The following is a 113,465-nucleotide window of genomic DNA, read 5'->3' as shown; positions in this document are numbered from 1 at the left end:
GCGCAGGCAGGTCGCCAGCATGGCCACGTCGCGCGCCTGGCGTTCCCGGTCCGGGCTGTACGCGCCCCCGGCGGACGCCCGGTAGCTCGCCGCGGCCCGGTCGGCGTCGCGGCGGGCGGCCTCCAGGATGTGCGCGGCCTGCTTCTCGGCGCTCTCCACGATCAGCCGGCTCTGCTGCTGCGCGGCCGCGATAACGGTGTCGGCCTGGGCCTGCGCACGGGCGGTGAGGGTGACCGCCTCCGCGGCGACCTGCCGGGCGCGCACGGCCGGGTCGACGGGCTGCAGGCGGTCGCCGAGCCGTTTGACCCGGTCCAGTTCGGCCTGCTGGGCGGCGATGTAGGCGTTGAGCGCGTCGACGTCCTCGGCGAGCGTGCGCCGTAGCCGGTCGACGGCCTCCTTGTCGTAGCCGCGCCGCCGCCCGCTGGCATCGGGCAGGTGGTGGCGGACGATCGACTCCGGCGTGTGCGGCACCCGCTTGCGCAGGTCCGGCTGCTCGTACGCGCTGACAGTGGTCACTGCTCCCCCTGTGTCATCGGATCGCGGCGGCGCTCGCCGCGGGTGCCTGGGACGGCCGGTAACGGCTGCCGTCGTAGTCCTCGGTATGGATCTGAGCGGCGGGCACGCCGGCGGCGGCGAGCGCGTCGCGCCCGTTGCCGGTCAAGGCGGGCGGGCCGCATACGTACACCTCGCGCTCGGCCAGGCGGGTGGTGCGCAGCGCCGCGCCGAGCACGTCGTCGCCGCCGCGCTCCTCCGGCGTCACCGGCAGCACGCTCAGCCAGCGGTGCGCCGCCTCCAGCCCGCGCAGGGTCGGCAGGTCGTAGAGGTCGCCGACGCCCCGAGCGCCGGCGAACAGTTGCACGGACCGGGCCGGCACGCCGGCGGCGGTCTCGACCTCGACCTGCTCGACCAGTGCCCGCATCGGGGCCAGGCCGGTGCCGGCGGCGATCAGCAGCAGGTCGCGGCCACCGCCCGGGGTGAGGGTGAGCTGCCGGCCCACGGGTGCGCCGAGCCGCACCTGGTCGCCTTCGCGCAGCTGGTGGACCAGGGCCGGGCTGAGCTCGCCGCCGGACTGGGCGCGGACGTGGAACTCGATGGTGCCGTCGGCGCGCGGGGTGTTCGCGGGCGACAGGAAGCGCCAGACCCGGGGCCGCAGCGCGCATTCCAGGGCCACGGACTGTCCGGGCCGGTAGGTCAGCGGCATGGTCGGGCGGACCGTGAACACGGCAAGGTCGGGGCCGCGGCGTTCGTGTTCCAGCACGTCGGCGGTCCACCAGGCGGGCTGGCTGCGGGCGGCGTGCTCGGCCGCCCGCAGCATGGTGCCGGACACCAGGTCGTACGCCGCCGACCACTGTGCGGCCAGGTCGTCGGTCCACTTCTCGCCCAGGAAGTGCTCCAGGGTGGCCAGCAGCGCCTGTCCGACCTGCGCGTAGTGTGCCCCGACCACCGAGAACTTGCGGTGGTCGCGGCCCAGCCCTTCCAGGTACGGCACGGCCTGGTCGAGGCGGTCGACGTGCGACACGACGTGCCCCAACGCCTGCAGCAGCTTGTCCCGCTGGCCGGCCATGGACACCGGGAACAGGTCGCGCAACTCCGGATACGCCACGAAGAGGAAGGCGTAGAAGTGCTGGGCGGCTCGGTCGCCGTGTGCGGACACGACGGCGAAGCTCTGCTGCAGGCGCGCGGCGTCCATCCTCAGGCCGCCGCCGGCTCGGCCACGATCAGGGGCTGCACGCTGGCCAGCACCTGTCCCACCTGGAGGATGATGTCCATCGGCACGTGCAGTTCGAACAGCACTCCGGCGGCATACTGCGCGACCCGCTGGTAGTCCGCCGTGCTGATGTTCAACCGGGCGTGCGCGGGGCCGAGGTTCTCCACCGGGTATCCGGTGGGGCCGCCGAGCACGTGGGTGAGCAGCGCGACCATGTGGCTCTTGAGCCTGGGCAGGTCGATTCCGTCGAAGTAGTCGGCGAGCTGCTCGTCGGCGAGCAGGTAGGTGTAGAGCCGGTCCACCGCCTCGCGCACCGACGGCGCGCCGCCGATGAGGTCGTACGCGCTGGCGACCGTGGTGGTCGCGCCTGGACTGTCTGACATGTTCCGCCTCCGTCATCGCAGTGATGAGCACGCGGAGCCGGCGATCGCCCGGTCCGGGCCCGCACCCGGTTCGGGACGTGGTGGAACACACCGGCACAACCAGCGGTTTGCCCGAAGGCCGCCAATCAAACCACTGGTTATCCGCGCACTAGCAGGATATCTAAATACATCACTTTCGTGTCAACCAGTAGTCGGTTAATATACGGTGTGTGTTTTAGAACACATGTACGATGACTATCCACATGAGACAGTGCAGCTCACCGGCGTTACGGCCGCGGCCTGGCCTCATCCGGCGCTGGTGGCCGTGAACCGCGCCGTGAGGGTGCCGGAGACCGCGTCGGTGGCGCGTTTGCCGCGCGCCGTCAGCGTCAGGTCACCGGTCAGCGTGGAGCAGTCGCCCTCCCTCGGCGTGAAGCGTCCCTCGACCGACACCGGCGCCGTCTTGGCCGGCTGCTCACCGACGGTCCACTCCAGCGTGCTCGCGGGACTGGCGAAGACCACCGCACCGGCGGCGCCCGCAGGCCGGCTCGTACCGTCGAGCGCGCCCGTGACCTGCCGGCCGCCGACCGCGCCGGACAGCTCGGTCAGCTGTCCCACCTCACCTGCGACCACGTTGCCACCCGCCACCACCAGCCGGAACGTGATCTCGCCGCCGTCCGGCCGCAACGTCGCGCCGGACACCCGGACCGCGCCCGACACCGTCGCCGTGCCGGTCCACTCGCCGTCGGTGAACGTCGCGCAGTCCTCCTTGCCGTGCCAGGTGACGGTCACCGGCAGCTGCCCCGTGGGCCGCGGCATCGGCGCCAGGAACCCGGCCAGTCCGGCCGGCGCACCGGCGAACACCGCCTGGAACAGCTTCAGGTTGTCCATCGGTGCGGCCTGCAGCAATCCGGTGACGGTCCGCGCGGGATCGGTCGCCGCGCCCGGGTCGGCCGCGGCCCGCAGCCGCACCGTCACCCGGCCCGCGGCGTCGGTCACGGCACGCTGCGGCGCCAACCCGCCCGCGCCCATCTCCACATGCCCGCCCAGCGCCGCGGGGGGCAACCAGGCCAGGTCCACCGCGCCGGGCGCGGCGTTCGCCACCAGCAGCGGCTCGGGCCCGAACCCGGCCGCCTGCGCCACGTCCACGGTCGCCACCACGTCCAGCGCGTCACCGGGCCCGCCCGGCCCCTGTGCCAGGCGCGCGCCCTGCGGCGACATCCGGATCCGCACGTCCTGCCAGCGCAGCATCGCGTGGGCGTACGCCATCGCGGGCGCGTCGCCCAGCGACAGCTCCCGGCCGCCCGCGGCGTACACCAGCCCCCAGCCGGCCGCCTCCGGCGCGGACCGCTGTCCCGTGCCCATCGGCGCGCGCTCGGGCACCCGCGCCGTCGCGGCCGGGTCGACGAACCCGTCCAGCAGCATCAGCCACTCCGACAGCGCGTCGACCGAGGGCCCGAGCGACCCGTCACCGGAGAAGTCCACCTTGCGGGCCTGGAGCAGCCGCACCAGCCAACTGCTCCGCCCCTGCCAATACGTGTTCTGGTACAGCTCCAGCAGCTCGGCCGGCGCACGCCGCACGCCCAGTTCCGACAGCCGTCGCACGAAGGCCAGCATCGGCTCCCGGGCCGTGCCCGCCATCTCGGCGAGGGTGTCCACCTGCGCCTGGAGCACGTGCACCCCGTCCACGCCCGGCCGCACCCCGGCCAGCACCTGCTCACCCGTCGGGGTGTAGACGGCCACGCCCAGGTTGACCAGCACCGACCAGGCCCCGCGGCGGCGCTCCGCCGGATCCGGCGAGGCCAGCGCGGCCGCGGTCTGCTCAGGCGACAACGCGGCCTGCTCGCCGTCGCCGCGCTGGCCGCCCCCGGTGCACGCGGCCAACGGCAGCAGCAGCAGAAGGACGAGCCCGCCCACGATCGAACGCCGACCCACGCCCCGCCCCGCCCCGGCCATGCGACTCCCCCGTCCGGCGCCCGCGCCGGCGGACACGTCCTGGGCCGTCACCGTAGTGTCTCCACAGGCGGCCACGCCAGAGGGTACGCGGCGCTCAGTCCTCCTCGAGCACCGAAAGGATGTTGCCCGCCGGGTCCTTGAACCAGGCGATGCGCGGGCCCGTGTCGGCGTCGGAGACCCCTGCGGTATCGGTCGTCAGGTCGTCGGTGTCGTACTGCTCGAATGCGACGCCGCGTTCGCGCAACTCGCCCATCGCGGCCTCGAGATGGGTCACCGGGAAGTTCAGGATGGTGTACGTCGCCGGCTCGTGATCCGGTTTCGGATAGATCAGCACCTGGCCGCCGCCGGCCAGTTCCAGCCGCAGCAGGCCGCCGCCGAGGTCGGTGACCTCCAGGCCCAGCGTCTCGCCGTAGAACCGCCTGGCCTGCTCGGTGTCGTCGACCGAGAACCCCGAGAACGCTCGCGTCCTGCCGAACATGGTCCGCTCCTCCTGCTGTGTCGGTCCGGCCCCGCGCCGGGCCGGTGTCATGCCGTCGCGGCGTCGATCGCCGCCTGCGCCTTCGCGGTGCGGCGCACGGCCGCGGCCAGCGCCCGTTCCGCCGCGGAACGGGCCGCCCGCAGCCCGTTCGCCTCCTGCTGCGCCCGGCCACGCCGCTCCTCCAGCGCCGTCAGCGCTTGCCTGAGCTGCGCCAGCTCGTCCACGGCCGACGACTCGGCCGCCCTTGCCGTTTCCACCTCGTCCCGCGCCTGCTGCTCGGCGTCACGCGCCGAGTCCAGCTCCCGCCGCAACCCGGCCGGCACCGGCGGCTGGACGACCGGTGCCGCCGTCCGCGCGACCCGCGCAGGCTCGGTCGCCGCGACCGGGCCCTTGCGGGCCGCAGTCCCGCCTTCGGTCGCCGCGACCAGGCCCTTCCGGACCGCAGTCCTGGCTGCCGCGCGGCCGCCGGTCGCCCTTACCGCACCCTTTGCTGCGGGACGACCGCCGGTCTCGGCCCGGTCGTCGGTGTCGCCCGAGGGTTCATTGTCATCGGGTTCGTCGCCGGAGGGCAGCGCCGCGCCGAACCCGGTATAGGACACGGCCTTGACGACCGTGCCGGCGCGGACCTGAGCGGCGATCTCGTCGTCGGCGAGCGCGGCGGCCAGGGTCTGCTCGACCTCGGCCATCGGCAGCTTCGCCGGGCTCAGCGTGGGCTGGGCCTGCACCGCCAAGTCCGCGGCCTGTTCGGCAAGCGCCGAGAGCAGCTCGCGGCGCCGCACGGTCAGCGTGCGCAGGTCCGCACCGCGGAGCTGCCGCTGGGCGTCGCGCAGCGCGTCGGCCAGCCCGGTCAGCTCGGCGATGCGCTCGGGTGCGCGGTGGGCGAGCAGGTTCACCAGCCACGCGGCGACGGTGGGCCGGCGCAGCCGCTTGATGGCCGTGGCCTGCGCGCCGTGCCCGGTCGCCTTGGCCGCCGCCGCGGCGGCGTCGCGGGCGGCCGTGAACTGCTCGGGCAGGCCCGTGTACAGCTCACGCACGGTCTCCTCCGGCACCTCGCCCACCTTGTCATGATATGAGCAGATCAGCCGGCGGCCAGGTAACCGTGGGCCTGGAGCGTGAACAGCTCGGCGTAGCGGCCGCCCGCCGCCATCAGCTCGTCGTGGCGGCCCGACTGCACCAGCCGGCCCTCGTGCAGCACGTAGATGACGTCGGCGTGGCGCACGTTGGCCAGCCGGTGCGTGATCAGGATGGTGGTCCGCCGACCCTGCCGGTCCCGGATCGCCTGGAACAGGGCGTCCTCGGCGCGCGGGTCCAGCGCCGACGACGGCTCGTCCATGATGAGCAGGTCCGCGTCGCGCAGGAAGCCGCGCGCCGCGGTGATGCGCTGCCACTGCCCGCCCGACAGGTCCTGCCCGTCGGCGAAGGTGCGATCCAGCAGCGTGTCGTACCCGAACGGCAGCTGCATGATCATGTCGTGGGCCACCGCGCGCAGCGCCGCCGCCTCGATGCGCTCGCGTGCCACCGGCGCACCCGCCTCACCCAGCCGGATGTTGACCTCCGCGGTGAACGGCCACTTCCAGTAGTCCTGCGACACCACCGCGATCCTGGCCCGCAGCTGGTCTGCGTCCAGTTCCGCCAGCGGCACGCCGTTCCACAGAACCGTGCCCGCCGACGGGGCCCGCAGCGCGGCGATCACCGCGGCCAGGGTGGTCTTGCCGGAGCCGTTCTCCCCCACGAAAGCCACCGTCTGCCCGGCGTGCACGGCCAGCGACACCCCGTCGACCGCCGGGGCCGCCCGGTCGGGATAGCTCAGACTCACCTGCTCGACCCGCAGCGTCTCCAGCTCGGCCGCGGGTAGGCTGCCGTCCGCGGCGGGCACGTGCGCCTTCGCCCGCTCCATGAACTCGGTGTAGTCGTCGAAGTGCCGGCCCTCCATGTACAGCGCGTCGACCTGGTAGGTGACGGTGTTCAGCGAATGGCGGGCCGCCTGCAACGCGATCACGGCGGTGGCCGCGGCCGACAGCGGAATCGCGCCGTCCAGCAGCAGCCAGCCGAGCAGCCCGTACACCGCGCCCGTGGCGAGACCGCCCGCCATCGCGCCCAGCGCGTTGGTCGTGGTGACCCGGCGCGCCAGGTCGAGCTGGATGCGGGTCTCGGTCTCCATCACCGTGTCGTACTGGCCGAGCAGGAACCCGCGCAGCCCGTACGCGCGCAGCTCCGCGGCGGTCATCCGGTCGGCCATCAGCCGGTTCAGGATCCACATCCGCCGCCGCCGCACCGACCCGGCCAGGTACGTCTGGTACTCCAGGTGCCCGGCCTTCAGCGCCGCCCACGCGTTGGGCACCGTGGCCAGCAGCATCGCGCCCAGCAGTAGCGGGTGCACCACGACCAGCGCCACCGCCACGGCGAGCACCCCGATGGTGCCCGCGGCCAGCGCCATCATCGCGTTGACCAGCCCGATCACCGACTCCATGCCGCGCGCGGCGCGTTCCATGTCGTCGGCGAACGCGTCCTCGTCGAACGCGTCCAGCCGCACGGCCGTCGTCGCCTCGAACAGCTGCCGCTGCACGGCCCGGTCCACCCGCGGCGTCAGCCCGTTGAGCGCGTACCCGGTGGCGATGCCCATGCCCGCACGCAGCGCCGCGGCCCCGGCCAGCACGATCAGGGCGGGCAGCGCCGTGGCCACCCGGTCCGGGGTCGGCGCGGCGGAGAACAGGCCGACCAGGACCTGCTGCGTGGCGAGCAGGCCCGCCGTCGACAGGACCCCGGCCAGCACCGTGCAGGACAGCACGATCGCGGTGCGGGCCCGGTCGGCGCGCCAGGCGATGCGCAGCGCGGTCCCGACCAGCCGCGGCAGCGCCTGGGCGAGGGTGCGCAGTCCGGCGTCGGCGCGGGCGCGCATGCCGTGCTCCCACCACATGACCCGCATCTGCGGCAGCACGGAGCCGGTCGCGGGTGTCGTCTCGGCGGCGGTCACGGTGGCGGCATCGGACGGTGCGGACACGAGCATCCCCTCCCCTGAGCCGCGACCCCGTCGGCGGCCTGAGAGAAGGTTATGCCCAATCAGGAATGAGCAGCCGATTCGTTCGCGCCGACGCGGTGCGTGGCCATCCATTCGGTCGCGAAGTCGACAAGGGTGCGCTGGCGCATCAGCCGCGCGACGGCCGAGCCGACCCGGCCCCGGCACACCGCGCCGGTGGCCTCGAAGTCCGCGCCGAGCCGCGCGAAGTCGCTCTCGTCCGGGTCCACGTCGGTCCAGGTCACCCAGTGGCTGGTGCCGTCAGGCCGCCGCACCGACGAGCCGGTGCCGATGCGCGGCGGCTCCTGCTGCCGCCACTCGGCCAGGTGCAGCGACGTGTTCGAGTCGTGATCGCAGCCCAGCAGCAGCACCTTGCCGTCGAGCCGGTTGATCGCGCCCAGCGGCGAGCGCTCGCCCAGCGCGTCGTCGAGCGGGTGCGCGGCGACGACGGCCGCCGCGTGCGCGCCGAGGGCCGCGAAGGACACCTGCGGGTGGTCGCTGCGCAGCGCGCCCGGCCAGGTGCGGACCGACTCGGCGAGCAACCCCATCCAGCGGCTGGGGGTGCGCGCCGGGTCGAAGCCCGGGGTTTGCTCGCGGATCACCGGCCACCACGGCTCGGGCACCGGCGGGCGCTGCCATACGGCCGGGTCGGTGTTCTCGGGGGTGTGGGTCGGCACGACCAGCGTGCCCTCGGGGCCGAGCACGTCCAGGAATGCCTGCACGACGGCGTGCGTGCCGCCCGCCGTGAACCCGACGCTCTTCAGGGACGCGTGCAGGAGCACCACGTCACCCCGTGACAGGCCGAGCTTGTCCAGGTCGGCGGCGAGGGTGGCCGCGGTGTGCGGCATGGTCTGCTCCATCGGCGCATCGTAGCCGCGCGGCTCGTCGCGGCCCTCCGGTTTTCGCGGCCGCCGGTAGGCTCGCCACCATGTCAGGTGATCAGGTCATCGACGTCAGCGGTGTGCGGCTCGCCTACCGGGTGTTCGGCCCGCCCGCCGCGCGGCCGGTGGTGCTGCTGCACGGTGGCAGCGCCGACAGCTCGACCTGGGTGGACGTGGCTCCCGCGCTCGCCACGGATCACCGGGTGTACGCCGTGGACCTGCGCGGGCACGGGGCCAGCGAGCGGACCGACCGCTATTCGTTCGAGCTGCTGCGCGACGACGTCGTCGGGTTCCTCGACGCGCTCGACCTGCGCGACGTGACACTCATCGGGCACTCGATGGGGGGCGTGGCCGCGTACCTGACCGCGTACGCCCGGCCGGAGCGGGTGTCGGGGCTGGTGCTGGAGGAGACGCCGCCGCCGGACCCGATGGGCTTCACCGTGCCCGACCACGAGATCCGGCGGCACATCGTGAGCCAGCTCAACGCGCCCGATCCGGCCTGGTGGGACGCGGTCGACGCGGTCGCCTGCCCGGTGCTGACAATGCGCGGCGGCCCGGACAGCTTCCTGCCCCAGGACCGCATCGCCGCGATGGCCGTCCGCTTCCCGCACGGCCGCCTGGTGACGATCCCGGTGGGCCACTGCGTCCACCGCGACGCCCCTGACGCCTTCGTCGACGCCGTGAGGGCACACCTGCGGCACGCCGACCGGCCGACCACCTCGTGCCCCTGACCCCGTGACCGTCCGACCGCGTCGCGCCTGCGAGCCCGTGACCGGCTGATCCACGACGGCGGGCCGTGGTCACTCCTCGCGGGTAACCGCCACCGGCTCGCGGATCATGAACACGTCCACCGGGTCCTCGGTCTCGACCGAGAATCCGTGCCGCTCGTACAGCCGCCGCGCCGCGCTGCCCTGCAGCACCTGCAGCCGGACCCGGGTGCCGGCACGGTCGCACTGCTCCAGCAGCCCGGCCAGCACGGCCGTGCCGATGCCGCCGCCGTGCAGATGCGGGGCCAGTAGGAAGTTCTCCAACCAGTGCGCGTCGGCGGCCGGGCGCAGCGTTACACAACCGGCGAACTCACCGGCGACCTCGATCACCCGGGTGTGCTCCGCTGCGAACTTGTCCCGCAGCCGCTGCCGCACCCGGTGCTCGTCGTAGCGCCCGAGCCGTTCCAGGTCCGCCCGCAGCACCACCGCCCGCAACTCCGCCACCGGCTCGACGTCCGCCGTCAAAGCCGGGCGGGTGACCCAATCCGCCATGATCATCAGACTAGCGGGCCAGGGTCGGGCGGAAGTCTTGGTAGCCCATGATGTGGAGGTTCTTGGACGGGTCGAGGCGGAAGGGCACGATCTTGCCGGTTTCGGTGAACCCGATTCGCCGGTAGAAGGCCTGCGCACGTACGTTGTCCTCGTGCACGCCCAGGGTGAGCCAGGACGCGTCGGTGTTGTCGCGGGTCCACCTGATCGCGACGTCCATCAGCCGGGTCGCCAGTCCGGCCGACCGGCCACGGTGTGCGGGGGCCACGTAGACGCCGTGGATGCAGGCGGTGCCGGGCACGTCGTCCAGCGGAGCGGCGCCGGCCATCCCCACCCAGCGGCCGTCCTGGGCAGCGGCGATGAACATCGCCGAGGTCGACGAGGTCGCGCTCTGCTCCGCCTGCTGCCGCCAGACCTCGTCGGCGAGTGCGGCGGCGTCGGCGTACGTGGTGCCGAAGGCGCTCGGCGAATCCTGCAGCGCCTCCAGGCGCAGGGCGCGCAGCTGCTGCCATTCGCCCGGCTCGGTCCTGCGTACGACATATGTCATGGGTCTGCTCCTGCGGGTCGGGCTCGAATGATTCCACGCGCTCCGCGGCCCGGGGAGACTCCCCATGAATCGTGTGCCCGACGGCACTACTCGGGCGCGGACTGCTCCGAACGCGGTTCGCCCAGCGGGCGGCCGCCGACGCCGACGATGTGCCAGCCGAGGTCCGGGAAGCCGGCGCTGCGCGCGGTGCGGTCCGACGCGGTGTTCGCCGGGTCGTGCAGGTAGATCGGCACCGCGCCCTGCCCCAGGATCCAGCGCGCCGCCTGCGCGACCAGCGCCGTGGCCAGCCCGCGGCCCCGGTGCGCCTCCTCGGTGCCGACGGAGATCTCCATGCCCGCGCTGTTGTGCCGCTTCACGCCCACGCCCGCCGCGTACCGGCCCGCGTCGTCGAAACTGATCAGCACCTGCCCGCCGAACGGGTGCAGCCACCCCGGCACGCGCGGATCGAGCGCGTCCACCCACTGCCCGGCGTCCGGCAGCTCCGCGGGCGCCTGCGTCCACCGGAACACCCCGCGGTACGCGGTCGCGTCGGGCCGCCCCAGTGCCGCGGGCAGCCGCTCGGGCACATCGTCCCAGGTGCGCACCGCGTCGCGTACCGCATCGAGGGCATGCGGGGCGACCGACAGCACCCCGCCGTGCGGCGTCGACACCCCGACCACGTCGCGGACCTGGCCGTCCCACCCCGGCCGCGTCCGTGCCGGGCTGCCGACCACGGTCAGCCCCTGCGCGTCGGTCCACTTGCCCAGGTACTCGACGAGGAAGTCGGTGAGACGTCGGTCCGTGGAGATCTCGCGGCTGTCCATCGCCCGAAGATACGTCCCCCACCCCGCCCCCACCCGCAACCGCCCCGCGAAAAGCCCCGCAGCCCTCCTCTGTCGAAGCATCGATGGCGCTTCAGCTCGCCACCGGCGTCAGCGGGTGGACAGTCGGCGGCGCTTCCTCCAGCGCCTTTCGGTGCACGCCGCGGATGAGCAGGTAGCCGACCATCCAGAGTTCCCCGACGGCAGCGGGATAGGTGAGCGCCTCGGCTACAACGTGTGCGTCAGCGAGATATTCGACGAACGCGCTGATCACGTACCCGACGCCGCCGGCGAGGAGGATCCAGCCCAGGATGCGGGGCATCCAGCCGGATCGCAGCACGCACCAGCCCATGGGGATGAGCCACAGGCCGAAGAACAGCGCGCCCACGCCCCACAGGTTGTCGCTGATCAGGAACAGAACCGGGACTGTGGCCGCGGCGTCGCCGACCGGGTCGACCGACAGCCCGACCGCCGTGGCCAGCAGAGCCGCGCTCACGAGGCCCACGGTTGCGCTGACCAGGCCGAAGGCGGCGATCCCGCTCGCGGCGAATGCGTCCACGGTGCGGAACAGGCGGTAGAACCAGACGGCGGCGAGGGTCTGCGTGACGACCATGCCCAGTTCCAGGGCGACGGCGGCGCGGGCGAGTGACTCGTGCGCGATCAGGTCGGCCAGGGCCGCCTGGGCGTCGTCGGCGGCGAACAGCTGCGGGCGGACGACGAGGAGTCCGAGTATCGCGGTGATGGCGTTGCCGAGGTAGAACAGCCCGGTCACGCGGGCGGTACGGGTCAGCGCGTGCATGGTGACTCCTCCTTGATTTCGGGTGCGCGGAACCATGCCGCACACGCGGCCATGTTAAGAAAACTTGACATATCGAAGGTAGAGTGGCCGCGAAGCGATGTCAAGAATCTTTTACACGGCCTGGGCTGCCCCCGGCCCTCGCGTCCGCGCAGACGTCGGTGCCCCGTCGGGGTGACGGTTCGTGTCGGGCGGCGGGTGTAGGTTCGCGGGCGTGGAGGAGATGCTCGAAGCGCACCGCCGGGAACTGACCGCCTACTGCTACCGGATGCTGGGCTCGGCGTTCGAGGCCGAGGACGCGGTGCAGGAGACCCTGATCCGTGCCTGGAAGGGATACGAGCAGTTCGAGGGCCGTTCGGCCGTCCGCTCGTGGCTCTACCGCATCGCCACCAACGTGTGCCTGGACATGCTCGGCAGCGCGCAGCGCCGGGCCCGCCCGATGGACCTGGCCTCGGCCGGCGCGCCCGAGCGGGTCACCAGCGCACCCGTGCCGCTCGCCGAGTCGGTGTGGGTCGGCCCCGCGCCCGACGACCGGCTGCTGCCCGACACCGCCGACCCGGCGGACCTGACCGTGGCCCGCGAATCGGTCCGGCTCGCCTTCGTCGCGGCGCTGCAGCACCTGGCCCCCAAGCAGCGCGCTGTGCTGATCCTGCGCGAGGTGCTCGCATGGAGCGCCGCCGAGACCGCCGAACTGCTCGGCCTGACCGTCGCCTCGGTCAACAGCGCCCTGCAGCGGGCCCGGGCCAGCCTGAGCGCGGTCAGCGCCACCGACGCCGACGTGCTGGCCCCGACCGACGCCGACCAGGCCGCCCTGCTCGCCCGATACGTCGAGGCGTTCGAGCGCTACGACCTCGAAGCGCTCGCGACGCTGCTGCACGAGGACGCGACGCTGTCCATGCCGCCGCTGGACCTGTGGTTCCGCGGGGTCGCCGACATCAGCACCTGGATGCTCGGCATCGGCATCGGCTGCAAGGGCTCACGGCTGGTGCCCGTCGCCGCCAACGGCCTGCCCGCCTTCGGGCAGTACCGTCCCACCGACGACCCGGACCGCCACGAGCCGTGGGCGCTCATCGTCCTGGAGATCTCAGCCGGACGGATCGCCGGGGTCAACAACTTCCTCGACACCGAGCGGCTGTTCCCGCTGTTCGGCCTGCCCCCCGCGCTCGTGCGGGGCAAGGAGGCCGAACTCGTCGGCTGAGCCGCCCGGATGCGACGGCAGCACGCTGCGCAGACCGGTCAGCTCCAGCAGCAGCCGCAGGTGCGGGCCGGCCCGCCACAGCCGCAGCGAGCCCCCCGCCCGGCTCGTGTGCAGGCGGAGCCGGGCCAGCACGTCCAGCCCGGCCAGGTCCGGCCGGGTCAGCGCGCCGACGTCCAAGAGCACCACCAGGTCGCCGCCCGCCGGCACGTCGCGGCAGGCGTCGTCGACCCGGGCGCACAGCGCCGCCAGGTCCCCCGCCCGCAAGGAAGGGCCGAGGACCAGCACCGCGTACGACTCCCGCCCGTGCTCGCGCACCACTCGCCTCCTCTGCGGCGCACCCGCCCGCCGCCGGACGCGAACCGGGCACGGGGCACCTTGTCAGTTAGGACGGTCGGCGACGCCCCGACTCATCGGCGTACCGGCATCGAGCACGTCGGCGCAGGTCAGTGCCCTGTTCGGGGAGCCGACAAATTTTTCTTCCCGGGACCGATGAGTTTGCCGAGGCTCGTTCGTCTGACTGGGTGAGACAGCAGCCGGGCCACCCGGGCACGGCGCTGACACCGACCGGAGGACATCATGAGGAAGATCGTCGCTGGGCTGTTCGTGTCGCTGGACGGCGTCGTCCAGGACCCCCACACCTGGCACTTCCCCTACTTCGACGACGCCATGGGTGCGGCCGTCGGCGCGCTGATGGAGAGCTCGGACGTGATGCTGCTGGGCCGCACCACCTACGACGGCTTCGCCGAGTACTGGCCCAAGAGCGAGGACGAGTTCGCGGCCGTCATGAACGGCAAGCGCAAGGTCGTCGTGTCCGGCACCCTGCAGGAGGCGACCTGGGAGAACAGCACCATCGTGCGCGACCTGGACGAGCTGCGCGCGCTGAAGGCCGAGCCGGGCAAGAACCTCGGCATCACCGGAAGCGTGGTGCTGGTGCGCTCGCTGCTGCGGGCCGGCCTGCTCGACGAGCTGCACCTGCTGATCCACCCGATCGTGGTGGGCCACGGCCAGCGCCTGTTCGACGACGGCGAGACGATCCCGCTCACCCTGGCGTCGTCCGAGACGTTCAAGACCGGCGTGCTGAACCTCGTCTACACCCCGGCCCCGACCGCCTGACTACCTGCGACGGCGCCGGGGCGGGGGGGGGGGGGGGGGGGGGGGCGGGGGGGCCCCCCCCCCCCCCCCCGCCGGCCCGCGCGCGGGCGCGCGCCCCCCCCCCCCCCCCCCCCCCCCCCCCCCCCCCCCCCCCCCCCCCCCCCGGCCGTGTGCCCGGTCGTCCCCATCCGGCCCAGGCCGCACATCACGACGACGCTCATGCCCCGTCGTCGGCAACGATCGCCCAGGCCTCGATCTCCAGCAGGAACTCGGGCGCGACCAGGGCGGCGACCTGCACCGCGGTGCTGGCCGGCAGCTGTGCGGGGTCGATGAACTCGTCGCGCGCGGCCCGCACGGCGGGCATGTGCGCGGCGTCGACGACGAAGTAGCCGAGCTTCACCACGTCGGCGAAGGTCGCGCCGGCCGCGGCGAGGCAGCGGCGCAGGTTCTCGAACACCTGCCGGGCCTGCGCGGCGGGGTCGCCGGGGCCGACCAGTCGGCCGTGCTCGTCATGGGCGACCTGACCCGAGATCGCGATGAGGCGGCCGGTGCCCCAGGCGACATGGCTGTATCCGGTGGCCGGTGCCATCCCGTCCGGCGCGGGCAGACGTACGACGTGCGTCATGATCACTCCTGTCTCGTGCGTTGCCCATGATCCTCTCGCGGGTTCAGGTATCGCACCAACGACTACATCCGACGACGGCCACGCGCGGCGGCGCAGCCGTCGCCTGTCAGAGGCTGGAGACGGGCGTGAACCGGGTGTGCGTCGGGTCCAGCAGGTGGATGCGGCTGGTGGCGATGTCGAAATACATGCCGACCAGCTCCAGGCGTCCGTCGTGGACGCGCTCGGCCACCGCCGGGTAGGTCATCAGGTTCTCCAGCTGCTGGACCACGTTCTGCTGGCAGAGCCGGGTCAGGTGGTCGCCCTCGCCGCCGGCGTCCTGGGCGACCCGGTGCAGGCTGGGCTGGGCGTGGCGCAGCCAGCGGAGCAGGTCGGGCATCCGCGCCGGGAGGGTGCCCGGGCGCAGCAACGCGGCCAGCGCGCCGCAACCGGAGTGCCCGCACACCGTGATGGTGCGGACCTGCAGTACGTGCAGCGCGAAGTCCATCGCCGCGGGCACGCTGCCGTCATGGTCGTCGACGCCGTGCTGCGGCACCAGGTTGCCGACGTTGCGCACGGTGAACAGGTCACCGGGGCCGGTCGACGTGATCATGCTGGGCACGATGCGCGAGTCGGCGCAGGTGATGAACAGCTGCGTGGGCTGCTGACCGGTGCGGGCCAGCTCGGCCAGCAGCGGGCCGACCCGGCGCGCGCCGTGGCGGTGGAACAGCCGCGCGCCGCGGGCCAGGCGCTCGCGGGCCCCGTGCGGCACCGCACGGTGCACGCGGGGCAGCAGCCAGGCGGTCGGGTGCATCTTCCGGGCCGGCGAACGCTGGCCGGTGATCGCGTCGGCGTACCAGTGATGGTGCAGCTCGTGCACCTCGACGCTGCCGCCGCCGCGCTCGTGCGCGGTGCGCCAGTCGTGCAGCGCGGTCACCGCGGCGTGGTCCATGAAGTCGGCGTTGAGTTCGACGCCGACCGCGACGCCCGCGGGCACCTGGGCCAGCGTCCGGGTCAGCTGCGGTGCCGCGAGGAAGGTCAGCGAGCCCTCGATGGCGACGTGCCAGCCGTTCTCGTCCTGGTAGGCCCGCACGGTGGCGTGGGTGAGCCGCCAGATCGACAGCAGCAGCGCGCACCCCATGCCGACGAGCACGCCCTCGAACAGACCCAGCACCACCACGGCCAGCATGGTGAGCACGTACACCGGCATCTCACGGTGCTGGTGCACCTGCTGGGCGTGGGTCAGGTTGACCATCTGCACGCCCGTGTAGACCAGCAGCGCCGCCAGCGCGGGCAGCGGGATCAGCTCGATCACCGGCGCGGCGACGAGGACCAGCACCAGGATCCACACCCCGTGCAGCACCGCGGACAGCCGTGACCGGCCGCCGGCCTTCACGTTGGTCGTCGAGCGCACGATCACGCCGGCCACCGGCAGCCCGCCCAGCGCCCCGGCGACGATGTTCGCGGCGCCCTGCCCGGCCAGCTCGCGGTCCAGGTTGACCCGCGGGCCGTCGTGCATGCGGTCCACCGCGACCGCGCACAGCAGCGACTCGACGCTGGCGACCAGCGCCACCGCGCCGACCGCGGCCAGGAACACCGATGGGGAGGTGTCGGGCCAGATCGGGCCCGTGTCGAAGGCGAGGATGTCGTCGGGGATGTCCACCCGCTGCAGGTCCCACCCGGTGACGACCGCGACGGCGGTGCCGACGACGATCGCCGCCAGCGGCGCGGGCACGACCCCGGCCAGGGTCGGCACGGCCCGCCAGCCCCACAGCACGGCCAGGGTGAGCACCCCGACAAACACCGCGGGCGTGTGGTTGTGCAGCAGTTCCTCGGGCAGGGCGCGCAGATTCGCCAGCGCGGAGGCCTGCGGAGCGTCGCCCAGCAGCACGTGCAGCTGGGACAGGACGATCACGACGCCGACCCCGGCGAGCATGCCGTGCACGACCGCGGGCGACACGGCCAGCGCGGCCCGCGCCACCCGGGACGCGCCCAGCCCCAGCTGCAGCACGCCGGCCGCGACGGTGACCGCGCACGCCCCGCGCCAGCCGAAGGTGGCCACGGTCTGCGCCACGATCAGTGTCAGCCCGGCCGCCGGACCGCTGACCTGCACCACCGACCCGCCCAGCGCGCCGGCGACGATGCCGCCGATCACCGCGCTGACCAATCCCGCGATCACCGGGGCGCCCGACGCCACCGCGATGCCCAGCGACAGCGGCAGCGCCACCAGCACCACCACCAGGGACGCGGGCACGTCCGTCCGCAACCGCTCACGCCATTGTGCGCTCATGTAGACGACCACCTCTCCTTACGCGTTCTGCCCACCTCAACTGCGCCAAGCTGAGAAAACGCTGATGAAGAGATCGTCGATCAATCAGATGGACTGTCCGGATCGTGCGGTCGATAGAGACCGAGCAGCAGGCCGTACCGCATGCCGTCGTCTCCGGCGTCAGGAGTGTCCTCAGCCAGCGTGGTCAGGGTCGCGGTCAGCTCGCGGACCTGGTCGGCGGTCAGCCGCAGGTGACGCAGCACCAGGAACGGGTCGGGCGCGGCCGCGGCGATCTCCGCGCCGAGCGCCTGGAACGCGACCGCAGTGTTCTCCGCGGCGCCGGGGCCGGTGTAGTGCAGGGCGCGGGCCGGGCGGGCGTAGTACTGCTCGGTGCCGCCGCGCACGGTGCGGGTGCCGGCGGGCCGCACCAACCCGGCGTCCACGAGCACCTTCAGGTGGTGCGCCACATTGCCTTTGTTGGTACGCAGCACCGCCGCGAGCCGGCTGACCGTGGCGGGCCGTTCCAGCGCGAACAGCAGCCGATGTCGCATCGGGTGGGCCAGCGCCTTGTAGTGCTCCGCGGCGTTCACCTGCATGACCGTCACCTCTTCGGCCGGGTCTGGCGGTGGCGTTGCCCGGTCTGGGTGCTCTGTGTCTCGCGGCGTCATGAGTCAAGCGTCAAGAACTCTTGACGCTTTGTCAAGCGGCGTGCTTCCCTGGACGCCATGCAGACCCCTGAGGTGACCGAACTCGTCGACCGGCTGCGGACCCTGGTCGAGGAGCGCTACGTGTTCCCCGACGCGGCCGCCGAGATCTCCGCGCGGCTCGCGGCCCGCCGCGACGGCTACCCCACCGAACTCGCCGCGCTCGCCGCGGCGGTCACCGCCGACCTGCAGTCCGTCAACGGCGACAAGCACCTGCGCCTGCTGCACCATGCCGAACCGCGGCCGGAGCAGGTTCCCGGCGACGACGCGGCCGAGTACGCCGCTATGGCGCAGTGGGCCGAACGCACCTGCGGCGGGGTCGCCGCAGCGCGCCGCCTGCCCGGCGACGTCGGCCTGCTGGAGATCACGCCGGTGCTGTTCCCGGCGGTGCTCGTCGGCGACGTGTACGCCGCGGCGTTCACATTGCTCGCACCGGTGCGGGCGCTGATCGTGGACCTGCGCGGGTGCCTGGGCGGCGAGCCGTCCGCGGCCGGGCTGTTCATGAGCTACCTGTGGAACCACGAGCCGGTGCAGCTGACCGGGATGTACGAGCGCGCCACCGACCAGGTGCGGCAGTCGTGGACCCACGCCCACGTGCCCGGCCGCCGGTTCGGCCGGGACCGGCCGTTGTACGTGCTGACCAGCGGGGCCACCTTCTCCGGCGGCGAGGCGCTCGCGTACGACGTGCAGCAGACCGGCCGTGGCACGGTCGTCGGCGCGCAGACCCGCGGCGGCGCGCACCCGCGCGAGGGCTTCCGTCTGCACCCACACCTGGAGGCGACGATCTCGGTCGCCCGCGCGGTCAACCCGGTGTCCGGCACGAACTGGGAGGCCGTCGGCATCACGCCGGACGTGCCGGTCGCCGCCGACGACACCCTGCCGACGGCGTACCGGGCCGCGCTCGAACAGGTCTGCGCCCAGCACGGACCGTCCGCCGCCGAAGCCCGCGCCGCGCTCGACGAAGGCGCCCAGCTCTGAAGGCTGCTGCGAAAGGAAGGGCACCTTCTACAACAAATAGCGACGTGAGGGTGCCCTCCTTTCACAGCAGGCGTTGCAGGTAGGACTCCATGACGGGCAGCGGGGCGGCGTGCGGGCCCTCCCATTCCATGTCGAGGAAGGCGAGCAGGTCGGCGGCCGGGTCGTGGTCGTCGAGCAACGGCAGCAGGGCGTCGGCGGTCTCCTGGCCGTGCGCGATGAGCAGGTTGACGCGCAGGTAGCCGAAGTCGTAACCGGGTGTGCCGCGGGAGGCGTTGGTCCAGTCGACGATGCCGGTGAGGCGGCCGTCGCGCCACAGCGTGTTACCGGGGTGGTAGTCGCGGTGGATCAGAGTGCACCGCGCCGGAGGCCCGACGGCCGCGCCGGCCGCGATCGCCCGTTCCCACAGCTCGGGGCGGGTGCTGGCCGCAGGCGGGCGGGCCTCGGCCAGCACGACGTACGGCTCCCACGGGGCGACGCCCGTGCCGTCGACGGCGTGCACGACGTGTGCCGCGTCGACGAGCTGGCGCAGCATGTCCGTCGACGGCGGCGGTTCGGCGGCCGCGCGGTGGGTGGCACTGGGCAGCATGGTGCCGGGCAGCCAGGTCATCAGCAGGGCCGGGAAGTCGGTGTGCTCCCCCGCCGGGTCCACGGCGACGACCTCGGGCACGGGCAGGCCGGTGCCCGACAGGGCCGTCAGCGCGGCGACCTCGTTGGCCGGGGTGAACCACGGATCCTCGACCTGCCAGCCGGGCCGGCACCATCGGCGCAGTGCGTACCGCCGCCCATCGGTGGTGTCGACGGCACTGACGGCATGCGCGATGCCGCCTACCAGCGGGATCACCGCGGCGACCGGCGTGCGGAGGATACGTTGCAGCCAGTGCAGCGTCCCAGGCGACGGCGGCGGATACAAGTTCACGGTCAAGCCACCTACGAAACGAAGCTGCCAGGCAGGTCAGGGGATCTTGGGCGAAGATCGCCGTTTGAGGTCATGATCTGCGGTGGTACCCGAGGATCTGACACGAAACGGCGATCTTCACGCCGCCGCGCGCGCCACGCCGCGGCAGCCGCCGACGGAGCTAGAGACGGAAGTCCAGGTCGGCCGGGACGACCGCGACCTCCAGCTGTGCCTTCTGCAGGCGGCCGGAGTAGTCCCAGTTCAGAGCCTGCCAGCGGGTGAACTGGTCGAGCACCCACATGCCGGACTGGCGGCTGCCGTTGCCGGAGCGGCCGTTGCCGCCGAAGGGCAGGTGCGCCTCCGCGCCCGAGGTCGAGTTGTTGACGCTGACCATGCCCGCGCCGATACCGCGCCGGAACGCGAACGCCTTCTTCGGGTCCGTCGTATAGATGGCGCTGGACAGCCCGTACCCGGGGGCGTTGGCCAGCTCGATCGCCTCGTCGAGGGCACCGTAGCTCGTCACGCCGACGAGCGGGCCGAACGTCTCGTGGTCGAAGATGTCGTCGCCGGGACGCACCCCGTCGACGATCACCGGGTGGTAGAACAGGCCGGTCGCCGGGTCGCCGACGAAACCGGCGCGGGGGTTGTCCGCGGTGATCCGGCCGGTCGCCCCGAGCACCCGCTGCCCGCCGGTGATCCAACCCAGATATTTCTCGTACGAGGCGGCGAAGCGCTCGTCGAGCAGCGGTCCGTACAGGACGTCGCGGGTCGGGTCGCCGACCGCGGCGGCCTCCGTCGCCGCGGCGAAGCGCCGCAGGAACTCGCCGTGCACCGACTCGTGCACGATGGCGGTGCCCAGCGACGTGCAGCGCTGGCCCGCGGTGCCGAACCCGGCGAACAGCGCGCCCTCGACCGCCAGGTCCAGGTCGGCGTCCTCGGTCACCACCATCGGGTTCTTGCCGCCCAGCTCCAGGCACGGGCTCTGCAGGTGGCGGCCGCACAGCTCGCCGATCGCCCGGCCGACCTCGGTCGAGCCGGTGAAGCCGACCTTCTGCACCAGTCCCTCGTCCAGGGCGTGGGACAGGCCCGTGAACGTCTCCGGGCCGTCGGCGTGCACGAGGTTGAGCACCCCGGCGGGCAGGCCGGCCCGGACGAACAGCTGGTAGAGGGCGTCGGCGGCGGCCGCGGCGTACAGGGCGGGCTTCCACACCACCGTGTTGCCGCACAGCAGCGCGGGCACCAGATACCAGGACGGCACGGCGACCGGGAAGTTGCCCGCCGTGATGATCATCGCGGTGCCGACCGGTTCGCGGAAGGTGAACAGTTGCTTGTCCGGCATCTCCGACGGCACGGTCTGGCCGTAGAGGCGCCGGCCCTCGCCGAGGAAGAACCGGCAGGTGTCGACGATCTCCTGCACCTCGCCGCGCGCCTCGGCCAGCGGCTTGCCGATCTCGCGGGTGACCAGCCGCGCCAGCGCCTCGGCGTTGGCCTCGACCAGCGCGCCGATGTTGGCGACGACCTGGCCGCGGACCGGGGCGGGCACGTCGGCCCAGGCCCGCTGCGCGGCGTGCGCCGACCGGGCGGCCGCGGTGACCGTGGCCGGGTCGGCGAGCACCACCTGCGCCACGACGTCGTCCAGGTCCGCGGGGTTGCGGCTGTCCAGCACCCGGGCCCCGGCCGGAACCGGCCCGCCGTCGATCATCGAACGAAGCATGCCAAGCATCATGCCCCCGCGCGCAGCGTGCGCCAAGGTCCGGCCCGGCGCTTCATTTCATGTGAGAATGTCCGAATGCAGCGAGTAACAGGTATCGGCGGTGTCTTCCTCCGCGCCCGCGATGCCGAAGCCCTGCGGGCCTGGTACGCCACCCACCTCGGCATCGACGTCAGAGAATGGGGTGGCCACACTTTCCGCTGGCACGCGGGCGGCACGACGACCTGGACGGTCCTCGAGAAGGACGCCGACTACGTGGACCCCGACCAGCCGTACATGATGAACTTCCGGGTCGACGATCTCGACGCGATGCTCGGCCAGCTCCGGTCCGCCGGGGTCAGGGTCGCCGACGAGGTCGAGGACGGGGAGTTCGGGCGGTTCGGCTGGGCGTACGACGCCGAGGACAACCGCTTCGAGCTGTGGCAGCCGCCGCGCGGCCGATGAAACCCTTCCTCACCGGCGCCCGGGTCTGGCCCTTGGGGTGGACCCGCCTGCACGTGTACCTGCTCCCCGACCTCCAGCACGACCAGGGCCTCGCCCGGCTCGTGCACGGCTGCCGGGCGGCGATGGCCCCGTTCGGCTTCCTCAACCCCGTGCCCGACCCGTGGCTGCACGTCACCGTCCAGCCGGTGATGGGCATCCCCGCCGCCGAGATCGGCCCCGGCGAGCGCGACAAGCTCACCGCCCGACTCACCGAGGCGCTGTCCGATGTGCCCGCGTTCACCCTCACCGTCGGCTCCGCGCTGGCCAGCGTCACCGTCGTGCTCGCCGACCTGGACGGCGACCTGCCCGGCGAGCCCCTGCACACCGTGCACACCCGCACCCGCACCGCGATCTCCGATGTGCTCGGCAGCGAGGCCGTCGCCTACCAGGCCATGCCCGGCCACCTCACGCTCGCCTACGCCACCGGGTCCGGCGACTCCGGCCGGGTGCAGGCCGCGCTGCGCCAGGTGCGCCCCGGCCACGCCGCGCTGACCGTACGCGAGGTGCACCTGCTCGACGTCGCGCAGGACACGCGCGCGGCCGGATACCGGTGGACGCCGGTGGCCCGCATCCCGCTCGCCACGCCGCCTCATCGAACCTGATGTGTGCACCTCACGCGCCGTGTCGCCGCCCCTGACGTGGGATCCGCCGCGACAGCGGACCCCGGCACGTGCCATCATCGCGACATGCTCGAGCAGTGGCGCACCATCGCGGACCTGGACGCGGCACGGCAACGCTTCGAGGCGGCCATCCCCGGCTGGCAGCCGCCGGCCGCGTTCGGCGTCGCCCGGCTCGTCTCCGGACGTCCCGTGTTCGCGCGCGTCGCGGTCGGCGACGGCTTTCTGCCCGCGGTCGTGCTGGCCAGCGTCTGCGGGCACAGCGGCGGCTCGGCGTCCTATCCGCTCACCCCGGCCGCCCTCGACCGCGTGATCGCGCTGCTGACACCCGCCGTGGCCTGCACCGAGCTGCCGCACCCCAACCTGCACGCCTGGCGCGGGCTGCGCCAGCAGCTCAGCCTCGGCGAGCATGCGCTCGCGGCGTTCGCCGGCGACCTGTCCATGCCGTCCGACGACCCCCATGTCACCGCGATGCTCGAACAGGCCGCGGTCACCAGGTAACCGCGTCTGCGGCGGACGTGTACGGAACCGCCGCGGGGGCGGGCCCGTCGGTGATGGCATGAAGCTGCGTGCGGCAATCCTGCTCGTCCTCGCCACGGTCGGCATCGGCCTCGTCGTGGTCGTCTCCCCGGCGCAGCCCGCCTGGGCCTGCTCCTGCGCGCACAGCCCGAGCGAGCAGGACAAGCGGGCCGAGCGCACCGTGACCGGCACGGTCACGCAGGTGACCGACGAGGCGGTCTCGCTCACGGTCGACTCGGTGGTCAAGGGCGACGCCAGGGTCGGCGAAACGCTCGGGCTGCGGGTGAACCCCAGCGAGGTCAGCTGCGGCTACGCCTTCCGGGTCGGCGCTCGGTACCGGGTGAACGCGAACAACGGCGCCACCGGGCTGTGTATCGGCGTCCGCCCGTTGCCGGCCGCGTCGTCAGCCGCCGTCCCGACCGCCACGGCAGTCCCGACGTCCGTGGCGGTCTCGACGCCCGAGCTGGCCGAACCCGCTCCTGTCCGGACGAGTAGCCGGTGGCTCGTGCCCGGCGCGATACTGCTGATCCTCGCCGCCGGACTGGTGGTGGTGGCCCTGCGGCGGCGCCGGGGATCAGCCCGGTAGGACTGTCCCGGACGCGGGTCAGCCGTGGCGGGCCATGCGGCGGGTCAGTTCGGTGGCGCGGTGCAGCTGCACACCGCGGGCCTGGCCGGTGACGAAACCGCGCATCGGCGCGGCCATCGTGATCTCCATCTGGTCGTCCACCGTCGAGCCGTCGCCGTCCGGGGTCAGCCGCACGGTCCACTCCAGACGCACCCCGCCGGGGCTGACCACGCTCTGGCGCAGCGCCGTGCCGGGTTCGACCACGCGCATGCGTACCCGGATCAGATTGTCCCAGTGCAGCACCTTCAGGAACCGGAAGCGTTCCACGGCGACGTAGTCGGTCACCGGCGCGCCCTGCTCGTCGGTGCCGCGACGCACGTCGCGCACCTCGGCGACCAGCGGCGACAGGCCGATGTAGTGCTGCGGCTCGGTCAGGTGGGCGAAGACGGTCTCCGGCGGGGAGTCGACGCGCCAGGAGTGGGCGAGGTGTGCGACGGCCATCGCGACAGCGTAGTGGGCACGCTCAGGGCAGGAACCGGTAGTGGGTCGTCAGCCGCAGGTCGTCGTCGAGCACGTGGAACGCCAACCCGGGCGGCGCGTCGTAGTCCATCGGCGGGTCCTCGCCCTCCCACGGCAGCCGCAGCCGCGAGACGACCCCCGGTGCCACCAGCAGCGGCCTGCCTACGAAGGTCGTCGCGGCCGCGCTGTGCGCGTGCCCGCACAGCACCGCGAGCACGTTCGGGAACTCTGCGACGAGTTCGGCCAGCGGCTGTGCGTCGTGCAGGCGCAGCGCGTCGATGAACGGGACGCGCAGTTCGACCGGCGGGTGGTGCATGCAGATCAGGACCGGGCCGTCTGTGCCGGTCAGCACAGCGCGCAGCCAGTCCAGCGTCTCGTCGTCGAGCCGGCCGTCGTCGCGGCCGGGGATGGTGGAGTCGCACAGCGCCAGGGTCACGCCGCCGACGACGGCCGCGCGGTTGACCGGGCCGTCCGCCGCAGGCTCGCCGAGCAGCCCGGCGCGGTAGGACGCGCGTACGTCGTGGTTGCCGGGCAGGGTCAGTGCGCCGGGCACGGCGGCGAGGACCTTGGCGGCCTGCTCGTACTCGTCCGGGCGGCCGTGGTCGGTGATGTCGCCCGTGACCAGCACGACGTCGACCGGGTGCGGCAGCGCGGCCAGGTAGGCCAGCACCCGCCCGCTGCGCTCCGCGTTACGCGGACCGCCGTCGAAATGGGTGTCGCTGACATGTGCAATAACGATCATCAAACGCTCCCCCGCTGGTCGCCTTCAGTCTTCCAAACCGACTACGCGAGTTCACTCCTCGTCGCCCGATCCAGAGAACCAGCAGGCAATATAGACATGCTACGATACGGCCGCACGTCGTCGGCGTCGATGAGAAACTGCGTGCATGGGCAAGCCAGCTGTTCAGGCCACAACGGAGCCGACCGTACGGCATCCGAGCGGAATCGGCGAAGCGTTCACCGATCGGCACCAAGCCGTACTGGACCGCCTCCTCGCGCAGGAGTCGACCGCCCGGGCCACCTCGGCCATCACTCGCATAGAGACCCAGCGCAGGGCAATGGGGCCCATGGCCCGCCTGCTGGAAAGCGACAAGCAGGCCAAGGCCGCACGCCAGGAACTCGCCGCAGCAAACGAGCAACTGCGGGCCCAGCAGAAGATGACATGGGCCGACGACCTCCCTACCGAGGTCGCATACGACTGGCGCGAACAGGCACGAAACCTCATCCCGGACGTCAGGCCCGGCATCAACGTCTTCGGCCTGGAGTACGACTACGAGGTGCGCGCAGACATTCACGGCCATCCTGACCTCACCGCGAACAGACTCGACGGGCACTTCGGTGTCAGCGTCGTCGGCCACTACGGCGGCGGCTCGGACTGGGGCACCGCCGGGGTCGGCAAGGTCCTGGAGGCAACGGTCACCGGGACCGCACACATCAGGGTGCCCCTGCACTACGGATTCGAGTGGTCTATCGACGCGGGCGGAGGACTGGACGCCTTCACCCACGGCTCAGGCAGAGTCGTGATCCAGGACCACAACACCGGAAATGTGCTGGGGCCGGACGGAATTCGGTGGAAAGGCTTCTGGCACTGGAAGGACGACGACGACGTCAGCGGCTCCGGCAGCGACATCGTCGTGGCCTCGGAGCTCGAATGCTCCGTCTCCGTGCACGCCGGCCAGATCTTCCATGTGACCTTCCTGGCGCACGTCAACAACTCCCAGTCAGGGGAGTATGTGTTCTCCCACTCCTACGCCGACGGCGCGCTGCGGATGTGGGCTCCGTTCTTCGTGGTCGAGCTGTAGATCCGCTCGCAGCTCGGCTGTCGGCGGTTCGGGTGCCGGGGATCAGCAGGCGTCGACGATGACCTCGGTGCGCAGGCGCTGGTAGACGTCGGGGTCGACGGTGCCGGCGACCGGGGACAGCACCGCGGCCGCCGACAGCGCCACGGCGTCGCGCAGCCGCTCGGGCCAGGGCTGCCCGGCGAGCAGGCCGCGGGCCAGGGCGGCCACGCAGGCGTCGCCCGCGCCGGTGGGGTTGCCGATAAGCGGCTCGGCCAGCCGGGCGCGCCATACGCCCTGCGCGCTGACCGCGACCAGGCCGCCGCCGCCCAGCGACGCGACCACGTCGCCCGCGCCCAGCTCGCGCAGCGCCGCGACGGCCGTGCGGGCCGCGTCGGGACCGTCGACGCGGATGCCGGTGAGCGCGTGCAGTTCGGCCGCGTTGGGTTTGACCAGGTCGGGCTGCACCCGCAGACCCTGGCGCAGCGGGTCGCCGTCGGCGTCGAGGATCGTCGCGGCGCCGGCCGCGTGAGCCAGGGCGAGCAGCTCCGCGTACGCCGTCGCGGGCACGCCAGGTGGCAGCGAGCCGGACAGCACGACGACCTTGACGCCGGCGAGCAGTGCGGCGAAGTGCGCGGTGAACCCCGACCATTCCGCGGCGGACACGTTCGGGCCGGGCTCCCAGAAGCCGGTGGCGTCGGCGCGGTCGGCGACCACGACGGTGCGCCGGGCGTCGCCGGTCACCGGCAGGAACGCCTCGGCGACGTCGTCGGCGACGAGCAGCTCGCGCAGCCGCTGCCCGGTGGGTCCGCCGGCCAGGCCGGTGGCCAGCACCGGGGTGCCGAGTCCGTGCAGCACCCGGGCCACGTTGACGCCCTTGCCGCCGGCGCGCTCGGCCACCGCCGCGACCCGGTGCGTCGCGTACGGGGTCAGCGCGTCGACCTGATAGGTGACGTCGAGGGCGGCGTTCGGGGTGACGGTGAGGATCACGGAGTCACCTTAACCGCCGTTACGGCGACCATTTCGAGGCTCGTCAATACGTATCGCCGCGGAGCATCCGGAATGTCCTGAAGGTGAGGTACGGCGACCGTGGTGCAGCCCGCGCCCTCGGCGGAACACAGCCCGGTCAGACTGTCCTCGACGGCCACGCAGCGCGACGGGTCCACGCCGAGCAGCGCCGCCGCGGTGGCGTACGGCAGCGGGTCCGGCTTATGCCGCGGCACGTCGTCGGCGGTGACCGTGTGCGCGAACGCCGCCCGGCCCAGCACGTCGAGGATGATCTCGGTGTCCGCCCGGCCCGACGAGGTGACCAGCGCACACGGCATACCGGTCGCGATCAGGTCGTCGAGCAGCCGCCGCGCACCCGGCCGCAGCCGGACGCCGACCTCCGCGACCCTGCGCTTGACCGCCTGGTCGATCCACAGGTCGAGGTCAGCGGTCGCATGTCGCCCGCCGGTGGCCGCGCCGACCACGGCGACGATGGATGCCACCGTCCCGCCGATGAGCCGCGCCTGGTCGAGCGGTTCCGCGCCCAACTCGGCGGCCACACCGAGCACCGCCTCGATCCACAGCGACTCGGTGTCGACCAGGGTGCCGTCCATGTCGAGCAGCACGGCGTCGTATGAGCCGAGGTCGAACCGCATCACGCCTCCATGACGAACGTGCTCAGCACCGCCCAGTGGTCCGAGGTCCACTCATTGTCGGCATGGTGCGGCATCGGGCGCGGTTCGCCCACGCCGAGGGTGTCGGACGCCACCGGCCGCAGGGGCCCGGCGTAGTGCACGAAGTCGATGCGGTCCTGCGGTTCGAGCACCCCTTCCTGCTGCTCGTGCCAGTGGTTCAGCGGCGACCAGGTGTGGCCCGGCTTGGCCGCCGCGTCGGGGTGCACCGCCCGGTAGGAGTCGCGCAGCCCGGCCCGCTCGACCGCGATGCTGACCTGCCACGGCAGGTTCGGCCAGTCCAGGTGCGAGGGCACGTTGAAGTCGCCGGTGAGCAGGACCGGCAGGCCGCGCTCGGCCAGCGCCGGGCGCATCGCGTCGATGACGTCGGCGATCTGCCGCGGGCGGCCCGCCTCCTCCTCGCGGGCCAGCACCTGCGGCACGGTCATGCCGGACAGGTGGAAGTCGTAGGGCCCGTACGGCTCGTAGTTCAGGTGCGCGCTCCACACCACCAGCTCGCGGCCGGTGGGGAGCTGGATCCGCGCGCCGACGCCACGCAGGGACTCGTCGCCGTACCGCTGGGTGATCGGGTGGGGCGAGATGATGCCGCAGCTGCCGCCCTGGTGGTGGTGCCAGCCGAGGTCTTCGGCCAGCTCACGGGCCGCCTCGCCGAGCGTCTCCTGCAGACCGACCACGTCGGGGGCCTGCTCGCGCAGGAACGCGAGCTGCTTGGGCCGGGCCTCGTTGACGAAGCGGCCCGCCAGCCACAGGTTCCATGACATGACCTTCAGGTAACCGTTGTCTACGCTCATCGCCGCTCAACACTCCTGCTCGCACAATGCCATCCCGGCCGGCCTCGACCGGCCTCGCAGCGCAGCAGCGTATCCGTTTCCACCGCGGCGGGGAACACCCCGCCCGCCGCTATGGCGTCTCGGTGCCCAGGATGCCCAGTTCACGGCTGTACGCCTCGTCGAGTTCGGCCCAGCCGTGGTTCTTCGCCTCGCTGCCCCGGATCGGGGGCACCGGGTCGCCGTCGAGCAGCCGCCCGGCGACCACCAGGCACAGGTGCCAGCCCGCCGCGACCTTCGGCACCCAGGTGCGGTCGGCCATGGTGTGCCGCAGGGTCAGCCGCGTCCCGGCGGCCGTGCCCGCCAGCTCCCAGCGCAGCAGGTCCTCGCCCCACGTGTAGACGAGCAGGTGCGGCGGCTCGGCGCGCTGCACGGTGGCGGACAGGTCCTCGGCATGCTCGCCGTCGATCATCGTCAGGGTCGCCGCGCCGGTGCGTCCCAGGTCGCGGTCGGCCAGAAACGGCGCCCACTGCGCGAGCCGGCCGGGTTCGGTGAGCGCGGCCCACACCTTCGCGGGCGGGTGCGCCAGGTCGCGCTGCAGCACCAGGGTCCAGCGCTCGCCGGACGGGTGGCACTCGACCGGCCAGATCGGGCCGGGGTCGATGGTGTTCATGGTCGTCACTCCTGGTTGTCGAGATGCCGTTCCAGCGCGTCGAGGTGGCGGTCCCACAGGCGGCGATACTGCGCCAGCCAGTGCTCCAGCTCGGCGAACGGCTCCGGTTCGATGCGGTAGATCCGCTGCTGGGCGGCGATGCGGCTGGACACGAAGCCCGCCTCGCGCAGCACCCGCAGGTGCTTGGAGACGGCGGGCTGGCTCATGCCGAGCCGGTCCACCAGCTCGCCGACGCTGCACTCGGCGCCACGCAGGTGCTCCAGGATGCGCAGCCGGTTCGCCTCGCCGAGCACCGCGAACGCTCCGACCACCGCCACGCTCTTAACATGCCTGCCCGGTTATATGCCTGTCAAGTCGTACACAAAGTTTTCCGGAAATCGGGAAGGAGTCTTAACAGTTTTTGGTTCATGATCAGCATGACAGTCGCACCATCGGGTACGGGTCGCATGTGGACCCGTGATTTCGGCCTCTACTTCGTTGCCCGTGCCATCGCCCTGCTCGGCGACGGCATGCTGCCCGTCGCCGTGGCGCTCGCGGTGCGCTCGGCGGGGCACGGCGACTCCGGCGTCGGGCTGGTGCTCGCCTCTTGGATGACCCCGCTGGTCGCGCTCATCCTGTTCGGCGGGGTGTTCGCCGACCGCTTCGGCGCGCGCCGCCTGATGATCGGCGCGGACGCGGTACGCGTGGTCACCCAGTCCGTCGTCGCGGTCGCGCTGATCACCGGCAACTCGCCGCTGTGGCTGCTGATGACGATGTCGGCGCTGGCCGGGGCGGCCGCCGCCATGTTCCAGCCCGGCGTCGCCAGCATGGTGCCGCGCGTCGCCGCCGACGTGCAGCGCGCCAACGGGGCACTGCGCGTGGCCGACGCCGGGGCGCAGCTGCTCGGACCCGCGCTGTCGGCGACGCTCGTGGTGCTGACCGGGCCCGGCACGGTGTACGCCATCAACGCCGCGACCTTCGCCGTCAGCGCGCTGTGCCTGCTGGCGCTGCGGCTGCCGCCGGTCGTCCGCGCCCCGCGCCCGGACGTCACCATCCGCCGCGACCTGCGCGAGGGCTGGCACGAGTTCCGGTCGCGCAGCTGGATGTGGAGCGTGATCCTGATCTGGGTGGTGTTCGGCGTGACGCTGTTCGGGCCGTACATCCCGCTCAGCTCCGGCGTGATCACCGGCTACCTGGGCGAGAGCGCGTACGGCTGGGCGATGTCGGCGATGGGCGGCGGCACCGTGCTCGGCGGCCTGGTCGCCATGCGGGTGCGCCCGGCCCGGCCGCTGGCCGCGGGCGGACAGGCGATGTTCGGCTTCGCGCTGATCCCGCTGTCGGTGTCGGTGCACGCGCCGTTCGGGCTGCTGCTGGCGGCACACGCCGTGGGCGGCGCGGCGTGGGCGTTCTGGTCGGTCATGTGGGCCACCAGCGTGCAGACCCAGGTGCCGAACGCGGTGCTCAACCGCGTCTCCGCCTACGAGATCGCCGGCTCCGTCGCGGGCATCCCCATCGGCCAGGTGCTCGCCGGGCCGGTCGCCGCGCTCGTCGGCGCCGACCAGGTCCTGGGCGTCTCCGCCCTGGTCGGCGTCCTCGGCTGCGCCGTGCTGCTCGCCGTGCGGCCGGTCCGCCACCTCCGCCGCGCCCCCGCCTGACGAAGGAAGGGCACCTTCTTACCGCTAATGCGTTGTGGAAGGTGCCCTTCCTTCGTCCGGACGCTCGGCGCGGGGTGGTGTCGTCGGGTGTCACGCGTCCTGGTCGACCTTCGAGGTTTGCTGCACCCAGGTGACGAGGTCGGCGAAGTTCCGTTCGACGTCGGCGACGGTGTCGCCTTCGAGCAGGACGGTGCCCAGCCCGGCCCCGGAGGAGGTGCGCGGGTCGACCACCCGGTCGCCGGGGGTGAGCCACACGTGGGCCTCGCGCACTCCGGGGCGCTCGGCGATCTGCTCGGGGCCGGGCGCGGACACCAGGCGCCCGGCGGGCAGCGGCAGCCAGCCGTGGGCGTAGCTGCCCGCGCGTCCTGGCCCCTGCCGCCCGGCGGGCAGGCGCAGCACCGCCCGTGCCCACTCGTCGTGCAGGTCGATGCCGAACTTCAGCTCGGCCATCACGTCGGCTTTGCCACCGCAGATCCGGCCACCGCATTCGCTGAAGACGAAACCGTCCGCGTTGAGGAACGCCTCCAGGTGGAAGACGCCGTCGGTGTGGCCGAGCGCGCGCATCGCCGCCTCGGCCAGCTCCCAGCCCTGCCGGTACAGCTCCGGCTGCTCGGCCGGGTCCTGCGCCACGTACAGCATGTGCGCCCCGTCGCGCATCCGGATCAGATTGCTCTGGTAGCGCGAGATGCTCAGCTGCCGCAGCTGCCCGCCGCGTACGACGCCGTCGACGGCGTGCTCGTGGCCGGTCATGAACCGCTCCAGCAGCCACGGACCGCGCCGGCGGGAGTCCAGCAGGCGCTCGCGGGCGTCCTCGGCGGCCGCCGGGCCGCCCAGCACGAACGTGTCGCGTGCGCCCGCGCCCGCCAGTGGCTTGAGCACGCAGGGGTAGGCCGGGACCCGCAGCTCCCGGATGTCGTCGACGATCCAGCAGTCGGCGACGCGCAGGCCCGCCTGCCGGATGCGGAGCTTCTGCAGCTGCTTGTCGCGCAGGTTCATGGCGGTGGGCAGGGGCATCCAGGACCGGTCGCCGCCGATCGCCGCGGCCGTCACCATGGTGAACTCCTGCTGGCTGCATACGACGTCGAAGTCGGCGGGCCGCAGGCCCTGGCGCGCCAGACCGGCCAGGACCGACTCGACGCCGGCCGGGTCGGCGACCCGGACCGACCGGTGCGGCCGCTGCCCCGGCGCCGCGGCGTCGTCCTCACCTGGCCGGAAGGCGCAGGTGACCTCGGCGCCGAGCCGGCGCAGTGCGGCGACGGCTTTCGGACGCCAGCCGACCAGCAGCACGGCGGTCACGCCGCCACCTGCCCGGCCGCGGTGCCACATGCGCATCGGCTGACGGCCAACGCGTTCACAAAGTTCGCGAACCTGTTCATCGAAAGCACCTCTTCCGCTGCTGCCAACAATGCAGCGCAACGTATTGGCCCACTTATTAAGGCCCTATTAAGAGGCGATTAGTGAACGATGTTGCCCAGGTCAGAGAGTCAGCGATGGGCAATGACCGCATTCGGTGTATCGATGCCACTAAATTCCTAACATGTTGTTCACAGGTGCCGGGGCAGAATCCGCGCAGCGAATACGACGCGCAGGAGGTGACACGTGGCAGCCCGGATCCTGGTCGCCGACGACGACCCGAAGCTCGTGCAGGTGCTCCGCATGTACCTGGAGCACGAGGGACACAGCGTGCTGACGGTCGCCGACGGCCGTGCCGCGCTCGACCAGTGCCGCACCCGCAACCCGGACCTGGTCGTGCTCGACGTGATGATGCCCGAGGTCGACGGGCTGGACGTGTGCCACATCCTGCGCCGCGAGTCCGCCGTGCCGATCATCCTGCTCACCGCCCGCAGCACCGAGAACGACATCCTGCTCGGGCTCGACCTGGGCGCCGACGACTACATCACCAAGCCGTACAGCCCCCGCCAGCTCGTCGCACGGGTGCGTGCCCTGCTGCGCCGCACCGGCGCGGTCCCGGCCGGCCCGGCAGGGCCCATCGTCGTCGGCGACCTCGTCGTGGACGCCGACAGCTTCGAGGTGCGGATCGGCGGGCGTGCGGTGGCAGTGACCGCCAAGGAGTTCGGCATCCTGGAGGTGCTGGCGGCCGAACCCGGGCGCGCCTTCACCCGATCGCAGATCATCGACCGCGCCTTCGGCTTCGACCAGGACGTCCTGGAACGCACCGTCGACGTGCACGTCGTCAACCTGCGTCGCAAGATCGAGCCGGATCCGGGCGAGCCACGCTACGTCCAGACCGTCTACGGCCGCGGCTACCGCATGCCCCAGCCGGGCGCATGACCTTCCGGATCAGGGTGTTCGCCCTGGTGGCCGTCGTCGTGCTGCTCGCCGCCGGAGCCAGCACCTACCTCACGTTCACCCTCGCCGAGAACGCGGTGACCGCATCCGCCACCGCCCAGCAGCAGGTCATGCGGCAGATCGCCGAGGAGGTCACCCGGTACGGCCGCGACCACGGCACCTGGGAGGGCATGGCCGAGGTGGCAGCCGGCATCGCCCGCCGGACCGGACGGCGCATCCGGCTCGACACCCAGGACGGCGCGATCGGCGTCGTCGACACCGCAGTGCTGGCCGGCCAGCCGGTGACCCCGATGACGAAGCTGACCTTCCCGATCGACGCCCGGCCGCAGCTCGACCTGCCGCGAGCCGCAGGGCAGGAACGGGAGATCACGCTGCAGGCGATCGAGGAGTACCGGCAGGAGATCCGGTTCGCCGCCTGCCTGTCCCGCGCGGGCATGCAACCGCAGGCCGTGACCACCCACTACGGGCTGCCGCTCATCACGCACACCATTGCCCCGCCGGACCTGGTCACCGAGTGCCGCACGGGCACCGCGAGCCAGCCTCGCTCGATCACCCGCGACCAGGAGGAGGTCGGCCGCTGCTTCGACACGCCCGCCGAGAAGCCCGCGCCCGGCTCCCGTTCCGCCGCGCCCCGCGCCCTGGCGCCCGATCCGGCACAGCACCTGCGCACCTGCCTGGGCGAGGTGTTCCTCACCCGGATCGGCATCGTCGGACCCGAGCCGCTGCGGCTGGCCGTCAGCTCCGAGGACGGCATCGACACCACACCGATCATGCTGGCGTTCAGCGTGGTCGCCGTGCCCATCGCGCTCGGCTCCCTCCTGCTGAGCCGGCACGTGCTGCGCCCCATTCAGCGCCTGACGGTGGCCACCCGCCGCTTCGGGGAAGGCTCCCTGGACCAGCGCGTGGACGTCGAGGGCGGCGACGAGCTGGCCCAGCTCGCCGTCACGTTCAACGGCATGGCCGATTCGCTGCAGCACGCGGAGGAGCAGCAACGACGCATGATCGCCGACATCGCCCACGAGCTGCGCACCCCCGCTGGCCAACGTGCGCGCCTACCTCGAGGCGCTGGAGGACGGCCTGGTCAGCGCCGACGAGACGCTGTTCCGTTCGCTGCACGAGGAGACCATGCTCCAGCAGCGGATCATCGACGACCTGCAGACGCTGGCCCTGGCCGAGGCGGGCGCGCTCGCGTACGACCGGGCCGTGGTCGACGTCCGCGAACTGCTGGAGAGCTGCCGGGCGGCGCACCAGCCCGCAGCCGCGGCCGTCACCGTCGAACTCGAGGTGGTCGCCGAACCGGCGCTGCTCGTCCACGCCGACGCGGGCCGGCTGCGGCAGGCGGTGGGCAACCTGGTGACCAACGCGGTCCGACACGCGCCGGCGGGCACGACGGTCACGCTGGCGGCCCTGCGGGTCGGGCATGACGTGCAGATACAGGTCACCGATCGCGGTTGCGGCATCCCGCCCGAGGACCAGCGGCGGGTCTTCCAGCGGTTCTGGCGGGCCGACCGGGCGCGGACGCGGGCCACCGGCGGCAGCGGGCTGGGGCTGACCATCGCCCGGCAGATCACCGTCGACCACGGCGGCACGATCGGGCTGGTCAGCGAGCCCGGTCGCGGCACGACCTTCAACATTTCGCTGCCGGGCATCGATAAAGCGCCGCCGCTCATGCCTGAGCAAGCAATGTTCGGCAGGTGACGGCGACCTCGAGCGCGGCCGTGAACTTCCGTCAGGTGATCACCATGAAAGCTCAGCGGTCCGTGCCAACCCGGGCGTTCGCCCGAACGGGGGTCTGAGCTCGTGTCAAACGACCTAGCTTCCCTACGTGCGTCGGACAATCAGGAACGTGCCCTTTCTCAACCCGATGACGATGCCTGTACGGAATTTTCAGATCCTCGAGAGCGCCTTCGACCTGAATAGCCCCGACGACATCGTGCCGTGGAGTCGAGCTCCCCACGTCGATGGTGCCGTGCGACGCCGCGCCTACCTCGACCTCACCGAGAATGGCTGGCTGCGCCACTTCGGCCCCATCGACGCCGACGGCGTGCCCACCGACGTGCAGCTCACCGCCGACGGCCGCGAACTGGTCCGCCTCGCCCGGGTCAGCCGCAGCAACCGCGGGCTACGCGGACGCACGCTGCGCACTCAGATGCTGACCTGGTTCGACGCCCTCGACACGAACCGACCCGCCACCCTCCGCGCGTTCCTCCAGACGCACCGAGGCATCTTCTACGGCGAGCGTTACACCGTGCCCGAGACACAGGCCGCCGCGCAACTGCTCGAACAAGGCGGCTACCTCACCCGCGCCGACCGGCTCGTCGTCGCCTACACCATCAGCCCGAAGGGACAGCTTGTCATGGCCGAGACCGACGGCGACATCGCCGCGTATGAAGCCTCCCAGCGGGCCACCGGCAACCAGAGCATCCTGCAGATCTCCGCGGCCACCATCAACGGCAGCACCATCAGCCAACTTGCCGGCAACACTGTCGGCGGCGACCTGAACATCCGCAATACGCCCACCACAGGCATCGACCCAGCCGCCATCACCGAGTGGATCGAGGGCCTCACTGCACTGCTGCCTGCCCTGCAGATGCCGGCGGCCAGCACCGAACGCGTCCTCACCGCGATCGACGAGCTTCGCACCCACAATGCCACCGACCAGCCCGAGCCCGGTCTGCTGCGCAAGTTTGGCCAGCACGTCATGCAGGCCCTCTCGAGCGAGATCGCCTCGGCGGCGCTCGCCGCTGCACCGCAGCTCGTTGCCGGCACTCTCGCCGCCGGGCAACTACTGTTCGGCTGACCAGTGGCGCGCATCATCCGCTGTCCTGCGCGCATTCGGTGATCGCGCTCCGCCGACCTCTTTGGCCGATCAAGACGCGACGCGTTCCGCCGAGGCTGCTCGCCGCCGCTCCGAGAGGGCCACCGGGTGATCGCATCGCACTTGGCTCACTTCCAATCTTCTTGACCAACGCGGCAACGCCGCTTGCGCGGTCGGGTGGCCTGCCCTATGTACCTACGCGGACACTTTCCGGGCACGAACCCAGCCACTACATTGCACACATGTCGATGTGGCAAGGTGTGCTGTGGGGCTTGTTCGGAGCTTTCGCAGTCGACGCTTGGCAGTTCACCGTGGCTGTCACCCGGGTCAAAGACTGGCCGTGGTCGAACCCACGCGAGCCGAGTCTCGGTCCATACCTTGTCTCGATAGCGCTTCGCCTATCGATCGGAGGCGGTCTTGCCGCAGCGACTGTCGCGAGCAACAGCACCACCGAGGCCTGGACTGTCGTGACGGTCGGCGTCGCGGGACCATACATCTTGGAGCAGTTGGCGCGCCTACGACCTGTCTCTCGCTTTGACGATCAAGCGATGGAGTCGGCACCTCAGACCAAGGAGCGCCAGAATGCCTAACGGCGATCACCCCTCCCGAGGCCCCTCCTTCGTCGGCCACCTGCTGTCGGCACTCGCTCGGGACACCCCCGCTTTCCGGGTCGCTCCGCTCCGATCGCGACGTCCGGCGTCGGTGAATCAGTCGCCGCCCACCGTTCGCCCGCCCCGGCCGAGCACCCGACCCAGTGCACGCACGCCTAGCAGTCTCACCAGTCCACCTCCGTCCAGCGCGCTGGCGGCTGACCGGCTCGGCGTCCTCGCGGTTTCAGCGCTTACGATCACGTCTGCCATGCCATTGGTCACGATCGGCGTCGTGATCGCTGCCGGGCTTGCATTGACCGGCGCAACGAACTTTGCCCTTGCCATTCTGATTGTCGGCGCGACTTTGGCCACCTTCTCAGTGGGTCACGTTGCGATGGGCAGGCGCATAACTAACGCGGGATCGATCTATGCCCATATCGCACAGGGGCTAGGTCGAATCATCGGCGCTGCGGCGGCCGGCGTGGCTGTCCTGACGTATGGCTTCCTCCAGTTTGCCCTGTACGGCCTGTTCGGCGTGGTAGCGGCCGATCTCCTCGGTGTGACGGGTATCGGTGAAGTCAGTGGCGTCTGGTGGCTATTCGCGCTATGCGGATGGGCTCTCGTCGGCTTGCTCGGCACCACCCGGGTTGATTTGAGTACCTACACGCTGGGCTGCATCATCATTGGTCAGGTCATATTTCTTCTGCTCGTCGACGGCGCACTCATCGCTTCCGGAGAATTGGCCGCGCCGCAGGGGGGATACCCACCTTCGCCGGATCTGTTGAAGCCGGGCATCGGCGTCGTCCTTCTGATCGCGGTGGTGGCGTTCGCCGGATTCGAGACGCCTCTGGTCTTCGGCGAAGAGTCTCGAAATTACAAGCGCACGATCAACCTGTCCACCTTCTCGACGCTGGGCCTGTTGACAGGCCTCTACGTGTTGACTTCGTGGACCTTCTCGGCGGCCACGCATCCCGCCGAACTCGCAGGCCACGGGAACACCCTCGGATTCGATCTGATGATATCGCTCGCTAGCTCGCACCTCGGAACCGCGGCGGCCGGTATCGGCCGCGTCGTACTGCTTGTCTCCGTATTCGCGGCGATGACTTCTTTCCACAACACCTCGGCGCGCTATATGTTCGGGCTTGCGCGCGAAGGTTTCATTCCCCGTTCGCTGGCACGTACCGGAGATCGGACCGGCGCCCCGACAGCGGCGTCGCTGTTTCAGACCGCGGCTGGGCTGTGTGTCATCATCGTTGCGGCGTCCGCTGGAGTGGATCCCATCGGTGGGCTGTTCCTCGTTGGTCTGATCGCCGGCGGTTTCGGCCTCGTCGTCTTGTCCGCGACCACTTCGATCGCGACGCTTTGTGCGTTCGCCCGCGCGCGCCGCGGTGAATCTTGGTGGACAGCCTATGCGGCCCCGGCGGTTTCGGCGTTCGCCCTCGGCTGGATCGGCCTCCAGGCAGCTGGGTCCTTTGATGAACTGGCAGCCTTGGGTCTGCCGCAGTCAGTTGAACGGATTCTACTCGGCCCGTTTGCGTTCGCGGCGGCCCTCGGCGGGTTGAGGGGACTGATACTGCGCCACTTTCAACCGGCGGTGTACGAGGGCTTTGGGCGGGGCGGGCTCGCAGTCAGGAGTTCGGTCGCGCCCATCCCGTCGAGCCACGTGGCAGAGACGGATCGCGCATTACGCTGAGCGAGGTTGCACCTGGACGGACATGTGCAACGCCACGCCTCGTGTATCCCGCCCGAGAAACTCATTTCGGAGTCGGCGGGTCGCGGAGTTCGATGTAGGGCTCCTCGTCGGCGGGGTGGCCGGCGGCGATGGCGCGTTCGCGGTGCAGTTCGGCGTCGAACTCTGCGCCGAGCAGCAGGGCGATGTTGCCGATCCACATCCAGATCAGGAAGACGATGACACCGGCCAGGCTGCCGTAAATCTTGTTATAGGAACCGAAATTCGCCGCGTACAGCGCAAAGCCGGCGGACGCCAGCAGCCACAGGAGCACGGCGAGCAGGCTGCCGGGGGTGATCCAGCGCCAGCCGCTCTGCCGCGCGTTGGGCGAGGCCCAGTAGAGCAGGGCGAAGATCAGGGCGATGACCAGCAGGACCAGGGGCCACTTCGCGATGTCCCAGGTCCGCACCACCCCGGAACCCAGGTGCAGGTACTCGCCGGTGCGTTCGGCGACTGGGCCGGTGAACACCAGCGCGACGGCGACGACGGCGATCGCGACGCAGGCCACGACGGTGACGCCGAGGCGGATGGGCAGCGTCTTGCGCATCGGGCGGCCTTCCGGCACGTCGTAGATGATGTTGGCGGCCCGCATGAACGCGGCGACGTAGCTCGACGCCGACCACAGCGCGAGCACGAAGCCGACGAGGGCGACCAGGCCCGCGGTGGCCCCCCGGCCACGCTGCAGCTCAGTGAGGGCGTTGACGAGCACGTCGCGTGCGGCGCCCGGCGCGAACCCGCCGACCTCGGCGGCGGCACGCTGGGCGGTGTCGGCGCCGGTCCAGCCAAGCACCGCCACGAGCACCAGGATGGCCGGGAACAGTGACATGACCGCGCGGTAGGTCAGCGCAGCGGCCCAGTCGCTCAGGTTGTCCTCCTTGTACTCCTTGGCGGTGCGTTTGATCACTGCCCGCCAGTCCCGGCGGGTCAGGTCTGCCGGGCCGTCGGGAACCGGTGCGGTGGACGGTGTTGTGGGCACAGGCGATCCTCCGGTCTGCGCGCGGGTCACCGTGACCCCATCGCGCCGTCGCGCATCACAGCTCCTTACCCGGATGCCGATGATCCGAATCGTCGGCGGGCTCGGGCAGATGCTCGGGTGGCAGCGGTTCGCGCAGTTCGGCCAGCACCGTCTTGACGGTGGCCGCGATGGGGATGGCCATCAGCGCGCCGATCAGGCCCAGCAGTCCGGCGCCGATGAGGCTGGCCAGCAGCACCGCGAGCGCGGGCATGTCCAGGCTCTGCTTCATCACCTTCGGCACGATCAGGTAGTTCTCGATCTGCTGGTAGATCAGCAGCCAGATCACGATGCCGACCGCCGCGGGCCACACCCCGGACGCGATGGCGGCGACCAGCCCGCAGACCGCGGTGCCCAGCGTCGCCCCGACCAGCGGGATCAGGTCGGTCACGGCGACGATCAGCGCGAGCGGCAGCGCGAACGGGATGTTCAGCACCAGCAGGCCGGCGTACGCGACGACGCCCGCGATCAGCGAGATGATCAGGTTGCCGATCATGTACGTGCCGACCTTGTCGACCACCACGTCGACGATGCGGCGGGTGCGCTCCCGCTGCCGGTCGGGGGCCATCAGCTGGATCCGGCGACGCAGCCGCGGCATGTCCGCGAGGAAATACAGCGACAGTACGAGCACGGTCAGCGCTGCGGCGAGCACGCCGAGGAAGGTGCGGAAGAGGCTCAGCAGGCTCGCGCCGACGCGTTCGGGCACCGTGGCGGCGAGTTCGTTGAGCCGGTCTCCGAGTCCGTAGCGTGCGCTGAGCTCGCGGAACGCCCGCGAGCGATCGTCGAGTTGCTGGATCTGGCCGGGCAGGTCGGCGGTGAGCTGCCCGGCCTGGCGCACCAGCGGCGGCCCGATGCCGAGGATCAGCAGGGCGAGCAGCGCCAGCAGGGCGAGCAGGATGATCGTGACCGCGTAGGGGCGGTGGACGTGGTGGCGGACCAGCCAGCGGACCGCCGGGTCGAGGCTGACCGCCACGAACAGCGACACGAGGACCAGCACCAGGATCCCGCGCACCGACCAGACGGCGGCCAGGACCACGCCCACCAGGGCGACGCCGCACGAGCCGGCCACCGCCCAGCGGAAGACATCGGCAACACTCACTCGACGACCGTTCGTCACCGACCATACGTTCCCTCACCAGCTCCTTTCCCAAACCTGTTCACTATATGAGATCTTTCTCCTACATAACGAGACGCGATCTCTAGACTCTCCAGGTAGGAGGGATCACCCATGACGACGTACACGCACGGACACCACGAGACGGTGCTGGTGTCGCATCGCTGGCGCACCGCGGCCAACTCCGCCGCCTACCTGCTCCCCCACCTGCGGCCGGGCCGGACGGTCCTGGACGTGGGCTGCGGGCCGGGCACCATCACCGCCGACCTGGCCGACGCGGTCGCCCCGGCCCGGCTCACCGCGCTGGAACTGACCGAGGACGCGCTGGGCCTGGCCCGCGCCGAGATCGCCGCGCGCGGCACCGCCAACGTCGACTTCCTGGTCGCCGACGTGCAGGCCCTCGACCTGCCCGACGACTCGTTCGACGTGGTCCACGCCCACCAGGTGCTGCAGCACCTGTCCGACCCGGTCGGCGCGCTGCGCGAGATGGGCCGGGTGTGCCGGACCGGCGGGGTGGTCGCCGCCCGCGACGGCGACTACGCCGCGTTCACCTGGTGGCCGGTCATTCCGGCGCTGGACGAGTGGCTGGCGCTGTACCGGCGGATCGCCCGCGACAACGGCGGTGAGCCCGATGCCGGGCGGCGGCTGCACTCGTGGGCCCGGGCGGCGGGGTTCACCGACGTCACCGCGACCGCGAGCGTCTGGTGCTACGCCACCCCCGAGGAGCGGGCCTGGTGGGGCGGCATGTGGGCGGAGCGCGTCGTGCAGTCGTCACTGGCCGCGCAGGCCGTCGCCAAGGGCTACGCCACCGAGGCCGACCTGCGGCGGATGGCCGACGGCTGGCGGGAGTGGGTGGCGGCCGAGGACGGCTGGTACGTGGTGCCGCATGGCGAGATCATCTGCCACGTCTGACTATACCCCCCGGGGGTATTCGGAGGTATGCTGGGCGGCATGGATCATCACGACCATGCCGCCCACGGCCATGTCACCGACGACGCGGCCCGCAGCGCCGCGACCGGGCACACCCCGCACGTCCCCGCCGCGACCTGGCGCATGGCCGCCTCGGCGACGCTGCACTGCCTCACCGGCTGCGCCATCGGCGAGGTCCTGGGCATGGTCATCGGCACCGCGCTGGGCTGGACGGCCGGGCCGACGGTCGTGCTGTCGGTGGCGCTGGCGTTCGTCTTCGGCTACGCGCTGACCATGCGCGGCGTGCTGCGCGCCGGAGTCGGTTTCCGGCAGGCGCTGAAGATCGCGCTCGCCGCGGACACGGTGTCCATCGCGATGATGGAGCTGATCGACAACGCCATCATGGTCGGCGTGCCCGGCGCCATGGACGCCGGTTTGACCAGTTGGTTGTTCTGGGCGGCGCTGGCCTTCTCGCTGCTGATCGCGTTCGCGCTCACCGTGCCCGTCAACCGCTGGCTCATCTCCCGCGGCAAGGGCCACGCCGTCGTGCACCGGTTCCACTGAGGCCTGCGGGCACCACCGAACGCCCCGTCCTGTCGGACGGGGCGTTTACCATGCGGCGGACCATCCACCTTCCCTGATGGAGGAGGCCCGCCCATGGACGGCGACGGCAGCCCCGTGGTGCGCGTGTCCCGGCGCATCGAAGCCCCCGCGGCCGCGATCTTCCAGGCCCTGGCCGACCCGACCTGCCACCTGGCCCTGGACGGGTCCGGCATGCTGCGCGGCGCCGTGACCCAGGCGGCCGTCACCGGGGTCGGCGACGTCTTCGTGATGCGCATGTACTACTCGGCCCACGGCGACTACGAGATGGACAACCACGTCGTCGAGTACGAGCAGGACCGGCGGATCGGCTGGGAGCCCGTGGCGGGCCGCGGCCACCCCGACGCCGACGCGCCGGACGCCCGGTGGGGCCACCGGTGGAGCTACGAACTCGTCCCCGACGGGCCTGGCGCGACCATCGTGACCGAGAGCTACGACTGCTCGCGGGCACCCGCCGACGAGCGGGAGTCCATGGACGACGGCCGGATCTGGATCGACAGCATGCACGACACGCTGCGCCGGCTCGACGAACTGTGCACCGGCCGGCGCCACGGGCCGCACCTCGACTGACCCGAGCACCCGGGCGCGCCCGGACCGCACCATGATCGCTCGACTTGCCAGGCAGGTGTGCGTATCTTTGGCCCGCTTTCGCCCACCTGCCTGGCAAGTCCGACGATCAACCGGCCCGTCCGGCGGCGGGGCGCTACGCGGGGCGGTGGGCGACGAAGCAGTCGCGGGGGGTGCGGTCCTCGGTGGTCTGCTCGATAACGAGCTCCGGGGTGAACCCGGCCTCGGTGAGCAGCTTGCGCCACACCTCGCGGGCGAAGACGCCGGTGCGGTGGGTCTCGTGCGCCGTGCGCACGCTGCCGTCGGCCTCACGCAGCAGGAACGCGTACTCGGTGAGGGTCCAGGAGTCGGCGGGGTCGGGGTCCCAGGACCACTCGAGGAAGCGCACGCCGCGCCCGTCCGGGCCGTCGACGCCGCCGTGGTCGGCGCCGGGTTCGTAGGTCTGCGCCGTCTCGTCGGGCAGCAGCACGGCGACGCCGCCGGGCCGGCAGTGGGCGTACGCCGTGGCGATCGCCTGCCGCAGGTCGTCCTCGGTGGTCATGTAAGACACCGCGTCGTGCAGGAACACCGCGTCGAAGGCGCGGCCCAGCCGTAGCGTGCGCATGTCGCCGACGTGGTGCGCGCAGTCCGGGTTCAGCCGCCGGGACATGTCGAGCATCTCGGCGGACAGGTCCGACAGCGTCATCGTGAAATGTTCCCGCAGGTGCACCGCATTGTGACCGCCACCGCTGCCCAGTTCCAGCACCTCGCGCACCGGGATCGACGCCGAGCGCAGCAACTGCGCCGCGAACGCCGTCTCCTCGGCGTAGTCGTCCACCGGCGAGATCAGCGGCCACCACCGGGCCAGCTCGCCGTAGAACCGGTACTGCCCGGCCGCGTCGTCGGTCATCCGCCCATGTTAGGAAGGTGCCCTTCCGGTACGCATGCCGTTAACAAGGTGCCCTTCCTTTCTCGGTGGCGGGGTTGGGTAGAGTCGGGGCATGTCCTCTGCTGTGGTGCGCGCCGGCCTTTGTGGCCGTGTCGCCGTGCGCCCGGCGGGTCGCGTCGTCGTGATCGAGCGACGACGAATCGTGGCAGCTCGCTGACGCGTTTTCGCGCGCTGTGCTGCCTTTCTCCGCACCTTCTGTCTGATCTGTGTAGTGGTCTGCCCGGCGCGATGCCGCCCCGGCGGGCCGCTCCTGCCCGCTTGCGAGAGAGCTGAGTTCACGTGACTGACCTGGAGAGTCTCCTCAACGACCGGTTGGCGGCCGCCTTCGCGGCGGTCGCGGGCGAGCCGGCGGATCCGGTGGTGCGCCGGTCGCAGCACGCCGACTTCCAGGCCGACGGCGCGTTGCCGCTGGCCCGGCGGCTGGGCCGCGCGCCGCGTGACATCGCCGCCGACGCGCTGGGCCGCGCCGACCTGGCCGACCTGGTCGCCACCGCGGAGATCTCGGGACCCGGCTTCATCAACCTGAAGCTGCGCGGCGACGCGCTGGCCGGGCTGCTCGCCGCGATGAGCGGCGACGAGCGGCTCGGCGTGCCCGCCGCGTCCGCGCCGGAGACCGTGATCATCGACTACTCCCATCCGAACGTGGCCAAGGAGATGCACGCCGGCCACCTGCGCTCCACGGTGATCGGCGACGCCGTCGCGCGGACCCTGGACTGGCTGGGCCACGACATCCGGCGGGCCAACCACGTCGGCGACTGGGGCACCCCGTTCGGCATGCTCATCGAACACCTGCTCGACCTCGGCGAGACCGAAGCCGCGCACGAGCTGTCGGTCGGTGACCTCAACGGCTTCTACCAGGCAGCGCGGGTCAAGTTCGACGCCGACCCGGTGTTCGCCGAGCGGTCCCGGCTGCGGGTCGTGGCGCTGCAGTCCGGCGATGAGACCACGCTGCGGCTGTGGCGGCTGCTGGTCGACGAGAGCGAGAAGTACTTCCTGGCCGTGTACGACAAGCTCGGCGTGACCCTGACCGCGGCCGACTTCTGCGGCGAGTCGTACTACAACGACATGCTCGCCCCCGTTGTGGACACCCTCGACGGCCTCGGCCTGCTGCAGGAGAGCGACGGCGCGCAGTGCGCGTTCCCGCAGGGCTTCGCGGGGCGTGACGGGCAGCCGACGCCGATCATCGTGCGCAAACGGGACGGCGGCTACGGCTACGGGGCGACGGACCTGGCCGCGATCCGGTATCGCACGCAGGAGCTGAAGGCGACCAGGCTGCTGTATGTGGTCGGCTCGCCGCAGAGCCGGCACCTGGAGATGGTGTACCAGACCGCGCGGGAGGCGGGCTGGCTGGCCGAACCGGCCCGGGCGGTGCACGTGGGTTTCGGGCAGGTGCTGGGCGCCGACGGCAAGAAGCTGGCCTCGCGGGCCGGGCAGACCGTCAAGCTCATGGAGCTGCTCGAGGAGGCGGTGACCCGGGCCGCGGCGATCGTGGCGGAGAAGAACCCGGAACTCGACGCCGACACCCGGGCCGAGGTGGCGCGCATGGTCGGCATCGGCGCGATCAAGTACGTCGACCTGTCCAGCGACCGGATCAAGGACTACACGTTCAGCTGGGAGCGGATGCTGTCGTTCTCCGGCGACACCGGGGCCTACCTGCAGTACACCCATGCCCGGATCAAGTCGATCTTCCGCCGGGGTGGGGTCGGCCCGGACCGCGCCGCGGTGGTGCTGCTCGACTCCCCGGCCGAGCGGGCGCTGGCGATGGAGCTGCTGGGCTTCCCGGCCGTGGTCGCGGACGCGGCGCAGACGCTGCAGTTCCACCGGCTCGCCGGGTACCTGCAGGGCCTGGCCGGGGCGTACACCGCCTTCTACGACAACTGCCCGGTGCTCAAAGCCGACGGGCCGACCCGGGCCAGCCGGCTGCTGCTGTGCGACCTCACCGCCCGGGTCATCGCCCAGGGCCTGGGCCTGCTCGGCATCGAAGCCCCCGAGCGCATGTGAACCCCGCCCCGGTCCGCGCCGTCCGGTGGCGCGGACCGGGCAAGGATCGGCGGCTCAACCGGCGTCGGCGCAGGTCAGCTCCTGCCGCAGCACCTGGAAGGCGCGCGCCAGCAGCCGGGAGACGTGCATCTGGGAGACGCCGACCTGCTCGGCGATCTCCGACTGGGTCAGGTTGTCCACGAACCGCATCCGCAGGATGCGCTGGTCGCGTTCGGGCAGGGTGTCGATCGCCTGGCGCAGCGCCTCGCGCTCGGGCAGCGCCTCCAGGGTGTCGTCGCACTCGCCCAGCAGGTCCTGCAGCTCGCCGTCGCCGTCGTCGGCGGTCGCGGGCGCGTTGAGCGAGCTGGCCGTGTACGCCGCGGCGCACTGCATCCCGCGCAGCACGTCGTCCTCGCTGACGCCCAGGTATTCGGCGATGTCCTCGGCGGTCGGCGTGCGCTGCAGGGACTGGCTCAGTTCCGGAATCGCCCGGCACACCGCCAGGTGCAACTCCTGCAGGGAGCGCTGCACGTGCAGGGTCCAGGTGCGGTCGCGGAAGTAGCGCTTGATCTCGCCCAGCATCGTCGGCATGACGTAGTTGGCGAACGGCGCCCCGCGCTCGGGTTCGAACCGGTCGACGGCCTTGATCAGGCCGATCGTAGCCACCTGGACGAGGTCTTCGACGTCCTCGCCACGGTTGCGGAAGCGCATCGCCAGGCGGCGTGCCACCGGCGCGCACCCGCAGATGATCTCGTCACGCAGCCTGCCGCGGCCGGTGTCGCCGTCGGGCAGACGGTGCAGCAGCAGCAAAGAGTCCTCGAACCTCGCCAGCACGTCTACGGCGCTCACGGCGGACTTCGGGGACGAAACAGTACCGGTACGCATCTTCACACCTGCCAACGCCTGCGCTCGTCACCCGTGCACCGCACGGGCCGGCAGGCTGTTCCTGGCGGGCCACGGCGCCCTGCTGCTAGAGCGCCGTCGTGGCCCGGTCACCCCGGCCACGTTCTGCCGCTCGCACGGCAGGGCTCCAAGTATACGCGCGAAAGGACCCTCAGGAAGCCGTGGCGCGCCGTGGCTCGGCGACCGACGCCGACGCCCAGACGACCTTTCCGCCGCTGGTCAGCAGGCTGCCCCAATCGGTGGCCATCGCGGAAACCAGCTCCAGGCCGGCGCCGCGGTCCTCCGGGCCGGACTCGTGCGGCAGCCGCGGATCCCCGTCGCGGACCGCCACGATCACCGCCTCGCCCGCGCGGCGCAGCGTCAGCTCCATGTCGGTGCGCGCGTGCGTGACCGCGTTCGCGGCCAGCTCGGAGGCGAGCAGCTGCGCGAGCTGCCCCAGCCGTGGCAACCCGAACGCGGCGCAGGCGCGCTGTGCCAGGTCACGGGCCCGGGCGCAGCTGGCCGGGGTCGGCGGCAGGGTCACCGAGCGGCGCGGGCTGACCGGCAGCGCCTCGGCGGCCTTCTCGGCCAGCCCGGCGTCGTCGAAGACGGACAGGCCCGGGTGCGCGACCGGCACCGGGCACGGCGGCGCGGCGACCATGATCGGCACGCCGGGCCAGCGGGAAGCGCTGACCGCGGCACGGTGCAGCCACGGCACGAGCCGCTCGTCGGCACATCTCGTGTCAGCGAGGTCGAGGACGACCGCCTCCGGCTGCGCAGCCAGGCAGTCGGCCAGCGTGACCCCGGCCTGGATGAGTGTGTCCTGGTCGAGCGTCCCGGCCATCGCGATGAGCGCGAAGGGCTGTTGCCGCCGCACCTGGCACACCAGCATGGACATACTCTTCACGTGCCCCTCTGGCACGGCGGCGAAGCCTGCGCCGGTGAAAATTTCGGAAACGGGTCTACGCCCCTGACGGGCGGGGCCGGGCTCAGGCCGGCGGGGCCAGCAGTTTTCCGACGCCGGTCACGTCGAGCACCTTGGCCACCCACTGGCGGGCGCCGGTGACGTAGAAGCGGTGACCGAGTTCGTTGGCGGACCGGTAGGCGTCGAACAGCGCCCGCACGCCGGTCGAGTCGAGGAAGCCCACACCCTGCAGGTCGACGATCACCTCGGGGGACTGCTTGACCGCGTCGCACAGCTCGTCGCGCAGGCTGCCCGCGGTCATCAGGTCGATCTCGCCGCGGACCCTGACCACGATGCGGTCCGCGTCCACGACCCGTTCGACACCGAAACCCCGGTCCATCCCACTCCCTCCGCCACCTGAAACAGTTCCATTAACGCACGCCCAGCGCCGTTCGCACACCCGCCGTCCCAGCGGTCACGCGCCTGCCGGACAATGGTGAGTTCACCGTTTCGGCGCCGATCGCGATGGGCAGAGTACGAATCATGGCACGGCAAGCCGCACCCCCGCCCGCAGAGGCAGACTGGGTCGCCCGAGTGCAGCGCCTGGAGGCCGAACTCGCCGGCCTGCGCAAGGCGATGCGCACCCGCGGCCTCATCGAGCAGGCCAAGGGCCTGCTCGCGGAAAGGTTCGGCTGCGACCCGGAGAGCGCCTTCGAGCGCCTGTCTGCGATGTCCCAGCAGCGCAACATCAGCGTCGTCGACCTGGCCGCCGACCTCGTCGGCGCGACCGTGCCCGACACCGCCGAGGCGCAGGATCCGCCCACGGCCCCCGCCGCGGCCCTGGACCTGCCCGGGCAGGCCACGCCCGGCCTGCGCACCATCGTCGGCCTCGACGACGACCCGGCCCGCGCCCTGCCCCAGGCCCGCGCCCGGGTGCTGCGCAAATGCCTGGCCGCCCTCGACGCCGCCGCGGACTTCCCGACGCTGGCCGACATCCTGGTCACCGTCGGCCTCGGCGACGCGCCCGGCGCGGCCGCCGCGGTGTTCACCGCCGAGGTGGACGGCGCGGTGCGCCTGGTCGCCAGCCACGGCTGGCCCGCCCAGGTCGCCAGCGAATGGCAGCGCTCGCCCAGCTCCCTGCCCACCACCGTCGGCGCCGTGGTGCGCACCGGCCGGCCGCTGCTGCTCGACGGCCTGCAGCCGCACGACTTCGTGCTGATCGGCCCCGGACCGGCTCGCGCCGTGTACCCACTGGCCGTCGACGACCACATGGTCGGTGCGCTGTCGCTGGTCTGGGGCGAGCCCCGCGAGTTCACCGCCACCGACCGCGCCTTCCTGGACCGGCTCGCCGCCGGCGCGGGCCGGGCGCTGCGCCGACTGTGGTCGACCGCCGACACCGCCCCCGCATCCCTGCCGGTGTGGCTGGCCACCGCGCTCGACGTGCTCGGCGGCCGCGGGCACCTGCTGACCCCGGTGCGCGGTGACGACGGCGCCGTCGAGGACTTCGTCATCGCCGCCGCCGGGCCCGCCGTACGCGCCTCCGACGGCGACACCGTCGGGCGGCTGCTGCTCGACGTCTACCCGCGGCTGCGCGTCAACGGCGTCTTCGACGCCTACGTCGAGCTGCTCGCCGATGACGTGCCCTTCGCCCGCGAGGGTGTCGTCGAGGACGCCGTGGTCGACGGGCGGCCCCGCCGCGTCATTCTCAACCGCCGGGCCGCCCGCGTCGGCGACGCGCTGCTGGCCTCCTGGGAGCGCATCGACGCCAGGGTCAGCAACGACGCCCGGATGGCACGCCTGGAGACGCTCAGCCGCTCCGGCTGGGCCGAATGGGACCTGCAGGCCGGCGACGCGGTGTGGTCCCCCGGCCTGTACGGGCTCGTCGGGCGCGACGAGGCGCACGGACCCACCACGCTGGACAAGTTCGGGTCGTTCTTCGCCGCCGCCGACCGCGGCCTGCTGCGCGAACTGCTCGCCGGGCTCGCCCAGGGCCGGCCGGACCTGGCCCTGCTGCGGCTGAACACCGCCCGCGGCGTGGTGCCGGTGCGGGTGTTCGCCGAGGCCGACCTCGCCGGCGACGACATCCGCCTGATCCGGCTGGTCCTGCACGACGTCAGCGAGCAGCACGCCGCCGAGGACCGCTGGACCCGCAGCGAGACCATCGCCGCGGCCCGGCAGATCCAGCTCGCCGCCGAGCAGTCGCTGACCGCCAACCTCACCCGGCTGCTCTACCCCGGCCGGGACCTGGTGCTGCAGACGCCCGGCGCGGCGGTCACCGGCCGCCACTACGCCGCCACCGCCCCGCGTACGCAGCTGCGCGGCGACTTCTGCGACGCCGAGCGGCTCGACGACGGGTCGCTGCTGTTCGTCATCGGCGACGCGTTCGGCACCGGCCTGGTCGCCGCCGCCGCGGTGGTGCGACTGCGGTTCCCGGTGGTGACTCTCGGCTCGGCCGGCACCGCGCCCGCCGAGATCCTGCGCATCGTCAACGGCATGCTGATGGGCGCACCCGACGGGCCGCTGGCCAGCCTGCTGATCGGGCACTACCAGCCGGCCGACCAGACGCTGCGCTGGGCGTCGGCGGGCCACCTGCAGCCGCTGCTGGTGCGCGACGGCGTCGCCGCCGTGGTCGACGACCCGGCCGGGCCGCTGCTGGGCCTGCTCGACGGCCAGCGCTTCGATACTCACACGCTGCGCCTGCAACCGGGCGACGGTTTCGTGTCGTTCACCGACGGGGTGCTGCACAAGCGCAAACGCGACCCGCTGGCCGAGTTCGCGACCCGGGTCGGCGCCGCCTACCGCAAGGACGGCACCGAGGGCCTGTGGCAGCTCACCCCACCCGAACGCGACGACGAGGCGTGCCTGCTCGCCCTGGAGATCACCGAGCGCTGACCCGCACCGGGGTCAGCGGGCGCGGCGCGTCAGCGGTTCCGGGTCGTGCGGCAGGGCGGCGCGCAGCGCCTCACGGGCGCGTTCGACGTTGTCGAGGCCGGGCTCCTCGAGCAGCCGCACCGCGTCCTGGGCCGCGCCGGACAGCCGCGCCCACTGCTGGGCCTGCTGGCGCAGCTGCTGGGTCTTGACCCACAGGTCCACGAAGATGGCCACCTTCGCCCGCAGCACCCACGGGTCGAACGGCTTGGTGAGGTAGTCGACCGCACCCGCGGCGTACCCGCGCAGCGCCAGCCGGGCGTCCCGGTCGGCCGCGGTGAGGAAGATGATCGGGATGTGCCGGGTGCGTTCACGGCGCTTGATGTGCCCCGCCGTCTCGAACCCGTCCAGGCCCGGCATCTGCGCGTCCATCAGGATCACCGCGAAGTCGTCGACGAGCAGCCGTTTGAGCGCCGCCTCGCCGCTGCTGACCGCGACCGGCTCCACGGGCAGCCCCTGCAGCATCGCCTCCAGCGCGATCAGGTTGTCCTGCCGGTCGTCGACCAGCAGCACCTTCGCCATCAGGAAACCCGCCTCCAGCTCGCTCACGCCGTCTCCTCGCTACGCTCGTCGGCGGCGTGACCACCGAGCCCACCGATTCGCTCGCGTGGCTCGCTCATGCCTGCTCCTCGCCACGGCCGCCGGCGGCGTGACCACCCGGCCCACCGTTTCGCTCGCCGTACTCATCGACGGCATACCCCGCCCGCACGATCATGAGGCCTGCCCCTGTCGGCCGATCCAGCGGGCCATCAGCCGCAGCAGTTCGTCCAGGTCGACCGGCTTGGTGATGTAGTCGCTGGCGCCCGCCCCGAGCGCGGCCTCCCGGTCACCGGGCATCGCCTTGGCGGTCAGGAACACCACCGGCAGCGTGATCAGGTGCGGGTTGCGCCGGATGATCCGGGTCGTCTCGTAGCCGTCCTGCTCGGGCATCATCGCGTCCATCAGCACGATGTGGATGTCGGGGTGCTCGGCCAGCAGCTGGATGCCGTCGTTGCCGTTGTCGGCGTACAGGACCTGCATGCCGTGGTGCTCCAGCGCGCTGGCCAGCGCGAACACGTTGCGCACGTCGTCGTCGACGATGAGCACCCGCGCCCCGTCCAGGGTCGAGGACACCTCGTCGCCCAGCGTGTCGGTCGCGGCCCGGCCGATGATCGGCCGCGACACCGGCGTCGCGTAGTGCGCCTGCGCCGCCGGGCTGACCGGCACCGCCCCGGCCGGTGCGCCCACCCCGGTCAGCGCCGGCACCAGCGGCAGCGTCGGCGCGGTGGTGGGCCCGGTCAGCATGCCCGGCAGGTACAGGGTGAACGTCGAACCCTGCCCCGGGGCGGAGGTGACGGTGATGGTGCCGCCGAGCAGGCGCGCCAGCTCCCGACTGATCGACAGGCCCAGGCCGGTCCCGCCGTACTTTCGGCTGGTCGTCCCGTCGGCCTGCTGGAATTCGTCGAAGATCAGCGCCAGCTTGCTGGCCGAGATGCCGATGCCGGTGTCGTGCACCGCGAACATCACCACCTCGCCGGACTGGCTCAGCGACGGCTCCTCGAACACCAGGTCGGCCGGCGCGGACCCGATCTCGAGGTGCACCGTGCCCGAGTCGGTGAACTTGACCGCGTTCGACAGCAGGTTGCGCAGGATCTGCTGGAGCCGCTGCGCATCGGTGATCATGCCGGCGGGCAGCTGTTCCGACAGGGTCAGCTGCAGTTCCAGACGCTTCTCCTCGGCCTGGGGCCGGAACGCCTGCTCCACGTAGTCGCAGATGTCCTGGAAGCGGACCTCACCCGGCTCGACGTCCATCCGCCCCGCCTCGATCTTCGACAGGTCCAGGATGTCGTCGATCAGCGCGAGCAGATCCGACCCGGCGCTGTGGATGGTGCGCGCGAAGTCGATCTGCTTCGGGGTGAGGTTGGCCTCCGGGTTGTCGGCCAGCAGCCGCGACAGCAGCAGCAGCGAGTTCAGCGGCGTACGCAGCTCGTGGCTCATGTTGGCCAGGAACTCCGACTTGTACTGCGACGCCGCCGACAGCTGGCGGGCCTTGTCCTCCAGACCCAGGCGCGCCAGCTCGATCTCCCGGTTCTTGATCTCGATGTTGCGGTTCTGCTCCGACAGCTGGGCGGCCTTCTCCTCCAGCTCGTTGTTGGTGCGCTGCAGCTCCACCGACCGGTCGCGCAGCTCCTGCGCCAGCCGCTGCGACTGGGCCAGCAGCTCCTCGGTGCGCCGGTTGGCCAGGATCGTGTTCAGCGCGATGCCCAGCGTGCCGGCGAGCCGGTCCAGGAAGTCCAGGTGCAGCTCCGAGAACGGGGTGACGCTGCCGAACTCGATGACGCCCAGCGCCTCGCCCTCGAACACGATCGGCACCAGGATCAGGTCGGACACCTTCGTGTCGGCGATGCCCGAGCGCACCGTCATCTTCGTGCGACCCGATCCGACCCGGATGGTGCGCCGGTCCACGGCAGCCTGGCCGACCAGCCCCTCACCAGCGGCGTAGTGCGCCGCGGTGCCGCCGCCGGCATACCCGTAGGCCGCCGTCAGCTGCAGGCGCACCTCCTCGCCGTCGGGCTCGGCCAGGAAGAACGCGCCGATCTGTGCCTCGATCAGCGGCGTCACATCCGACATGATCATGCGGGAGACCTGTTCCAGGTCCCGCTGACCCTGCAGCAGCTCGCCCGCGCGGGCCAGGTTGGAGTCCAGCCAGCCCTGCTCGGCGTTCTTCTTCGTGGTGTCACGCAGGGTGACGATCATCTGGTTGATGTTGTCCTTCAGCTCGGCGACCTCGCCCTGCGCCTCCACCGAGATGCGCTGGGTCATGTCGCCGCGGGTCACCGCGGTGGACACCTGGGCGATGGCGCGCAGCTGCGTGGTCAGCGTCGAGGCGAGCTGGTTCACGTTCTCGGTCAGGTGCCGCCAGGTGCCGGACACCCCGCGCACCTGCGCCTGGCCGCCGAGCTTGCCCTCCGAGCCCACCTCACGGGCGACACGCGTGACCTCGTCGGCGAACGAGGACAGCTGGTCGACCATCGTGTTGACGGTGTTCTTCAGCTCCAGGATCTCGCCGTGCGCGTCGACGGTGATCTTCTGCGACAGGTCGCCCTTGGCCACGGCGGTGGTGACCTGGGCGATGTTGCGGACCTGGCCGGTCAGGTTCGACGCCATGAAGTTCACGTTGTCGGTCAGGTCGCGCCACGTGCCGGCGACCGCGGGCACCTGCGCCTGGCCGCCGAGCTTGCCCTCCGAACCCACCTCACGGGCCACGCGGGTGACCTCGTCGGCGAACGCGGACAGCTGGTCGACCATCGTGTTGACGACGTCCTTGAGCTCCAGGATCTCGCCCTGCGCCGCCACCGCGATCTTCTGCGACAGGTCGCCCCGGGCCACCGCCGTCGCCACCTGCGCGATGTTGCGGACCTGTGCGGTCAGGTTCGACGCCATGACGTTGACGTTGTCGGTCAGGTCGCGCCAGGTGCCCGACACGCCGCGCACCTGCGCCTGACCGCCGAGCTTGCCCTCCGAACCCACCTCACGGGCGACACGCGTGACCTCGTCGGCGAACGAGGACAGCTGGTCGACCATCGTGTTGACCGTGCTCTTCAGCTCCAGGATCTCGCCACGCGCGTCGACGGTGATCTTCTGGCTCAGGTCGCCCTGCGCCACGGCGGTGGTGACCTGGGCGATGTTGCGGACCTGCGCGGTCAGGTTGCCCGCCAGCTGGTTCACGTTCTCGGTCAGGTCCCGCCAGGTGCCCGACACCCCGGCCACCTGCGCCTGACCGCCGAGCTTGCCCTCCGAACCCACCTCACGGGCGACACGCGTGACCTCGTCGGCGAACGAGGACAGCTGGTCCACCATCGTGTTGACCGTGCTCTTCAGCTCCAGGATCTCGCCACGCGCGTCGACGGTGATCTTCTGGCTCAGGTCGCCCCGGGCCACGGCGGTGGTGACCTGGGCGATGTTGCGGACCTGCGCGGTCAGGTTGCCCGCCAGCTGGTTCACGTTCTCGGTCAGGTCCCGCCAGGTGCCCGACACCCCGGCCACCTGCGCCTGACCGCCCAGCTTGCCCTCCGAACCCACCTCACGCGCCACTCGCGTCACCTCGTCGGCGAACGAGGACAGCTGATCCACCATCGTGTTGACGACGTCCTTGAGCTCCAGGATCTCGCCCTGCGCCGCCACCGCGATCTTCTGCGACAGGTCGCCCCGGGCCACCGCCGTCGCCACCTGCGCGATGTTGCGGACCTGCGCGGTCAGGTTCGACGCCATGTAGTTCACCGCGTCGGTGAGGTCCTTCCAGGTGCCCGCCACATTCGGCACCTCGGCCTGGCCGCCGAGCTTGCCCTCGGTGCCGACCTCGCGCGCCACCCGCGTCACCTGCTCGGCGAACACCCGCAGCGTGTCGGTCAGCGAGTTGATCGTGTCGGCCAGGTCGGCGACCTCACCCTGCGCCGAGATGGCGATCTTCTGCGACAGGTCGCCCTGCGCGATGGCCGTCGTCACCTGTGAGATCGACCGCACCTGCGCGGTCAGGTTAGACGCCATGAAGTTCACGTTGTCGGTCAGGTCACGCCAGGTGCCCGACACGCCGCGCACGTCGGCCTGACCGCCGAGCTTGCCCTCGGTGCCGACCTCACGCGCCACCCGGGTCACCTCGTCCGCGAACGAGGACAGCTGGTCGACCATCCGGTTCACGGTCCGGCCGATGGTGAGGAACTCGCCCCGCAGCGGCCGTCCGTCGATGTCCAGCGTCATGTGCTGACTCAGGTCGCCCTCGGCCACCGCCACGATCACGCGGGCGATCTCGGCGGTGGGCCGCCCCAGATCGTCCATCAGGCTGTTGACCGCGCGCACGCCGTCGGCCCACGCCCCCTCGTACGCCTCCTCGTCCAGGCGCTCGGTCACCCGGCCCTCCCGGCCGACCACCCGCGAGATCCGCAGGAACTCGCGGTTGCGCTGCTCCTGCATCATCACGACCTCGTTGAAGGCGTCCGCGACCTCGCCGACGATGCCCGAACCACGAGACAGACGTACCTTGAAGTCGCCGTTGCGCACCGCCCGCAGCGCCGCCGCGACCTCATGCCACCGCGCGTCGGCGTCATCCGCCTGCTCACGCTGTGCCGCCGTCCGACTCGCCGTCGTCCGATTCGCCGTCACCAGGACCCACTCCCCTCGATGGCCGACTCGCGCCTCATGGCCCACCGCCGCGCCACACGATCGCGACGCACGGTTCATCATCGTCCGTACCGCCCCCGGATGCGAGCCAGCGGCACGCGGCAACAGGCCCGCGCTGGAAACCCGGCCCTGATCGGCGGACACTACTGAGGTGCCGAACCGCGTTCCGGACTCCGAGCCCACCGCCCACGACGCCGCCGGGCCGCTGGCCGCCGTCGACGCCCTGCTCGACGTGGCCACCACCGCCGACGAGACGGGCACCGTGCACGGATTCGCCGGCGACCTGCTCCGCGCCCTCGCCGAGCACACCGGTGCCAACGGCAGCGCCGTCTGGCTCGACCGCGGCGACGGCGCCGGCCCGCAGCTCCTGGCCGCCCACGGCAAGCGGCTGCACCCCGCCTCGACCGCCCGGCGGATCGCCGTCCCGGTCAGCCTGCCCTGGTCGGCCGAACTGCGCCTGGACGCGCCCGACACCCCGCGCGAACACACCCTCACCCACCTGGCCACGCAACGGCTCGGCATGACCCTCGAACACCAGCGGCTACGCGACAGCGACCGCCGACGCCAGACCTCCCTGGCATTCCTCGCCGAAGTCAGCGAACTGCTCGCCCAGTCCCTCGACCTCACCCTCACCCTGGCGCTGATCCCCCGGCTCGTCGTGCCTCGCCTCGGCACCTGGTGCACCCTGCACCGCGCCACCCCTGGCCGCCGCCTCGAACCCGCCGCCGCCGCCCACGCCGACGAGGCGCTCAGCGGCTGGCTCGACGCCGTCAGTGACGACCTCGCCCGCTCGCTGCTCGCACCGCCCGTCGCCGACGCCCTCCTCGCCGGGAAGAACGTCCCCCTGCCCACCTCGCTGTCCGGAATCGCCGTGCCCCTGTTCGCCCGCGGCGAATGGCTCGGCGTGCTCAGCATCGGCCGCGACACCGACTCCCCGCGCGACCCCGACGAGATCCCGGTCGCCGAAGAGGTCGCCCGCCGCTGCGCCCTGGCCATGGACAACGCCCGCATCCACGAGGAACGCCAGACCGTCTCGCACACCCTCCAGCAGGCCCTGCTGCCCGCGAAACTGCCGATGATCCCGGGCCTGGGCATCGGCGCCGAATACGTGCCCGCGGGCCGCGGCGTCGAGGTCGGCGGCGACCTGTACGACATCATGCCCATGCCCGACGGCCGCTGGCTGGTCATGGTCGGCGACGTCTCCGGCAAGGGCGTGCACGCCGCCGCGGTCACCGGACTGATCCGCGAGGTCATCCGCGTGCTCGTCAAGGACGGCCGGCCGCTGCAGTCGGTGCTCGCCACCCTCAACGACACCCTCAGCGAACGCTCCGAGCGCTACTGCACCCTCGCCCTGGCCGCCTTCGACACCCGCAGCCGCGACTCCGACGTCGAGGTGTCCCTGCACCTGGCCGGCCACGACCGGCCGCTGGTGCTGCACGCCGACGGCCGCGTCTCCTCCGCCGGCCGCTGGGGCACCGCCCTCGGCCTCGTCTCCCCCGTCACCTGCCCGCCCGCCCGGCTCGTCCTGCACCCCGGCGAGACCCTCGTGTTCTTCACCGACGGCGTCACCGAACGCCGCAACGGCCAGGAGTTCTTCGGCACCCAGCGGCTCGCGCAACGACTGACGTACCTGGCCGGCCACCCGGCCGACGTGATCGCGGCCCGGCTGCGCACCGCCGCCGTGGACTTCTCGACCGACCCGCCCCGCGACGACATGGCCATCATGGCCGTCCGCAACGACGCCGAGCGATGAGGCGCGGCATGAACCTCCCGCACCAGCCCCCCAGCCGCCACGACGCCCTGCAGTACCAGCATGACGACCAGCTGCTGGACGCGGTGGTGCCGTTCCTGCGCGGCGGCGCGACCGCCGGCGACAGCGTCGTGCTGATCTGCCGCCCCGACAACGCCGCCCTACTGCGCGCGGCGATGGGCGACCACCAGGTCGTCGAGCTGCCCCGCGACGACGTCCACGGCGGCACCGTGGCGGCCCTGACCGCATACCGCGAACTCGTCGAACGCGAGCAGCGGCGCGGCAGCGGCCGGGTCCGCGTGGTGACCGAGATCGACTTCGGCTCGCGCCCGAGCGGGCAGTGGGAATGGGCCCGCTTCGACGCCGCGCTCGGCCAGGCCCTGGCCGCCTACCCGATCTGGAATCTGTGCCTGTACGACCGCCGCCGGGTCCCCCCGGAGATCCTGCGTGCGGGCGAAAGCAGCCACTCCCACCTGCTCGCCGAAGGCGGGCGGGTGCCCAGCGCCGGCTACACCGACCCGGCGACCCTGCTCGGCGAGGCCCGCATGCGCTGGCCCGACCCGCTGGAGGACGGCCCGCCCAGGCTCGACGTCGCCGACCCCCGCGACCTGGCCGCACTGCGCGCCGCCGTGGAGCAGGCGCTGCTCGGCGACGGCATGTCCGCGTACGCCGTGCAGGGGTTCGTGCTGGCCGTCAGCGAGGTCGCCACCAACGCGCTCCTGCACGGCGCGCCCCCGGTGCGGGTACGCCTGTGGTCCGACGGCAAACGGGCACTGTGCGCGGTGTCCGACGGCGGTCGCTGCTTCAGCCCGTACAGCGGCTACGTGCCGACGGACCGGCCGGTCGGGGCGGGCGGCATGGGGTTGTGGCTGGCCCGCCAGATGACCGACGACCTCACCGTCGACGCGGCGGAGCACGGCTGCACGATCCGCCTCGGCCTCAACGCCTGACCCGCACCCCGCGCAGGCCGCCGAATCAGCCGTCCGGCCTCGTGGACCAGCCCATCCCGGGCGCGCCCTCGTCCGATTCGGGCGGCTGGGGCCGCTGGCCGCGGGTCAGGTCGTTCCAGGTGATGACGCCGATGACCCGGTCGCGTTCGCAGACGGGCAGGCGGCGCAGCGACCGCGCCTTCATGATCCGGGCGGCCTCCCCGGTGTCGTCGTCGGCGTGCACCGTCACCAGTTCCCGGTTCGTCAGCTCGCCGGCGAGCACGGTGCCGGGATCGCGTTCCGCGGCGACCACCCGCACGATGTCCCCGCTGGTGACGATGCCGATCAGCTGTTCGTCCGCGGTGGTCACCAGGACGTCGCCGATGCCGTGATCTCGCATCAGCCGAGCCGCCTCGGTCAGCGTCGTGCCGGCGTCGACGCACACCGGGCGGCCTGTCATCACGTCGCGGATCGTCCGTCCGGCCAGCTGCTCCCCCACCCCCTTCCAGTCTCGTCGTGACCGAACCGCGCGGGGCTCATTCGCCGGTCTGCCGCCACCTGTCTGCGGGGGCACCGCGCCTAGATCTTCCTAGGCTGCTAGACCGATGTCTCGGGCTGGAGAAAAGGATGCTTGCGGCATTCACGAGGGAAACCACACTGTGGGATGTTTGGTGTAGGTAAGACAGGGTAATCCGGGCTGGTGCGCAGAGCGGAGATCGACAGCAGCCCCACCAGCCTGTACGACGCGGTGCTGTTCGACCGCGACAACACCCTGATCCGCGAGGTGCCCCGGCTCAGCGACCCCGATCTGGTCGTGCCGATGCCCGGCGTACGCGCGGCGCTGGACCTGCTGCGCGACGCCGGCCTGCGGATCGGCGTCGTGTCGCACCAGTCCGCGGTCGGCTTCGGGTTCGTCACCCGCGCGCAGGCCGAGGCGGTCGACACCCGCATCGAGCAGCTGCTCGGCCCCTTCGACACGTGGCAGACCTGCTGGCACACGCCCGCCGACGGGTGCACCTGCCGCAAACCGGCTCCCGGCCTGATCACCGCCGCGGCCCGCGCGCTCGGCATCGGCCCGCACCGCTGCGTCATGGTCGGCGACCTCGGCACCGACCTGCAGGCCGCGGCGGCGGCCGGGGCGACCGGTCTGCTGGTGCCGACCGGGCAGACCTGCGTGGCCGAGGCCGCCGCGGCTCCCTACCGCGTGTCCAGCCTGCTCGGCGCCGCCGAGTGGGTGCTCGACCGCCGGCAGCTGCTGCGCCCCGGCCCGGCGGGTGCCGACGAGCCCCGCAACGTGCTCGCGGTACGCGCCGGCTCGGCCGGAGACGTGCTGCTCACCGGGCCCGCGCTGCGGGCGCTGGCCACTCGGGCGCACTCGGTCACCCTGCTCACCGGGCCGCCGGGGGCGCCCGCCGGGCGGCTGCTGCCCGGCGTGACCCGGGTCCTGGAGTGGCGCACGCCCTGGGCCGAACGCGATCCGTCGCCGGTCGACCGGTCGGCCGTGAACGGCCTCATCGACACGGTGCGCTGCTGGCAGATCGACGAGGCCGTCGTCTTCACCTCGGCGGCCGAGTCGCCGCTGCCCACCGCGCTGCTGCTGCGGCTGGCCGGGGTCGGCCGGATCAGCGCCGTGTGTGAGGACTATCCCGGGGCGCTGCTCGACGTCCGCCACCGCGTGCCCGACGACCTGCCCGAGGCGCAGCGCGCGCTGTCGCTGGCCGCCGCGGCCGGCTACGGCCTGCCGCCCGGTGACGACGGGCGGCTGCGCACGGTGCTGGCGGCGACGGGAGCGCGTACCGGCCGCGTCGTCGTGCATCCCGGCGCGGACGCCTCGGCCCGCGGGCTGCCCCGCAAGATCGCCGTCGAGATCGTGCGCGAGCTGGTGCGTTCCGGCCGGGAGGTGCTGGTCACCGGGGGCCCCGAGGAGACCGAGCTGACCGCCGAGGTGGCCGGTGACGTGGCGGGCGACCTCGGCGGGCACACCGACCTCGCCATGCTCGGCCGGCTGCTGGCCGGTTCGGCGTGCCTGGTCGTCGGCAACACCGGCCCGGCGCACCTGGCCGCGGCCGTAGGCACCCCGGTGGTGAGCATGTTCGCGCCGACGGTGCCGTTCGCCCGGTGGGGTCCGCAGGGCGTGCCGCACGTACGGCTGGGCGACCCCGACGCGCCGTGCCGCGACACCCGCGCGCTCACCTGCGCCCAGCCCGGCCACCCCTGCCTCGGCGAGGTCGACCCCGCCGAGGTGGTCGCCGCCGTGGAACTGCTGGCCCGGACCCGGCCGTGAGCGGCAGCCGGCACCGCCCGGGCGCGGCGGCGGGTCACTCCTCCGGGTCGACCAGCGCCCGGAAGCGGTAGATCCAGGCCGGCTCCCCGGCCGGGTTGGCCTCGCGCACGTACACGGCCTCCCACGGGTCGTCCCCGACCCAGCGGTCCCGGTCGGCGTCCAGCCCGGTCGGCAGCCAGATCGAGTACGTCTCCGGCGGATCGACGGCCGAGTCCACCTCTATCTCCCGCGTGATCTCGGCAGCGCCGTGCACGAACTTCGCGGCGATCCTGTCCACCCGAACCGACTCCCTTCAAGATCCGCCCGATCGGAACCGATCACACCTCGGCGGCGAGGTGCTCGGCCGGCACGTTCAGCGTCACCACCCCGTCTCGTACGCCGGCGATCTGGGCGGCCCCGGCATAACGGCCGCGCCGCAGTGGCACCCTGCTCTTGATCTTCACGTAGCCCTCGCGCAGCAGCAGGTCGGCGAGCTCCTGCTCGACGTCCGGTTCCGGACCGGCCGCCTCCTGGGCGATCCGCCCGAACAGGCTCACCGACTCGCTCATCCGCTGGCCCTGCGTGGTGACCGCGGCCGGGTCACCGATCTTGACGTCCTGCACGGTGCCCAGCTCGGCCCCGGTGCTGTCGACGACATGCATGCCCTCGCGGACGGCGCCGATCGGCCCGGGATCGTCGATCCCGGGCACCAGTCCCGTGCCGCCCTCGTCGGCCATGTGATGACCTCACCATGCCGGACCGCCTCCGCGCGGGTGTTCCGCCCGTGCGGGGTCCGGTCGCCGCGCGCCGGGCTACGCGTCAGAAGCGCTCCTCGACCTCGAGCCCGAGGGCCTGCCACAGCTCCCGCGCGTTCTCGAAGGTGCGCCCGGACTCCAGCGTGCCCAGTTCGTCGAGCACCTCGTCGGGGGCGTCGCCGCGGCGTGCCACCTCGAGCAGCTGCTCGGCGGTGGCGGGGAACGTCGCCAGCGACACCTGCTGGCCGATCCGGGCGCGCAGCTCGCGCCGGTCGGGGTCGCGCTCGTCGTCGCCCACGACGCCGTCGCGGCCGGGCGTGTCCCAGGACCGCGCATCGAGGTCGTCCTCGACCGGGTCGATGGCTTGCCTGCTGCCATACGGTGTGTGCGTCATACGGTCCCGGGTTCCCGCAGACCGGCGAACTGAAACGTCTTCACCCGGTTTGTCCCGGCGGAACCGCCGCGCGCGGGTGCGACCAGGCGGACACTGGGTAGGACTGCTGCCGGATCGCGTACGGGAGGGGGCGGGGCGATGACCGAGAACACCTCCGGCGAGATGCTGGAGACGCTGCTGGACACGCTGTTCATCGGAGAGGAGCGGCTCAGCGTCGCCGAACTGCGCCGCCGGGCGGTCGCCGAGGACATGCCCTCGGACGTGCTGCTGTCCATCGACACCCTGCCCGAAGGCGAGTACGCCCAGGACGAGGTCCTCGATGCGCTGCACACGCACGCCGTGATGACACCGCCCGCGACCTGAGCCCGGAGCAACCAGGACGCGGTCCACGGTGACCGGCGGGCTCAGCGGTCGACGGCGCGCTGGAGCTCCGCCTTCGTCATGGTCGAGCGACCCTTGACGTTCTTCTTCCTGGCCTCCTCGTAGAGCTGGTCGCGGGTGCGGCCGCCCTCGCCGCGGTGCGAGCGCAGCCCGCCACGCCGCCCCGAGGAGATGTCCTTCTTCGACAGCGCGCTGGACTGCTTGGCCTCGCCGGCACGGGCCCGTTCCTTGTTCACGGTGCGGGCGGCGATCTCCTCGGCGACGTCCTCGGACTTGCCGCGTTCCTCGGCGCTGGCCTTGATGTGCTTGTACTGGCGCTCACGCTTGTCGCTCCAGGCCTGCTGAGGCATGGTCGATCTCCTTTCAGGCTGCTGTGGGGATTCCCGCCGCCGCGCGGACCGAAACGTCCGACGCGCCCGGAAGATCGCCTCACGGCGCGCCCGAGCAGGCGCAACGCCATCTCGCACCGCTCGTTGACACGGCATGCGGCATTGCGGATCATGCGAGGAGAGCGGGAACGTCCTGGCCCGCAGGCCCCTGCGGCACGGCGAGCGGGCACGCGGTCCGCTGCACCGGGCCGCCGCGGGCCTGCTGGCCGTCGCCGCGGCACTCGCGCTGGCCGCACCCGCGGCGGGGGTGCCCGACGGCGCCGACGACCCGGACGTGCTCCGCCCGCAGGGCGTCGACGCGCAGGGCCTGCCGCTGCAGCCCGACGGCCTGGCCGGGCCGTCACGCGGCCTCGGCCGCCCGATCACCCGCATGCAGATCCTCGCCCGCGCCGCGATCTGGGCCGACGCGCAGGTCGGCTACAGCCAGCTGAAGTTCCGCAAGGGCTGGCGCACCGACTGCTCCGGATACGTCTCGATGGCCTGGGAACTCGGCCGCAACCACTGGACCGGGGACCTGCACCAGGTCGGCGAGCGCGTCGACTTCGAGCAGATGCGCCCCGGCGACATGCTGCTCTACCACAACCGGGCGCGGCCGAAGGACGGCTCGCACGTGGTGCTGTTCGAGCGCTGGATCGACGAGCCCGGCGGCGACTTCGTCATGTACGAGCAGACGCCGCCCTCGGTCAAGCACCGCACCTGGTCGGACTCGGGCTACAGCACGAAGAGGTACAAGTCCTACCGCTACCGCAACGTGATCGAGAACGAGGCGGTCTGGTATCCGGTGACCGGCGACTGGGACGGCGACGGCCGGGTCACCGCCGGGACCGCCGTGCCGGAGGGCGACGCGTGGCGCTGGCGGCTGTCCGACGACCCGCGGGGCGCGTCGACCGACGCCGACTTCCTCTTCGGCGACGTGCGCAAACTGCCGATCGTCGGGGACTGGGACGGCGACGGCCGGTGGACGCCCGGCACCGTCGACCTGACCGGCGACCACCACGACTGGTATCTGTCCAACTCGCTGCGCGGCGGCGAGCCCGACGTGCGGGTCGGCTACGGGGACGTGGAGAAGACGCCGGTCGTCGGGGACTGGGACGGTGACGGCACCTACACCCCGGGCGTGGTCGACGCCGAGGGCGACGTGCGCGACTGGTATCTCGCGAACAGCCTGACCGGCGGCGACCACGACCTGCACCTCGGGTTCGGCGACGTGGACTCCGCGCCGGTGGTCGGCGACTGGAACGGCGACCGGGTGAGCACGCCCGGCGTCGTCGACACCGACGGCGAGCACCGGGACTGGGCGCTCACCAACAGCCTCGACGACCCGGCGACCGACGCCGAGGTGTCCTTCGGGGACATGGCGCAGCTGCCGGTGACCGGCGACTGGGACGGCGACGGCTTCGTCACCCCCGGTGTCGCCGACCCCGCCGCGGGCCACGAGTGGCGGCTGTCCAACGCGCTGATCAGCGGGATCGCCGACACCGTCTTCGCGTATGCCGGCGCGCCGACGGCCCCGAGCGGCGGCGCGAGCCCGTCCCCGTCCGCCTCGCCGAGCATGCTCCCCAGGCCACGCCCCTCGGCGAGCCTGTCCCCGGCCGCGCCCGTGCCCGGCACCCCGTCCCCTGGCACGGCACCCACCGGCGCGGTCCTGCCGGGCGTAGTCCTGCCCGGCACGCCGCTGCCCACCGGACCCGTGCCGAGCCCCGCCCCCACGCCGGGGGCGTCCGTCGGGCCGTCCCCGAACCCGGACGCGCCCTCCGCGGCCCCGGGTGCGGACGCCGCGCCACCGCCGGGCGGGTCGTCGTCGACCCCGTCGGCCGGTGCGGCCGCCGAGTTCGCGCCGCCGCCCGGGGTGCCACCGCTGGACCAGCCCACCGTTCTGCACTAGGAGAGCCGTGAACCGTCACCGCACCGCCGGAGCCCGCCGCGTCGTCCTCGCCGCGGCCGGACTGCTCCTGTCCCTGACCGCGCTGCCGGCCGGGGCCGCGCCGCCCCCGGACCCACTCGGGCCCGACGGCAAGCCGATCACCGACGGCTGGGCGGGCGCGGGCACCCCGTCGGAGCTGGCGGCACCGTCCGCGGCGGCCCGGGTGATGGCCGCCGCGCCCGGCGGGTATCCGGTCACCGGCATCGACGTGTCGCACCACCAGGGCAACATCGACTGGGGGAAGGTCGCCGACAAGGGCGCGAAGTTCGTCTACGCCAAGGCGACCGAGGGCGTGCACTACGTCGACTCCTCGTTCAAGGACAACTACAGCGGGGCGCGCAAGAACGGCATCCTCTTCGGGGCGTACCACTTCGCCCGGCCGGACAAGACCAACGGGCGCACCCAGGCCGACTTCTTCCTGGACCGGGCGCAGTACCGCAACGACGGGCGCAGCCTGCCGCCCATGCTCGACATCGAGTGGCCGTACAAGCTGGGCGGCAAACTCGTCGCGCCGGGTCCGTGCTGGGGCAAGTCCAAGAGCGAGCTGGTCCGCTTCATCCGCGACTTCACCCAGCGGGTACGCGAGCGCACCGGCAGCGCCACGATGATCTACACGAACCCGAACTGGTGGAACCCGTGCACCGGGCGCAACGCCGATTTCGGCGACCACTACCTGTTCGTGTCCAGCTACACCGACAAGGTGCGCGGGCTGCCCGCCGGGTGGGACCGCTGGACGCTGTGGCAGTACGCCAACCACGGCAAACTCCCCGGCGACCAGAACGTCTTCAACGGCAACCTGGCCGACCTGGCGAGCCTCGCCGCGAACCCGGCCGGGCCGCTGCCCCGCCCGGTCGTCGGCGACTGGGACGGCAACGGCACGATGACCCCCGGCCTGGTCAGCGCCGAGGGCGAGACCTGGCGCTGGCGGCTGTCCAACACGCTGGACGGCACCCCCGATCCGGCGCTGGACTTCACGTACGGCGACGCGGAGAAGACGCCGATCGTGGGCGACTGGGACGGCAACGGCACGTACACGCCGGGCACGGTCGACGCCGAGGGCAAACGCCGCGACTTCTACCTGGCCAACGGCTTCCGCAGTGGGCCCGCCGACATCCACACCGGCTTCGGTGACATCGAGGACATCCCGGTCGTCGGCGACTGGGACGGCAACGGCACGTTCACCCCGGGCGCGGTGGACAGCAGCGGCAAGCTGCACGAGTGGCAGCTCACGAACACGTTCGCCAAGCCGCTGACCGAGGTCGAGTTCGAGTACGGCGACGCCGCCAAGACGCCGATCGTCGGCGACTGGGACGGCAACCGCACCTTCACGCCCGGCACCGTCGACATGGACGGCGAGCGCCACGACTACTACCTGAGCAACGCCAACATGGCCGGTCCGACCCAGATCCACGTGGGCTTCGGTGCGGTGTACACGGTGCCGCTGATCGGCGACTGGAACGGCGACAAGGTCTTCACGCCGGGCGCCATCGACGCCTCCGGCGACGCCGGCCTGGTCTGGCAGCTGACCAACAGCCTGACCGGGAGCGACACGGCCGAGGTCACCTTCACCTACGGCAGCACCGGCTCGACCGCGGTCCCGGCGCCCGCCGCGAACCCGGCGCCGTCGGCCGCACCGAGCGCCTCGCCCTCGACCGCACCGTCGCCGAGCACCTCGCCGTCGGCCCCCGCCGCGGCCGGCGCCCGCCCGTCGGCCTCGCCGAGCCGCACACCGACCGCCGCGCCGAGCCCATCCCCGAACCGCACTCCTGCGGCCGCCCCGAGCCCGTCCCCGAGCCGCGCCGCCGTCGTGGGCGCAAGCCCCACCCCGCGCCCGACTCCGTCCGCGGGGCACACCCACCCGGCGACCCGCACCGCCCCGCGTCCATAACGCCTGGCCGGAGCCCGGCAATGACGGGAAGGGCACCTTCTACGACGCATAGCGTCGTGAAGGTGCCCTTCCCTCGTTGTGCGCGAAGCGTCGATTCGGCGCGAAGGAGGTGAAACGGACGTAGCATTCGGGGCAGCGGCGAGGGCGGCGGGAGGGCTGCGGCGAAGGAGCGCGCGATGACCGGATTCGGAGTCCACTCGGAGGTCGGCAGGCTGCGCAAGGTGCTGGTGCACCGCCCCGACCTGGCGCTGCGCCGGCTCACCCCGTCCAACCGGGGCGAGCTGCTCTTCGACGACGTGCTGTGGGTGGAGCGGGCGCAGCAGGAGCACGACCAGTTCGTCGCCGAGCTGCGGGCCCGCGACATCGAGGTGTTCCTGCTGCACGACCTGCTCACCGAGGCCCTGTCCTCGCCCGAGGCGCGCGAGTGGGTCATCGGGCACACCGTCAGCCCGTACACGGTGGGTCCGGCCATGGTCGACGCGGTGCGCGAGGCGCTGGCCAACATGGACCCCAAGACCCTCGCGACGCATCTGACCGGCGGGGTGACCCGGGCCGAGCTGATGCAGTTCGCCGACGACGACCGGCTCGCGGCGCGCTCACTGGCCGTGGCGACCACGGTCGGCTCGTCGTTCATCCTGCCGCCGCTACCCAACCACCTGTTCACCCGGGACACCTCGTGCTGGATCTACGAGGGCGTCTCGCTGAACCCGATGTACTGGCCGTCGCGCCAGCTGGAGACCGTCAACCTGGGCACGGTGTACCGCTTCCACCCGATGTTCCGGCAAGAGAAGATCAATTTCTGGTTCCCGGACGCGGGCAAGGACGAGCACGACGAGTTCGACATACAGTCCTTCGGGCGCTCGTCGATCGAGGGTGGGGACGTGATGCCAGTCGGCAACCGCACCGTCCTGATCGGGATCAGCGAGCGCACCACCCCGCAGATGGTGGAGATCCTGGCGCAGCGGCTGTTCGCCAAGGGCGCGGCCGAACGGATCATCGCGGTGCAGCTGGAGCGCAAGCGCCAGTTCATGCACCTGGACGTGGTGTTCACGTTCATGGACCGCGACACGGTCACCGTCTACCCGAAGGTCGTCGACGGCACCACGGCGTACAGCATCCGCCCCGGCGACAAAGCGGGCACGCTCGACGTCACCGCCGAGGACAGCTTCCTGGCCGCCGTCGCGCACGCCATCGGGCTGTCCCACGAGAAGGAACTGCGGGTCATCACCACCGGCGGCGACGAGGCCCAGCAGGAACGCGAGCAGTGGGACTGCGCCAACAACGTGGTCGCGCTGTCCCCCGGCGTGGTCGTGGCGTACTCGAAGAACGTCTACAGCAACCGCAAGTACCGCGAGGCGGGCATCGAGGTCGTCGAGATCGACGGGTTCGAGATCGGCAAGGGCCGCGGCGGCGGCCACTGCATGACCTGCCCATTGCTGCGCGACGCCTGACAACGGCGCGGCCGGAGCGCCGGACGGCGGACACGTCATCGGCGAAGGGGGTCCATGATGTCGCAGGGTGGCACCGCGCGGCGTCGCCGTCCACGGGGTCGCATGGCCGCGGCCGTGGCCGTGCTGTGCCTGGCGGCAGCGTGCGCGACGACGCAGCAGACGGCGGCGCCGACACCCGGCCCCGGACGTGCCCAGCCGGGCATCGCGTGGACCGGCTGCGAAGGTCTGGACGCGAAGTTCCAGTGCGCCGAGGTGCCGGTGCCGCTCGACTGGTCCGAACCCGACGGGCCGCGCATCGAGCTCGCGGTGATCCGCCACCTGGCGAGCCGTCCGCAGGAGCGCATCGGGTCGATGTTCATGAATCCCGGCGGTCCCGGTCAGAGCGGCGTCGAGCTGGTGCGCGGCGGCGGGGAAGACTTCGATGCGTGGGGCGGCGGGCGCTTCGACGTGGTCGGCTGGGATCCGCGCGGCACCGAGGGCAGCTCCCCGGTCAGGTGTTTCCCCAGCGAGGCGGACGAGACGAAGTTCTGGCAGGGTGTGACGATCCCGTCCACCGCCGCCGAGTCGGCGGCGTACGAGGCCAGGGCCGTCGAGCTGGCGCGGCGGTGCGGCGAGGTGAGCGGCAAGCTGCTGTCGCACATCTCCACCGCGGACACCGCCCGCGACCTCGACGCGCTGCGCGAACTCGTCGGCGACAGGCAGCTCACCTACGTGGGTCTGTCCTACGGCTCGATGATCGGCCAGACGTACCTCAACCTGTTCCCAGGCCGGACCAGGGCGATGATGCTCGACGGCATCGTCGACGCGGTCGAGTACACCACCAGCGCCGAGAGCCGGACCGCCGACAACGTGTCGTCGGCCGACGAGGTGTTCGCGCAGTTCGTCAAGCTGTGCCAGGAGGCCGCCGCGGGCCGGTGCGCGCTCGCCGGGCACGGCGAGCCGGTCGCGCAGCGGGTGGAGACCCTGTTCGCCATGGCGCGCCGCGCGCCGATCCCGGCCCCGCACGCCGATCCGCCCGGCACGCTCAGCTACGGCGACCTGCAGCTGTCCACGTTCAACCCGCTGCGCCTGCCGCTGACCTGGCCGCAGTTCGCCAAGGACCTCGACGCCGCCGCCGGTGGAGACGCCTCGGCCCTGCTGACCTCGGCCCGGCAGATGCAGAGCCCCGCGGGGTTCGCCGGGGCGACCACGTCGGCCGCGATCAGCTGTGTGGACGGCCGCGCCCGCAACCCGGTGTCGCAGTGGCCGCAGGAGATCGCCCGGTTCACCGAGGCGGGCAAACTGTGGGGCGCGGTGCTTGGCTGGTGGCTGTGGGCGCCGTGTGCCGCGAACTGGCCCGCCGACGACGCGGACCGTTACGCCGGGCCGTGGAGCGCCCCGACGCAGACGCCGGTGCTGCTGATCAGCGCCCGGTACGACCCCGGCACGCCGTACCACAACGCCCAGGCCACCGAGAAGCTGCTCGCCAACGCCGTGCTGCTCACCTTGAACGGCTACGGCCACCCGAGCTACCAGGTCCCCAGCAAGTGCATCGACCAGGCACGCGAGCGCTACCTGGTCGACCTGGTGACCCCGCCGAGGGGCACCGTCTGCCAGCCCGACCAGCAGCCGTTCGACTAGCCGGTCAGCGGGTGCGGCGGGCGCGCCACTGGCGCACCGCGTCGTCGGCGTCGACCAGGGCGAGGGCCACCGCGGGACCGGCCAGTTCGCCCCGGTGCGCGCGGACCACCCGCGCGTTCAGTTCCGCGACGTATGCGCGTACCGCCTGCTCGGAGTTCTTGTTCGCGAGCGCGTCAGGGAGGTCTTCGACGTCGCGGCGCAGCAGCAGGGTGGCCGGGATGGCCCCGGACAGGTTCTCCCGCTGGACGAGGTCGCGCAGCCACCAGTCGTCGTGCAGCGTCTCGCCCGCCCCGGGCAGCGGCTTGCCCGCGCCGGGCAGGTCGTCGAACTCGCCGCGCTCCTGCGCCTCACGGATCTGCCTGTCGATGCTCGACTCGTACCAGTGCGCCACCGTTCACCCCCGGGTGATCGACTCCTCGATCCGAAGGTACCTCGGTGACCGATATCGCTTGCCCCAGGGTGCGGCGGCCACGCTATGGTGCTCGGTATGCATCAGCACATGGTCAGCACGACGACGCCGGGACGTCCCGGCGCTCGTACGCGTTGACCTGCTGATCTTTCAGTCGACCGTCGGCCCCGGGGCACACGCCCCGGGGCCGGCGCGTATCCGCCCCACGGGTGGCCGGGCCGTTTCACTCCCAGGGAGCACACCGTGAAGGACCACCGCCGCCTCGGCCGCGAACTCGAGATCTACCACTCCGACCCGATGATCGGCGCGGGCCTGCCGCTGTGGCTGCCCGCCGGCGCCGCCGCCCGCCACGCCATCGAGGAGTTCGTCCGCGAGGAGGAACGCCTCGCCGGATACCAGCACGTCTACTCCCCGCCGATGGCCAAACGCCAGATGTACGAGCGGTCCGGGCATCTGGCGAAGTTCGCCGACGACATGTTCCCGGCGATGTCCGACGATCCCGCCGCGCCCGCCGACGACGCCGAGGCGCTGATGCTGCGCCCGAGCCTGTGCCCGCACCACGCGATGGTGTTCCGCTCCCGCGGTCGCTCCTACCGCGAGCTGCCGGTCCGCATCGCCGAGCTGGGCGGCATGTACCGCGCCGAACGCTCCGGCGTCGTCGGCGGGCTGAGCCGGGTGCGAGCGATCTCGCTCAACGACGCGCACGTGTTCTGCTCGCTCGACCAGGTCGGCGCGGAGGTCGCGCTGGTGCTGGCCATGTGCGCGCGGATCCACCCGGCGCTCGGCTTCGCCGCCGACGGCTACCGGCTGTCGCTGCGCGGGCCGGGCGCGGGCTACCTCGGCGCGGATGCCGACTGGGCCCGCGCGGAGGCGCTGCTGCGCGACGCCCTGGTGCAGGCCGGGGTGCCGTTCGAACAGGCTCCGGGCGAGGCCGCGTTCTACGGGCCGAAGATCGACATCCAGGTGCGCGACCTCGCCGGGCGGGAGTCGACCCTGGCCACCGTGCAGGTGGACTTCGCCCAGCCGGAGCGCTTCGACCTGTCGTACACCGGCCGCGACGGCAACCCGGCCCGGCCGGTGATGGTGCACCGCAGCATCGTCGGCAGCATGGAACGGCTGCTGGCCCACCTGTTGGAGGTGCACCAGGGCGCGTTCCCGGTCTGGTACGCCCCCGTGCAGCTGGCCGTCGCCCCGGTCGGCGAGGCGCAGGACGCGGCGGCACGGCTGTTCGCCGAGCAGGCACTGCGCGCCGGTCTGCGGGCGTCGCTGAGCCTCGACGGGTCGCTGGGGCTGCGCATCCGCGAGGCCGCCCAGCGCCGGGTGCCCTACCTGGCCGTCATCGGCGCCCGCGAGGCGGACTCCGGCGAGGTCTCGCTGCGGCTGCGCGACGGGCGGCAGCTGCCGCCGATGCCGTACGCCCAAGCCTTGGCTGCGATATGCGGTGCCGTGGATGCGCGCGCAGCAGATCTTGGGTGAGGCCCGGATAACGAACGGTGGGCTCAGGTGGCAGGCGCGATCGCCTGTCACCTGACTGCCCGTCATAGGAGCCGGCGACCGCTGACGACTTGCGCGCATTCATACCCTTGCGCCAAATTATGAATCCGGTCCGGGACGAGCACCGAACACCGAACACAAGCAGTTCCCACATTGCGGCCAAGAATCACCTGCTCGATACCTCTGCGTTGACAGTCGTGAAGCCGATACTGCAGCGTTTCCATAGCGACTCCCGTTCGCCCCCGCCGTTTACCCGAATCGGTGCCTCCTTCCTGTCGGGAGCGAGCGGCCATTCCGGCAAACCTGTGATCACAGAGGTTCTGTTGAAGATCAGCCGTAATACTCGAATAGCTGTTGTCATGGGGCTCGGCGCATTGGCGAGCGGAATAGCCGGTTTGCTCAATCCATGGTGGTTCCTGGCGATTCCGGTATCCACCCTTGGGGCCGGGCTCGTGGCGAAGGGAACCTTGGACCAGCTCGAAAAGTCAAGAACACGGCCCGCCACAGCTGCACCCGCTTCGCTGGCCCGGATCTGGGACATCCCCCAGCCGTGCAGGAGTTTCACCGGACGCGAGACGGATCTGGAGGAGATCAGCAAGTACTCCGAAGAGCAGTCACCATGCGCGATAGCGATCCACGGCATGGGCGGTGTCGGAAAGACCCAACTGGCACTCCGTCATGCCCATCTAAGTCGACCCGATGTGGAAGTCGGGTGGTTTATCAACGCTGCGCGCCGCGAATATCTGATCACTGGGCTGACCGAGCTCCTGGCACACCTGGGACTCGCCAGCACTGACGACAAGCCCGAAGACGCAAAGAGGTGCTTGATGCATCTCGGAAACTTGTCCGGATTCGTCCTCGTGTACGACGATGTCCGCGACCCGACGACCATCGAAGGCCTGTTGCCCACCACTGGCAGTGGCGTGACACTCATAACCTCCCGCCACGCGGACTGGCGCGGCGCCGTACAACCTCACAGAGTCGCACCATTGGACCCGACGTCGTCAGCCGAGTTCCTCGCACGGCGCGCTGGTCAGCGGAACCCCCTAGGTGCCGCGCAACTCGCCGAACAGCTCGGCGGCCTTCCGCTGGCCCTTGAACAAGCAGCCGCCTACTGCAACAGCACCGGTATTGACTACGTCGCATACCTCTCTCGGCTAACCACCCGCCTGGAGCAGGTATTCATGGCGAAGAAGCCGCCGAACTACCCGCTGCCCGTATTCCGCACGTGGTCCATGAGCATCGAAGAGGCAGAGAGTCAGAACACTGACGCAGTCGACCTGCTGTACCTGCTAGCACATTTCGCATCAGCACCTCTACCGACCGATCTACTGCCTGGGATGCTCCGCAACCCTGACTCGGTCGACAGGGTGATCTCGGTGCTCAACGACCTGTCATTGGTCCAGATAGATCAACCCGGCAGCACCATCCAAATGCACGTCATGCTGCAACTGGTAGTGACGACCGAGGTCAGCCACTCCCGGCGCAGGAGCGCCTTCATCAAACGCGCAGCCACACTCCTGGAAGCCACGTTTCCGCGGCCGCGCTGGGTAGGTAGCCAGACGCATGAGTGGGAGCGTTGTGCCAAGCTCCGGCCGCACGCCGAGACGGTTCTGGAACACTGCAGACGCGTGGATCTGCGGACACGCACAGTAGCCGACCTCACCTACTGGCTTGCCTACTACCTGGACGACATCGGCAACTTTGACAGCGCCGCACCACTTCATGCCGAGTGCATCGCGCTCCGCACAGAGCTTCTGGGCGCTGAGCACCCCGACACTTTGAATGCCATGAACAATCTCGCGACCGTTTTCCGGCGAACGGGCCTGCTCGAAGAGGCCGGGGAGCTCCACCAGCGAACTCTAAATGTGCGACAACGTACTCTCGGCCCAAAACATCCGGACGCACTGGTGTCGATGAACAACCTCGGGCGCGTCAAATATGATCTGGGCGAACTCGACGAAGCTCGCGCGCTGCTCGAGCACGCAGTTCGCGACTTCCCCGAGGCTCACCTCGGGCAACCTCACCAGAACACGTTGGCCGCCCGGACCAACCTTGCGTTGGTGCTCGTCAAGCAGGGTGAGATCGACCGTGGCCTTGACATCCACCAGAGGGTACTGAGTGAGAAGCAGGCACTGCTCGGTGCCCAAGATCCCGACACGTTGCGCTCGGCGTATCTCACCGCCTGCACCCTGCGGATGGTGGGTCGACTGGATGAAGCCCGGACACTGCTGAGAGAAACTCTCGCCGAGCAGTCTCGACTCCTCGGAACCCAACATCCGGACACACTTAGGACACAGTCAGAGCTGACCTCGCTAGGAAGTGCGTCTGACGGGTGACACAGAAGCGTCATCGTGTCGCTGATCGCGCAACTGTCGCGTTTCCAACTGTCCAGCAGCATGAGCACGGCGGTCGACCCGGCGGTGCCGAGAACGCTGCTCACCAGCGGTCCTGTCCGCTGTGGGGGCAGGCTCGCCGCAGCGACACTGGCGGCCGCGTGTTCGTTGGTAGCGACCTCGACACGCTCCGCGCGGTTAGCAGGGTAGGAACCCCGTTTTCGAGGAGGAATCGCCCATGAGGTCGTCGCGCGTGCTCGGTTACGGACTGGCGGTGTGGCTGGGCATGGTCGGCATCTCGCTGATGCTGCTGCCCGCCGAGGGCAAGCACGAGGCCCTGTACGAGTCGATCAAGCTGACCACGATGGTGGCACTGGTACTCGGCTTCGCCATCCGCTACCTGCGCAAGCGCCCGATCGCGGCAGCCCCCGAGGGCGTGCTCGTCGGCCTCGTCTGGGCCGCCGTCACCACCGCCGGCGACCTTGGCCTCTACCTGGGCGGCGCGTTCAACATCGGGCTGGACGTCTACTTCACCGACGTCGCCTCCTCGTACTCGGTGATGCCCGTGATCACCGGCCTGGCCATCGGCCTGCTCGCCCCGAAGCCCACCGGGATCCTGAGCGCCGAGGCGTACGGCGCGGCACTGGCCGCCGCTCAGCCCGCCGGGCACTCCGACACCGACGAGTTCGCCGCGATGATGGCCGCGGCCGGTGCGGCGGAACCGACCGCCTCCCCCGCTGCGAGCACGGCCGAGACCGACGCGGTGGCCGAGACTCACACGATCACCGGGGTCAGCCCCACGACCTACGCCGACGCACGTCCCGAGCCGCACGCCGCGTCCCAGGTCCAGGCCGAAGCCGAGATCCAGGGCGGTCCCGAGATCCACTCCGCGCCCGAGGCCGCTGCGCCTGTGGTCCCGTCGCCCGCCGTGGCGAGTCACGCGGAGGCCACGCTCGTCGGCGCGGCGGCATCGTCCCACGCCGCCGAGGAAACCGACCGCCCGCTGTACATCCCGCGCGGGAATTGCTGACCCGCGTCCGGAGTTGGCGAAGTCGAGCCCGCGATCCGGCCGGGGGCGCGCGGCCTCGACCGCCGCGTGGCCCTTGACGTCCGGCTTGCCAGGCACCTGCGCGAAAGCCGCTTCAAGATACGCACGACTGCCTGGCAAGTCGGATGACCTTGAAGCGGCGCGCGGGGTGCGCGATGTGGGAGTGGCGTAGATCACACCGTTTGGTTGAGGGAACAACCAAGGTCGTCCTGGACTTGAGTGGGTAAGACTCAAGTTCAGAATGGCAGGTGTCGACGATGACCACACTCCCCGTTCTTCCCCTGGACGACGCCGTTCTGCTGCCCGGCAACGTGGTGGCGGTGGCGCTCCAGCCGGACACCCAGGCCGCGATCGACGCGGCGCGGGCGTCCGGTGACAAGACCGTGCTGGCCGTGCCGCGCCTGGACGGCGAGTACGGCACGTACGGCGTGACCGCGGTGATCGAGAAGGTCGGCCGCCTCCCCAGCGGGGAGCGTGCCGCCGTGCTGCGCGGTGTGACCCGTGCCCGCATCGGCTCCGGTGTGCCCGGACCGGGCGCGGCGCTGTGGGTCGAGGCGACCCTGGTCACCGAGCCGGAACCGGCCGGCAAGGCCAAGGAGCTGGCCCGCGAGTACAAGGCCCTGGTCGTCGCCGAGCTGCAGCAGCGCGGCGCGTGGCAGGTCGTCGACGCCGTGGAGCGGATGACCGACCTGGGCGAGCTGGCCGACTCGGCCGGTTACGCCCCGTGGCTGACGCTGGCGCAGAAGGTGGAGCTGCTCGGCTCGCCGGACGTGACGGCGCGGCTGGAGCTGCTGGTCGGCTGGGCGCGGGCGCACGCGGCCGAGCAGGAGGTCTCCGAGAAGATCAACAGCGAGGTGCGCGAGGGGCTGGAGAAGTCCCAGCGCGAGTTCCTGCTGCGCCAGCAACTGGCCGCGATCCGCAAGGAGCTGGGTGAGGACGAGCCCGAGGGCTCGGCCGACTACCGGTCCCGGGTCGAGGCCGCCGACCTGCCCGCCAACGTCCGCGAGGCGGCCATGCGCGAGGTCGGCAAGCTGGAGCGCGCCAGCGACGCCTCACCCGAGACGAGCTGGATCCGCACCTGGCTGGACACGGTGCTGGAGATGCCGTGGAACGTGCGCACCGACGACAACACCGACCTCGCCGCCGCGCGGGCCGTGCTGGACGCCGACCACGCGGGCCTCGACGACGTCAAGGAGCGCATCCTGGAGTACCTGGCGGTGCGCAACCGCCGCGCGGCCCGCAACCTGGAGGTCGTGGGCGGACGCGGCTCCGGCGCGGTGCTGGCCCTCGCCGGTCCGCCCGGGGTGGGCAAGACCAGTCTCGGCGAGTCCGTCGCGCGGGCGCTCGGGCGCAAGTTCGTCCGGGTCTCGCTGGGCGGCGTGCGCGACGAGGCCGAGATCCGCGGCCACCGGCGCACCTACGTCGGCGCGCTGCCGGGCCGCCTGGTCCGGGCGCTGCGCGAGGCGGGTTCGATGAACCCGGTGGTGCTGCTGGACGAGGTCGACAAGATCTCCGCGGGGTACGCCGGCGACCCGGCCGCGGCCCTGCTCGAGGTCCTCGACCCGGCGCAGAACCACACCTTCCGGGACCACTACCTGGAGGTCGACCTCGACCTGTCCGACGTGCTGTTCCTGGCCACCGCGAACGTGGTGGAGACCATCCCCGGCCCGCTGCTGGACCGGATGGAGCTGGTCACCCTGGACGGTTACACCGAGCAGGAGAAGGTCGCCATCGCCCGGGACCACCTGCTGCCGCGGCAGCTCGACCGGGCCGGCCTGACCGCCGACGAGGTGTCCATCAGCGACGGCGCGCTGGGCGCGATCGCCGCCGAGCACACCCGTGAGGCGGGCGTACGCCAGCTGGAGCGCGCCCTGGCCCGCATCCTGCGCAAGGTCGCCGTCAAGCAGGCGGACGACAGCGCGCAGGTGCAGGTCGACAACGCCAACCTCAAGGAGTTCCTGGGCCGTCCCCGGTTCACGCCGGAGTCGGCGGAGCGCACCGCCACACCGGGTGTCGCGACCGGACTCGCGGTCACCGGCGCCGGCGGCGACGTGCTGTTCATCGAGGCGACCTCGATGGACGGTGAGCCGGGGCTGACCCTGACCGGCCAGCTCGGCGACGTGATGAAGGAGTCGGCGCACATCGCGCTGTCGTACCTGCGCTCGCACGGCCGCAAGCTGGGGCTGGACCCCAACGCGCTGGCCGGGCGGCGGATCCACCTGCACGTGCCCGCGGGCGCGGTGCCCAAGGACGGCCCGAGTGCCGGCATCACCATGGTCACCGCACTGGCGTCGCTCGCGTCCGGACGTCCGGTCCGGCCGGAGTTCGGGATGACCGGCGAGGTCACCCTGAACGGGCGGGTGCTGCCCATCGGCGGCGTCAAGCAGAAGCTGCTGGCGGCGCACCGGGCGGGCCTCACCGAGGTGATCATCCCGGCCCGCAACGAGCCGGATCTGGACGACGTGCCGGCCGACGTGCGCGAGGGTCTGACGATCCACGTGCTGTCCGATGTCGCCGACGTGCTGGCGCTGGCCCTGCGGCCGGCCGAGCCCGCCGACGGCGTGGCGCAGGCCGGTGGCGACACCAGCACCCCGGCGGAGCCGGCCCTGGCCGGAGCCTGACGCTCGGGGGCGAACGGGAAGGGCGTCCCCGTCACCTGTACGGTGACGGGGACGCCCTTTGCTGCACTGATCAGAGCGGGTGGACGTTGGCCGCCTGCGGGCCCTTCTGGCCCTGGGTGACCTCGAACTCGACCTGCTGGCCCTCCTGGAGCTCGCGGTATCCGCCACCGGAGATGGCGGAGTAGTGGACGAATACGTCCGCACCCCCGCCGTCCTGCTCGATGAAGCCGAAGCCCTTCTCAGCGTTGAACCACTTGACGGTGCCGGTTGCCATGAATCCCTCTCACGGGGCCGTCGACTCCCCGCACCGCACTGCGCGGTGCGGCCATTGCCCCACAACCGCTGACCCTAGCGCGCCATGCACGGGAAGGATGACTTTTGCCGACGAACAGGGCGATTCTGCGACCGATCGAGCGCCGCATCGGGCATGCTGGGCGAGTGACAGGTCGCGTTGATTACGCAATGCATGACCTCAAGGACAAAACACTTCCGGCGCACAGCGACGCGCTCGACCGGCTCTCGCTGACTCCGGTGCCCCTCGTGCCCGAGATCCGCCTGCACCTCGCGGTCGACGCGATCGTGTGGTGGGCCCGGATGGAAGCCGAGGCAGGGCAGGCCATGCCCACCCCGTTCTGGGCGTCCGCCTGGGCCGGCGGCCAGGGCGTGGCACGGTATGTGCTCGACAATCCCGAGGTGGCGCGCGGACGCCGGGTGCTCGACCTCGCCGCGGGTTCCGGCCTGGTCGGGATCGCGGCCGGGCTGGCCGGCGCGGCCACGGTGACCGCCAACGACATCGACCCGTACGCCATCGCGGCGGTCGAGCTCAACGCGCGGGCCAACGGGGTGACCGTGACAGGCCGACAGGGCGACCTGCTCGACGGCGACGGCGGCGACGCCGACCTGGTGCTGGCCGGCGACGTCTTCTACAGCGACGAGATGGCCGAGCGGGTGCTGCCGTTCCTGCGGCGGGCGGCCGACCGGGGCGCGGCGGTGTACGTCGGCGACCCGGGCCGGGACTACCTGCCCGCCAAGGAGCTGGTCCAGGTGGCGACCTACGACGCGGGCAGCGCGCTGACCTTCATCGACGCGCAGCTGAGCCGCATCAACGTGTTCCGGCTCGGCGGTTAGGCGTCCGGCCCGGACAGCAGGTGGTGCAGGTAGAGCTGCGGCTCGGCGAGGAACGAGCGGGTCAGTGACACCGGCTCGGCCTCGTCGAACCCGACCTGGGTGATCCCGCCCCCGGCGTCGAGCTGCAGGATCCGTGCCCCCGGCACGGCCAGCAGGATCGGCGAATGAGTCGCGATCACGAACTGCGAGCCCTGCGCCGTCAGCTCCTGGATGCGCGCGATGACGGCCAGGCAGCCGTACACCGACAGCGCGGCCTCCGGCTCGTCGAGCAGGTACAGCCCCTGCGGCCCGAACCGGAACGTGACCAGGTCCAGGAACGACTCGCCGTGCGAGCGCTCGTGCAGGCTGCGCCCGCCGTAGGAGCCCTGCACCTCCAGCCGCTCGATCTCCGTGGCGACGTTGTAGAACGACTCCGCCCGCAGGAAGAACCCGGTGCGCGGCTTGCGCAGCCCGCGGACCAGCGTCAGGTGCTCGCCGAGCACGGACTCGCTGGCCCGGGTGGCGAAGTCGAAGTTCTGCGAGCCGCCCTCGGGGTTGAATCCGGCCGCCACGGCGATCGCCTCGATCAGGGTCGACTTGCCGGTGCCGTTGTCGCCGACCAGGAACGTCACCTTCGGGTCCAGCTCCAGCCGCCCCGCCTTGCGCAGCCCCGCCACCGCCGGCAGCGCGAACGGGTACGCCGCCGCATCCACCCCGTCGTCGTCCAGCTCCACCCACCGCAGGAACCCGCCCGCCGCCTTCGCCATCGTCCGACCGTAACGCCGCCGACCCGGCCGAACGGCCGCCGCGCCCGCACCGGCTCCGGCATGCTGGGAACATGACCAGCAAGGGCGTCTGGCCGGCTTTGACGCTGGCGGAGTGGTCGGACACACGGGACACGCTGCACCTGTGGACCCAGGTGGTGGGCAAGGTGCGGCTGGCACTGGAGCCGATGATCAACCACTGGTGGCAGGTGCCGCTCTACGTGGACGTGCGCGGCTTCACCACGTCGCTGATGCCGTACGGCTCGGCCGGGTTGGAGATCACGTTCGACTTCCAGCGGCACGTGCTCGACCTGCGCACCACCGGCGGCGAGAGCCGTGAGGTGGAGCTGCGTCCGCGCAGCGTCGCGGACTTCTACGCGGCCGTGATGCAGGCGCTGGACTCGCTCGGCATGCCGGTCGACATCATGGCCCGGCCGGTGGAGCTGCCGGTCGCGATCCCGTTCGCCGACGACGAGCAGCACTGCTCCTACGACCCGGTGTACGCGCACCGGTTCTGGCTGGCGATGGTGCAGGCGCACCGGGTGTTCACCGCGTTCCGGGGCCGCTTCCAGGGCAAGGCGAGCCCGGTGCACCTGTTCTGGGGCGCGCTGGACCTCGCGGTGACCCGGTTCTCCGGCGAGGAGGCGCCACCGCACCCGGGCGGAGTGCCCAACTGCCCCGACCGGGTCGGCCGGCTGGCCTATGACCACGAGGTGAGCAGCTGCGGATTCTGGCCGGGCGGCGGCGCGGAGGGCGCGTTCTACTCGTACGCCTACCCCGAGCCGCCCGGCTTCCAGGCCTGGCCGGTCCTGCCCGAGCAGGCCGTCTACGACATGGAACTGGGCGAGTTCCTGCTCCCGTACGAGGTCGTGCGCACCGCCGACGATCCGGACGCGACCCTGATGGCGTTCCTGCAGTGCACCTACGAGGCCGCGGCCGAGCTCGCCGGCTGGGACCGGCACGCGCTGGAGGTGTCATCCGCCGTCTACGCCAGATCCTGAGGTGGGACCGCCTAGCGTGGTGACATGTCGGACTTGGCGCAGCAGGAGTCAGCGGATCGTGAGACGGCGCTGGTCCGGCGGCCGGAGTATCTGCGGGTCCTGGCGATCGCCGGGCTGCTGGGCGTGCCGGTGTCGCTGGTGGCCTTCGGTTTCCTGGCCGTGCTGCACGGGGCCGAGCACCGGCTCTGGCACGACCTCCCGTACGCGCTGACCGGCGGGGACACCCCGCCCTGGTGGTGGCCGCTGCCGCTGCTGGCGCTCGCCGGCCTCGGCGTCGGCGCGGTGGCCCGCTGGGCCCCTGGCCACGGCGGGCACACCCCAGCCGACGGCATGGGCGGCCCGCCGCCGACCCCCGCGCAACTGCCCTGGGTGCTGGTGGCGGCGCTGATCAGCCTGCCGCTGGGCGCGGTGCTCGGGCCAGAGGCGCCGCTGATCGCCGGCGGCGGCGGGCTGGCGCTGCTGGCCGCGCACGTCTTCGGCATCGAGCCCGGCAGCCGCCCGGCGATGGTCGTCAGCGGGGCGGGCGCGGCGGCCGCCATCGCCGCGATCTTCGGCAGCCCGGTGGTCGCCGCCGTACTGCTGATCGAGATGGTGCAGCTCAGCGGTGCGGCGCTGTCGGCGGTGGTGATCCCGTGCCTGCTGGCGGCGGGCGTCGGCTCGATCGTGTTCACCGGCCTGGGCCTGTGGTCAGGCCTGCCCATCGGCTCGCTGAACCTGCCGATCCCCGCCGTGCCCGTCCGGCCCGACCTCGGCGACCTGCTGTGGGCGCTGCCGCTGGCGGTCGTCGCCGCGGTCGGCATCCGGCTGGTACGCGGGCTCGCCAAGCACCTCGCCCCGCGGGTGGCCGCCCGGCCGGTGGAGTTGACCGTGCTCGCCGCGCTCGGCGTGGGCGCGTGCGCGGCCGCGTACGCGCTGATCACCGGGCGGTCCCCGGCGGAGGTCGCGCTGTCGGGCCAGCAGACGCTCGCGGCGATGGCGGCCGACCCCACGGTCTGGCCGGAGACCGCGCTGCTGGCCCTGGTCCTGCTCAAGGGCCTCGGCTACGCGCTGTCGCTGGCCGCGCTGCGCGGTGGCCCCATCTTCCCGGCGGTGACCCTGGGCGGCGTGCTCGGCGTGCTGGCCGGCCCGCTGCCCGGCTTCGGCGCGGTCCCGGCGATGGCGGCCGGCATGGCCGCGGCCACCGTCGCCATGCTGCCGCTGCCCGTCAGCGCCGTGGTCCTGGTCGTCCTGCTGCTGGGCCCGGCCGGCTTCAGCATGACCCCGGTCGTCCTCATCGCCACCGTGGTCGCCTTCATGACCGAACAGCTCGTCGAACACGGCCTCACCCGCCGCCGCCAGCCCTGACCTCACGCCCAGCCGAGCGCCGCGGCCCGCGCCCGGCGCACCCTGTTCGCACCTCTTAAAGAGTCGCGGCCTCCAGAGATGCCTGGTGCCGCGACTCTTTAAGAGGTGCGGCACCAGGGGAAGCGCGCAGCGCACGGTCCTATTCGGGGCGGGTCTTGCCGTAGAGCCAGGGTTGGAAGAAGGCGTCGAGGGGGCGGCCGGCGATGCGTTCGGACAGGGTCACGAACTCGGCGGTGCTGGCGTTGCCGTCGCGCTGCTCGGCGGTCCAGGTGCGCATGATGGTGAAGAACTTCTCGTCGCCGACGAGCTTGCGCAGGGCGTGCAGGGTCATCGCGCCGCGCTCGTAGACGCTGCTGGAGAAGATGCCGTCGCTGCCGGGGTCGGCGGTCGGCACCCGCCACATCCGGTCCTTGCGGTCGCGGTAGCGCCGGTCGAAGTGCTCCTGCACGGTGCGGCCGCCCTGGTGCTCGTCCCACAGCCACTCCGCGTACGTCGCGAAGCCCTCGTTGAGCCACATGTCGCGCCAGTTCTGCACCGAGACGCTGTCGCCGAACCACTGGTGCGCCAGTTCGTGCGCCAGGATGATCGTGTCCGGCCCCTTCTGCCAGGTCTTGGGCAGGTAGATGGGGCGGGTCTGGTTCTCCAGCTCGTCGGAGACCCGGTTGTCGCCGACCACGATGCCGCCGTACGCGTCGAACGGGTAGGGCCCGAACAGGCTCTCCAGGAAGTCGGCGACCTCGGGCGTCCGCGCCAGGTTGCGGTCGGCCTCGCCGGCCGGGACGCTCGACGCGATCGCGTAGATCACCGGCTTGCCCCGGTGCTCGGTCTGCGTCACCCGGTAGTCGCCGACGACCATGGTGGCCAGGTAGGAGGCCATCGGGGAGGTGACGTTCCAGCTCCAGGTGGTCCAGTCGCCGTCGGTCTTCTTCCCCTTGAGCACGCCGTTGCTCAGCCCGCTGAGCTTGCTCGGCACGGTCAGGTCGATGGTGTAGAGCGCCTTGTCCCGCGGGTGGTCGTTGACGGGGAACCAGGCCGCCGCGGACTGCGGCTCGCCGACCGCGACGGCGCCGTCGCGCCCGACGAAGAAGCCGTTGTGGTCGGCGTCGCGCTCGCGGGTCTCCCCCGGGTTGCCGCCGTACGTGACGACGGCGGTGAACGCCTGCCCCGAGTCGATGTGCTTCGACGGCGTGATCACCAGCTCGTCGCGGTCCCGCTTGACCTCGGCCGGATCCCCCTCGACCACGACGGAGTTCACGGTGAGGCCGATGAGGTCCAGGTGGAAGCGGTCCAGCGGCACGGTGGCCTTGGCCTTGACGGTGGCCGTGCCGTCGAGCCGCCCGGAGGCCGGGTCGAACTTCACCTTCAGCGCGTACGACGCGACGTCGTATCCGCCGTTGCCGTAGCTCGGGAAGTACGGGTCGCCGATGCCGGCCAGGTCGACCTCGGCCGGGGTGTCGCCCTCCAGGCCGGGCTCGATGCCCATCGGCCCCGGTTGGGCGGGCGGCGGCGACCCCGTGCACCCGCCCAGCAGCAGTGCGCCCGCCAGCAGCGTGGCGCTCCAGAACCTGACATCACGCACCACTGGGACAATTCGCATGAAATCACATTAGAGCCGGTCAACCAAGATCGGGGGCAGCCAGCCGAACCTGCTCCGCCGACTCGTCGTCGGGCTCCTGCTGCGACTGCCGCTCGGCCTGCACGCGCGCCGTGTAGACCTCGATCTCCTCCTCGATCTCCTTGTCGGACCAGCCCAGCACGCCGCCCATCAGGCGGGCCACCGTCGGGGCCGCCTGCACCCCGCGCGACCAGGTCTCGATCGACGCCCGGGTGCGCCGGGCCAGCACGTCGTCGACGTGCAGCGCGCCCTCGTGCGAGGCCGCGTAGACAGCCTCCGCGCCCAGGTAGTCGTCCGCTCCGGGCAGCGGATCGGCCAGCTCGGGATAATCGGCGACCAGCCGCAGCACCTCATGGATCATCGAGCCGTACCGGTTGAGCAGGTGCTCGATGCGCACCACGTGCAGTCCCGACTCCTGTGCCAGCAGGTGCCGCCGGTTCCACAGCACCTTGTAGCCCTCGGCCCCGGCCAGCGGCACCTCGTGCGTCATCGACTCCGGCACCCGCTGGTCCAGGCTGCGCACCGCCTCGTCGACCGCGTCCTTGCCCATCACCCGGTACGTCGTGTACTTGCCGCCGGCGATCACCACCAGGCCCGGCACCGGGTGCCCGACCAGGTGCTCGCGGGACAGCTTGCTGGTCTCCTCGGACTCCCCCGCCAGCAGCGGGCGCAGCCCGGCGTAGACGCCCTCCACGTCGGCCATGGTCAGCTTGGTGACCAACACCGAGTTCACGTGCTCCAGGATGTATTTGAGGTCGCGCGCGGTGGCCGCCGGGTGGGCCAGGTCCAGGTTCCAGTCGGTGTCGGTGGTGCCGACGATCCAGTGCCGGCCCCACGGGATCACGAACAGCACGCTCTTCTCGGTGCGCAGGATCAGCCCGGTGCGCGACTGGATGCGGTCGCGCGGCACCAGCAGGTGCACGCCCTTGGAGGCGCGCACGTGGAACTGCCCGCGGGTGTCGGCCATACGCTGTGTCTCGTCGGTCCACACGCCGGTCGCGTTGATCACCTGCTGGGCGCGGATGTCGTAGGTCTCGCCAGTGATGACGTCCTCGACGGTCGCGCCGACGACCCGCTCGCCCTCGCGCAGGAACTCGGTGATCCGGGCCCGGTTGGCCACCATCGCGCCGTAGGACGCCGCGGTGCGTACCACGGTCATGGTGTGCCGGGCGTCGTCGACCTGGCCGTCCCAGTACTGCACTGCCCCGACCAGCGAGGCCTTCTTCAGGCACGGCGCCTCACGCAGCGCCCGCCGGTGGCTCAGGTGCCGGTGGTGCGGCACCCCGCGGCCGTTGCCGGTGCCCAGGCCCATCACGTCGTACAGCAGCACGCCCGAGCCGACGTACGGCCGCTCCCACACGCGGTGGGTGAGCGGGTAGAGGAACTTCACCGGCTTGACCAGGTGCGGGGCGAGGCGGGTGAGCAGCAGTGCCCGTTCCTTCAGCGCCTCGGCGACCAGGCCGAAGTCCAGCATCTCCAGGTAGCGCAGGCCGCCGTGGATCAACTTGCTGGACCGGCTGGACGTGCCCGAGGCCCAGTCCCGCGCCTCGACCAGCCCAGTCGTCAAGCCCCGGGTCACCGCGTCCAGTGCCGCTCCGGCGCCGACCACGCCCCCACCGATCACCAGGATGTCCAGCTCACGAGCGGCCATGTCGGCCAGCGCCTGACGGCGCGACTCAGCGGAAAGCGCGACGACGTCCATCGTGGGCCCCTTACCCGACCTCGACCCAGTTCAGGGTCCGCTCGACGGCCTTCTTCCAGCCCTTGTAGCCCTCTTCGCGCTGCTCGTCGGTCCACGTCGGCAGCCAGCGCTGGTCCTCGTGCCACTGCTCGCGCAGCTGGTCGGTGTTCTGCCAGAAGCCGACCGCGAGCCCGGCCGCGTACGCCGCGCCCAGCGCCGTGGTCTCGGCGACCACCGGCTTGCTCACCGGCACGTTGAGGATGTCGGCCTGCAGCTGCATGCACAGCTTGTTCGCGGTGATGCCGCCGTCGACCTTGAGGAAGTCCAGCTTGACCCCGGAGTCCTTCTCCATCGCCTCGACCACGTCGCGCGACTGGTAGCAGATCGCCTCCAGGGCCGCGCGGGCCAGGTGCGCGTTGGTGTTGAAGCGGGACAGGCCCACGATCACCCCGCGGGCGTCGGAGCGCCAGTACGGCGCGAACAGGCCGGAGAACGCGGGCACGAAGTACATGCCGCCGTTGTCCTCGACCTGCCGGGCCAGCGACTCGCTCTGCGCGGCGCCGCTGATGATGCCGAGCTGGTCGCGCAGCCACTGGATGGCCGAGCCGGTCACCGCGATGGAGCCCTCCAGGGCGTACACCGCGGGCTGGTCGCCGAACTTGTAGCAGACCGTGGTCAGCAGGCCCGACTTCGAGCGCACCAGCTCGGTGCCGGTGTTGAGCAGCATGAAGTTACCGGTGCCGTAGGTGTTCTTCGCCTCGCCGGGCGCGAAGCACACCTGCCCGACCGTGGCCGCCTGCTGGTCGCCCAGCGACGCGGGCAGCGGGATCTCCCCCGCGAACGGTCCGCCGGCCCTGGTCATGCCGTACAACGACGGGTCCGACGACGGCCGGATCTCCGGCAGCATCGCGCGCGGGATGTCGAAGAACGACAGCAGCTCGTCGTCCCAGTCGAGGGTCTCCAGGTCCATCAGCATGGTGCGGCTGGCGTTGGTCACGTCGGTGATGTGCACGCCGCCGTCGGAGCCGCCGGTCAGGTACCACAGCGTCCAGGTGTCGGTGTTGCCGAACAGGGCGTCGCCGCGCTGTGCGGCCTCGCGTACGCCGTCGACGTTCTCCAGGATCCATTGGATCTTGCCGCCGGAGAAGTACGTCGCGGGCGGCAGCCCCGCCTTGCGCCGGATGGTGTCGCCACGGCCGTCGCGGTCCAGCGCGGAGGCGATGCGGTCGGTGCGGGTGTCCTGCCACACGATGGCGTTGTAGTAGGGCCGCCCGGTCCTGCGGTCCCACACCACGGTGGTCTCCCGCTGGTTGGTGATGCCGACCGCGGCCAGGTCGGAGGCCTGCAGCTTGCGCTGGGCCAGCGCCGTGCGGATGACGGCGCTGGTGCGCTCCCAGATCTCCAGCGGGTTGTGCTCCACCCAGCCCGCCTGCGGCAGGTACTGCTTGTGCTCCAGCTGGTGCTTGCCGACCTCGTTGCCGCCCCGGTCGAAGATCATGAACCGTGTGCTCGTCGTCCCCTGATCGATCGCACCCACGAAGTCAGCCATCTCGCGTCCTCTCCCTGAACGTCGTCTCGGTCGGCACGGCTCACGCGTCGTTCTCGGACGTGCCCGACTCCTTCACCCCGACCGTGCCGACCGGCGTGGTCGCCTCTTCCACCTGCTCCACCGTGAGATACCGGCCGATCAGAACCTGGTACAGCCAGGCGCCCAGGGCCCCGCCGATGAGTGGCGCGACGATCGGCACCCAGAAATACAGATTCCCATACTGATCTCTGAAGGCGGACTCGTAACCGGTCAGATAAGACGCCACCCGGGGCCCGAAGTCACGGGCCGGGTTGATCGCGTAGCCGGCCGCGGTGCCCCAGGCCATGCCGATCCCGACGATCAGCAGACCGATCATCAGCGGGGCCAGGTTGGCCAGCGGTGGCAGGTTGAGCAGGTCGGTCAGCGCCAGCACCACGAACAGCAGGATCGCCGTGCCGATGACCTGGTCGCGGAACGCGCCCCAGGTGCCGATCGGCAGCGAGCCGTTGCCGGGCAGGGTGGAGAAGACGCCCTGCGTCTTGATCGTGAGGCCGGGGTCGACCTTGTGCAGCACCTCGGTGTAGTTCCACCGGACGATGAGCGCCGCCACGAACGCGCCCAGGAACTGCGCGACGATGTAGGGCAGCACCTTAACCCAGGGGAACCCCTTGAAGAGTGCCAGCGAGAACGTCACCGCCGGATTGAGGTGCCCGCCGCTGATGCGCGCGGCGACGTAGACACCCATGGTCACGCCCAGGCCCCACGCCCAGGCGATGCTGTCGTGGTCGCCGAGGCCGCCGCCGACGACCTGGGCCACCACGCCGACGCCGAACAAAATCAGGATCATGGTGCCGGCGAACTCCGCGCTCAGCTCGCGCCACAGACACTTGGTGGCGCTCACCTTCTCTGCCGTCCCGGAACTTGCCATGTCTGTCCGCCCCCCAGAGGTGTCCGCGGGTAGGGGCGGCGAGGCCGTGCGGCGCGCGTACGTCGTGTGCCGTCGCGGCAGGAAAACCGCCGCCGACCACCGAAAACGGCGATCCACTCGCGCTACGTGTCCAGCATAGAACGAATCGCGTCCAGCCTAGATCGCTCTCCGATACCCGCTGCCGGGTATGCGATCGTCGGGGGTGATGCGTACTAAATGGGTTTTATGTCGTCCGGCCGGGACGGGTCCAGCGTCGTGTCACGAACGACCGCCCGCACCTCGTCCAGCGCCGTCGGCGCGGCAGAAAGGGTCCGGCAGCCCGTAGACAGCAGCAGCGGCACCAGGGCCGGGTCACCGGCGGCGTCGCCGCACACCGACACGTCCCGGTCGTGCCTGCGGCCCGCGCGCACCACCGCCACGACCGCGGCCAGCACCACCGGGTCCGCGATCCGGCCGGGGGTCAGCGCCGGATCGCGCCGATCCAGCCCGAGCAGCGACGCGGTCAGGTCGTTGCTGCCGATCGACAGGAAGTCGGCGGCGGCCGCCAGCTCGTCGATCACCACCACCGCCTCCGGCAACTCGATCATCGCGCCCAGCGGCGGCGACGGCACCCCGCGCTCGGCCGCCGCGGCGTCCAGCAGCTCGCGGCACCGGTCCAGCTGGGCCACCGAGACGACCATCGGGATCATGACGCGCAGCAGCGCGCCGTCGGCCTCGTCCAGGATCGCCGCGAACTGGTCCGCCAGCGTCTGCGGGGTGTCCAGCATCAGTTCCAGCCCGCGGTGACGCGACGAGGTGCCCCACAGGAACGGCGGCAGCTTGTCCGGTGCGAAGTCGAGGGTGCGCACGGTGGCCCGGTGCCCGGCCAGCGCCGCCAGCACCGGCCGCAGCGCCGCCGCGTGCTCGGACCGGGTCGGCCAGTGCGCCGTGTGCAGGAAGGCCACCTCGGTGCGGATCAGCCCGGACCCCTGCGCCCCGGCGGCCAGGCCCGCGACCGCGTCCGCCGCGGTCGACACGTTGACCAGCAGCGTCACCGGGGTGCCGTCCCTGGTCACCGCGGGCTGGTCGCGCAGCGCCGCCAGCTCCTCGCGGCGCAGCCGCGCCGCCGTGGCGGCCCGCCGGGCGGCCTCCACCCGGTGCGTCGTCGGCGACACGGTCAGCGTCGCCACGACCGCGTCGAGCACCGCCTCCCGGCCCGCCGACGACGCCGGCACGTTCACCCCGAACAGCAGCGGCACCCCCAGCGCCCGCGCCACGATCGCCACGTGCGCGTTCGGCCCGCCCAGCCGCGACACCCCGCCCACCACCGGCACCGCCGGGTCGAGCAGGTCGTCGGCGCCCAGCTCCTCGGCGACCAGGATCACCGGCTCGTCGCCCGGCCCCGTGGGCTGCCCGACCCCGGACCGCAGCTGCTCGACCACACGGCGGCCGATCTGGCGTACGTCGGCGGCGCGCGCGGCCAGCGTCGGGTCCGACAGCGCGGCCAGCACCCCCGCGTACCGCTCCGCCGCGTCGAGCACCGCCCGGTCCGCCGGGGTGTTGTTCTCGACCCCGCCGATCGCGGCGGAACGCAGATCGGGGTCGTCGGCGATGAGCGCGGTCGCCTCCAGGATGTCGGCGGGCGTGCCGCTATCGCCACGGGCGCGCATGTTCTGCGCGGTGCAGCGCAGCCGGGCCGCGACCGCGTCGAACGCCGCCCCGACCTGGTCCGGGGTGGCGGACACCGATTCGCCGTTGGTCCCGTACGCCAGATGGCGCAGCCGGCCCACCGCGACGCCGGGCGCGCCCGCGACCCCGCAGTAGACCTCGGGCCTCATGGCGCGGTGGCGTCGGCCAGGGCCTGGAAGATCAGCCAGGTCGAGGTCGCGCCCGGGTCCTGGTGCCCGATGCTGCGCTCGCCGAGATACGACGCGCGCCCCTTGCGGGCCTGCAGCGGCACCGTGGCCCGCACGCCGTCGGCAGCGGCCTCCGCGGCGGCCCGGGCGGCCGCGGCCAGCCCGCCGTCACCGTCCTGCCCGTGCTGGCGCAGCGCCGCGTCGTAGGCGTCCACCGCCGGCAGGTACGCGTCCACGATGGTCTTGTCGCCCGGCGCGGCCCCGCCCAGTTTGCGCAGCGCGTCCAGGCCCGCGCGCAGCCCGGCCCCGAACGCCGCGGCGTCCACCTCGGGACCCTCCGGCAGCGACTTGCCCAGCGCCCGCAGCGCGCTGCCGTACAGCGGCCCCGCCGCGCCGCCGACCTTCGACACCAGCGTCGATCCGGCCAGCGTGAACACCGCGCCGACCCCGTCGGGCGCGGCCCCGGCCAGCGCGGTGCGCACCGCGCCGAAGCCGCGGTTCATGTTGACGCCGTGATCGGAGTCGCCGATCGCGGCGTCCAGCGTGGTCAGCTGATCGGCCTCGGCCGCGATGGCATCCGCGGCCGTGTCCAGCCAGGCCTTGGCGAGCGCGACGTCCATCAGACGCCCCAGCGCAGCGCCGGCGTACGCACCGGGGCGTCCCACAGCCGCAGCAGCTCCGGATCGGCCCGGCACACCGTCAACGACATGCCGGCCATGTCCAGGCTGGTCACGTAGTTGCCGACGAGATTGCGCGCGATGCGCACCCCGGCCGACTCCAGCAGCCCGGCGAACTCGCCGTAGAGCAGGTAAAGCTCGATCAGCGGAGTCGCGCCCAGCCCGTTCATCAGCACGATCGCGTCCTCGCCCGCGGCGACCGGTTTGGCCGCGAGGATCGCCTCCAGCGTCATCGTGGCGATGTCGCGGGCGGGCAGCAGCTTCTCGCGGCGGCGGCCGGGCTCGCCGTGGATGCCGACGCCGACCTCCATCTCGTCCTCGCCCAGCTCGAACCCGGGCCGTCCCGCAGCGGGCGTGGTGCACGGGGTCAGCGCGATCGCGAACGAGGCGCTGGCCTCGTTGACGCGGGTGCCCAGCGCGGCGACCGACACCGCGTCGCCGCCCTCCTCGGCCAGCGCACCGGCGATCTTCTCGACCAGCATCGTCGCGCCGGTGCCGCGGCGGCCCGCGGTCCAGGTGGAGTCCTCCACCGCCACGTCGTCGTCGACCAGCACCGAGTGCACCTCGATGCCCTCGTCAGCGGACAGCTCCGCGGCCATCTGGAAGTTCATGACGTCGCCGGTGTAGTTCTTCACGATGTGCACCACGCCCGACCCGCCGTCGACCGCCTTCGCCGCGGCGAGGATCTGGTCGGGCACGGGCGAGGTGAACACCTCACCGGGACACGCCGCGTCGAGCATGCCCAGCCCCACGAATCCGGCATGCAGGGGCTCGTGGCCCGACCCGCCGCCGGAGATCAGGCCGACCTTGCCGGCCCGGGGCGCGTCGGCCCGGACCACTATCTGCTGCTCCAGGTCCACCCGCAGCTCCGGGTGGGCGGCGGCCAGGCCCACCAGCGCCTCACGGACCACCGCATCGGGGTGGTTGATGAACTTCTTCACGGCCGGGCTCCCTTCACTGCGCTGGTGGCTCGTCCCGGGCGCATCCCAGCGGCCCGGGGCGCGACCGTCGCGCCGCCGGTGGGCGTCGTAAGTCCATCCTGCCCCGACCGGCGGCACTGCGCCCGGTTTACCGGCCCGCGGGCTACCATCCCCACATGAGCGGCACCGTGGGCCTGGTCCTCGTCTCGCACAGCCCCGATCTGGCCGCCGGTCTGCGCGACCTGCTCCGCCAGGTGGCCGGCGACGCGGTCGCGGTCACCGTCGCGGGCGGCGACGACGACGGCGGCCTGGGCACCTCGTACGAGCTGATCCGCGACGCGATCGCCGAGGCCGGCTCCGGCGAGGGCGTGGTCGTCCTGCCCGACCTGGGCAGCTCGGTGCTGACCGCGAAGGCCCTGCTGGAGCAGCACCCGGACCCCAAGGTGCGCCTGGTCGACGCCCCCTTCGTGGAGGGCGCGGTCGCCGCCGCCGTCATCGCGGCCACCGGCGCCGACCTGGACGCGGTCGTCGACGCCGCGGAGGAGGCCTGGCATGCCAGAAAGCTCTGAGACCACCGTGGTCCTGCCCGCCCACCTGCACGCCCGCCCCGCCGGCCAGGTCGTCGTCACCGCCGCCAAGTTCACCAGCGCCGTGGAGATCGTCTACGGCGCCAAGACCGCCAACGCCCGCGGCGTCCTCGCCCTCCTGGCCCTCGGCGCCACCGCCGGCGAAACCGTCACCGTCCGCGCCACCGGCCCCGACGCCCCCCAAGCCGCCGAAGCCGTGGCCACCGCCCTCCGCACCACTGCCTGAAGGAACGGTGCCCGGGTCGGCCGGGTGAGGCGGTGTCACTGCCAGGGCAGCGTGGCGCGATGTTTCCAGTACTGCTCGGCGGGCTCGGCCGGCGTCGACAACCGCGCGAGCTGGTCGTCGGACAGTTCCAGACGGGCCGCGACCAGGTTAGTCGCCAGCTGCGCGGTAGTGGCCGCGCCCGACAGCACGACCTGGGCCCACGGCTGGTGCAGCACGGCCGCCAGCGCCACCGCGTCCTGCGGCGCGCCCACCTCTGCCGCCACCTCTGCCAGCGCACCCAGCTCCGGCGACGGCTCGGCCAGCCGTCCGTTGGCCATCGCCTCCTTGACGATCACGTGGCACCCGGCGGCACGGGCGGCAGCCAGCGCCCGGCCGGCGGACGGTTCGAGCACGTTCCAGGTGGCCTGCACGCTGCGGAACAGCGGCATCCCGTCGACCTCGATCCGCAGCGCCGCGTCGATCGCGTCCGCCTGCCGGGGTCCGCTGCTGGAGAAGCCCACGGTCACGCCGGTCGCGGCCAGGTCGGCCAGGCGCCGGTGCAACGCGGTATCGGCCAGCGCCGGGCTCTCCACGGTCAGCGAATGGATCTGGTACAGGTCCAGCCGCTCCCCCAGCAGTTCCCGCGTCTCGGCCAGCTGGCGTTCGTACACGGCGAGCCCGTGGTCCTTGGTCTCATGCACCTCGGCGTCGACCCGCCAGTCCCCGGTGTACGTGTAACCCCACTTGCTCCCGACCACCATGTCGGGCACGTCCCGCGTGCTCAGCCACCCGGCGAGGAACTCCTCGGCGAGGCCGTACGAGCGCGCCGCGTCGGCGTACCGCACCCCGGCGGCGTACGCCGCGTCGAGCAGCTCGTACGTACGTTCCCGCAGCGCCTCGACGGTCCGCTCGACGAGGTCCCGCTCCCGGTGCAGGTTGATGTATCCCGGCCGCCCCACCGCGGCCAGCCCGAACCCGAGCCGGGCGACGGGGCTGCTCAGGTCGAGCCGTTCCAGCGACATGCCTACATCATTGCGCCCGCACCGTCGGGCGTCGATCCGACTTCCCGCAGAACCGGTCCGGCCCGCCGCGCCGACCGGTAGCGTCCGAGCTGGGTATACGAGTCCGCGCGCGTCCACGCCGCGGTGGTCTGCGGCACGCGCTCACCTCCGTCGACACCTCACGGGAGGTTCCGGATGGTCGACCGGCGCACGTTCAGCAAGATCCTCGGCTCCGGGGCGGTGGCCGCCCTGGGCGGCCTCGCGGTGCCGCCGGCCACGGCACGCGCGGCGGATCCGGCCCGCGCCGAGGGCACCGCGCACGCGGCCGGTGGGTTCGGCGCGAGCGGTCTCACGGCCGACGCGACGACGCCGACGCAGCCCGAGTTCGGCCCGGTGCGCCAGATTGACGCGGGCGAGCTGAACGTCGGCTACGTCGAGACCGGCCCCGCCGACGGTCGCCCGGTGTTCCTGCTGCACGGCTGGCCGTACGACATCCACAGCTACACCGCCGTCGCGCCGCTGCTGGCCGCCAAGGGCTACCGGGCGATCGTGCCGTACCTGCGCGGCCACGGCACGACGCGGTTCCGGGATGCGGCGACGCCCCGCACCGCGGAGCAGTCGGCCTTCGCCCTCGATCTGGTCGCGCTGATGGACGCCCTCGGCATCCGGCAGGCGCTGCTGGCCGGGTTCGACTGGGGTTCGCGTACCGCCGACATCGTGGCCGCGCTGTGGCCGGCGCGGGTCAAGGCGCTGGTCTCGGTGTCCGGCTACCTGATCACGAACCGGGAGGCCAACAAGCAGCCGCTGCCCCCGAAGGCCGAGTGGGCGTGGTGGTACCAGTACTACTTCAGCACCGAGCGTGGCCGGTTGGGCCTCGACAGGAACCGGCACGACCTGGCGAAGCTGATCTGGGCCTACGCCTCCCCGACGTGGAAGTTCGACGACGCGACCTTCGACCGCACCGCGGCGGCCTTCGACAACCCGGACTACGTGCCGATCGTGATCGGCAACTACCGCTGGCGGCTGAGCCTGGCGCAGGGCGACCCGCGCCACGACGAGCTGGAGGCGCAGCTGGCGAAGAGCCCGACGATCGGGGTCGCCACGATCACGATCGACGGGCAGGAGGACCCGTTCGTGCCGCCCGGCGACGGCGCGGCCTACCGCGCGAAGTTCACCGGCGCCTACGAGCACCGAGCACTGCAAGGCATCGGCCATAACGTGCCCCAGGAGGCCCCGGAGCCTTTCGCGCAGGCCGTCATGGACGCCGACCGGCTCTGACCGCGTTCGCCGCCTCGAACACGCAGCTCAACGCCCTCAAATGTCGAGAAGGGCACCTTCTACATCGTATTGCGACAAGAAGGTGCCCTTCCTTCATCCCAGGCGCCGAGCGGGGAGGCCGCTCGGCGCCTGTCAGCGTCAGCTGATGTTGAGGGTGAAGGTGGTGGTCGTGTTGCGGATGTTCTGGAAGTTGTTGCTGAAGGTCAGGTTGTTGAAGGTGGCCGAACCCCTCGCCGGACCCTGACCCGTTTCGGGCAGCTCGTTGACCCAGATGCCGATGCCGGACTTGGCATCGAACGCGTCACCGCTCTTCTGCGCGCCGCTGATGGTGACGTTGGTGAAGATGGTGTCGGTGACCAGCTGCTGCTCCGGGTACTTCGACTGGAACATGATGCCGGAGTACGTCGGGTCGACGATGTCCACATCGGTGACCCGGATCCCGCGGAACTCCTTCGAGGCCGCGAAGACCCAGATGGCGCCGAAGGTCTGCTGGCCCCAGAAGTGGCCGCCGGCCCGCACGAGCGAGATGTTCTCGAACCGCGTGGGTGTCGTGCCGAACCCGACGAACGGGTATCCGAAGTCCAGCGAGCTGATCGTGATGCCGGAGTACGTCAGCATGTCCGCGATGTACATGTTGCGGAACACGTTGTCGTAGCCGCCGTACACGGCCAGACCCGCGGCACGCCAGGTCAGCGTCGCCGAGATGTTCTCGAAGATGTTGCCGTGGTTGCCGACCGAGCCACCGGAGTCGATCGCGGAGAACAGCGCGAACGCGTCGTCGCCGTTACCGCGTCCTTCGACGTTGCTGACGGTGTTGTTGGTGGAGTCGTTGGTCAGGTTGATGCCGTCGGCGAAGGTGTCGCGGACCCGGCTGTTCTTGACGTTCCAGCCGCTGACCTTGACGCCCCACCAGCCGCAGACCGTGTGCTCGACCCAGACGTTGTCGAACGTCAGGTTGTTCACCTGGCTCAGCTCGCCCCAGACCTTGCCGGGGCCGTCGATACGGGTGACGTAGTTGCCGAAGAACGCCAGGTGTTCGAAGGAGGAGCCACTGGCGGTGTTCTCCACCCGGAAGCCGGCGTCGGTGTTCTCCTGGCCGGCAGGGGTGGCGAAGCGGGTGTACCACATGCCCGCGCCGACGACCTTGATCGGCTTGCCGTAGATCTGGAACTTCTGCGCCGTCTCGTAGTTGCCGGCGGGCAGGTAGACGCCGATGAAGGCGCCGGTGGTGTCCATCCGGACCGCGTCGAGCGCGTTCTGGACCTCCTGGTGCGAGGTGCCGGTCGGGACCTTGTACTTGGTCACGTCCGGGTTCGCCCGGGGGCTGACCAGCTCCAGGTTGATGAAGTCGATCGCGAAGGTGCCGCTGTTGGCGGAGTCCTTCTGCAACTTGATCGTGGCGCCCGCCGGGATGGTGGAGTCCAGCAGGATGTTGGCCTCGTCGTACAGGTGACGCGGCGCGCCGGCGCCGGGCGAGTTGCTCGGCCCCGCCTCCGCGCCGTAGAGCCACGAGTACTTCGAGGTCAGCGTGATCGCCTTGTGGAACACGTTGTTGACGTAGATGTTCAGCGTCGACGTCGTGCCCGTGCCGCCCGCGTTGTCCGGGATGGAGAACCGGGTGACCAGCGCGTTGGACGCGGACTTGGTGGTCCACTGCACGTACTGGCCGTTGCTGTTCAGCGTCACGGCCTTGCGGCCGCTGGCCTCACCGGCGAGGTCGCCGATGATGCGGTTCGGGCCGACGACGGACGCGCCGCCACCGGTCGAGCCGTCCTCGGCCTCGTACATGTCGTAGTTCATGTTCGCGCCACGCCCGACGAACAGCGGCGTGTTGCTGGTGTTGTTGGCCTGCTTGACCGCCAGTTCGTTGGCGTCGTTGGCCAGCACCACGCGGACGGTGTACTTGCCGTTGGCCGCGGTCCAGGTGCCCAGGTTCTGCGCCGCCGACGTGGCACCGGCGTTGATCACGCCGGAGACCGAGCCGGTCAGCGTCCGGATCACGGTGCCGGCCTCGTTGAGGACGGTCAGCGTGATGCCGTGCGCGCCGCTCGCCGAGGCGATGGTGCCCTGGTTCTTGATGGCCACCGAGAAGGTGACGTTGTTGCCGGCCGACGGGTTGCTCGGCGTCCAGCTCAGATTCGCCACCAGGTCGGAGCTCTGCACCGGGCTGACCGTGAGGCTGCTCGCTGCGGTGAAGCTGTTGTTGGTCTCGCTCTGCTCGACGACGGTGTTGGCCTCGTCGACCTTCGCGGTGACCGCGTAGGTGCCGGCGTTGCGGGTGCCGATGTTGGCGTTGACCGTCGTCTGCGCGCCGGCGGCCAGCGAGCCGACCGAGCCGGTGCCCACCAGGGTGGTGCCCAGGTAGAAGTTGACGTTGGTCGCGCCCGAGGTGTTGGTGCCCGCGTTGCGCACGACCGCGCTCACCGTGATCGCGTCGGTCTCCACCGGGGAGGCCGGGGACCAGGTGACCGAGGTGACCGTGAGGTCCGGGTTCGGCGCCGGGGTGCCGATGACCTGGAGCTCGGCGACCTGGCCGCCGGGGGCGCCGGAGTTGCCGGTGAACTGGAGCCGGATGTCGGCGTAGTTGCCGGAGGCGTTGATGGTCACCGTGTTGCCGGTGGCCGGGTTGAAGCTGTACGCCTGCGCGGAGACCACGTTGACGAACGACGACGAGCCCTGGTCGCGGCCCAGCACCTGGATGGTCTGGGTACGCGCGCCCCACGCGCCGTCCGGGTTCAGCTTGACGACGACCGAGGACACGCCGACGTTGGAGCCCATCGCCACGGTGAGCTGGTTGGGCGACGTGCTGCCCTCCCAGTACGTGGTGAGGTCGCCGTCGTTGGCGTTCTCCGGCGCGAAGATGTGCGTGTGGCCGTTGTCGGTGATCGGCTTGTTCAGCGCCTGGTTGGTGCCGCCGCCGCCGGAGCCGTTGCGGGTGACGATGTTGCTCATCGGCGAGGTGTTGCCCGCCGCGTCCTTGGCCCGGACGAAGTAGCTGACCGTCGCCGTGTCCGGCTGGTTGTCGGTGTAGACCAGGGTGGAGCCGTTGACGCTGCCGCGCAGCGCGCTGTTGGCGTAGATGTCGTAGCCGGTCACGCCGACGTTGTCGGTCGACGCGGTCCAGGTCAGACGGATCTGGCCGGACGCGGGCAGGGTGTAGGCGAGGCTGCCGGGCGCGGTGGGCGCCTGGGTGTCGCCGGTCTGCCCGGTGCGGGTGACGGTGTTGCTGTTGCCCGACTGGTTGCCGGCCGCGTCGCGGGCCCGCACGTAGTAGCTGACCGTCTGGCTGTCCGGCCGGCTGTCGGTGTAGGTCAGCGTCGAGCCGTTCACGCTGGTCAGCAGGTCGCCGTTGGCGTAGATGTCGTACGCGGTGACGCCGACGTTGTCGGTGGACGCGTTCCAGGTCAGGCGGATCTGGCCGGACGCGGGCTGCGTGTAGGCCAGGCTGCCCGGCGTGGTCGGCGCCTGGGTGTCACCGGTGGTCGGGCCGTAGATCTCGAACTCGGAGATCTGCCCCGCCGGCCACGCGGTGTTGGCGGTGATGTTGATCCGCACGTACCGGGTGGACGCGGTGGCGAAGTTGATCGTCACCGTGTTCGAGCCGGTGAAGTTGTACCCGGTCGAGGCCACGATGTCGGCGAACGTGGTGCCGTTGGTGCTGCCCTGCACGGCGAGGGTCTGCGTACGCGCGCCCCAGCCGGTCGGGATCTTCAGCACGACCCGGTTCACGCTGACCGTGGAGCCGAGGTCGACGCGCAGCCACTGCGGCCACGCGTTGTTCACGCTCTCCCAGTAGGTGCCCTGGTTGCCGTCGTTGGCGTTGCCCGCCCCGTAGACGTCGGCGTGGCCGCTCTCGGTGATCGACCTGCCGATGGCGAGGTTGCCGGACGAGCCGCCGCCCGCGCCGTACACCTCCAGCTCGGACAGCTGCGCGGCCGCCCAGCCGGTGTTGGCGGTGATGTTGATCCGCACGTACCGGGTGCTGGCGGCGGTGAAGTTGATGGTCACCACGTTGCCGGAGCCGGGCTGGAAGTTGTACCCGGCCGAGGCCACGATCGTGCTGAACGAGGTGCCGTTGGTGCTGCCCTGCACGGACAGCGTCTGGGTGCGCTCGCCCCAGCCCGCGGGCAGCTTCAGCACGACCTGGTCGATGCTGACGGTGCTGCCGAGGTCGACCTGCGCCCACTGGGCGAAGGCACCGGAGCTCTCCCAGTACGACCCCGCGTTGGAGTCGACGAGGTTGCCGGTCACGTAGGGTCCGTTGACGCTGCTCGCCGCGGTCGCCTTGCCGGCGGCCAGGTTGGGCCCTCCGGCGGCCGAGGCCGGTGACGTCGGCCCCGCCACGACGGCCAGGCTGGCGGCGACTACCGCCGCGAGCAGTCTGATCCGGACGTTTCTGATTTTCACTGCACTCCTCCCTGCATTACCTCTCCTGCGTTTCATCCCGCCGCGAATCCGCGGTCGCCGTCGCGAACGACGGCCACCCCGTGGTGCGGAAGGCGACCCGGCCGGAGCGGATTGCGGCGACGTGCCAGCTCGCGCGCACACGCCGCCACGGCCGAGGAGCCACCTGCCACCTGAAGCACTGTTTCGAGCTCAAGTCATCGGTGTTTCTGACTGTGGTAGCAAAACGTTAGAGCCTTGGTAGTTAGAAGTCCACAGTGCAATGCAAAAAACGTAGCAACCGTCGGGTGAGGACGGACAGTGATCATTTCCTGTGCGTACGGCCACGACCCGTCCGCGACCAGGGCCGGTCACCGCCGGTGACGTCCACTCATGACCACTGATCTCGGCAGTCTCCGTTTTGGACGGCGGGGCGCATCGTCACGCGCGGATGAGCAGGGGCGGCCCGCAGACCCGGCGAGCCCGTCCCACACGCCAGTTGCGACAGCAACCGTTGCGCCGTCACCGTCCGCAACGTTTCGATTGGCATTGCAAACTTGCACGCAACTCTAGAGTTTTTGCGAACACGTATCTAAGGTTTTGCCTACACCGCTCCCTCGGCCGCGCCGCAGGCGCTCCGGGGCAACAGCACCGTCCCGACCTCGTTACGGAGAGGAACCGTCATGTCCGTCTGGGCACGACCACTACGCGTGGTGCTCGCCGCGCTGGTGGTGGCCGCCGGGCTCACGGCAGCGCCGCAGGGCGCGTCGGCCGCCGACCCGCCACCGTCGCCGAACGTGCACGTCTTCTACTACTCCTGGTACGGCAACCCGGCGGTGTACGGCCAGTACCGCCACTGGCAGCAGGGCGGCCACACCCCGCCTGCCGACGTCGGCGCGAACCTGTACCCGAAGCTCGGCGCGTACGACTCCGGCGACTACGCGGGCGCGGTCGCGCAGCACATGCAGTGGATCCGTCAGTCCGGCGCGGGCGTGCTCGTCTACAGCTGGTGGGGGCAGAACTCCTACGAGGACAACCTGGCCACCGGCGTGCTGGCCGCCGCCGCCGCGCAGGGTCTCAAGGTCGCCTGGCACCTGGAGCCCTACGCCGGGCGCACCGCCGCCTCTACGGTCGCCGACGTCAACTACCTCAACACACGGTATGGCGCCAGCCCCGCCTACTACCGCGACGCCGCGCACGGCAACCGCCCCGCGTTCTACGTCTTCGAGAGCCTGCTGATCAGCGACTGGTCGGCGATCGCGCCGCTCAAGGGCAGCAACATCATCCTGGCGCAGACCACGGACACCTCGAAGGTCGCCCACTTCGGCGGCATGTACACCTACGACGGCATCGCCGGCTCCACCGCACCGGGCTGGGCCAACGCGAGCGCCTTCTGCGAGGCCAACGGCCTGATCTGGGCGCCGTCGGTCGCACCCGGCTACCTCGACGACCGCGCCGTGCCCGGCAACACCACGCCGACCGTGGGCCGTGCCAACGGGGCGACCTACGACCTGCAGTGGAACAACGCGCTCAACCCCGCCACCGGCGGCCTGCCCGACTGGGTGTCGATCACCTCGTTCAACGAGTGGCACGAGGGCTCGTCCATCGAACCCGCGCACGCCACCCCACCGGGGGGCTTCGGCTACCAGACCTACGACGGGGCGTACGGCCTGACCGGCGCCGCCGCCGAGACCGCCTATCTGACCCGGACCCGCTACTGGGCCACCGAGTTCGCCAACCGGTCCGGCCCCGGCGACATCGTGCCGCCGACCGTGCCCGGCAACCTGACCGTCACCGGCAAGACCGCGACCAGCGTCTCGCTGTCCTGGACCGCGTCGACCGACAACGTCGGCGTCGTCGGCTACACCGTCTATCAGGAGCTCGGCGCGGTCGACAACGTCGTGGCGTCCCCCACCGGCACCTCGGTCACCCTCAACGGCCTCACCCCGGCCACGACCTACTCCTACTACGTACGCGCCCGCGACGCCGCCGGGGCGATCTCCGGCCCGAGCAACACGGTCACCGTCACCACCGACCCGGCGTCGCCGACCGTCAACCTGGCCCTGAACCGCCCCGTCGTCGCGTCGAGCGCCAACGGCGGCTTCCCGCCCGGCAACGCCGTCGACGGCAACGCGGGCAGCTACTGGGAGAGCGTCAACAACGCGTTCCCGCAGACGCTGACCGTCGACCTGGGCAGCGCGCTGCCGGTCACCCGGGTCGCGCTGAAGCTCCCGCCGAGCTGGGGTGCACGCACCCAGCAGATCGCCGTGCACGGCTCCACCGACGGCGTGACCTGGCAGCCCCTGTCGGCCGCCGCCGGTCGCCTGTTCGACCCGGCCACGGCCAACACCGTAACCATCGCGGCCTCGGCCACGGTGCGCTACGTGCGCCTGACCATCACGTCCAACACCGGCTGGCCCGCGGGCCAGGTCTCCGAATTCGAGGTGTACGGGGGCGGCATCGTCGACACCCAGCCGCCTAGCGTGCCCGGCAACCTGACCGTCACCGGCAAGACCCAGACCTCGGTGTCGCTGGCCTGGACCGCGTCCACCGACAACGTCGGTGTCACCGGCTACCGGGTGCTGCGCAACGGCACCCAGGTCGGCACCGCGAGCGGCACGTCGTTCACCGTGTCGGGGCTGGCCGCGGGCTCGACGCACACGTTCACCGTCACGGCGCAGGACGCCGCCGGCCTGGTCTCCGGGCCGTCGAACGCGGTCACCGTCACCACCGACCCGGCGGGCAACGTGAACCTGGCCGCCGGGCGGCCGACCGCCGAAAGCGGCCACGTCCAGTCGTACGGCTCGGGCAACATCACCGACGGCAACCGCGACACCTACTGGGAGAGCCCGAACAACGCCTGGCCGCAGTGGGCACAGGTCGACCTCGGGTCGAGCACCGCGGTGTCCCGGCTGGTGCTGAAACTGCCCGCCCCGGCCTCCTGGGCCACCCGCAGCCAGACCCTGTCCGTGCTGGGCAGCGACGACGGCACCACCTGGCGCACCCTGGTCCCCTCGGCGACCTACACCTTCAACCCGAGCATGGGCAACACGGTCACGATCACCTTCACGGTGACCCCCACCCGGTACGTCCGCGTGGTCTTTACCGGCAACACCGGCTGGCCCGCCGGCCAGCTCTCCGAGCTGGAGGCCTACGCCTCCTGACCGAACCACCCGTCCCCGGCGCCGCCCCCCACGTGAGCGCCGGGGACGGGTCTTCCCCGACCCGCGCTGCGGTTTCGGGGAAATTGGCTGCAGTTTCGGGGAAAGTGCACGAATCAGCGCCGCCGAAGCCGCACTTTCCCCGAAACTGCAGCGCGCAGCGCGTGGAGCGGTGCAGGGAGATCAGGCGGCGTGGGGGTCGTCGAGCATGGCGTGGTGGATGATCCAGCCGAAGGCGAGGACCTCTTCGCCGTGGAATTCGAGGCCGACGATGCGGCCGAACATGTGGTCGAGCTGGGTGTCGCCCATCCGGTGGACCGCGCAGGCCACCCAGCCGGAGCGCGGGGAGGCGGGGGCGGACAGGAGGACGTGCTTGCCGCAACGGTGAGACATGGGCTGACCTCGGGGTTCAGGGGTTGTCGACGGTAGCACCGCGGCCGCCGTGTGCCCAAGGTGTGCGCGCGTGCCAGCGAGCTGTGCGCGCCCTGCCAGCGGCTCCGCGCACCCTGGTCCCGTCAGACCAGGGAAGGAAACGATCATGACCTACGCTTTCCAGGCCGAGGGCCTGGTCAAGCGGTACGGCAAGACCATCGCGCTGGACGGCGTGGATCTTGCCGCCCGACCGGGCACCGTGCTCGGCGTGCTCGGCCCCAACGGCGCGGGCAAGACCACCGCGGTACGCGTGCTCGCCACGCTGCTGCGCCCCGACGCCGGCCGCGCCGTGGTCGGCGGCTACGACGTGGTCCGCGACGCCGACCAGGTGCGCCGCCGCATCGGGCTGACCGGCCAGTACGCCTCCGTCGACGACGACCTCACCGGCACCGAGAATCTGCTGCTCATCGGCCGCCTGATGGACCTGCGCACCGCCGACGCCCGGGTCCGCGCCGCGGAACTGCTGGCCCGCTTCGACCTCACCGAGGCCGCCGGCCGGCCCGCCCGCACCTACTCCGGCGGTATGCGCCGCCGCCTCGACCTCGCCGCGAGCCTGGTCGGCCGCCCCGACGTGATCTACCTCGACGAGCCGACGACCGGCCTCGACCCGGCCAAGCGCGACGACGTCTGGAACATGGTCCGCGCGCTGGTCGCCGACGGCACCACGGTCCTGCTGACCACGCAGTACCTGGAGGAGGCCGACGCGCTCGCCGACGAGATCACGGTGATGGACCACGGCCGGGTGATCGCCCACGACACCCCCGCCGACCTCAAGCGCATCGTCGGCGGCCAGACCATCGCCGCGCGCCCCGCCGACCCGGCCCGCCTCGGCGACACCGGGCAGATCCTCGCCGCGGTCTCCGGCCACCAGCCCGAGTCGCCCAGCCGCGGCGTGCTCACCGTGCCGGTGCCGGACGACACCGCGTTCACCGAGGCCGTACGCCGACTGGCCGCCGCGGGGATCACCATGACCGAGCTGTCGCTGCGCCTGCCCAGTCTCGACGAGGTCTTCCTCACCCTCACCGGCCACGGAGCCGACGACCGCCAGGAGGCCGGCGTATGACCGCCACCCTCACCCCGCCCGCCCCGGCCGTGGCCGCCACGGCCCCGGCCCGGCGTCCGTTCCGCCTGATCCGGCACAGCCTCGCGCTGGCCGCGCGCAGCCTGACCAAGACCCGCCGCACCCCCGAGCAGCTGCTCGACGTCACCCTGCAGCCGGTCATCTTCGTGGTCATCTTCGTGTACCTGCTGGGTGGCGCGGTCGCCGGCTCGCAGCACGCGTACCTGCAGTTCCTGCTTCCGGCGATCATGGTGCAGACGGCGATGTTCGCCTCGACCGCGATCGGCGTCAACCTCAACAGCGACATCAAGAAGGGCGTCTTCGACCGCTTCCGCAGCCTGCCCATCGCCCGCTCCGCCCCGCTGATCGGCGCGGTGCTCGGCGACGTGATCCGGTTCGTGGTCGCGATGGTGGTGCTGATCGGCTTCGGCACCGCGCTCGGCTTCCGCTTCGGCAACGGCCCGCTGCTGGGCCTGGCCGCCTGCCTGCTAGTACTGGTCTTCTCGTTCTGCCTGAGCTGGACCTCGGTGCTGATCGGCATGCTGGTCCGCGAGCCCGGCGCGGTGCAGGGCATCTCGTTCCTGATCATGTTCCCGCTGACCTTCGGCACCAACATGATGGTCCCCACCGACACCCTGCCCGGCTGGCTGCAGGCCTGGGTCAAACTCAACCCGGTCACCGACGTCATGGAAGCGGCCCGCGGCCTCATGCTCGGCGGCCCCATCGCGGGCCCGATCACGTCCACACTGCTGTGGTCGCTGGGCCTGCTCGCCGTCTTCGCCCCCCTCGCCGTCCGCGCCTACCGCCGCCGCACCTAGGCGTGGGAAGGGCACCTTCACCACGCTCCGCGTCGTAGAAGGTGCCCTTCCCATCCCTTCACAGAAGGAAGACCAGGTCTCCACGGTGGATGGTGGAGGATCGGCGCATGCCCCCGACCAGCGAGAACCGGGGATCAGTTGAGGTGGTGGGGGTCGACGGCGTCGAGGCATCCGGCGTGGTCCAGCAGGCGGCCCTCGGCGAAGGGCGCAGCGAGAGCGGGGTCCGCGGTCAGCCAGGCCGTCAGGCGGACCACGTCAGGGCTGGCCAGATCGGGGCTGCCGCGCAGCGCCTCGACCGCGCCGAGCACCAGCGCCGCCCGCGTCCGGTCGCCGCGCGCCCGCCACACGTCCGCCACGCCGACCCCGACCCGGGCCACCACCGGCATGTCCTTCACGGTGAGCGCACCCGCGTATGCCTCGACCAGGCAGGCCGTCGCCTCCTGAAGATCGCCGGTCGCCACGGCCAAGTGCGCCTTGGCGGTCATGATCAGCGCGCGGAACTGCGGTGACGCCATCACAGCATCACTGAGCTGGGCCAGCGCGTACCCGTACTGCCGGGTCGCCTCGGCCAGGTCGCCGCGGTGCCGAGCCAGTTCGCCCAGACCCAGGCGGGCGCCGCACACGTGCCGGGTCGAGCCGTGCTCGGCGATCTCGGCCAGCATCGACTCGGCCACGGCGACCTCGCCCCGGTTCCCGTGCACCACGGCCAGCCGCACCCGCTGGTACTCGGTGTCGTCCGTGCCCGACAGCTCCCGGGTCAGCTCGATCGACTCGGTGATCGCGGCCACCGCGCCGTCGAAGTCGCCGCGGTTCGACCTGGCCTCGCCGAGCGCGGTCAGCGCCATGGACAGCCCACCGCGCTCGCCCACCTCGCGGAAGCCGTCGACGGCGGCGAGCAGGTCGGCGTACATGGCCTGCCCGTCACCGTCGTTGTCCGCGATGAACGCCCGCGACATGCGCAGCATCGACCGCACCCACGGGTCGGCGTGGGACAGCCTGCGCTCGATCGCGGCGAGCCCGGCGGCGGTGTCGTCGGTCAGCATCGCCGCGACCGGCTCCAGCAGGGCCAGCAGTGGATGGTCCCAGGCCGGGTCGAGGCTGCCGGCCAGCCGGCCTATCTCCTTGATCAGTTCGGTGCCGTCGCCGGGCTGGTCCGTGTTCGCGGTGTTGATCAGGTAGAACGCGGTGGCGACGGCCCGCTGCGGGCCGGGCGCCTCGCCGGGCACCGCGAGGGCCTGCCCGAGCCAGCTCGCGGCCTCGGCGTTCGCGCCGAGCACGGTCCAGTAGAGGCCCAGCGCGGCGACCAGGCGCACCGCGGTGTCGGCGTCGCCCGCGTCGACGGCGGCGTTCAGCGCGGCCAGCATGTTGTCGCGTTCGGTGGACACCAGCCGGATCCAGTGCAGCTGTTCGGCCCCGCGCAGGTGCGGCTCGGCCTGCTCGGCGAGCTCCAGGAAGTACGCCGTGTGCGCGGCCCGCACCCGGGGCAGGTCGGTGTCGGCCAGCCGTTCCAGTCCGTACTCACGGATGGTGTCGAGCAACCGGTAGCGGAGCTCGCCGTCACCGGTGACCTGCAGCAGCGACTTGTCGACCAGCGCGTCGAGCAGGTCCGCGACGTCGGCGGCCGGGACGAGGGCGTCGGCGCACACGCCGACCGCACTGTCGACGGTCGCCCCGGCCGGGAACACGGCGAGCCGTTCGATGAGCAGGCGTTCCGGTTCCTGCAGCAGGTCCCAGCTCCACGCGACGACGGCGCGCAGGGTGCGGTGGCGGGCCATCGCGGTGCGGCTGCCGCCGGTCAGCAGCCGGAACCGGTCGCCGAGCCGGTCGGCCAGGTGCGCCGGGGACATGAACCGCAGCCGGGCGGCGGCCAGCTCGACGGCCAGCGGCAGCCCGTCGAGGCGGCGGCAGATCTCGACCACGTCGGCGACGTTGTCGTCGGTGACCGCGAAGTCCGGCCGCACCGCGGCGGCGCGGTCGCGCAGCAACTGCACCACCGGGTACGCCAGCGCGTCCGCCACGCCCGCCGACGGCTCGGGCAGGGCGAGCGTCGGCACCGGGCACAAAGCCTCACCGAGGATGTTCAACGGCTCGCGGGTGGTGGCCAGCACGCGCAGCCGCGGGCAGCGGGTGAGCAGCTCCTCGGCCAGCGTCGCGACCGGCTCGACCAGGTGCTCGCAGTTGTCGAGCAGCAGCAGCACGTCCTCGGCGGACAGCGCATCGACCAGCCGCGACATCGCGTCGCGGGGCAGCACCGGCTGGCCGTTGTCGCCGAATCCCGACTCGCGCAGGTCGAGCGCGCCGAGCAGTGCCTGCACCAGGGTCAGCGGGTCGATGACGGGCGCGAGCTCGACCAGGCACACCCGCAGCGCGGGGTCGTCGTTGCGCTGCCGCGCGGCGGCGGTGACCGCGAGGCGTGTCTTGCCCGCGCCGCCCGGCCCGACCAGCGTCACCAGCCGGCTGCCGGCCAGCAGGCGCGCGATGCGGTCCAGTTCCTCAGCCCGCCCGACGAAGCTGGTCAGCGCGGTGCGCAGGTTGTCCCGACGAGCCGGAGCGCCGGTCGCGAACGCGCTGCGCTGCTCGGACGACGTTCCCACCATTCCGGGCGGCTCGGACGAGGGCCACCCCATGCCAGGCGACCCGGAGGAGGTCAGCGCGGTGCCGGGCGACCCGGACGAGGTCTGGGCCGTGCCGGGCGGCGTGAAGGAGGTCCGGGCCGCGGGCTCGTCGCGGAGCACGGCGAGATGCAGCTGCCGCAGCTCGGCGGACGGGTCGACGCCCAGCTCCCCGGCGAGCCGCCCCCGGAAGCCCTCGTAGGCGGCCAGCGCGTCGGCGGTGCGCCCGGCGGCGTGCAGTGCCCGGATCAGCAGCGCTCGCGGGCGCTCCCGTAGCGGCTGGTCGGCGACCAGGCGCTCCAGTTCCGGCACCATCCGGTCGGGCGCGGCCACCGCCAGCTCCGCCTCGATCCGGTCCTCGATCGCGAGCAGCCGCAGCTCCCCCCACCGCGCGGCCGCCGCGCCGGCATACGCCACCTCGGCGACCTCGGCGAGCGCGTCGCCGCGCCACAGTGCCAGGGCCCGCCCGAGCAGCTCGGCCGCCTCCGCGGGGTGCCCGGCCGCCAGTGCCGCACGGCCGCGCCGGGCCAAGTCCTCGAAGTGCAGTGCGTCGACGGACTCGGGCACGATCTCCAGCCGGTAGCCGCCGGGGCCGAAGCTGACCGCGCCGTCGGGCAGCGCCCGGCGCAGCCGCGAGACCAGGGTCTGCACCGCGTTGGCCGGATCGGCGGGCAGCGTCTCGCCCCACAGCGCGTCGGCGAGCCCGCTGACCGGCACGGTGCGCCCCGCGTCCACGGCCAGCCGGATCAGCAACGCGCGCAGCCGGGCCCCGGCCACCTCGACCGGCTCCCCAGCAAGGTGCACCTCCAGCGGACCCAGGATCCCCACGCGCATGTCGCCCAGTGTTCCAGGCGTGCGCCCGCCCGCCGATCCCGCCGATCGCCGACGTGGACCGGGCCACCCCGACCCGACCCGACCCGAGCCCGCGCCCGCGCCCGCGCCCGCGCAAGATCGTCGGACTTGCCTGGCAGGTGGGCGTATCTTGACCCGCGATACGACCGGTTGCCAGGCAAGTCGGATGATCTTGGGGGCGGCCGGCCCCGCCATGTCGGGGCCGGCCATGGTGCGGTTACGGGAGTTGGTAGTTGGCGTTGAGGGCAGCGCCGCGACCGGGCTGGGTCTCGTCGTAGCCGCGGGCGTTGCACTGCAGGCCACCGCGTACGCAGTGGTTGACCAGGGCGGCCTGGGTGGCCGGGTCCCAGGCGTTGAAGAAGTCGTAGTGGAACGAGTAGCCCCGCCCGCTCGACAGCCGCACCTGGGACATGTCCCCGCTGGCCGGGAACGCCATCTTGAACTCGATCATCGGCAGCGCCACCGGGTGGCTGGTCGGGCAGACCAGGTTCACCGGGTACGCCATGTGGCTCTTGTGGTCGGGGGTGTCCAGGTAGAGGCCGTTCCAGCAGCTCGGGGCCTGGTAGCGGACGTTGACCTGGGTGCCCACCGGGCAGTACGCCGGGAAGTCGGCGTTGTGGTAGCTCTCGCCGCACTCCCAGCCCTCGACCGAACCGAACATGAACTGGTCGGCCGTGGCGTTCGGGCTGCCGACGACGAAACGCAGGCCCGGCGGGAACGGCCGGACGCTGGTGTAGTCGTTGACACCGGTCTTGTAGTAGATGACCTGCGGCCCGACCGGATTGACGACCTGGGTGCCGTTGTACATGGTCGGCATCCAGTACCCGGACTTGTCGCCGGGCGCCAGGCAGGTCGTGCCGCCCGCGTTCAGCGACGTGAGCGTGCTGGCCGCGTTGGTGGTGCGGTTGCCCATGAACGTGTGCATGTGCGACGCGCCCGGCAGGCCCGGGTAGACGATCGGGTCGTCGGGCCGGTCGTGACTGGTCGCGCAGTTGGCCTGGAACTCGTGGAAGTATGCGTGCGGCGGGTTGTAGGTCGACGGCGTCACGCCGGTGACCTGCGGGTTCGCGAGCACGTATCCGGTGGCGGGCGGCGTGGTGCCGTTGTCGCCGTACACCTTGAACTCCCACAGCGAGTAGCCGTAGCCGCCGTTGCGGGCCGTGCCGTACATGCGCACGTAGCGGCCGTTGCCCGTGACGTTGAGCGTCTGGGTGCCGCCGGTGCTCGTGGTGGTGCTGTAGATCGAGGTCCAGTTGTTGCCGTCGGTGGAGACCTGGATCTGGTACGCGGTCGCGTAAGCGCCCTCCCACTGCAGCACGACCTGGGTGATCGCGGCAGTGGAACCGAGGTCGACGCGCAGCCACTGCGGGTCGCTGAACTGGCTGGACCAGCGGGTGGCGGGGTTGCCGTCGACCGCCGCGGTGGCGGGGGTGCCGCCGTTCTCGGTGGACGACGCGGTGGCCGGCCTGCCTTGCGAGAGCAGGGTGACGGCCGCCTGGGCGGACTGCATGGGCACGACGGTGACCAGTGACGCCAGCAGGGTCGCGGCAGCGAGTCCCGCGAGCCTGGAGCGCCTCGGCCGGCTCTGGCCGATGGATGTCATCGAATCTCCCGGAGGATGGGGGCCCGGCGCACCGGGAACGGTGCGGCGAGCCGGGACGGACGGGTCCGTACCGCGGGGCCGATGACGGGCATGGCGTCTCCACACCGCAGTACGATGGAGAGCGCTCTCCAACAGTGTTACGCCGCGGTTGCGCTTCCGTCAATGTCCCGTCCATTTTGACCGTTCTGTCGTTTCCCTCATGCCGCCTGGAGCGGATCGGCGGGCCCGCCGGATCGCGCTGTGCACCAACGACGTTGGCCCGAAAGTGGGCGCTAACCCTTTAATTCGGACTCATTCCACGCAGGTATTGACGAGCGGCAACATCCGCGTAACATCTCCGCTGTGGAGAGCGCTCTCCATCGCCGGTGTCGCCCCTGGATCCGAGGCGGCGGCACCGGCGTCAAGCACGGCAAAGGCTCTCGCAGGCCGAACCGGTGCCCGGAGAGCGCACGCCATGCGACGCGGACCCGTCCCGTCGCGGAGATCGCTGCTTCCGGTCAGGACCTGTCGGGCGCCCGCTGGTCCTGACCGGGCAGGTCGAACGCCGTCCGGCGCCACGGGCCCGCGCCCAGCGCCTCGACGGTGATCTCCAGCGCGCCGAGGCTGTTCGCGAACCGGTTCAGGCGGGCAGCCCGCGAGCCCCCACACCGGCGCGATGCTACCGGCGGCCACCAGGCCGCCCCTCCGGCATCGTCAGCATCGCCGCATGCGACTGCCGGCGCTCGCCGTCGCCCCGGCGTGCGGCCGACGGCGGTCAGCGGCGGTCTTCGCGTGCTTCGACCGCGTCCAGCGCGGCACTCGCCCGCTCGGCGTCGGCCGGGGCCAGCCGTTCCACGATCGCGCGGATCTGCCGGAGCTGGTTCTTGATCTCTTCCTGCTCCTCGTGCTGGAAGGCGTCGTTGTCGACGATGAGCTTGCTCGCGAAGTGCGCCGTGATCAGCGGGATCACGAACAGCACCATGACCGAGATCAGGAAGCCGGCCAGGATCCGGCCCTGCCAGGTGAGCGGATAGCTGTCGCCGTAGCCGACGGTCGAGGCGGTGACCACCGCCCACCAGACCGCGTCACCCGGCGACTTGCCCTCCTCGAACAGCCAGTAGAGGATGCCGGACACCAAGATCAGCAGCAGGTAGGTGAAGACCAGCGCCTTGGGCGAGTTGGTAAAGCGCTTGAGCAGGTTCACCGCCACATTGTGCAGCCGCGCGCAAAGTCCCGTCAGTGGCCGACCGGACGGCTCGCAAGGCGTCCGATCAGACAGGAGTGAGGGGCGGAAATGTCGGTGCCGTCGATTAGAATGTGTGTACGAAAAATAATCGCTGAGCTGCGAACGGAGCCGACATGCCTACCCCTCAAGCGACCGTCGCCGACACCCCCGCCAAGCCCCTGCTGCCCTACGCCACACTGCTGGCGTTCACCCGCTACGTGGACCGGTCCGGGCCCGCCAAGGCCGCCTTCGTCGGCAAGCTGCGCAAGCAGCGCGAGACCGGAGGCGGGTTCAACCCGCACAGCCGGCTCATCAAGGCCCTCAAGACCGACATCGACCAGCACACGCCCGGCACCCACCTGGTCGAGGTCAACGACGTCGTCGACCCCCGCTGGCAGCGGCTCTACGCATCGCTGACGGCGGGCGCGGCCAGCTACCTGACGTCCATCGAGGGGCAGGGCTGCCGGGTGACGCGAACCAACGACGCGCTCGCGATGATCGGCTCCCTGCCCGTGCGCATCAGCGCCCACTTCGGGCTGCGCTACGACGACGGCCGCAACGAGGCGGTCCGGCTGCACTTCGACGAGGACCCGCCGACCGCCGACCTGATCATGGCGACGCTGCACCTGCTGCGCGCGAACATGGACCAGATCCTGCCGCACGCCGAGCCGGTGCTGGTCGACGTGCGGCGCGGCATCGCCTACCAGAGCGAGGCCACCAAGGGCGCGGACGTGGACCGCTGGCTGACCGGCGAGGCGGCCGGCTTCGCCGCGATGTGGAACGCCCCGCAGCACTGACCCGCACGCACGCCGCCCCGGCCCGCGAGTTCGCGGGCCGGGGCGTTCATGTGTGACGGTCGCCCCCAACCGACACACTGCCTGAGCGCGACGGACGGCAGCGCTCAGACCGGGCTGCTCACAGGCCGTTGTCCCGGATGACCTGCGTGTACCAGCGGGCGCTGTCCTTGGGCACCCGGCGCTGGGTGTCGTAGTCGACGTAGACCAGGCCGAAGCGCTTGTCGTAGCCGTACGCCCACTCGAAGTTGTCCATCAGCGACCAGGCCAGGTAGCCGCGCACGTCGGCGCCGCGCTCGATGGCCTTGTGCACGGCCCGCAGGTGGCCGTCGAAGTAGGCGATCCGGTCCGGGTCGGCGACCCGGTCGCCCTCCAGGATGTCGTGGTACGCCGAGCCGTTCTCCGTGATCATCAGCGGGGCGCCCGGGTAGTCCCGAGACAGCCGGACCAGCGTGTCCGACAGGCCGGTGGCGTCGATCGGCCAGTCCATACCGGTGACCGGCAGGCCCTGCGCCGGGAAGTCGACACCCTCGCTGCCCGGATACGACGCCTGGCCGACCGCGCCGACCTTGGCCCGCACCAGCGCCGGCTGGTAGTAGTTCACGCCCAGCAGGTCGATCGGCGTCGAGATGATGTCCAGGTCGCCGTCGCGGATCGCGTCCGCGGCCCCGAACCGCTCGAACAGCGGCAGGATGTCGGCCGGGTAGTGCCCGCGCAGCACCGGGTCCAGCCAGATCCGGTTCTGCAGGCCGTCGACGAGCCGGGCCGCGTCGCGGTCGTGCGCGTCGTGCGGGTTCTGCGGGTTGACCCGGGTGAGCACGTGCGTGATGGACAGCTCGCGCGCGCCGCCCGCCCGCAGCGCCTGCGCGGCCAGGCCGTGGCCCAGCAGCAGGTGATGCGCGGCCAGGTAGGCGGCCTGCGGCTCGCGCCGGCCCGGGGCGTGGTCGCCGCTGGCGTACCCGAGGAAGGCCGAGCACCACGGCTCGTTGAGCGTGGTCCAGGTCGCCACCCTGTCACCGAGCCGGGCGATCGTCGCCGAGGCCAGGTCGGCGAGGTAGTACGCGGTGTCGCGCTCGGTCCAGCCGCCCCGGTCTTCGAGGACCTGCGGCAGGTCCCAGTGGTAGAGGGTGACCATCGGCGCGATGCCGTTGGCCAGCAGCTCGTCCACGAGGCGGTCGTAGAAGTCGAGGCCGCGCGGGTTGACCGGGCCGGAGCCGTCGGGCTTGATGCGCGGCCAGGCCACCGAGAACCGGTAGGTGCCCAGGCCCAGCTCGGACATGAGGCGCACGTCGTCGCGGTAGCGGTGATAGTGGTCGCAGGCCACGTCACCGCTGTGGTTGCGGTACACCCGCCCCGGCTCGCGGGACATGGTGTCCCAGATCGACGGCGTGCGCCCGCCCTCGGTCGCCGCCCCCTCGATCTGGTACGACGCGGTCGCCGCGCCCCAGCGGAACCCCTGGGGGAACGACAGGCGCGCCGGTGCGGCGATCTCCTGTGGCAGAACGCTGGTCATCCCTTGATCGCCCCTTGCATGATGCCTCCGATGATGTGCTTGCCCAGCGCCACGAAGACGATGAGCAACGGGACCGTCGCGATGATCGTTCCGGTGAGCGACAGCGAGAAGTCCGTGATGTAACCGCTGGCCAGTGCGGACAGCGCGACCTGCACGGTCGGGTCCTCCGGGGTGAGCACGACCAGCGGCCAGAAGAAGTCGTTCCAGGCCGTCATGAAGGTCAGCATGCCCAGCACCGCCGCGGCGGGCTTCGACACCGGCAGCACCACATGCCAGAAGATGCGCAGCGTGGTGCAGCCGTCGGCACGGGCTGCCTCGATCAGCTCGGTCGGCACCGCCTCGCCCAGGTACTGCGTCATGAAGAACACGCCGAACGCGCTGACCAGGCCGGGCGCGATGACCGCGTACATGGTGCCGGTCCACTCGATCTTGGCCATGAGCATGTACAGCGGGATGATGCCCAGTTGCGTCGGCACCATCATGGTCGCGATGACCATGACCAGCAGCGCGTTGCGTCCCCGGAAGCGCAGCTTGGCGAACGCGAACCCGGCCAGCGTGGAGAAGAGCACCACGCTGATCGTGATCGCCCCCGACACCATGAACGAGTTGGCCAGCGCCTTGGCGAAGTCGATCGTGCCGAAGGCGCGCTCGATGTTCTCGAACAGGTTCGGGCCCAGGCCCAGCGGCGGCGGGACCTCGCCGAGGATGCCGTTGTCGTGCGAGCCGACGACGAACGACCAGTACAGCGGGAACGCCGAGAACAGCGCCAGACCGGTCAGGGCCAGGTAGGTGAGCTTGCCGGGACGGCGCTCCACGAACCCCTTGTAGCGTCGCGACGGCGCAGGCACAGGGGCCTCGGGGGCGCTCTTCGGACGGGTCAACGTGTCGGTCATCAGGACCTCCGCAGGCGGCTGGTCAGGAAGTAGTTGATCGCCGCGACGATCACGATGATGCCGAACATCGCCCACGCCGCAGTCGAGGCGTAACCGAAGTCGAACCTGCTGAACGCCACCTCGTACAGGTACAGCGACAGCGTCTGGAACTGCCGGTCACTGCCACCGGTCATCGAACCGCCGCCGAACAGCAGCGGCTCGGCCAGGACCTGCATGCCGCCGATCGTCGAGACGATGACCGTGAAGATGATCGTCGGGCGGATCGCGGGCACGGTGATCCGGGTCAGCTGCTGGAAGCTGGACGCGCCGTCCAGGGACGCGGCGTCGTACAGGTCCTTGTTAACGGCCTGCATCGCGGCGAGATAGATCAGGGCGTTGTAGCCCGTCCACCGCCACAGAATCATCACGGAGATGGCGATCTGCGACGACGCCGTGCCAGCCTGCCAGTCGATGCGCCCGAGGCCGAGGGTCTCCAGGATCCAGTTGACCAGGCCGTAGTCCTTGCCGAAGATCTGCCCGAAGATGATCGCCACCGCGGCCACCGACGTGATGTTGGGCAGCACCGCCGTCATCCGCCAGAACGTCGGCGCCCGCAACCGCTGATTCAACACGTGCGCCAACACCAGGGCCATCAACAGCTGCGGAACGGTCGACAGCACCCAGATCTGGGCGGTGTTACGCAACGCGTTCCAGAAATACTCGTCCGCGAACAACTCCTGGTAGTTCTGCAACCCCAGGAACGTGTGCGTCTCCGACAACAGGCTCCACTCGTGCAGGGAGACCCACGCGGTGTATGCCAGCGGGAAGATCCCGAACGCGGCGAAGAGGAGGAAGAACGGGACGATGTAAAGGTATGGGGAACCCTTCACGTCCAGGCGGTACATCAGGTTTCTCATCGGGGGTGTCCCTTCAGGCGGCGGTGCGGGCGGGCCCGGTCACGGCTGCTGCCATGACCGGGCCCGCCTCCGGCTCACAGGAGTGCGTTGACGTCCTTGACGGACTGCGTCCAGGCCTCGTCAGGCTTCTGCTTGCCCTGCTCCACACGGGTCAGACCATTCTGAATCGCCGTGTTGATGTCACCAGACTTCGGACCCATGTACTGCGGCA

Annotated in this window: 99 protein-coding genes and 1 pseudogene (1 of these 100 running past the window's edge); 42 read left to right on the top strand and 58 right to left on the bottom strand. The window is 71.6% G+C overall.

What is annotated here, in order from left to right:
- The 8 genes from F9C41_RS05450 to F9C41_RS05415 all read right to left on the bottom strand — a co-directional run.
- Positions 1 to 516 carry the 5' portion of a DivIVA domain-containing protein gene (locus F9C41_RS05450; RefSeq protein WP_155385563.1) on the bottom strand. It extends 108 nt beyond the left edge of the window, so 516 of the gene's 624 nt are visible here — the first part of the coding sequence; the start codon lies at positions 514 to 516; its stop codon lies beyond the left edge, outside the window.
- 13 nt (positions 517 to 529) lie between these two features.
- Positions 530 to 1,690, bottom strand: coding sequence for a globin domain-containing protein (locus F9C41_RS05445; RefSeq protein ID WP_155385562.1), 1,161 nt, complete (start codon positions 1,688 to 1,690; stop codon positions 530 to 532).
- Positions 1,691 to 1,692: 2 nt separating this feature from the next.
- Positions 1,693 to 2,091, bottom strand: coding sequence for a group I truncated hemoglobin (locus tag F9C41_RS05440; RefSeq protein ID WP_155385561.1), 399 nt, complete (start codon positions 2,089 to 2,091; stop codon positions 1,693 to 1,695).
- 285 nt (positions 2,092 to 2,376) lie between these two features.
- Complete coding sequence (locus F9C41_RS05435; protein WP_155385560.1) at positions 2,377 to 4,005, bottom strand: hypothetical protein; 1,629 nt, start codon at positions 4,003 to 4,005, stop codon at positions 2,377 to 2,379.
- Between the two features lie 115 nt (positions 4,006 to 4,120).
- Positions 4,121 to 4,504, bottom strand: coding sequence for a VOC family protein (locus tag F9C41_RS05430; protein ID WP_155385559.1), 384 nt, complete (start codon positions 4,502 to 4,504; stop codon positions 4,121 to 4,123).
- Positions 4,505 to 4,551: 47 nt separating this feature from the next.
- On the bottom strand, positions 4,552 to 5,562 hold the full coding sequence (locus F9C41_RS05425; RefSeq protein WP_155385558.1) for a serine/threonine-protein kinase: 1,011 nt from the start codon (positions 5,560 to 5,562) through the stop codon (positions 4,552 to 4,554).
- A gap of 20 nt (positions 5,563 to 5,582) precedes the next feature.
- The gene (locus F9C41_RS05420; RefSeq protein ID WP_155385557.1) at positions 5,583 to 7,511 is read right to left on the bottom strand and encodes an ABC transporter ATP-binding protein; all 1,929 of its coding nucleotides are present in this window, start codon (positions 7,509 to 7,511) and stop codon (positions 5,583 to 5,585) included.
- 53 nt (positions 7,512 to 7,564) lie between these two features.
- Positions 7,565 to 8,380, bottom strand: coding sequence for an AAC(3) family N-acetyltransferase (locus F9C41_RS05415; RefSeq protein WP_155385556.1), 816 nt, complete (start codon positions 8,378 to 8,380; stop codon positions 7,565 to 7,567).
- A gap of 68 nt (positions 8,381 to 8,448) precedes the next feature.
- Here F9C41_RS05415 and F9C41_RS05410 point away from each other — a divergent pair, with 68 nt between their 5' ends.
- Positions 8,449 to 9,132, top strand: a complete 684-nt coding sequence (locus tag F9C41_RS05410) for an alpha/beta fold hydrolase (RefSeq protein WP_155385555.1) — start codon at positions 8,449 to 8,451, stop codon at positions 9,130 to 9,132.
- Between the two features lie 69 nt (positions 9,133 to 9,201).
- Here F9C41_RS05410 and F9C41_RS05405 read toward each other — a convergent pair whose 3' ends face one another.
- The 4 genes from F9C41_RS05405 to F9C41_RS05390 all read right to left on the bottom strand — a co-directional run bounded on the left by F9C41_RS05405 (position 9,202) and on the right by F9C41_RS05390 (position 11,803).
- On the bottom strand, positions 9,202 to 9,660 hold the full coding sequence (locus tag F9C41_RS05405; RefSeq protein WP_155385554.1) for a GNAT family N-acetyltransferase: 459 nt from the start codon (positions 9,658 to 9,660) through the stop codon (positions 9,202 to 9,204).
- 10 nt (positions 9,661 to 9,670) lie between these two features.
- Positions 9,671 to 10,204, bottom strand: coding sequence for a GNAT family N-acetyltransferase (locus tag F9C41_RS05400; RefSeq protein WP_155385553.1), 534 nt, complete (start codon positions 10,202 to 10,204; stop codon positions 9,671 to 9,673).
- Between the two features lie 86 nt (positions 10,205 to 10,290).
- Positions 10,291 to 11,007, bottom strand: coding sequence for a GNAT family N-acetyltransferase (locus F9C41_RS05395; RefSeq protein ID WP_155385552.1), 717 nt, complete (start codon positions 11,005 to 11,007; stop codon positions 10,291 to 10,293).
- 91 nt (positions 11,008 to 11,098) lie between these two features.
- On the bottom strand, positions 11,099 to 11,803 hold the full coding sequence (locus F9C41_RS05390; protein ID WP_155385551.1) for a DUF4386 domain-containing protein: 705 nt from the start codon (positions 11,801 to 11,803) through the stop codon (positions 11,099 to 11,101).
- Between the two features lie 220 nt (positions 11,804 to 12,023).
- Here F9C41_RS05390 and F9C41_RS05385 point away from each other — a divergent pair, with 220 nt between their 5' ends.
- Positions 12,024 to 12,998 carry a sigma-70 family RNA polymerase sigma factor gene (locus F9C41_RS05385; protein WP_155386188.1) on the top strand — a complete coding sequence of 325 codons (975 nt, stop codon included), beginning with the start codon at positions 12,024 to 12,026 and terminating at the stop codon, positions 12,996 to 12,998.
- On the opposite strand, the gene F9C41_RS05380 is transcribed toward F9C41_RS05385, so the two are convergent.
- Positions 12,885 to 13,313 carry an STAS domain-containing protein gene (locus F9C41_RS05380; RefSeq protein WP_196279632.1) on the bottom strand — a complete coding sequence of 143 codons (429 nt, stop codon included), beginning with the start codon at positions 13,311 to 13,313 and terminating at the stop codon, positions 12,885 to 12,887. The two genes, F9C41_RS05385 and F9C41_RS05380, sit on opposite strands and share 114 nt — an antisense overlap.
- Positions 13,314 to 13,574: 261 nt before the next feature.
- Between F9C41_RS05380 and F9C41_RS05375 the strand changes: the two genes are divergently transcribed.
- Complete coding sequence (locus tag F9C41_RS05375) at positions 13,575 to 14,111, top strand: dihydrofolate reductase family protein (protein ID WP_155385549.1); 537 nt, start codon at positions 13,575 to 13,577, stop codon at positions 14,109 to 14,111.
- A 196-nt stretch (positions 14,112 to 14,307) separates the two neighbouring features.
- Here F9C41_RS05375 and F9C41_RS05370 read toward each other — a convergent pair whose 3' ends face one another.
- The 3 genes from F9C41_RS05370 to F9C41_RS05360 form a co-directional block, all read right to left on the bottom strand.
- Positions 14,308 to 14,715 carry a RidA family protein gene (locus F9C41_RS05370; RefSeq protein ID WP_155385548.1) on the bottom strand — a complete coding sequence of 136 codons (408 nt, stop codon included), beginning with the start codon at positions 14,713 to 14,715 and terminating at the stop codon, positions 14,308 to 14,310.
- Positions 14,716 to 14,821: 106 nt separating this feature from the next.
- Entirely contained in the window at positions 14,822 to 16,981 is a 2,160-nt protein-coding gene (locus F9C41_RS05365) for a bifunctional SulP family inorganic anion transporter/carbonic anhydrase (protein ID WP_155385547.1), read from the bottom strand.
- Positions 16,982 to 17,061: 80 nt separating this feature from the next.
- Positions 17,062 to 17,556: an ArsR/SmtB family transcription factor gene (locus F9C41_RS05360; protein WP_155385546.1), complete on the bottom strand. Its 495-nt coding sequence runs from the start codon at positions 17,554 to 17,556 to the stop codon at positions 17,062 to 17,064.
- Positions 17,557 to 17,685: 129 nt separating this feature from the next.
- Between F9C41_RS05360 and F9C41_RS05355 the strand changes: the two genes are divergently transcribed.
- Positions 17,686 to 18,642, top strand: coding sequence for a S41 family peptidase (locus F9C41_RS05355; RefSeq protein WP_155385545.1), 957 nt, complete (start codon positions 17,686 to 17,688; stop codon positions 18,640 to 18,642).
- A gap of 61 nt (positions 18,643 to 18,703) precedes the next feature.
- Here F9C41_RS05355 and F9C41_RS05350 read toward each other — a convergent pair whose 3' ends face one another.
- Together F9C41_RS05350 and F9C41_RS05345 are read right to left on the bottom strand one after the other, a co-directional pair.
- On the bottom strand, positions 18,704 to 19,558 hold the full coding sequence (locus tag F9C41_RS05350; RefSeq protein ID WP_196279631.1) for a phosphotransferase family protein: 855 nt from the start codon (positions 19,556 to 19,558) through the stop codon (positions 18,704 to 18,706).
- Between the two features lie 160 nt (positions 19,559 to 19,718).
- The gene (locus F9C41_RS05345) at positions 19,719 to 21,251 is read right to left on the bottom strand and encodes an aldehyde dehydrogenase family protein (protein ID WP_230689333.1); all 1,533 of its coding nucleotides are present in this window, start codon (positions 21,249 to 21,251) and stop codon (positions 19,719 to 19,721) included.
- Between the two features lie 75 nt (positions 21,252 to 21,326).
- Here F9C41_RS05345 and F9C41_RS05340 point away from each other — a divergent pair, with 75 nt between their 5' ends.
- The 4 genes from F9C41_RS05340 (at position 21,327) to F9C41_RS05325 (ending at position 23,453) form a co-directional block, all read left to right on the top strand.
- On the top strand, positions 21,327 to 21,692 hold the full coding sequence (locus F9C41_RS05340; protein WP_155385543.1) for a VOC family protein: 366 nt from the start codon (positions 21,327 to 21,329) through the stop codon (positions 21,690 to 21,692).
- Positions 21,689 to 22,333: a 2'-5' RNA ligase family protein gene (locus F9C41_RS05335; protein ID WP_155385542.1), complete on the top strand. Its 645-nt coding sequence runs from the start codon at positions 21,689 to 21,691 to the stop codon at positions 22,331 to 22,333. The genes F9C41_RS05340 and F9C41_RS05335 overlap by 4 nt, the downstream gene beginning before the upstream one ends.
- Positions 22,334 to 22,417: 84 nt before the next feature.
- Positions 22,418 to 22,849 (top strand): hypothetical protein, encoded by a 432-nt coding sequence (locus F9C41_RS05330; protein WP_155385541.1) that lies wholly within the window; start codon positions 22,418 to 22,420, stop codon positions 22,847 to 22,849.
- A gap of 58 nt (positions 22,850 to 22,907) precedes the next feature.
- Positions 22,908 to 23,453: a hypothetical protein gene (locus tag F9C41_RS05325; RefSeq protein WP_155385540.1), complete on the top strand. Its 546-nt coding sequence runs from the start codon at positions 22,908 to 22,910 to the stop codon at positions 23,451 to 23,453.
- Between the two features lie 18 nt (positions 23,454 to 23,471).
- Here F9C41_RS05325 and F9C41_RS05320 read toward each other — a convergent pair whose 3' ends face one another.
- Together F9C41_RS05320 and F9C41_RS05315 are read right to left on the bottom strand one after the other, a co-directional pair.
- Entirely contained in the window at positions 23,472 to 23,933 is a 462-nt protein-coding gene (locus F9C41_RS05320; protein ID WP_155385539.1) for an SRPBCC family protein, read from the bottom strand.
- A gap of 22 nt (positions 23,934 to 23,955) precedes the next feature.
- Complete coding sequence (locus tag F9C41_RS05315; RefSeq protein ID WP_155385538.1) at positions 23,956 to 24,693, bottom strand: metallophosphoesterase; 738 nt, start codon at positions 24,691 to 24,693, stop codon at positions 23,956 to 23,958.
- A 145-nt stretch (positions 24,694 to 24,838) separates the two neighbouring features.
- Here F9C41_RS05315 and F9C41_RS05310 point away from each other — a divergent pair, with 145 nt between their 5' ends.
- A complete protein-coding gene (locus F9C41_RS05310) occupies positions 24,839 to 25,753 on the top strand; it encodes a hypothetical protein (protein WP_155385537.1) in 915 nt (304 codons plus the stop codon).
- A gap of 42 nt (positions 25,754 to 25,795) precedes the next feature.
- Here the strand turns inward: F9C41_RS05310 and F9C41_RS05305 are convergent, their stop codons facing one another.
- From F9C41_RS05305 to F9C41_RS05285, 5 genes are all read right to left on the bottom strand, one after another.
- Positions 25,796 to 26,719, bottom strand: coding sequence for a 1-phosphofructokinase family hexose kinase (locus F9C41_RS05305; RefSeq protein WP_155385536.1), 924 nt, complete (start codon positions 26,717 to 26,719; stop codon positions 25,796 to 25,798).
- Positions 26,716 to 27,372 carry an HAD family hydrolase gene (locus F9C41_RS05300; protein WP_155385535.1) on the bottom strand — a complete coding sequence of 219 codons (657 nt, stop codon included), beginning with the start codon at positions 27,370 to 27,372 and terminating at the stop codon, positions 26,716 to 26,718. Before F9C41_RS05300 ends, F9C41_RS05305 begins: the two co-directional genes overlap by 4 nt.
- Positions 27,372 to 28,199, bottom strand: coding sequence for an endonuclease/exonuclease/phosphatase family protein (locus tag F9C41_RS05295; protein WP_155385534.1), 828 nt, complete (start codon positions 28,197 to 28,199; stop codon positions 27,372 to 27,374). Before F9C41_RS05295 ends, F9C41_RS05300 begins: the two co-directional genes overlap by 1 nt.
- A 109-nt stretch (positions 28,200 to 28,308) precedes the next feature.
- Complete coding sequence (locus F9C41_RS05290) at positions 28,309 to 28,848, bottom strand: SRPBCC family protein (RefSeq protein WP_155385533.1); 540 nt, start codon at positions 28,846 to 28,848, stop codon at positions 28,309 to 28,311.
- Positions 28,849 to 28,853: 5 nt separating this feature from the next.
- Positions 28,854 to 29,165, bottom strand: a complete 312-nt coding sequence (locus F9C41_RS05285; protein ID WP_230689332.1) for an ArsR/SmtB family transcription factor — start codon at positions 29,163 to 29,165, stop codon at positions 28,854 to 28,856.
- A gap of 129 nt (positions 29,166 to 29,294) precedes the next feature.
- Between F9C41_RS05285 and F9C41_RS05280 the strand changes: the two genes are divergently transcribed.
- Complete coding sequence (locus tag F9C41_RS05280; protein WP_155385532.1) at positions 29,295 to 30,482, top strand: MFS transporter; 1,188 nt, start codon at positions 29,295 to 29,297, stop codon at positions 30,480 to 30,482.
- A 90-nt stretch (positions 30,483 to 30,572) separates the two neighbouring features.
- Here the strand turns inward: F9C41_RS05280 and F9C41_RS05275 are convergent, their stop codons facing one another.
- Positions 30,573 to 31,778 (bottom strand): ATP-grasp domain-containing protein, encoded by a 1,206-nt coding sequence (locus F9C41_RS05275; RefSeq protein WP_155385531.1) that lies wholly within the window; start codon positions 31,776 to 31,778, stop codon positions 30,573 to 30,575.
- A gap of 303 nt (positions 31,779 to 32,081) precedes the next feature.
- Here F9C41_RS05275 and F9C41_RS05270 point away from each other — a divergent pair, with 303 nt between their 5' ends.
- The 5 genes and pseudogenes from F9C41_RS05270 (at position 32,082) to F9C41_RS05250 (ending at position 37,893) form a co-directional block, all read left to right on the top strand.
- Positions 32,082 to 32,774 carry a response regulator transcription factor gene (locus F9C41_RS05270; RefSeq protein ID WP_155385530.1) on the top strand — a complete coding sequence of 231 codons (693 nt, stop codon included), beginning with the start codon at positions 32,082 to 32,084 and terminating at the stop codon, positions 32,772 to 32,774.
- A pseudogene (locus tag F9C41_RS42125) lies at positions 32,771 to 33,706 on the top strand (HAMP domain-containing protein); the annotation flags it as partial. The gene F9C41_RS05270 and the pseudogene F9C41_RS42125, both read left to right, overlap by 4 nt.
- A 130-nt stretch (positions 33,707 to 33,836) precedes the next feature.
- The gene (locus F9C41_RS41090) at positions 33,837 to 34,490 is read left to right on the top strand and encodes a sensor histidine kinase (protein ID WP_155385528.1); all 654 of its coding nucleotides are present in this window, start codon (positions 33,837 to 33,839) and stop codon (positions 34,488 to 34,490) included.
- Positions 34,491 to 34,638: 148 nt separating this feature from the next.
- Complete coding sequence (locus F9C41_RS05255; protein ID WP_155385527.1) at positions 34,639 to 35,592, top strand: hypothetical protein; 954 nt, start codon at positions 34,639 to 34,641, stop codon at positions 35,590 to 35,592.
- Between the two features lie 876 nt (positions 35,593 to 36,468).
- A complete protein-coding gene (locus F9C41_RS05250) occupies positions 36,469 to 37,893 on the top strand; it encodes an APC family permease (RefSeq protein ID WP_155385526.1) in 1,425 nt (474 codons plus the stop codon).
- 61 nt (positions 37,894 to 37,954) lie between these two features.
- Here F9C41_RS05250 and F9C41_RS05245 read toward each other — a convergent pair whose 3' ends face one another.
- Positions 37,955 to 38,905 carry a YihY/virulence factor BrkB family protein gene (locus tag F9C41_RS05245; protein WP_230689330.1) on the bottom strand — a complete coding sequence of 317 codons (951 nt, stop codon included), beginning with the start codon at positions 38,903 to 38,905 and terminating at the stop codon, positions 37,955 to 37,957.
- Between the two features lie 55 nt (positions 38,906 to 38,960).
- On the bottom strand, positions 38,961 to 40,040 hold the full coding sequence (locus tag F9C41_RS05240; RefSeq protein WP_196279629.1) for an AI-2E family transporter: 1,080 nt from the start codon (positions 40,038 to 40,040) through the stop codon (positions 38,961 to 38,963).
- Between the two features lie 129 nt (positions 40,041 to 40,169).
- On the opposite strand from F9C41_RS05240, the gene F9C41_RS05235 reads away from it, so the two are divergent.
- From F9C41_RS05235 to F9C41_RS05225, 3 genes are all read left to right on the top strand, one after another.
- Complete coding sequence (locus tag F9C41_RS05235; RefSeq protein ID WP_155385524.1) at positions 40,170 to 40,967, top strand: methyltransferase domain-containing protein; 798 nt, start codon at positions 40,170 to 40,172, stop codon at positions 40,965 to 40,967.
- 39 nt (positions 40,968 to 41,006) lie between these two features.
- A complete protein-coding gene (locus tag F9C41_RS05230) occupies positions 41,007 to 41,528 on the top strand; it encodes a DUF4396 domain-containing protein (protein WP_155385523.1) in 522 nt (173 codons plus the stop codon).
- Positions 41,529 to 41,621: 93 nt separating this feature from the next.
- Positions 41,622 to 42,134, top strand: a complete 513-nt coding sequence (locus tag F9C41_RS05225) for an SRPBCC family protein (protein ID WP_155385522.1) — start codon at positions 41,622 to 41,624, stop codon at positions 42,132 to 42,134.
- 133 nt (positions 42,135 to 42,267) lie between these two features.
- Here F9C41_RS05225 and F9C41_RS05220 read toward each other — a convergent pair whose 3' ends face one another.
- Complete coding sequence (locus F9C41_RS05220; protein ID WP_155385521.1) at positions 42,268 to 43,020, bottom strand: class I SAM-dependent methyltransferase; 753 nt, start codon at positions 43,018 to 43,020, stop codon at positions 42,268 to 42,270.
- A 318-nt stretch (positions 43,021 to 43,338) separates the two neighbouring features.
- Between F9C41_RS05220 and argS the strand changes: the two genes are divergently transcribed.
- Positions 43,339 to 45,060 carry an arginine--tRNA ligase gene (argS, locus tag F9C41_RS05215; RefSeq protein ID WP_155385520.1) on the top strand — a complete coding sequence of 574 codons (1,722 nt, stop codon included), beginning with the start codon at positions 43,339 to 43,341 and terminating at the stop codon, positions 45,058 to 45,060.
- 54 nt (positions 45,061 to 45,114) lie between these two features.
- Here argS and F9C41_RS05210 read toward each other — a convergent pair whose 3' ends face one another.
- From F9C41_RS05210 to F9C41_RS05200, 3 genes are all read right to left on the bottom strand, one after another.
- Complete coding sequence (locus F9C41_RS05210; RefSeq protein ID WP_196279628.1) at positions 45,115 to 45,888, bottom strand: SigB/SigF/SigG family RNA polymerase sigma factor; 774 nt, start codon at positions 45,886 to 45,888, stop codon at positions 45,115 to 45,117.
- Between the two features lie 205 nt (positions 45,889 to 46,093).
- Positions 46,094 to 46,819, bottom strand: coding sequence for an ATP-binding protein (locus tag F9C41_RS05205; RefSeq protein ID WP_155385518.1), 726 nt, complete (start codon positions 46,817 to 46,819; stop codon positions 46,094 to 46,096).
- Positions 46,820 to 46,910: 91 nt separating this feature from the next.
- Complete coding sequence (locus F9C41_RS05200) at positions 46,911 to 47,225, bottom strand: STAS domain-containing protein (RefSeq protein WP_155385517.1); 315 nt, start codon at positions 47,223 to 47,225, stop codon at positions 46,911 to 46,913.
- Positions 47,226 to 47,368: 143 nt separating this feature from the next.
- On the opposite strand from F9C41_RS05200, the gene F9C41_RS05195 reads away from it, so the two are divergent.
- Complete coding sequence (locus F9C41_RS05195) at positions 47,369 to 49,717, top strand: SpoIIE family protein phosphatase (protein ID WP_196279627.1); 2,349 nt, start codon at positions 47,369 to 47,371, stop codon at positions 49,715 to 49,717.
- A 12-nt stretch (positions 49,718 to 49,729) separates the two neighbouring features.
- Here F9C41_RS05195 and F9C41_RS05190 read toward each other — a convergent pair whose 3' ends face one another.
- Entirely contained in the window at positions 49,730 to 50,275 is a 546-nt protein-coding gene (locus tag F9C41_RS05190) for a response regulator (protein WP_155386184.1), read from the bottom strand.
- A gap of 189 nt (positions 50,276 to 50,464) precedes the next feature.
- Positions 50,465 to 54,568, bottom strand: coding sequence for a HAMP domain-containing protein (locus tag F9C41_RS05185; RefSeq protein ID WP_407924675.1), 4,104 nt, complete (start codon positions 54,566 to 54,568; stop codon positions 50,465 to 50,467).
- A 493-nt stretch (positions 54,569 to 55,061) separates the two neighbouring features.
- Here F9C41_RS05185 and F9C41_RS05180 point away from each other — a divergent pair, with 493 nt between their 5' ends.
- Together F9C41_RS05180 and F9C41_RS05175 are read left to right on the top strand one after the other, a co-directional pair.
- Positions 55,062 to 56,663: a PP2C family protein-serine/threonine phosphatase gene (locus tag F9C41_RS05180; RefSeq protein WP_230689329.1), complete on the top strand. Its 1,602-nt coding sequence runs from the start codon at positions 55,062 to 55,064 to the stop codon at positions 56,661 to 56,663.
- Positions 56,664 to 56,671: 8 nt separating this feature from the next.
- Complete coding sequence (locus F9C41_RS05175) at positions 56,672 to 57,610, top strand: sensor histidine kinase (RefSeq protein WP_196279626.1); 939 nt, start codon at positions 56,672 to 56,674, stop codon at positions 57,608 to 57,610.
- Between the two features lie 25 nt (positions 57,611 to 57,635).
- Here the strand turns inward: F9C41_RS05175 and F9C41_RS05170 are convergent, their stop codons facing one another.
- A complete protein-coding gene (locus F9C41_RS05170; RefSeq protein ID WP_155385514.1) occupies positions 57,636 to 58,088 on the bottom strand; it encodes a CBS domain-containing protein in 453 nt (150 codons plus the stop codon).
- A 201-nt stretch (positions 58,089 to 58,289) separates the two neighbouring features.
- Here F9C41_RS05170 and F9C41_RS05165 point away from each other — a divergent pair, with 201 nt between their 5' ends.
- Complete coding sequence (locus F9C41_RS05165) at positions 58,290 to 59,873, top strand: HAD-IIIA family hydrolase (RefSeq protein ID WP_230689328.1); 1,584 nt, start codon at positions 58,290 to 58,292, stop codon at positions 59,871 to 59,873.
- A 34-nt stretch (positions 59,874 to 59,907) separates the two neighbouring features.
- Here the strand turns inward: F9C41_RS05165 and F9C41_RS05160 are convergent, their stop codons facing one another.
- From F9C41_RS05160 to F9C41_RS05150, 3 genes are all read right to left on the bottom strand, one after another.
- Positions 59,908 to 60,150, bottom strand: a complete 243-nt coding sequence (locus F9C41_RS05160; RefSeq protein WP_155385513.1) for a hypothetical protein — start codon at positions 60,148 to 60,150, stop codon at positions 59,908 to 59,910.
- A gap of 40 nt (positions 60,151 to 60,190) precedes the next feature.
- Positions 60,191 to 60,589: a hypothetical protein gene (locus F9C41_RS05155; protein WP_155385512.1), complete on the bottom strand. Its 399-nt coding sequence runs from the start codon at positions 60,587 to 60,589 to the stop codon at positions 60,191 to 60,193.
- An 82-nt stretch (positions 60,590 to 60,671) separates the two neighbouring features.
- Positions 60,672 to 61,001, bottom strand: coding sequence for a DUF2795 domain-containing protein (locus F9C41_RS05150; RefSeq protein WP_155385511.1), 330 nt, complete (start codon positions 60,999 to 61,001; stop codon positions 60,672 to 60,674).
- 138 nt (positions 61,002 to 61,139) lie between these two features.
- Between F9C41_RS05150 and F9C41_RS05145 the strand changes: the two genes are divergently transcribed.
- Positions 61,140 to 61,364 (top strand): hypothetical protein, encoded by a 225-nt coding sequence (locus F9C41_RS05145; protein WP_155385510.1) that lies wholly within the window; start codon positions 61,140 to 61,142, stop codon positions 61,362 to 61,364.
- A gap of 41 nt (positions 61,365 to 61,405) precedes the next feature.
- Here F9C41_RS05145 and F9C41_RS05140 read toward each other — a convergent pair whose 3' ends face one another.
- Positions 61,406 to 61,732 (bottom strand): plasmid stabilization protein, encoded by a 327-nt coding sequence (locus tag F9C41_RS05140; RefSeq protein ID WP_155385509.1) that lies wholly within the window; start codon positions 61,730 to 61,732, stop codon positions 61,406 to 61,408.
- Between the two features lie 133 nt (positions 61,733 to 61,865).
- On the opposite strand from F9C41_RS05140, the gene F9C41_RS05135 reads away from it, so the two are divergent.
- The 4 genes from F9C41_RS05135 (at position 61,866) to F9C41_RS05120 (ending at position 68,654) form a co-directional block, all read left to right on the top strand.
- Positions 61,866 to 63,656: an NlpC/P60 family protein gene (locus F9C41_RS05135; protein ID WP_155385508.1), complete on the top strand. Its 1,791-nt coding sequence runs from the start codon at positions 61,866 to 61,868 to the stop codon at positions 63,654 to 63,656.
- 7 nt (positions 63,657 to 63,663) lie between these two features.
- On the top strand, positions 63,664 to 65,583 hold the full coding sequence (locus tag F9C41_RS05130) for a GH25 family lysozyme (RefSeq protein WP_155385507.1): 1,920 nt from the start codon (positions 63,664 to 63,666) through the stop codon (positions 65,581 to 65,583).
- 176 nt (positions 65,584 to 65,759) lie between these two features.
- On the top strand, positions 65,760 to 67,034 hold the full coding sequence (locus F9C41_RS05125) for an arginine deiminase (protein ID WP_155385506.1): 1,275 nt from the start codon (positions 65,760 to 65,762) through the stop codon (positions 67,032 to 67,034).
- A 102-nt stretch (positions 67,035 to 67,136) separates the two neighbouring features.
- Complete coding sequence (locus F9C41_RS05120; RefSeq protein WP_196279625.1) at positions 67,137 to 68,654, top strand: alpha/beta hydrolase; 1,518 nt, start codon at positions 67,137 to 67,139, stop codon at positions 68,652 to 68,654.
- Positions 68,655 to 68,658: 4 nt separating this feature from the next.
- Here the strand turns inward: F9C41_RS05120 and F9C41_RS05115 are convergent, their stop codons facing one another.
- Positions 68,659 to 69,045 carry a DnaJ family domain-containing protein gene (locus F9C41_RS05115; protein WP_155385504.1) on the bottom strand — a complete coding sequence of 129 codons (387 nt, stop codon included), beginning with the start codon at positions 69,043 to 69,045 and terminating at the stop codon, positions 68,659 to 68,661.
- A gap of 261 nt (positions 69,046 to 69,306) precedes the next feature.
- Between F9C41_RS05115 and thrS the strand changes: the two genes are divergently transcribed.
- The 4 genes from thrS (at position 69,307) to lon (ending at position 76,562) form a co-directional block, all read left to right on the top strand.
- Positions 69,307 to 70,539 carry a threonine--tRNA ligase gene (gene thrS, locus F9C41_RS05110; protein ID WP_155385503.1) on the top strand — a complete coding sequence of 411 codons (1,233 nt, stop codon included), beginning with the start codon at positions 69,307 to 69,309 and terminating at the stop codon, positions 70,537 to 70,539.
- A 215-nt stretch (positions 70,540 to 70,754) separates the two neighbouring features.
- Positions 70,755 to 72,896, top strand: coding sequence for a tetratricopeptide repeat protein (locus tag F9C41_RS05105; protein WP_196279624.1), 2,142 nt, complete (start codon positions 70,755 to 70,757; stop codon positions 72,894 to 72,896).
- Between the two features lie 235 nt (positions 72,897 to 73,131).
- The gene (locus F9C41_RS05100) at positions 73,132 to 73,923 is read left to right on the top strand and encodes a hypothetical protein (RefSeq protein WP_155385501.1); all 792 of its coding nucleotides are present in this window, start codon (positions 73,132 to 73,134) and stop codon (positions 73,921 to 73,923) included.
- Positions 73,924 to 74,198: 275 nt separating this feature from the next.
- A complete protein-coding gene (gene lon / locus F9C41_RS05095) occupies positions 74,199 to 76,562 on the top strand; it encodes an endopeptidase La (RefSeq protein WP_155385500.1) in 2,364 nt (787 codons plus the stop codon).
- A 70-nt stretch (positions 76,563 to 76,632) separates the two neighbouring features.
- On the opposite strand, the gene F9C41_RS05090 is transcribed toward lon, so the two are convergent.
- Positions 76,633 to 76,836: a cold-shock protein gene (locus F9C41_RS05090; RefSeq protein ID WP_144124622.1), complete on the bottom strand. Its 204-nt coding sequence runs from the start codon at positions 76,834 to 76,836 to the stop codon at positions 76,633 to 76,635.
- Between the two features lie 188 nt (positions 76,837 to 77,024).
- On the opposite strand from F9C41_RS05090, the gene F9C41_RS05085 reads away from it, so the two are divergent.
- Complete coding sequence (locus F9C41_RS05085) at positions 77,025 to 77,690, top strand: class I SAM-dependent methyltransferase (protein ID WP_155385499.1); 666 nt, start codon at positions 77,025 to 77,027, stop codon at positions 77,688 to 77,690.
- Here F9C41_RS05085 and F9C41_RS05080 read toward each other — a convergent pair.
- Complete coding sequence (locus tag F9C41_RS05080; protein WP_155385498.1) at positions 77,687 to 78,436, bottom strand: AAA family ATPase; 750 nt, start codon at positions 78,434 to 78,436, stop codon at positions 77,687 to 77,689. The two genes, F9C41_RS05085 and F9C41_RS05080, sit on opposite strands and share 4 nt — an antisense overlap.
- A gap of 71 nt (positions 78,437 to 78,507) precedes the next feature.
- On the opposite strand from F9C41_RS05080, the gene F9C41_RS05075 reads away from it, so the two are divergent.
- Both F9C41_RS05075 and F9C41_RS05070 read left to right on the top strand, forming a co-directional pair.
- The gene (locus F9C41_RS05075) at positions 78,508 to 79,434 is read left to right on the top strand and encodes a DUF5996 family protein (RefSeq protein WP_155385497.1); all 927 of its coding nucleotides are present in this window, start codon (positions 78,508 to 78,510) and stop codon (positions 79,432 to 79,434) included.
- A 24-nt stretch (positions 79,435 to 79,458) separates the two neighbouring features.
- Positions 79,459 to 80,778, top strand: a complete 1,320-nt coding sequence (locus F9C41_RS05070) for a chloride channel protein (protein ID WP_155385496.1) — start codon at positions 79,459 to 79,461, stop codon at positions 80,776 to 80,778.
- A gap of 139 nt (positions 80,779 to 80,917) precedes the next feature.
- Here the strand turns inward: F9C41_RS05070 and F9C41_RS05065 are convergent, their stop codons facing one another.
- The 7 genes from F9C41_RS05065 to dhaK all read right to left on the bottom strand — a co-directional run bounded on the left by F9C41_RS05065 (position 80,918) and on the right by dhaK (position 89,983).
- On the bottom strand, positions 80,918 to 82,375 hold the full coding sequence (locus F9C41_RS05065; RefSeq protein WP_155385495.1) for a M1 family metallopeptidase: 1,458 nt from the start codon (positions 82,373 to 82,375) through the stop codon (positions 80,918 to 80,920).
- A gap of 19 nt (positions 82,376 to 82,394) precedes the next feature.
- A complete protein-coding gene (locus F9C41_RS05060) occupies positions 82,395 to 84,095 on the bottom strand; it encodes a glycerol-3-phosphate dehydrogenase/oxidase (protein WP_155385494.1) in 1,701 nt (566 codons plus the stop codon).
- Between the two features lie 10 nt (positions 84,096 to 84,105).
- Positions 84,106 to 85,623 carry a glycerol kinase GlpK gene (gene glpK, locus F9C41_RS05055; protein ID WP_155385493.1) on the bottom strand — a complete coding sequence of 506 codons (1,518 nt, stop codon included), beginning with the start codon at positions 85,621 to 85,623 and terminating at the stop codon, positions 84,106 to 84,108.
- Between the two features lie 40 nt (positions 85,624 to 85,663).
- A complete protein-coding gene (locus tag F9C41_RS05050; protein WP_230689447.1) occupies positions 85,664 to 86,449 on the bottom strand; it encodes an MIP/aquaporin family protein in 786 nt (261 codons plus the stop codon).
- Positions 86,450 to 86,742: 293 nt separating this feature from the next.
- Positions 86,743 to 88,347: a putative PEP-binding protein gene (locus F9C41_RS05045; RefSeq protein WP_155385491.1), complete on the bottom strand. Its 1,605-nt coding sequence runs from the start codon at positions 88,345 to 88,347 to the stop codon at positions 86,743 to 86,745.
- Entirely contained in the window at positions 88,344 to 88,985 is a 642-nt protein-coding gene (gene dhaL, locus F9C41_RS05040) for a dihydroxyacetone kinase subunit DhaL (protein ID WP_155385490.1), read from the bottom strand. Before dhaL ends, F9C41_RS05045 begins: the two co-directional genes overlap by 4 nt.
- Positions 88,985 to 89,983, bottom strand: a complete 999-nt coding sequence (gene dhaK / locus F9C41_RS05035; RefSeq protein WP_155385489.1) for a dihydroxyacetone kinase subunit DhaK — start codon at positions 89,981 to 89,983, stop codon at positions 88,985 to 88,987. The genes dhaL and dhaK overlap by 1 nt, the downstream gene beginning before the upstream one ends.
- A 155-nt stretch (positions 89,984 to 90,138) precedes the next feature.
- On the opposite strand from dhaK, the gene dhaM reads away from it, so the two are divergent.
- Both dhaM and F9C41_RS05025 read left to right on the top strand, forming a co-directional pair.
- On the top strand, positions 90,139 to 90,531 hold the full coding sequence (gene dhaM, locus F9C41_RS05030; protein WP_155385488.1) for a dihydroxyacetone kinase phosphoryl donor subunit DhaM: 393 nt from the start codon (positions 90,139 to 90,141) through the stop codon (positions 90,529 to 90,531).
- Positions 90,515 to 90,775 carry an HPr family phosphocarrier protein gene (locus F9C41_RS05025; protein WP_155385487.1) on the top strand — a complete coding sequence of 87 codons (261 nt, stop codon included), beginning with the start codon at positions 90,515 to 90,517 and terminating at the stop codon, positions 90,773 to 90,775. The genes dhaM and F9C41_RS05025 overlap by 17 nt, the downstream gene beginning before the upstream one ends.
- Before the next feature lie 35 nt (positions 90,776 to 90,810).
- Here F9C41_RS05025 and F9C41_RS05020 read toward each other — a convergent pair whose 3' ends face one another.
- On the bottom strand, positions 90,811 to 91,776 hold the full coding sequence (locus F9C41_RS05020) for an aldo/keto reductase (protein WP_155385486.1): 966 nt from the start codon (positions 91,774 to 91,776) through the stop codon (positions 90,811 to 90,813).
- Between the two features lie 174 nt (positions 91,777 to 91,950).
- On the opposite strand from F9C41_RS05020, the gene F9C41_RS05015 reads away from it, so the two are divergent.
- Positions 91,951 to 93,033: an alpha/beta fold hydrolase gene (locus F9C41_RS05015; RefSeq protein WP_155385485.1), complete on the top strand. Its 1,083-nt coding sequence runs from the start codon at positions 91,951 to 91,953 to the stop codon at positions 93,031 to 93,033.
- A 138-nt stretch (positions 93,034 to 93,171) separates the two neighbouring features.
- Here the strand turns inward: F9C41_RS05015 and F9C41_RS05010 are convergent, their stop codons facing one another.
- Positions 93,172 to 97,440 (bottom strand): discoidin domain-containing protein, encoded by a 4,269-nt coding sequence (locus F9C41_RS05010; RefSeq protein WP_407924667.1) that lies wholly within the window; start codon positions 97,438 to 97,440, stop codon positions 93,172 to 93,174.
- A 659-nt stretch (positions 97,441 to 98,099) separates the two neighbouring features.
- On the opposite strand from F9C41_RS05010, the gene F9C41_RS41085 reads away from it, so the two are divergent.
- Positions 98,100 to 100,580, top strand: coding sequence for a discoidin domain-containing protein (locus F9C41_RS41085; protein WP_230689327.1), 2,481 nt, complete (start codon positions 98,100 to 98,102; stop codon positions 100,578 to 100,580).
- Positions 100,581 to 100,760: 180 nt separating this feature from the next.
- On the opposite strand, the gene F9C41_RS04995 is transcribed toward F9C41_RS41085, so the two are convergent.
- Positions 100,761 to 100,970, bottom strand: coding sequence for a hypothetical protein (locus F9C41_RS04995; RefSeq protein WP_155385484.1), 210 nt, complete (start codon positions 100,968 to 100,970; stop codon positions 100,761 to 100,763).
- 145 nt (positions 100,971 to 101,115) lie between these two features.
- Here F9C41_RS04995 and F9C41_RS04990 point away from each other — a divergent pair, with 145 nt between their 5' ends.
- Together F9C41_RS04990 and F9C41_RS04985 are read left to right on the top strand one after the other, a co-directional pair.
- Positions 101,116 to 102,072 carry an ATP-binding cassette domain-containing protein gene (locus tag F9C41_RS04990; RefSeq protein ID WP_155385483.1) on the top strand — a complete coding sequence of 319 codons (957 nt, stop codon included), beginning with the start codon at positions 101,116 to 101,118 and terminating at the stop codon, positions 102,070 to 102,072.
- Entirely contained in the window at positions 102,069 to 102,887 is an 819-nt protein-coding gene (locus tag F9C41_RS04985; protein WP_155385482.1) for an ABC transporter permease, read from the top strand. The genes F9C41_RS04990 and F9C41_RS04985 overlap by 4 nt, the downstream gene beginning before the upstream one ends.
- Before the next feature lie 134 nt (positions 102,888 to 103,021).
- On the opposite strand, the gene F9C41_RS04980 is transcribed toward F9C41_RS04985, so the two are convergent.
- From F9C41_RS04980 to F9C41_RS04970, 3 genes are all read right to left on the bottom strand, one after another.
- Positions 103,022 to 106,333 carry an AfsR/SARP family transcriptional regulator gene (locus tag F9C41_RS04980; protein ID WP_155385481.1) on the bottom strand — a complete coding sequence of 1,104 codons (3,312 nt, stop codon included), beginning with the start codon at positions 106,331 to 106,333 and terminating at the stop codon, positions 103,022 to 103,024.
- A gap of 235 nt (positions 106,334 to 106,568) precedes the next feature.
- Positions 106,569 to 107,954: a DUF1996 domain-containing protein gene (locus tag F9C41_RS04975; protein ID WP_155385480.1), complete on the bottom strand. Its 1,386-nt coding sequence runs from the start codon at positions 107,952 to 107,954 to the stop codon at positions 106,569 to 106,571.
- A 754-nt stretch (positions 107,955 to 108,708) separates the two neighbouring features.
- Positions 108,709 to 109,137 carry a potassium channel family protein gene (locus F9C41_RS04970; RefSeq protein ID WP_230689326.1) on the bottom strand — a complete coding sequence of 143 codons (429 nt, stop codon included), beginning with the start codon at positions 109,135 to 109,137 and terminating at the stop codon, positions 108,709 to 108,711.
- 155 nt (positions 109,138 to 109,292) lie between these two features.
- On the opposite strand from F9C41_RS04970, the gene F9C41_RS04965 reads away from it, so the two are divergent.
- Positions 109,293 to 109,955, top strand: coding sequence for a hypothetical protein (locus tag F9C41_RS04965; protein ID WP_155385478.1), 663 nt, complete (start codon positions 109,293 to 109,295; stop codon positions 109,953 to 109,955).
- Positions 109,956 to 110,073: 118 nt separating this feature from the next.
- On the opposite strand, the gene F9C41_RS04960 is transcribed toward F9C41_RS04965, so the two are convergent.
- From F9C41_RS04960 to F9C41_RS04950, 3 genes are read right to left on the bottom strand one after another with little or no spacing between them, the layout of a single operon-like run.
- Positions 110,074 to 111,465, bottom strand: a complete 1,392-nt coding sequence (locus F9C41_RS04960) for a GH1 family beta-glucosidase (protein WP_155385477.1) — start codon at positions 111,463 to 111,465, stop codon at positions 110,074 to 110,076.
- On the bottom strand, positions 111,462 to 112,358 hold the full coding sequence (locus F9C41_RS04955; protein WP_155385476.1) for a carbohydrate ABC transporter permease: 897 nt from the start codon (positions 112,356 to 112,358) through the stop codon (positions 111,462 to 111,464). The genes F9C41_RS04960 and F9C41_RS04955 overlap by 4 nt, the downstream gene beginning before the upstream one ends.
- Positions 112,358 to 113,254 (bottom strand): carbohydrate ABC transporter permease, encoded by an 897-nt coding sequence (locus F9C41_RS04950; RefSeq protein ID WP_155385475.1) that lies wholly within the window; start codon positions 113,252 to 113,254, stop codon positions 112,358 to 112,360. The genes F9C41_RS04955 and F9C41_RS04950 overlap by 1 nt, the downstream gene beginning before the upstream one ends.
- Positions 113,255 to 113,465: the final 211 nt, after the last annotated feature.

This window comes from Catellatospora paridis (assembly GCF_009720365.1).
GTDB classification, from domain to species: Bacteria; Actinomycetota; Actinomycetes; order Mycobacteriales; family Micromonosporaceae; genus Catellatospora; species Catellatospora paridis.
This window is presented reverse-complemented; position numbering and strand designations above follow the sequence as displayed.

What these genes read in the sequence shown, in the direction of transcription:
- F9C41_RS05345 (WP_230689333.1), bottom strand. Translation starts at nt 21,251, where the DNA reads ATGCTTCGTTCGATGATCGACGGCGGGCCGGTTCCGGCCGGGGCCCGG.
- F9C41_RS05320 (WP_155385539.1), bottom strand. Translation starts at nt 23,933, where the DNA reads ATGGCCGTCGCACACCTCGCCCACTCCTGGCGCGTCGACTCCCCGCCG.
- F9C41_RS05405 (WP_155385554.1), bottom strand. Translation starts at nt 9,660, where the DNA reads ATGGCGGATTGGGTCACCCGCCCGGCTTTGACGGCGGACGTCGAGCCG.
- F9C41_RS05360 (WP_155385546.1), bottom strand. Translation starts at nt 17,556, where the DNA reads ATGCAGGTGAACGCCGCGGAGCACTACAAGGCGCTGGCCCACCCGATG.
- dhaM (WP_155385488.1), top strand. Translation starts at nt 90,139, where the DNA reads ATGAGCGGCACCGTGGGCCTGGTCCTCGTCTCGCACAGCCCCGATCTG.
- F9C41_RS05290 (WP_155385533.1), bottom strand. Translation starts at nt 28,848, where the DNA reads ATGAACACCATCGACCCCGGCCCGATCTGGCCGGTCGAGTGCCACCCG.
- F9C41_RS05370 (WP_155385548.1), bottom strand. Translation starts at nt 14,715, where the DNA reads ATGACGCACGTCGTACGTCTGCCCGCGCCGGACGGGATGGCACCGGCC.
- F9C41_RS05075 (WP_155385497.1), top strand. Translation starts at nt 78,508, where the DNA reads ATGACCAGCAAGGGCGTCTGGCCGGCTTTGACGCTGGCGGAGTGGTCG.
- F9C41_RS05300 (WP_155385535.1), bottom strand. Translation starts at nt 27,372, where the DNA reads ATGCGGTTCGACCTCGGCTCATACGACGCCGTGCTGCTCGACATGGAC.
- F9C41_RS05330 (WP_155385541.1), top strand. Translation starts at nt 22,418, where the DNA reads ATGCTCGAGCAGTGGCGCACCATCGCGGACCTGGACGCGGCACGGCAA.
- F9C41_RS05120 (WP_196279625.1), top strand. Translation starts at nt 67,137, where the DNA reads ATGGCCGCGGCCGTGGCCGTGCTGTGCCTGGCGGCAGCGTGCGCGACG.
- F9C41_RS05150 (WP_155385511.1), bottom strand. Translation starts at nt 61,001, where the DNA reads ATGACGCACACACCGTATGGCAGCAGGCAAGCCATCGACCCGGTCGAG.
- F9C41_RS05065 (WP_155385495.1), bottom strand. Translation starts at nt 82,375, where the DNA reads ATGCGAATTGTCCCAGTGGTGCGTGATGTCAGGTTCTGGAGCGCCACG.
- F9C41_RS05185 (WP_407924675.1), bottom strand. Translation starts at nt 54,568, where the DNA reads ATGGACGATCTGGGGCGGCCCACCGCCGAGATCGCCCGCGTGATCGTG.
- F9C41_RS05045 (WP_155385491.1), bottom strand. Translation starts at nt 88,347, where the DNA reads ATGAGGCCCGAGGTCTACTGCGGGGTCGCGGGCGCGCCCGGCGTCGCG.
- glpK (WP_155385493.1), bottom strand. Translation starts at nt 85,623, where the DNA reads ATGGCTGACTTCGTGGGTGCGATCGATCAGGGGACGACGAGCACACGG.
- F9C41_RS05085 (WP_155385499.1), top strand. Translation starts at nt 77,025, where the DNA reads ATGCATGACCTCAAGGACAAAACACTTCCGGCGCACAGCGACGCGCTC.
- F9C41_RS05015 (WP_155385485.1), top strand. Translation starts at nt 91,951, where the DNA reads ATGGTCGACCGGCGCACGTTCAGCAAGATCCTCGGCTCCGGGGCGGTG.
- F9C41_RS05390 (WP_155385551.1), bottom strand. Translation starts at nt 11,803, where the DNA reads ATGCACGCGCTGACCCGTACCGCCCGCGTGACCGGGCTGTTCTACCTC.
- F9C41_RS05020 (WP_155385486.1), bottom strand. Translation starts at nt 91,776, where the DNA reads ATGTCGCTGGAACGGCTCGACCTGAGCAGCCCCGTCGCCCGGCTCGGG.
- lon (WP_155385500.1), top strand. Translation starts at nt 74,199, where the DNA reads ATGACCACACTCCCCGTTCTTCCCCTGGACGACGCCGTTCTGCTGCCC.
- F9C41_RS05375 (WP_155385549.1), top strand. Translation starts at nt 13,575, where the DNA reads ATGAGGAAGATCGTCGCTGGGCTGTTCGTGTCGCTGGACGGCGTCGTC.
- F9C41_RS05400 (WP_155385553.1), bottom strand. Translation starts at nt 10,204, where the DNA reads ATGACATATGTCGTACGCAGGACCGAGCCGGGCGAATGGCAGCAGCTG.
- F9C41_RS05125 (WP_155385506.1), top strand. Translation starts at nt 65,760, where the DNA reads ATGACCGGATTCGGAGTCCACTCGGAGGTCGGCAGGCTGCGCAAGGTG.
- F9C41_RS41085 (WP_230689327.1), top strand. Translation starts at nt 98,100, where the DNA reads ATGTCCGTCTGGGCACGACCACTACGCGTGGTGCTCGCCGCGCTGGTG.
- F9C41_RS05355 (WP_155385545.1), top strand. Translation starts at nt 17,686, where the DNA reads ATGCAGACCCCTGAGGTGACCGAACTCGTCGACCGGCTGCGGACCCTG.
- dhaL (WP_155385490.1), bottom strand. Translation starts at nt 88,985, where the DNA reads ATGGACGTCGCGCTCGCCAAGGCCTGGCTGGACACGGCCGCGGATGCC.
- F9C41_RS05100 (WP_155385501.1), top strand. Translation starts at nt 73,132, where the DNA reads ATGAGGTCGTCGCGCGTGCTCGGTTACGGACTGGCGGTGTGGCTGGGC.
- F9C41_RS04950 (WP_155385475.1), bottom strand. Translation starts at nt 113,254, where the DNA reads ATGAGAAACCTGATGTACCGCCTGGACGTGAAGGGTTCCCCATACCTT.
- F9C41_RS05155 (WP_155385512.1), bottom strand. Translation starts at nt 60,589, where the DNA reads ATGGCCGACGAGGGCGGCACGGGACTGGTGCCCGGGATCGACGATCCC.
- F9C41_RS05415 (WP_155385556.1), bottom strand. Translation starts at nt 8,380, where the DNA reads ATGGAGCAGACCATGCCGCACACCGCGGCCACCCTCGCCGCCGACCTG.
- F9C41_RS05140 (WP_155385509.1), bottom strand. Translation starts at nt 61,732, where the DNA reads ATGCCTCAGCAGGCCTGGAGCGACAAGCGTGAGCGCCAGTACAAGCAC.
- F9C41_RS05325 (WP_155385540.1), top strand. Translation starts at nt 22,908, where the DNA reads ATGAAGCTGCGTGCGGCAATCCTGCTCGTCCTCGCCACGGTCGGCATC.
- F9C41_RS04955 (WP_155385476.1), bottom strand. Translation starts at nt 112,358, where the DNA reads ATGACCGACACGTTGACCCGTCCGAAGAGCGCCCCCGAGGCCCCTGTG.
- F9C41_RS05250 (WP_155385526.1), top strand. Translation starts at nt 36,469, where the DNA reads ATGCCATTGGTCACGATCGGCGTCGTGATCGCTGCCGGGCTTGCATTG.
- F9C41_RS04975 (WP_155385480.1), bottom strand. Translation starts at nt 107,954, where the DNA reads ATGACATCCATCGGCCAGAGCCGGCCGAGGCGCTCCAGGCTCGCGGGA.
- F9C41_RS05145 (WP_155385510.1), top strand. Translation starts at nt 61,140, where the DNA reads ATGACCGAGAACACCTCCGGCGAGATGCTGGAGACGCTGCTGGACACG.
- F9C41_RS05200 (WP_155385517.1), bottom strand. Translation starts at nt 47,225, where the DNA reads ATGGACCGGGGTTTCGGTGTCGAACGGGTCGTGGACGCGGACCGCATC.
- F9C41_RS05220 (WP_155385521.1), bottom strand. Translation starts at nt 43,020, where the DNA reads ATGACCGACGACGCGGCCGGGCAGTACCGGTTCTACGGCGAGCTGGCC.
- F9C41_RS04985 (WP_155385482.1), top strand. Translation starts at nt 102,069, where the DNA reads ATGACCGCCACCCTCACCCCGCCCGCCCCGGCCGTGGCCGCCACGGCC.
- F9C41_RS05310 (WP_155385537.1), top strand. Translation starts at nt 24,839, where the DNA reads ATGGGCAAGCCAGCTGTTCAGGCCACAACGGAGCCGACCGTACGGCAT.
- F9C41_RS04995 (WP_155385484.1), bottom strand. Translation starts at nt 100,970, where the DNA reads ATGTCTCACCGTTGCGGCAAGCACGTCCTCCTGTCCGCCCCCGCCTCC.
- F9C41_RS05195 (WP_196279627.1), top strand. Translation starts at nt 47,369, where the DNA reads ATGGCACGGCAAGCCGCACCCCCGCCCGCAGAGGCAGACTGGGTCGCC.
- F9C41_RS05340 (WP_155385543.1), top strand. Translation starts at nt 21,327, where the DNA reads ATGCAGCGAGTAACAGGTATCGGCGGTGTCTTCCTCCGCGCCCGCGAT.
- F9C41_RS05205 (WP_155385518.1), bottom strand. Translation starts at nt 46,819, where the DNA reads ATGTCCATGCTGGTGTGCCAGGTGCGGCGGCAACAGCCCTTCGCGCTC.
- F9C41_RS05050 (WP_230689447.1), bottom strand. Translation starts at nt 86,449, where the DNA reads ATGATCCTGATTTTGTTCGGCGTCGGCGTGGTGGCCCAGGTCGTCGGC.
- F9C41_RS05295 (WP_155385534.1), bottom strand. Translation starts at nt 28,199, where the DNA reads ATGAGCGTAGACAACGGTTACCTGAAGGTCATGTCATGGAACCTGTGG.
- F9C41_RS05080 (WP_155385498.1), bottom strand. Translation starts at nt 78,436, where the DNA reads ATGGCGAAGGCGGCGGGCGGGTTCCTGCGGTGGGTGGAGCTGGACGAC.
- F9C41_RS05070 (WP_155385496.1), top strand. Translation starts at nt 79,459, where the DNA reads ATGTCGGACTTGGCGCAGCAGGAGTCAGCGGATCGTGAGACGGCGCTG.
- F9C41_RS05235 (WP_155385524.1), top strand. Translation starts at nt 40,170, where the DNA reads ATGACGACGTACACGCACGGACACCACGAGACGGTGCTGGTGTCGCAT.
- F9C41_RS04965 (WP_155385478.1), top strand. Translation starts at nt 109,293, where the DNA reads ATGCCTACCCCTCAAGCGACCGTCGCCGACACCCCCGCCAAGCCCCTG.
- F9C41_RS05445 (WP_155385562.1), bottom strand. Translation starts at nt 1,690, where the DNA reads ATGGACGCCGCGCGCCTGCAGCAGAGCTTCGCCGTCGTGTCCGCACAC.
- F9C41_RS05225 (WP_155385522.1), top strand. Translation starts at nt 41,622, where the DNA reads ATGGACGGCGACGGCAGCCCCGTGGTGCGCGTGTCCCGGCGCATCGAA.
- F9C41_RS05395 (WP_155385552.1), bottom strand. Translation starts at nt 11,007, where the DNA reads ATGGACAGCCGCGAGATCTCCACGGACCGACGTCTCACCGACTTCCTC.
- F9C41_RS05440 (WP_155385561.1), bottom strand. Translation starts at nt 2,091, where the DNA reads ATGTCAGACAGTCCAGGCGCGACCACCACGGTCGCCAGCGCGTACGAC.
- F9C41_RS05280 (WP_155385532.1), top strand. Translation starts at nt 29,295, where the DNA reads ATGTGGACCCGTGATTTCGGCCTCTACTTCGTTGCCCGTGCCATCGCC.
- F9C41_RS05025 (WP_155385487.1), top strand. Translation starts at nt 90,515, where the DNA reads ATGCCAGAAAGCTCTGAGACCACCGTGGTCCTGCCCGCCCACCTGCAC.
- F9C41_RS04980 (WP_155385481.1), bottom strand. Translation starts at nt 106,333, where the DNA reads ATGCGCGTGGGGATCCTGGGTCCGCTGGAGGTGCACCTTGCTGGGGAG.
- F9C41_RS05060 (WP_155385494.1), bottom strand. Translation starts at nt 84,095, where the DNA reads ATGGACGTCGTCGCGCTTTCCGCTGAGTCGCGCCGTCAGGCGCTGGCC.
- F9C41_RS04960 (WP_155385477.1), bottom strand. Translation starts at nt 111,465, where the DNA reads ATGACCAGCGTTCTGCCACAGGAGATCGCCGCACCGGCGCGCCTGTCG.
- F9C41_RS05410 (WP_155385555.1), top strand. Translation starts at nt 8,449, where the DNA reads ATGTCAGGTGATCAGGTCATCGACGTCAGCGGTGTGCGGCTCGCCTAC.
- F9C41_RS05090 (WP_144124622.1), bottom strand. Translation starts at nt 76,836, where the DNA reads ATGGCAACCGGCACCGTCAAGTGGTTCAACGCTGAGAAGGGCTTCGGC.
- F9C41_RS05230 (WP_155385523.1), top strand. Translation starts at nt 41,007, where the DNA reads ATGGATCATCACGACCATGCCGCCCACGGCCATGTCACCGACGACGCG.
- F9C41_RS05385 (WP_155386188.1), top strand. Translation starts at nt 12,024, where the DNA reads ATGCTCGAAGCGCACCGCCGGGAACTGACCGCCTACTGCTACCGGATG.
- F9C41_RS05190 (WP_155386184.1), bottom strand. Translation starts at nt 50,275, where the DNA reads ATGGCGAAGGTGCTGCTGGTCGACGACCGGCAGGACAACCTGATCGCG.
- F9C41_RS04990 (WP_155385483.1), top strand. Translation starts at nt 101,116, where the DNA reads ATGACCTACGCTTTCCAGGCCGAGGGCCTGGTCAAGCGGTACGGCAAG.
- F9C41_RS05430 (WP_155385559.1), bottom strand. Translation starts at nt 4,504, where the DNA reads ATGTTCGGCAGGACGCGAGCGTTCTCGGGGTTCTCGGTCGACGACACC.
- F9C41_RS05365 (WP_155385547.1), bottom strand. Translation starts at nt 16,981, where the DNA reads ATGAGCGCACAATGGCGTGAGCGGTTGCGGACGGACGTGCCCGCGTCC.
- F9C41_RS05175 (WP_196279626.1), top strand. Translation starts at nt 56,672, where the DNA reads ATGAACCTCCCGCACCAGCCCCCCAGCCGCCACGACGCCCTGCAGTAC.
- F9C41_RS05420 (WP_155385557.1), bottom strand. Translation starts at nt 7,511, where the DNA reads ATGCTCGTGTCCGCACCGTCCGATGCCGCCACCGTGACCGCCGCCGAG.
- F9C41_RS05135 (WP_155385508.1), top strand. Translation starts at nt 61,866, where the DNA reads ATGCGGCATTGCGGATCATGCGAGGAGAGCGGGAACGTCCTGGCCCGC.
- F9C41_RS05335 (WP_155385542.1), top strand. Translation starts at nt 21,689, where the DNA reads ATGAAACCCTTCCTCACCGGCGCCCGGGTCTGGCCCTTGGGGTGGACC.
- F9C41_RS05315 (WP_155385538.1), bottom strand. Translation starts at nt 24,693, where the DNA reads ATGATCGTTATTGCACATGTCAGCGACACCCATTTCGACGGCGGTCCG.